The organism is Microcystis sp. 49638_E5, from assembly GCF_021300285.1.
Lineage (GTDB): Bacteria > Cyanobacteriota > Cyanobacteriia > Cyanobacteriales > Microcystaceae > Microcystis > Microcystis aeruginosa_C.
Window position 1 is genome coordinate 1 of the sequence record NZ_JAJTDH010000002.1, and the last position, 115,343, is coordinate 115,343.

Sequence of the window (115,343 nt, forward strand, 5' to 3'; positions counted from 1 at the left end):
TTTACCCGGGTAGGAGACCGCCTCTACTTCCGCAACTCCAATTGGAATAATGAGTTTACAATTTACCGTCCCCTTTATACAATTGACCCCGCCACAGGCAATGTTGTCCAGGTTTCTGGTACTCAGTATGTAGAATATCTCACCAATGTCAATGGCACCCTCTATTTCCAAGCCTATAATTCTGCTACTGGAAGCGAACTTTACCGAATCAACAACACCACAGGCAATGCCGTATTAATTGATGTGGTGACAGGGAGTGGTAGTTCATCTCCTCAGAACTTTACTAATGTCAATGGTACAGTCTTTTTTACGGCAAACAACAGTGCCAACGGGACAGAATTATGGAAGCTAGACGCGAGTGGTAATCCAGTTTTAGTTAAAGATATTGGCACTGGAAGTAATAGTTCCAGTCCCACCACGCTCTACGCAGTTGGCAACGTCTTATACTTTACCGCTGATGATGGGGTGAATGGTCGAGAATTATGGCGTAGCGACGGGACAGCACAAGGTACAGTTCCTTTAGAAATCTATATCGGCTCCAGTACCCCAAATGTAAGTAATTTGATTGATCTTGGCGGAGTTCTCTACTTTACCGCTAATAATCCCACTTACGGAACCGAACTCTGGCGCATCAACTCTACCACTGGCAATCCTGAAGTTGTGGATGTTCATTCAGGTGCATCAAGCTCCAGTCCTGCTAACCTAACTAATGTCAATGGCACACTGTATTTTACCGCTACGACTAGCGCAACTGGGACAGAACTTTATCGCATCAATAACACCACAGGAAATCCAGTTCTGATTGATATTAATTCAGCCGGAAGTGGCAGTTCATCGCCGAGTAATTTAACCAATGTCAACGGGATACTTTACTTTACCGCTACGACTAGCGCAACTGGGACAGAACTTTATCGCATTGATAACGCCACCAGCAATCCGGCTTTAATTGATATTGTGTCGGGTAGCAGTAGTTCTTCTCCCTATAACTTGCTCAATGCTAATGGCGTTCTCTATTTCACTGCCTATTATAATAATACAACTGGGTGGGAACTTTGGAAACTTGATCCAACGACCGGCAATCCAGTCTTTTTGAAGGATATTTATGTCGGCAGTAATGGTTCTAACCCCGGCAATTTAACCTACAGCAACGGTAAACTATACTTCACTGCTGATAATTACAGCCAAGGGATAGAGTTGTGGCAAACCGATGGCACCCCAGAAGGTACAGCTTTAGTTAAAGACATTAATGCCACAACCTTGGGTTCTAGTCCTAGCAACTTTATTAAAATTGGAGACATTCTCTATTTCACCGCTAACGATGATGTCAATGGGACCGAACTGTGGCGAGCCAATCCGGCTACTGGCGTTGTTTCTCTACTGGATATTTATCCCGGAAGTAATACTTCCAGCGTCAGCAACCTAACAGATGTCAATGGCACACTGTATTTCACGGCATTTAATGGCACTAATGGGATAGAACTTTATCGCATTGATAACACCACCGGAAATCCAGTTCTGATTGACATTAATTCAGGAAGCGGCAGTTCATCGCCGAGTAATTTAACCAATGTCAACGGCACACTCTACTTCCAAGCTTCTACCCCGACGAGTGGTTCTGAACTGTGGAGAATTGACCCAGCGACGGGAACCCCTAGTGTGGTTGATGTTGTATCCGGCAGTGGCAGTTCAAACCCCTATAACTTGCTCAATGCTAATGGCGTTCTCTATTTCACTGCCTATAACAATACAACTGGGTGGGAACTTTGGAAGGTTGATCCAACGACCGGCAATCCAGTCTTTTTGAAGGATATTTATGTCGGCAGTAATAGTTCTAACCCTGGCAATTTAACCTATAGCAACGGTAAACTATACTTCACTGCTGATAACGGGGTAAATGGCGTAGAGCTTTGGACAGTAAATGTTGACCAGATCACTACCATTGGCGTTGTTCAGAAAACCGGAGATGAGGATCAGGTCATTCCCTTTGCAGCTAATGACTTTGCCAGTGTCTTTAACAGTGGTAGTGGTGTCCCCCTAGCCAAAATCAAGATTATTAACTTACCGAGTAACGGACTTCTCAAGTTAAATAATAGTCCAGTTGCTGTTGACCAAGAAATTGCTGTAGTAAATTTAGGCAATTTAACCTTTACCCCAAACACCAACTACAACGGAATCGCTGGTTTTACTTGGAACGGTTCGGATGGAACCAATTACGCACTTAACCCATCAACCGTAGCTTTAACTATTAACTCAATTAACGATGTTCCCACCGTTGCTAATCCCATTACCGATACCAGTATTTTTAGCAATCGGTCTTCCAATTTCACTATTTCTGCTAATACTTTCCAAGACTCCGATGTTGGCGATTCTTTAACCTACTCAGCCACCTTAGCCGATGGCAGTACCCTTCCCAGTTGGTTAACCTTTAATGATCGCACTTTTAGTGGTAATCCTAGTGCGGCCCAAGCGGGACAATATGATCTAAAAGTTATAGCAACCGATCAGAGTGGTGCTTCCACAAGCGATAGCTTTGTCTTGAGTGTGGTGAATAGCGCTCCGACGAATATCACATTAAATAACAGTACTGTTCCTGAAAACAGCGCTAATAATACTGTTATTGGCCTGCTAAGTGCCTCGGATAACAATACTAACGACACTCATACGTTTACTCTGATTAATAATGCCGGTGGACGATTTGCGATCGTTAATAATCAATTGGTGGTCGCTGATGGTAGCTTATTGGATTACGAAACCAACACCCAACATACAATCCGAGTCAAAGCGACTGACAATACAGGATTATCCTACGAAAACAACCTCACAATCTCTATCTCTAATGTCACAGACGATACTGCTCCCGATTTAATTGTTTCTAATGCTTCCGTACCTGCAACCGGAACAGTCGGTAAGAGTATTGAAGTTTCTTGGACAGTACAAAACCAAGGGACAAGCGCCGCTCCTACGGATTGGTATGATCGCATTTACCTCTCCAACGATGCTATTTTTGATGCTAATGCTGACACTTACATCACCCAAGAATTAATCTCCACCCAAACACCATTAGCCGCCGGTGCAAGTTACAGCATTACTCGCAATATCAACCTCCCCAACTTTGCCACAGGAAACCGTTATTTAATCTTTGTCGCTGATGGTTCGGGAGGTCAAGGAGAAACTAACGAAACTAACAATACTCGTGCTGTCGCCATTAATCTCAATGCTCCCGACTTAATTGTCAGTGAGATTACCGCACCGGTTGAATCGTTGTCTGGACAACCAATTGAGATCAATTGGACTGTCAAAAACCAAGGAGCAGCAACCGCAGAAGGAACTTGGTATGATTATGTGTATTTAGTTAATACGGCGACCAGTGCCACCCAGTATGTCGGAATTTTTGAATATTCAGGTAGCTTGGCTGCTGGAGCCTCCTTAAATCGTACTCAATCCTACGGCGTTCCCCTCAGTTTAACCGGTAACTATCGAGTGGTTGTAACGACCGATTTTTACGGACAACTTGCTGAAGGAACGCAGAACGAATCGAACAATACTACTACAGATGATCGTCCGATTTCCCTACAACTTGCTCCGGTTCCTAATCTACAAGTTACTGGGGTAACTGCACCATCGACGGCTTTTTCCAGTCAAGAAACCGTCGTACAATGGACAGTGAAAAATGTCGGTACTGGTGCCACTAATGCGCCTGTTTGGTATGATCGAGTTTATTTGTCCCTCGATACTACTTATGACAATACTGATACCTATCTAGGAGAAGCAGTTAATCCTAGTTATCTCAACCCGAATGATAGTTATAGCAACAGCTTAACCGTAACCCTACCTCGCGGTATTGATGGCAATTACTATTTCCTCGTACAAGCTGATGTTTATAACTACGTTACCGAAGTTGGTAATGAAGGGGATAATTGGGGTTCTGGTGGGCCGACGGATGTTAATTTAACCCCACCTCCCGATTTACAAGTAACGGCGGTTAATGCGCCTAATGGAGCCTTCTCAGGACAGCCGATGAACCTGAGTTGGACTGTCACTAATGCTGGTACAGGACGCACTTTAGAAACAGCTTGGTATGATCGGGTATTTATGTCGGCGGATGCAACTTTAGATGCAGGCGATCGCAATTTAGGTACTTTTTACCATAGTGGTGCGTTAAATGCCGGTGCAAATTATACCGGTTCAGCAACAGTTAATTTACCCACTGGTGTGGCGGGAAGTTTCTTCTTCTTTGTCCAAAGCGACATCTATAACAACGTTTATGAGCACGTTTTTGAGAATAACAATAGTGGCTACGACACCACAGCAACGAACATTACCCTAACGCCGCCACCAGATTTAGAGTTTGAATCCTTAACAATTCCGAACAATGCTCGTTCTGGTAGCAGTTTAAGCATCAATTATCGAGTCACTAACTTTGGAGCGACAGAAACCCCGAATTATTATTGGACTGATACCTTCTATCTTTCCAGCGATAATCAACTAAATACGGCAACGGACATTAATTTGGGTAGTGTCGGCCAGTATGGCATTCTTTATCCAGGTGATGGTTATGATCGTACCGCTAACTTTGCCTTACCCAATACCTTAACTGGCACCTACTACGTCTTTGGTGTGACAGATAGCGGCGATCAAGTATTTGAATTAAATAATGTTAATAACGTCACTCAAAGCATCAATCAAGTACAAATTGTCTCCCAACCGGCGGATTTAGTCGTTACTAACGCAACTATTCCGACTACGGGAGAAGCTGGTAAGGCGATTTCCGTGCAATGGACAGTGAAAAACCAGGGAACTGGGGATACCATTGTTAACAGTTGGAGCGATCGCCTTGTAGTTTCTAACGATGAGGTTTTAGGAGATGCAGATGATCTGACCCTCGCCAGCTTCACCCGCACCGGACTTTTAGCTCCCAATGGTACCTACAGTCGGACTGAAAGTGTTATTTTACCCTTTACCTTAGAAGGCAATTATCAACTATTTGTCGTCACTGATTCGGCTAATAGCGTTTATGAAGGTAGCAATGAGGGAAATAATGCCTCTAGTGCTTTTCCCCTCACCATCTCTCGTGATACTCCCGATCTACAAGTTACTAGCATTACTCTGCCAAATACCGTGACTCCCGGACAGCCGCTGACCCTCAATTGGACGGTGGCGAATTTGGGGGTAGGACGTACTAATAGCAATTATTGGTACGATCAGGTTTATTTGTCTTTAGATAAAAATGTCAGCGGTGATGACATTAATTTAGGGTCGGTTTATCGTTCAGGAGCCTTAGAGCCATCAGCAAGTTATAGTGCCACGGGTACTTTCTCGCTTCCGGTTAATTTGAACGGCAGTTACTATGTTCTAGTGCAAACTGACCGAGATAATAACGTTATTGAAGGTGCATTTGAGAATAATAACGTTTTAGCCAGCGATAGTACCAGTGGAGGCGGTTCGGGAACTGGAACTCTACCGATTACCCCCGCTCCTTCTGCTGATCTGGCTGTCACTGCCGTGGATGCGCCAGAACAGGGAATTGCCGGACAATCTCTGAGTTTGACTTGGACCGTTGTTAATAATGATGCCAATACGGGTCAAAGTTGGTATGATGCCGTTTATCTATCCCGTGATCAAGTATTCGATCGCAACAGCGATGTTTATTTAGGCTATCGCAACCATACGGGGGGATTAAATGCAGGAGATAGTTATACTGCAACTCAATCTTTTAACATACCGCGAGGCTTAGGGGGACGTTTTTACGCCTTCGTGGTGACGGATGGCGGTAATGCCGTTTATGAACGGTTAGGAGAGATCAATAATGTTAATTATGACGGATTCTCGACGGAAATTATTATTCCTCCACCGTCGGATTTAGTAGTTACTAATATTGCTACTCCTAGCAGTGGCATTCCTGGACAAAATATCAGTATTAACTATACTGTACAGAACCAAGGGACAGATACTGCTTACGGAAGTTGGAAAGATTCCGTTTATCTGTCACAAGATACCCAGTGGGATGTCAGTGATGCTTTAGTAGGACAAGTAAATCATTCAGGAGATATTGCAAGTGGTGCGAGTTATACTGGGGTATTAAATGGGGTTGTCCCGGGGGTTAATTTAGGGAATTTTTACGTTATCGTGCGGAGTGACATCCTCAATCAAGTTTCTGAAGTAAATGAGGGTAATAATGTCGGAGTTTCTAGTAGTAAAATTACCTTAGATGTCGAAGAATTAGGCTTAGAAACGCCAGATACAGGTAATTTAGGACAAGGACAGTCAGTTTATTATCGTTTTGATGCTCAAGTAGGACAAGCGATCCGACTGAGTTTTGATAGCAGCAATAATCAATCCTTTAATGAATTGTATGTCAGTTATGGGAAAATGCCGAGCCGGGGGCAATTTGATCTGACTACTACCCAACCCTTTAACGCCGATCCGGAAATTGTAATTCCCATTGAAAAAACAGGAACTTATTATGTCTTAGCGTATGGGGATCAAGTTAGTGGTTCTCCTAGTTACCAAATTCTCGCTCAAGATATTCCTTTCTCAATTACAAAGGTAAATACTGACACTATTGGTAACTTTGGCGAAGCTACCTTAGAAATTTACGGGGCAAAATTCATTGAAGGTACTACCTTCCAACTGCTCGCTTCCGATGGCAGTGTCATCGAAGCAGAACAAGTGTATCTAGAAAATTCTACCCTTGCTTATGTCACATTTGATCTATTTGATGATCCAATCGGTTTGTATGACCTTAAAGCTAAACATAGCGACGGTAGTAGCGTTATTTTGGCAGATAGTATCACGGTTCAGACAGCTACAGGTTATGACTTAAATTCCAACATCACAGGACCGGAAGAAGTTCGCCCTGGCCGCAATTATATTTTCAATGTTAACTACGGTAACGAAGGTGATACTGATGCGATCGCTCCTCTGTTGATTATTGAAAGTGTTACCAATACCCAAGTAGGAACGACTTTAAAGGGACTAAGTTCCAGTGGTCCACTACATCTATTGGGTGTTAGTAATGAAGGTCCACAGGGAATTTTACGACCTGGAGATCTTAATACACTGCCAATATATTTCAATAGCAGTACCGATCCAGTTAACTTCAGTGTCCGTACTTATTCTGCGGATAATAATACGCCTGTTGATTGGAATAGTTTTGAAGCTTCGATTCGTCCTAGTGGATTGACTGATACTCAGTGGGATAGCTTTATTAGAAATATTGCCTCACAGGTACGAACTTATGGGGAATATGTCCTCTTGCTCAATAAAATGTCTGCTATTGTTTCTCCTGAAAATGAACCGATTTACGATGTTAATGAACTGTTCGGTAAAATTTACCAGCAGAATGCTAATTATTCTCCTTCTGTCTCATTTAAAGGCACACTGACAGACATAAATACAGGAAATTCGATCTCTCAAGGTTTAATTATTCTTGAAAGAATCAATACTAGTAACCCTGTTCGGCGAAGTTTTTTCACTGACGACTTGGGAGATTTTGAATTAACAGGACTCGATGCAGGAAGTTATCAACTCAGAGTGGCTGGTTCCTTGGATGAACCGATTAATATTACGGTAAATTTAAGCGCAACACCCCAAATTCTCAATTTAGAAGTCGATTATGTTCCACCACGAGATTTATTAAGAGATTTACCCCCTTCTCAAGAAAAGCCGGTGTTGACCGTCGCGTCCGATGATAGTCGCCATGTATTAGTAGTACAAAATGGATCAATTGCTTATGCAACCTATGACGAGATTACTGCTCAATGGACAACTCCCATTACAATCCCTCAAGCCCAAGGAAATCGCATACAACTACTAGCAGTAGTTGATCCAGTAGATAGTTCTTCCCCTATTTTAATGGCAGTCTGGGTAGATAATAATGATAACTTTAACTATGCGATCGCTAGAAAAATTGGTGATAGTTATCAATGGGGCAATGGAAACTTAATTCCTAGCTCTGCTCAACCAGCAACCAACCAGTTACCCTTTATGCGTTTACAGGGTCAAGACAATGGAACACCAGCAATTTCTTGGGTAGTTTTTGGAGATAGCGATACAGGCAATCAAGAATATTTAACTACTTGGGATGGAATAACCTGGACAAATATAAGCAAAGCTGATTCAAGTGTTTCATCATTAGAAGTTGAAACGATCACTTTCCAAGAAATTAATATCTTAAATGATTCGAGTCAACCAACTCCCTATCCTCCCGATCAATTAGGAAGTTTAGATTATTATGATTTTCGCTACAAAGATTTTCAACGGCGTAATCCAGGACAAGAACCTCCTGATTACTATAAAGAGTATGGAGAAAAATATGTTTCTCGATTTACAAATGAAACGGCTAAAAAACTAAGTCCTGAAGGTCAAGCGTGGTTAGAAAAAACCCGTGAAAATTTACAACGAGCCATTGAAGATCGTCTAAATGCCGCCCCTGGTGCCTTTGCTGAACTTGAACGAAATACTGATGCTTTTCGAGACTTTGCCTATGAAACTCATCCTGACGCTTATTGGGATGCAGGGCTAAAAGATTTACCAATCAAAGATTTACTCGAAATTGGAAGTACTCCTGACTTCAAGGATCTTTTGACTCCCGAAGGATTGGAGCAAGTAGCTGAAATAGCAGAACGTTATGTCAAAGATAAAGCCCAACAGTTAGAAGATAAGTTGAATGATTTAGTTAACAAAATTGGAGATGGTACTGGCGATATAGTAGAGGGTATAGGTGATATATTGGATGGACTAAACAATATAGCTGATGGGATAGGCGACTTACTAGATGGTAAATTAGAGCCGCCTAACGATTTCAATGATATCGATCAAATACTAGATGGAATTGATGATCTTGTTGATGGTATAGGGGATATAGTCGATGGCATTAGTGATCTCGCAGATGCAGCAGGCGATATAGTGGAGGGGCTAAAGGATCTAGTAGACTCTATAGACGATGCCATAGGCGATATAGGTGATTTTATCGGAGATAAACTCAAAGATGGGATTAGTGATATTGCAGACTGGATTGACAACACAGCAGATGATATCGGGGACACAGTAAATGATCTAATTGACGATTTCAAATGTTATTTATTTGGTGATTGTGACGACGATGATGATAATGATGACGATGATTATGATCCCGATGTAATTCGTCCTCGTGACCCTAACGATATCTTAGGACCCAAAGGTTTCGGCGATGAGCAATGGATTAATACTAATGAACGTTTCGGTTATACCATCCGCTTTGAAAATGCTGCTACTGCTTCTGCACCCGCTCAAGAAGTAGTCATTACTCAACAGTTAGATTCTGATCTTGATTGGCGCACTTTCCGCGTTGATGATTATGGTTGGAGTGGTAACACTTATGAGTTAGCTGGTGATCGCGCTTTCCATCAAGGACGAATTGACTTAACTGAAACTAAGGGTTTCTATGTTGATGTTTTTGTTTCCATTGAGACTACTACAGGAATCGCTACTTGGCGGATTAGTACCGTTGATCCAGAGACGGGAGAAGCACCTTTAGACGCACAAAAAGGATTTTTACCCACTAATGATGAAAATGGAGTCGGGGAAGGTTTTGTTACTTATAGTATTAAAACAAAAAACACTGTACAAACCGCAGATGTAATTGACGCAACTGCGCGGATCGTCTTTGATACGGAAGAACCCATCGATACCCCACCCATTTTCAATACTCTTGATGTCACTAAACCCACCAGTCAAGTTGATACTTTACCAACCACGACGGATAACCCTGAATTTACCGTTAAGTGGACAGGAACAGATATAGGATCAGCTTTGGCGACTTATACTATTTATGTCTCTGATAATGGCGGTAATTATACAGTCTGGCTCAATAATACTGAGTTAACCGAAGCCACTTACACGGGGACAGCCGGACATACCTACTCTTTCTATTCGGTTGCGGTTGATAACACAGGTAATACAGAAGCAGCACCGACGACGGCAGATGCAACCATACAAATCGGTGGCGCAGTTAATCAACCCCCACAAATCTCGGTCAATACAGGCTTAACTCTTAATGAAGGCGCTAATTCTGCTATTTCTAATAGTTTGCTTGCTGTTACAGATCCAGATAATACCTCGGATCAGTTGACTTTTACCATCAGTACGATTCCGACAAATGGAAATTTACAACGCAATGGAGTCACGTTAGCGGTTAATAACACCTTTACCCAAGCTGATATTAATAGTGGCTTACTATCCTACATTCATAATGGCGGAGAAACGACCAGTGATAGCTTTAGCTTTACGGTAGCCGATGGAGCAGGTGGTAATATTAATGTCACAAGTTTTGTCATTACAGTTAACCCAGTAGATGACGCACCAACCGTCCTCAATCCGATTACGGATGTCAATGTGGCTGAAGATGCAGAAAATAGCGTCATTAACTTAAGTAATGTCTTCACTGACATCGACAATGACCCGACTTCAATTGTCAAATCAGTCTTCGCCAATGACAATCCAGGATTAGTCACCGCTACCATCGTTAACAATCAGTTAACCCTCGACTACCAAGACAATCAATCTGGGACAGCTAATCTTACGATTCGTGGGACATCTAACGGTAAAACTGTTGATGATACTTTCATAGTCACAGTTAACCCAGTAGATGACGCACCAACCGTCCTCAATCCGATTACGGATGTCAATGTGGCTGAAGATGCAGAAAATAGCGTCATTAACTTAAGCAATGTCTTCACTGACATCGACAATGACCCGACTTCAATTGTCAAATCAGTCTTCGCCAATGACAATCCAGGATTAGTTACCGCTACCATCGTTAACAATCAGTTAACCCTTGACTATCAAAACAATCAATCTGGGATAGCTAATATTACGATTCGGGGAACATCTAACGGTAAAACTGTTGATGACACTTTCCTAGTCACAGTTAACCCAGTAGATGACGCACCAACTGTCATCAATCCCATTACTGATGTCAATGTTAACGAAGATGCAGCTAATACCGTCATTGATTTAACTAATATCTTCACCGACATCGATAATGACCCGACTTCAATTGTTAAATCAGTATTCGTCAATAACAATCCGGGATTAGTCACCGCTACTATTGTTGACAATCAGTTAACCCTTGACTATCAAAACAATCAATCTGGGACAGCTAATCTTACGATTCGGGGAACATCCAACGGTAAAACTGTTGACAATACTTTCCTAGTCACAGTTAACCCAGTAGATGATGCACCAACTGTCATCAATCCCATTACTGATGTCAATGTTAACGAAGATGCAGCTAATACCGTCATTGATTTAACTAATATCTTCACCGATATTGATAATGAACCGACTTCAATTGTTAAATCAGTATTCGTCAATAACAATCCGGGATTAGTCACTGCTACCATCGTTGACAATCAGTTAACCCTTGACTATCAAAACAATCAATCTGGGATAGCTAATATTACGATTCGGGGAACATCTAACGGTAAAACTGTTGACAATAGCTTCACCATAACAGTTGCATCTGTCAATGATGCACCCACATTGCAACAGGAAATAGCCAATCAAACCGCCACAGAAAATCAACCCTTCAGCTTCACCATTCCCGCCAACACCTTCACAGACATTGACGGCGATAATCTCACCTACACCCTAGCCACAGGAACAGTCCTCCCCAGTGGCATCACCTTTGATAGCGCTACCCGTACCTTCAGTGGCACCCCCTCCGATACTGCTTCAGGTACTTATAACCTGACAGTAATCGCCAGCGACTCAGCCGGAGAAAAAGCCAACGATAGCTTTAGCCTCAACGTCCTCAACGCCGTCAACGGTAGCACCAGCAGTGAAACCGTCAACGGTACTAGCGGCGACGACCACATCAATGCTGGTGCTGGTAACGATAGCGTCAACGGCGGTGAAGGCAACGATATTCTCGATGGTGGTATAGGAAATGACCGACTCGCAGGCGGTCCCGGTGACGACACCTACATTGTCGATAGCAGCCGCGACGTAGCCATTGAAAATGCCGGCCAAGGACAAGACACCATCAAATCCTCTGTAAATTACACTCTCACCGTCAACATCGAAAATATCACCCTAACAGGGAACGCCAACATCGACGGCACAGGTAACAATCTAGATAATGTCATCACCGGTAACAGTGGCAATAACCTACTCAAGGGATTAGATGGCAATGACACTCTCCTCGGTGGCGCAGGTAACGACACCCTGATTGGTGGAAAAGGAAATGACATTCTCACCGGCGGCGATGGCAGCGACTCATTCCTCTTTGGCAGTGGTGCTATCTTTAATAGCAGTGATTTTGGAGTTGATAACATCAGCGACTTTACTAAAGGAAGTGACAAAATTATCCTGAGTAAAACCTCCTTCAATGCTCTTGTTAGTACCGTCGGCAATAGCTTACAAGCCGCCGAATTTGCCACCATCAATGAGGCGGCTAACGAACTAAATCTAGTTGGTTCCAGTAATGCTAAAATCGTTTACAATTTAGCAACAGGTAATCTGTTCTACAATCAAAATGGAGCCACGACAGGATTAGGTAATGGCGCACTTTTTGTCACATTGAATAGTATCCCACAGCTAAATGAGAATGACATTTTAATTCAAGCTTAAGTAAACAGCCAGCGAAACATCCCATCTCACAATTAACCATATATCAGGAAAATTACTCATGTTTAAACTCCCAACTTTAACCTTAATTACTGTTGCTGGTTTGTTAGTGGCGACGGCTGAAACTTCCCCCGCCGCCGTTGTCAATGGAAGTTTTGAAACTGGTAATTTTTCTGACTGGAATACCAGTGGACAAGCGAGCGTTGAAACTTCAAGTTTTCAGGTTACACCAGTTAACGGAAGTTATCAAGCCGTGTTACAAACTTGTTTTTTTACTGGTGCTTGTGATGACAGTCAATCCTTGACTAATGCTAATGATTTAGAATCATTTCTCGGCTTATCGGGTAATCAGTTAAGCAATCTATCGGTTGTTGAAGGCTCGGCTATTAAACAGACTATTACTGCTAATGCTGGCGATGTTTTCAGCTTTTCTTGGAATTTTCTGACTGATGAAGATGCCGCTAATGTAGATTACAACGATTTCGCTTTTTTTACCCTTAATAACAATTTATATCGTTTGGCGGATATTCAATCTAGTTTTCCAGTCAGTCCCTCTTTTTCCCATTTAAAGAAAGAAACAGGTTATCAAACCTACACGATACCAATATCGGTGACTGGAAATTATATTTTAGGGTTTGGGGTAGTTGATGTGGATAAGACAGGGGGAGGAGATAACACTATCAATTCAGCTTTATTAGTTGATAATATTAAACTAACTAATAATTCTGATATCGCCAAAGTTCCCGAACCTGATACTATTTTCGGACTATTATTAACTCTAGGATTAGCCAGCAAGTGCAAGCGCAAGAATTGTTAACATCACCCGCTATCAAGAAAAAGGGTTTCTTAAAGAAACCCTTTTTCTGCGTCAGTATATCACAAAAATTGCTTCGGTGCTTCAAGATAACTGATAACTGAAGTGTCCTATTCTTACGGTTAGGTAAAAGTCAACTATGAGTGCTAAATTTTGCATATTAATTCCCTCAAAAATCTTGCGAATTGAAAAGCATTTTAGGCAAAAGCTAGATTCGTGGCTGGCTGAAGCTGAGGCGGCAAATCTTTCTAATTGCGGTTTGTCTAATTATGCTCTATATAGCTTGTCAGAATTTGAGAAACGTCCAGATGTTAATTTGAATTTGCCAGATAATATCGGCGATCGCTATCATGTAATAGATTGGGGATTTTATTTTATGTCTGATGCTATCCTGAGAGATTTTTTATCTTGGCTGGCACAAATATATGTTTATGGAGAAGTGGGAGTATTGAAATATTGGTCTGATGAACTTAGACGGTTTCCCCCAATTAAAATTAGTAAGATTCAGCAGTATATTTCTCATTTTTCTATGAAGAATTTACCGCTAGATGAACTCTGTTTTTTTTTATTAGGAGAAATCAATGAAACTAGCTAACTTATTTCCTTTAAGCAAGGAACAAAGACAGACACTCATTCGTAATTATCAAATTCTCCGACAAGAAGTCGATAAGATTGGTAAAGAGTATGAACAAAAATCTTATGAAGAACTGTTCAGCAAAAATGAACCAACAATTTTAACGGTAACAACGGATGCGGGTTTCAAACTAACCTTCGTTGCGGAAGCTTACCATTTACAAAAAAATGGGACAATCTGCTTTTGTATTGATGCTGATGGTTTACCAACCCTATTTTGCATCAAGCCATCCTACAATTTCTACAAACGTTCTGATGACTCGGTGTATTACTAAATTAATCCTTTTCTTTCCCAGATGAACAGCTTATATTATATCTGGTTAAATAACCGTGATATTGTCAAGGCGCAATCCTAGCACCCTTTACATCTGCCATGCTTCCCACAGCAGCCAATTGATTTATTCAGCAAACCCTAATTAGGGCTTGCGGCCAAAAGTAGGCGCGAAGCATTCGGATAGAAAATCTCTGGTTTCACCGATAGGTTATTGCCCGAATTCATCGCCCCTACAGGACGCGGGCCGATGAAGACGCAAGGTTTTGAAGCACGATTCTCTCAAAATCTTGCACCTGTGGGAGCGAGAAAAGCCACAAAACCTCTACCTTGCCTACATTTCACATTTATTCAGCAAACCCTAATTATGGATGCTTTTGCCGATAACCTGTACTGCACTGAAACTGATTAGGGGAAATTTTATTACAAATGCTCAAGCTTGTTCTTTTGCAACTCTAGCGCTTGCCACCCTCCCATACTTTTTAAACAGGATTTCGTCTGACTGCTGATTCCTGATTCCTGATGGCTGTTCCCTGAATCATCCCGCAGTTTTATATTTTCTTTAGACATGGACTGTCCTAAAACCTGCTCAGAGCGGCCAAAAGTCAGAAAATAGAAATAAAGGTGCGATTGGAGAATTCGAGTAGCGATCGCACCCGTCAGCCGCCATTGGAGAAAGATAAAGTTATGGCAGATAACTACAGAAGTCGCATTGTTACTCAAGGTACCCAACGCAGTCCTAATCGGGCTATGTTAAGAGCGGTAGGTTTTGGGGATGAGGACTTTAGCAAACCCATCATCGGCATCGCTAACGGATTTAGCACCATTACCCCCTGTAACATGGGAATTAATGATTTAGCAATGCGTGCCGAAGCAGGAACCAGATTAGCGGGGGGAATGCCGCAACTTTTCGGGACTATCACCATTAGTGACGGGATTTCCATGGGAACAGAAGGAATGAAATATTCTCTCGTTTCTAGGGAAGTAATCGCCGATTCCATTGAAACCGTCTGTAATGGTCAAAGTCTCGATGGAGTCCTCGCTATCGGGGGTTGTGACAAAAATATGCCGGGGGCAATGATTGCCATGGCCCGGATGAATATTCCCGCTATTTTCGTCTATGGTGGCACGATTAAACCGGGGCGCTACAAAGATTGCGATTTAACCGTGGTCAGTTCCTTTGAAGCCGTGGGACAGTACAGCGCCGGTAAAATCAGTGAAGAAGACCTCATCGGAATTGAACGCAACGCTTGCCCCGGTGCTGGTTCCTGTGGTGGAATGTTTACTGCTAATACCATGTCTTCCATTTTTGAAACCATGGGGATGAGTTTACCCTATACCTCAACCATGGCCGCCGAAGATGCGGAAAAAGCCGATAGTACCGAAGAATCGGCCAAGGTTTTGGTCGAGGCGGTTAGAAAACAGATTCTCCCTAGCCAAATTTTGACCCGTAAAGCCTTTGAAAACGCCATTTCGGTAATTATGGCGGTGGGGGGTTCCACTAACGCTGTGCTGCACCTTTTAGCCATTTCCCGCACCATCGGGGTAGAATTATCGATCGATGATTTTGAAACCATCCGCCAGCGTGTACCGGTTATCTGCGATCTTAAACCCTCCGGGCGTTACGTTACCGTAGATCTGCATAAAGCCGGCGGTATTCCCCAAGTGATGAAAATTCTCCTGGTTAATGGTTTACTCCACGGGGATGCCCTCACCATTAGCGGTCAGACTATCGCCGAGATTTTAGCCGATATTCCCGACCAACCGCCCTCAGGCCAAGACGTTATCCGTCCTTTTAGCAATCCTGTCTATAAAGAGGGTCATTTAGCCATTTTAAAAGGAAATCTGGCCACAGAGGGGGCCGTGGCCAAAATTAGCGGCGTGAAAACTCCGGTCATCACTGGGCCTGCGCGGGTGTTTGAGTCGGAAGAAACCTGTTTAGAGGCAATTTTAGCCGGAAAAATTAAAGCCGGGGATGTGGTGGTTGTCCGTTACGAGGGACCAGTAGGCGGACCGGGTATGCGGGAAATGTTAGCCCCCACTTCGGCAATTATCGGCGCCGGTTTAGGGGATTCCGTGGGATTAATTACCGATGGTCGTTTTTCTGGGGGAACCTATGGCATGGTGGTCGGTCACGTCGCTCCAGAAGCAGCGGTGGGTGGTACAATTGCCCTAGTAGAGGAAGGAGATCAAATCACTATTGATGCTCGTCAACGTCTCTTGAGTTTAAATGTATCGGAAGAAGAATTAGTCCGTCGTCGTAACCATTGGCAACCGCGCCCCCCACGCTATAAAACGGGAATTCTCGGCAAATACGCCAAGTTAGTCTCCTCTAGCAGTCTCGGCGCTTTAACGGATCTGAATCTGTTCTAAAAGTATAACGGGGAATGGCGATCAATTGCGATCGCCATTTCCCCCACTGCCCACCGAACACCCCCACTGATAACTGATAACTGATAAGACTGACGGCTCTAATTAGGGTTTGCGGCAAAAAGTAGGGGCGAAGCATTCGGATAGAAAATCTACGGTTTCACCGATAGGTTATTGCCCGAATGCTTCGCCCCTACAGGACGCGGGCCGATGAAGACACAAGGTTTTGAAGCATGATTCTCTCAAAATCTGGCACCTGTTTCGCTCGTAAAGCCACAAAACCCTTACCTTGCCTACATTTCACATTTATTCAGCCAGCCCTAATTAATGCTCATTCTTAATTCTCCTGCCTCCTGACGACCGACTCCTGACTCCGTTAAAGATTAATAACTATGACCTATCTACTCACTGTCTATCGAGCGCTCGAATGCCGTCCAGATACCTATCGGGACTGGTATGACCAAGGCAATATTTTAAAAGAAAGAATGGACTATTTTGGAGCCTTAATCAGCTACGAAAAAGCCTTAGAATATTATCCAGATGATTATTGGGCATGGTACAAAAGGGGTATGATACTAGAAGACTTGGGAATGTATGAAGAAGCGGCTCAAAGTTATGCTAACGCCGCACAGGTAAAGGATGATAACTATTGGGCTTGGTACGATCAAGGTTGTGTTTATCTACAGGAATTAAAGGACTACGAAAAAGCGATCGCTTGTTTTCAACGGGCCCTAAGTCATAGTCCGGGGGACTATTGGGCAGCCTACCGGCAAGGGGAGGCCTATCGATTGCTGAAAAATTACGAACGCGCTATCACTTCCTACGATCTGGCCTTGGGGGTGCGACCCCGGGATTATTGGGCCTGGTATCGTCGCGGCGACGCTTTCCGGGATTGGGGCAATCCCCAAGAGGCTTTATTTAATTATCGTACCGCCCTCGATATCCGACCGCAAGATTACTGGTCCTGGTATCAACAGGGTGTGATCTTACAAGCATTACAGCGCCTGCCAGAAGCGATCGCCTGTTATGAAGAATCGTTAAAAATCGATCAAGATGATCGCTATGCGTGGTATAATTCCGCCTGCTGTTATGCCGCCCTCGGTCAACAAGAAAAAGCGATCGACTGTTTACGCGAAGCCATGGACATAGAACCGGATATATGTGGCGAATTAGTGCGTAATAACTTTGTTTTCGATGGTTTAAGGCAAAATGAAACCTTTAATGACCTCTTGAGTTGCTATTCCCCCAGCTAAAGTCTTTTTGCATCACCTAGGGTTTGCTGAAAGGGTTTTTCGTGGGGTGTGGGGTTTTAGGCATTTTCAGGGAAAAAGTGCCTAAATTTTCCCCTCTATTGCTCAAACGGCTGGCACTTTTTTGATGGCAAAAAAGCCTAAAGATATTAGCCAACAAGGTTTTTAGATTTATTTAGCCAGTCTGGATTAGCTACAATTGCAATTAGAGAAAAATTATTGAGAATCTTATGCGAGAACTAGACAGAGACAAAACCATCGAACAACTAAACGAAATCATGGAATTTGAACTAGCGGGAGTTGTCCGTTACACCCACTATTCCCTGATGGTGACAGGTCCCCATCGCATCCCCATCGTCCAATTTTTCCAGACTCAGGCCACGGAATCCCTCACCCACGCGCAACAAGTTGGGGAAATTCTCACCGGTTTAGAAGGTCATCCTAGCTTAAAAATTGCCCCCATCGAAGAAAGCTATGAACATAATATCAAAGCAATCTTGAGTGAGAGCCTCAATCATGAGAAAAAATCCCTTGATTTGTACAAAGCACTCCTAGAAACCGTTGAAGATGCCAGTATTTACCTAGAAGAATTCGCTCGCGGTATGATTGGACAAGAAGAATTACACAATCTGGAAATTCGCAAGATGCTGCGGGATTTTGCTTGAGCTAGGATCAAACCTAGAGTTTATCGACTAGCTTATGAATCTTAGTTCCGCTTTACCCACTTTTATTATCACTCTCCGGGAAGGTTTCGAGGCCGCTTTAGTGGTGGGAATTGTCCTCGCTTGTTTACAAAAATCGGGTCGATCGCAACTTAACTCATGGGTGTATCGTGGTATTGGTGCGGGAGTGGTGGCTAGTGTTTTGGTCGGTATTTTGCTAGGGGGAATCCTTTTTCAAGTGGATGCCTCTCCTAGTCCATTTGTACCAATGATTAAGGAATTGCTGGCCGCCACTTTTGGACTGATTGCCGTCTTGATGTTGAGTTGGATGTTAATTTGGATGACTCAACAGGCCAAATCTTTGAAATCTGAGGTAGAAAGTGCGGTAAAAGCGGGTTTAAAATCGGAAAATGGGGCAGGAAAAGCGATTTTTCTGCTCGTTTTTATCGCTGTCTTGCGAGAGGGATTTGAAACTGTTCTCTTTATCCTGGCCCAATTCCAAAAAGATTGGCAGATACAAACCTTCGGTGCGATAGCGGGGTTAAGTGTCGCAACCTTGTTGGGAACTCTCCTCTTTGCGGGGGGAGTAAAAATTAATATCCGTCTCTTTTTCCAAATTATGGGGACTTTCCTCCTCTTAATCGTTGCCGGATTACTCATCGGTATTTTGAAACATATCGACGCAGGAATCAGTCTTTTAAGTGAAATTGACCCTTTTTATCGCAATTTCTGTCCTTCTCTCCCCTCCTCCTGTCTTCTCGGTTTTCAAGTTTGGGACGGTTCCCAAATTTTGAGCGATCGCACTTTCCCCGGACTCCTCCTTAAATCCCTGTTTGGTTATCGTCAAAACCTCTATATCAGTCAAATTGTTGCTTATATCCTCTTTTTACTGCTTATCGGTGGCCTCTATTTCCAAAGCTTACGACAACGTCCTCAAACAGTGACCAGTAAACAGTAAACAGTAATCAGTAAACAGTAAACAGTGACCAGTAAACAGCGAAAAGATGGCAAGAAACTGCTATTTAATAATGCTCACTTAAAAACTCACATCTGATAACTGTTAACTTACCCACTGATAACTTACCCACTGATAACTGATAACTTACCCACTGATAACTGATAACTGATAACTGATAACTGATTATGACTACTTGGCAATGTGACGGTATCCCTAAAGATGGTAAAACTTATCCGCAAGCGATTGCGGGAGGTCATGAACCCTGCGACAATACTACTCCTGATTGTCCTATCTGTGGCCTGCCTAGGGAAGCGATGGATCCCGTAACAACCACGGTTAAAACCACGGTGGTGGTGTCCCCGGGGGGTACCACTAGAGTCGGCCAAAAATCTAACTGGTTACTTCCCTTCGCTTTGATAATTACCGCTTTAACCGCAGGTTTAGGGGGTTGGAGTCTATTGCAAATGCTGATTCCCAAACCCGATACTTCCCAAGTTACACCAGAAGAAACCCCAGACAAGCAACCCAAGGCAACTTTTGTGAGTAATACGGCTAAAAATCCCGATTTATTTAGCCAAGGTGAGAAAATACTGCTTAATTCCACTCCTAACAAAGAAAAAGGCGCAGCGGCCTTTAAAAAGGAAGATTGGTCAAATGCGATCGCATCTTACCAACTGGCGGCCACTCCCCAAGCAAACGATCCGGAGGGCAAAATCTATTACAATAACGCCAAAGCTAGACAAAAAGGTAATCAAAAGACTATAGCCGTTGTTGTCCCCATCGCTAACGACCCCAACAGCGCCAAGGAAATTCTCCGAGGTGTGGCAAGGTATCAAGAGGAGTTTAATAATTCTAATTCTGGTAATCCTTTGGAAATAGTCATCGCTAATGATGGCGGTGGGTTACAATCAAAGGCGATAGCCGATGATCTGATTCAATCCGGTCAAGTTTTGGCAGTTATCGGCCACGGAATCGATCCTTTTAGTCAAAAAGCGATTGAAAGTTACCAAAAAGAAGGATTAGCGATTCTTTCTCCCCTGACTACCAGTGTTAGTCAAACGGGAAATGCAACCCTGAAAACCATTCCCCTTAAGGATAAGTCTCAGGAAGTTTTCGGTAGTTATCTGGAAGCAGTGGCCAAAACTTTGGCTAATTATGCTAGTAAGCAAGAGAATTCTCCCTCAGTGGTTCTTTTTTATAATTCCGATAGTCCCTATAGTCAAAAATTAAAGGATTCCTTTGCTAAAGCGATAAAAGAACCGGGAGGCAAGATAGTTAAGGAAATAGACACCACCAAAGCCAATTTTAACGCTAAAACCGCCATAGATCAGGCAAGACAAGCTGGCGCTAGGGTGGTATTTTTGGCCTTGAGTAAAGACGGCGATCGCATAGATCAAGCCGTGGCTATTGCCCAAGAATCGTCTGGAATGCTCTTATTAGGCGGAAATGAACTTTATACACCCGATATCCTTATTCAAGGAGCGGATAGCATCGACGGATTAGTTCTAGCAGTACCTTGGAGTTTCCAAGCAACGGATCCTTTTGCCAAAGATGCGCTGAAAAGTTGGCGCGGTCGCGTCAGTTGGCGTACTGCTACCGCCTACGATACCATGAAAGTATTAGGGGAAGCGATCGCTAAAAGTTCTGACCGTGCTACTGTAGTCGAAACTTTAAATCGAGGAATCACCTTGCAGGGAAGCACCACGGATTTTAACATTTTTAACCAAGTTCCCTTGGTGCGTGCTAATCGCGGCAATGAGGGGCCAAAGGGTTCTCAATATCAATTCGATCCTATCTAAAATAGATAATGTGATGTCGAGGAGTAGAATCAAGTCTAATTTTATGAACAATATCTTACCCATCCTAGCTTTGTTAATGTCGGTGTCGGGAATTGCCGTATCTTTGGGACGGGAGGAAGTCCGATGTCGTCTCGGTTTAGAATCGGCAGCCTGTCCCCGGGAAGAAGAAAAAACCAGCGAAGACACCCCCGCAACTACCCCCGCAACTACCCCAGAATCTCCCCGGATAGAAACAACTCCCACGGAAACTACCCGTAATATCGAAGCTTCCCCCGAAGTTTCCCCGTCTCCTGAAAGCGAAACTCCAGTGGAATTCACTCCCATCCCGGAAAATAATCCCAGTCCAGAAGTACCCCCCGAAAATCCCCCCACCTCAGAAACCAAAGCGGTGGAAAAAACTCCAGATGCAGAAAAAAGTCCGGATGTCAATCCATCTAAAGATGGAGAAACTGAAAGTATTCCGTTAGAAGTTATTCCCCCCGCACAGTAAAATCCGACAAAATCAATTGCTGCCGGGGTAGGGTTGATTCATGAATCAACCCTACAGACTCCAGACAGTAAAATCCGACAAAATCAATTTCTGGCTGAGGATAGGCACTCATGCAAGAAGTAGTTAGATATGTGTGATTAATTGTATAGTCATTTCAATTAAGATTGAGAATATCAATGCTAGAGTTAATAAGGGTTTAACTGGTCTAGAGTGTATCAGACTTATCTGAAATGACTATATCTAGCTACTTAATTTTTCTCCAGCTATTGCTGATTAGGTAAAAACTATTTACTTTTAGTCAAAATTAATTAACTTCTAACCCCGGAATGCTTAACTGTTCGGTTTTTGGCTGTGTTTCCCCCAGATAATCCCCCTGCAACATATTAATTAAACAGCCACCAAGATGATAGGCCATATTCACGGGAACCGCGTTACCAATCTGTCGATATTGAGAGGTTAAATTACCGGTAAATTGCCAATCATCGGGAAAGGACTGCACTCGTGCATATTCTCTCACAGTCAAAGGACGAGTTTCTTGGGGATGACATCTTTCTGTTTGGGTTTGTGCTGGACTACAGGTAATAGTTAAAGCCGGTTCATCCCAGGATAATCTTTTAGCATATCCTGTCCGTCCGCCGTGATTTTTGAGACTATTTTTCATATATTCTTTTTGAATATCCATCGGTAAATTCCGCCAATTTCCTCCTGGGGGAACTAAGGACATAATCTCTTTTTTTCTTTCTTTATATTCTACTCCTGGAGAACTGGGACAATTCTCTAGAGCTTTTTTCAGAGAAATAGTATAGTTTTTATATTGGGGAAAAATCGGTTTAATATTTAGGTCTTGACGGGTAGCAATAATAATTAATCTTTCTCTTTTTTGGGGAACATCGAGAAATTGAGCCGATAAAACTTGATAAGCAGCATAATAACCGATTTCCTGTAAAGCTTGCAGCATTAATTGCAGGGTTTCTCCTTTTTTATTGCTTAATAATCCTCGAACATTTTCGGCCATAGCGATTTTAGGTTGCACTTCCTGTAAACAACGAGCAAACTCAAAAAATAAGCTCCCTCTCAAGTCTTCTAATCCTTTTCCTAACCCAGCATAACTAAAAGGTTGGCAGGGAAAACCTCCAGCTACAACATCTATTTTGTCTCTAAAATCAGAAAATTTAATCTTTTTTATGTCTTGATTTATAACATTCCATTGCGGTCGATTGAGTCTTAAAGTATTAACACAATCTTGGTTAATTTCCACCAGTAATTGCGTTTTTAGTCCCGCATTTTCTAAACCTAAAGCCATACCACCACAGCCAGCAAATAATTCGATAACCGTGTAATTAGTTGGCTCAACAGTTTGTAAAATTCTCAATTCTCTGGGGGATTGGTTATTTTTAAGATTGGTTAATTGCTCGAGATCAAATAACCAATCAACTTGATTGATTTTCTGACCTTTGATTAATTTTTTCTTTTGCCATGTTAGTATTTCTGCGGTAGTTACACCGAGAATATTAGCGGCTTTTTGTAGATTTACCTGAGTCATAACCAATAATTAGCAACTTATCTACCTCTCTATTATACATCAAAGTAGCTAAACTTGATGTCGAGAAAATTTCTAGAAATATCCTTGATATAAAACATTTTCCAGTGATGGATTTGTATTATCAATATGAGTTTGTATTTTATCGATCATCCTTTGAAACACATCGGGATAATATTGAGAAGCATCCAAAAAATCTACATATTCCTGTCTGTGCAGCTGTCTTGCTTTTGAGGAGCGATACTCTTGTCGAAGATTAGCGGTCATACGCTTAGTTTTTCGTATAATTAACACATCATCAATTTGAGTAGAAATTATTGAAACTGGTGTCATATCAAGAAATTCGCAAATCAAAAAATATAAAGAGTTAGGAACGGCAATTTTTAAATCTCTACTTGTGGCTACAGCTTCCTGAAACATAGTTTTATCTAAATTGGTTTTGCACTCTGCACAAACATAGCCAAGATGAGACTCAATCAATTCATAATTTTGAAATTCTGGGTCAAAAGATGACTTTATATATAACTTTTTACCCAGCATAAAATCCTGATTTTTGCTTCTAATATTTGCTTGACCACCTTGACCAATATTGCCGAGAGAGGATAGGAAACTTAGTCCAGAGAAGGTATTTCGTGGACCCAATTCAAAAGAGTTATCTATTCCTTGTAAACTACGGAAAATCAGCTGCGGTAAAAATTCTTCTAATATAGTATTATCTAATTTTAACTGTCCCTTCTGTCTATACAAAAAGTTATCTGAACTATCAAAAATCAAGTCAAGTTCAATAAAACGCTTATATCGGTTAGTAGCTGACACTAGCTTTTCTACTGCATCTGCTTGACTAGAATTAATCGATTCTAACTCGATAATCCACTGGCGATATTTTATAATAGCTTCTTCTAAACGTTCCCGATCAGCTTCTGGCAACCGAGGATTGTTAAGACAGGCAGTTAGTTTCGTGTAGTGAGGACGGGAAAATTCGTTCATGTATTTTTGTTGATGTTCAAAGGTCAATATATAATCTCTTATCTAAAATTGGTGTTTTTTGAATATTATTGACTTTGGCAATTGCTGATTCTAAACATAGCTGGTTTTCTGAAGATACAAACAGCCTACTGCTTTCCAATACCTCGAATGCTACCTCTCTAGAAATTTGTTCTATTACCTCTTGGCTAACTTGATTATTTAAGTTAATAAAATTAATTATATCCTCTATAATAACTTTACCAAATTTATTCTTAAATTTTCTTTTTTGTCTTAATACTTTCTGGAATAGCTTGGTTTTGACACCTATTTTTTCAATAATATCAGCATTATAAAAAGGTACGCCAAGAACGTTAGATTCTTGTCCTACAATTAAAACAATTCTTGCTTGCTGCTTGGTGACTCTTGCCAGTTCCTTTAAAATGTCACCCATATCTAAACAGTATTGTACTACAGTGTAGAAACGATTACTCCTATTTGCTCTATTAGAGCCAATTTCTGACTTGGCTATCTTGAGTAAATCCCATCCTAAGATTTCAGCAGATTGACGATAATTTTGATGGTAATTAAAAACATTTATATAGGGTGGAGAAGTCACAACAAAATCTATCTGATTATTTTTTAGTGGTAGAGAACGAGCATCAGATAATCCAACCCTGATCGGCTTTTGAGAGTAAGGTAGCTTAGTAATTATATTACTAAGATGTAAAAATTTTTTCTGAATAAATTCCTGAGTAATTTTATTGTTACACACATCAAGAAGGATTACTAAAGCATCAAATAAAACCTTTGACCGATCCGGTAGCATATTCCTAGTATTTTGCAATTTATCTACTAAATTTTCTACTTGATCACTGACTTCAAAAATTCTCAAAGGAAATTCTTGATCGACGATATTTCTCAGGTTTTTAAGAACTTCTTTTTTTTGAGAATCATTGATAAATTCATAGGTATGACTCATGATATAAGCAGCGGGATTAATCTCAAATCCATAAGCTTCTAGGGATAAATAACTTGCCTCTAGTAAAACAGTTCCGCTACCCACAAAAGGATCGAGAATGACCGAATTAGATGGGCAATAGAAACTTAAAATAGTCTCTATCAGTTGGGGTGAAAACTGACCTCGCCAAACAAATAAATTGGCTCTAGTTTTCTCAATAATGTCAAGTTTTTCTTGGGGTATAGGTTGATCAAAATCTGGCAACTTTCAATCTCCCTCTATTGCTAAAATCAAAATTCAGGTTCTACTTTATCTAGAGAAAAAACACCATAAAATGTTGGGGCTGAACAAAGTTCAACCCCTCAATATTTTCCTACTTGCGTCCCGGAACTGTATATTTAAAATTCATCGGGCCGGTATAACCGGAAATCTCCGCTAATTTCTCTAATATTTGGGTTCCCGAATATTCTTGACCCTTAATAATCCAAGTGGGGAAACCTTTAATTCCGGCATCGCGACAAGCTTGGGGATTACCATTAACCCCTTGGGGATCGCATTCGATATAAACCCCTTCTTTTTTGAGGATTTCTCCCGCTTCCTTACCAAATAACTGTTTTTGATCGTAACAGTGGGGACACCAAAAAGCCCCGTATTCCTTCGCGCCAATTGCTTTTAAATGTTTAGCTAGGGCAATTTCTGCCTCTCCCGAAACCGTGGTTACTTCCCAACCGTAGGGGGGGGTAGCCGCTGTCATTGGCTGGGTAATTTCTTCTTTTCCTCCTGTCACGGTGGGGGAATTTACTCCCGTATAAACCGCTAAAGTTCCCACCAAAGTAATCATCGCCACCACAACCATCGGCAGTATAATTTGTCCTAAACCTTCCCATTCGCGACCGATAATTGTGAGAATTAATAAGGTTAAAGCGAACAAAGCCGAAGTGATGCAGTAGGGACACAATTCCTTTAATTCCGTGGCTAGAATATACATTAAATAACCACTAAATACCGCCATCGCCGTCGCCCCCGCTAACAGCAATAACCAAGTATTATTTTCTAAACTTTTGCGGAGATTTTTCTGAGTTTCCCCATTAATAAATAGAGGACTGAGGGCAAAAACCGCCATGGCAATATAGGCCAAAAAACCGAACAAACTCAAGGGCAGCCCGAAAACCGTAGCGTAGGGACTATTAAGAACACCACTACAACCAGCCCCATCAGTAGCTCCGGCGGTGCAGGCAGCAGCCCCTCCCGTCAGTTTGGTAATGGTTAAATAGCCGGTCAGAATCGCCCCCACGATCGAAACGCCCCCAATTAGGGGCCGGGAGTAGCGATGAATCCAAGGTACAGAACGACGACGCATAATATTATTTAGATTAAATTACAGCAGAATTCAGGAGTCAGGAGGTAAATCGAAATGTACTTTGTCGAAAGGAAAAATTCCCTAACCATATTGTGTTAATTAGGACGTTTTCAATTCCTAAAAACTTAGGATAGCTATCCCCTGAAACTATCCGCCATTCTAGCAAGGGGTTATGTGGACAGGGGCAAAGAAGGGAGAGAATTATTAATTTTTGCCTTTTGATCGTTGATCAGGCGTGCCGTTTCCACAAATTGCGACACCCGGATCGGATCCACCGGTTCAGTAATTTTGCCATGACGCTTGAGGGAACTAGCCACGATCACCCCATCAGCAGCCAGCAGCAACTGCCCGATATTGTCTAAATCAGCCCCGCTGCCGATAAAAACCGGTGTTCCCTTGGCCGCCGCCACTGCCAGTTCCAAATCCTCAAAACTGGGGGGGCTACCGGTGGCCCAACCAGAGAGGATCACCCCGTCTGCCAGTCCCCGTTCGATCGTATCTTGCACCGCCGTGGTCAGATTAGGGGTTCCCAAGGGGCGGGCGTGTTTAACCAAAACATCCGCTAAAATTTTGACCTCAGACCCCAATTCGCGGCGATAACGCAGGAGTTCGTGGGCCTGACCCTCAATAATGCCCTGATCGGTAGCCATAACCCCCGTTAGCACATTAACCCGAATAAATTGGGCATTAACACAGGTAGCGATCGCTAAGGCACTATGGGCATCATTGCGGAGAACATTAAGACCAATCGGTAAGACCACCAGATTTTTAATGCGATCAACAATTAAAGTCATGGCACTAACCACGGCGGGATCCACCTGTTGCTTAGTAAAGGGGGCATCAAAAAAATTCTCGATAATCAAACCATCAACACCACCGGCAGCCAAAGCCGTCGCCTCCTGTTCAGCCCGCTCGATCACCGTCTTGAGACTGCCACCCCAACGGGGGGAAGTGGGCAGGGGGGCGAGATGAACCACGCCAATAATCGGGTTTTTTGTCTTGAAAGTTGCAATTAAGTTCACAGCGTATACTACTCTTAGCGTCCCCAACCATGCGCCGCTCACCCATTTTAACAGGGTGAAGGCCTAGCCACGGTTCCACGGGGGGGAAATTATTTTAACTGCTAATGATTTTATCAATTCCGGAATCCGTTAAAATGTCTTAACATTAGAGAAGTTTAAGATTTGGTTGATACTCGATCGCATGGGCAATAAGCCAACCATCGCTATCTCACACCTAGGCTGTGAGAAAAACCGGATCGACTCCGAGCATATGTTAGGACTGCTGGCCAAGGCCGGCTATCCCGTAGATAATGACGAGGAGTTGGCCGATTACGTTATCGTTAATACCTGTAGTTTCATTCAAGCAGCTAGAGAAGAATCCGTTCGCACCCTCGTGGAACTGGCGGAAGCTAATAAAAAAATTATTATCTCCGGCTGTATGGCCCAACATTTCCAAGATGAACTGCTGACGGAATTGCCGGAAGCCGTGGCCATTGTCGGCACGGGGGATTATCAGAAAATTGTCGAGATCGTCGAACGGGTAGAGACGGGAGAACGAGTCAAAGAAGTCAGCACCGATCCCACTTTTATCGCCGACGAAAATCTGCCCCGTTATCGCACCACTACCGAAGGAGTCGCCTATCTGCGGGTGGCCGAAGGCTGCGATTATCGCTGTGCTTTCTGTATTATTCCCCACCTGCGCGGCGATCAGCGATCGAGATCGATCGAGTCCATTGTCAAGGAAGCGCGACAATTAGCCAGCCAAGGAGTCCAAGAATTAATTCTCATTTCGCAAATAACAACCAATTATGGGTTAGACTTATATGGCGAACCCAAATTAGCGGAACTCTTGCGAGCGCTGGGAGAAGTCGATATACCTTGGATTCGCGTTCACTACGCTTACCCGACCGGGTTAACGCCAAAGGTTATCGAGGCGATCCGAGAGACCCCGAATGTTTTACCCTATCTAGATTTGCCGCTACAGCATTCCCATCCCCACATCCTGCGGGCGATGAACCGTCCCTGGCAAGGACGAGTCAACGATGGCATTATCGAGCGGATCAAGCAAGCTATCCCGAACGCGGTTTTACGAACGACTTTTATCGTCGGTTTCCCCGGAGAAACCGAGGAACATTTCAGCCATCTGCTGGAATTTGTCAAGCGTCATGAGTTCGATCACGTCGGGGTGTTTACCTTCTCCGCCGAAGAAGGTACAGCCGCTTTTGACCTGCCCAATCCAGTGCCACAGGCAATTATGGACGAACGCCGCGAAAGGTTGATGTTAACTCAGCAACCAATCTCGGAACGCAAAAATCAAGCTTATATCGGTCAAACTGTCGATGTTCTCATCGAACAGGAAAACCCGGAAACGGGAGAATTAATCGGGCGTTCCGCTCGTTTTTCCCCGGAAGTAGATGGCTTGGTTTATGTGACAGGTGAGGCGATTCTAGGTGCGATCGTGCAGGTCCGAATCACTTCGGCCGATACCTACGATCTCTACGGCGAAATAGTCTAATTTTTCCATTTTTCTAATTTAATTCCCACAAAACAATCCCTATGACCACTGGTTTCAACAATTTAGGTTTATCCGATAGCCGTCTTCAACACCTAGAAACGCTTGGATTCACCACCCCCACGGAAATTCAAACCAAAGCCATCCCTCTCCTTCTAGAAGGGCATGACATGGTAGGAATGTCGCAAACGGGAACCGGCAAAACCGCCGCCTATTCCCTGCCTTTACTGGAACGCATGGACACCAAAAATCCTAACGTTCAAGCTTTAATCCTCACCCCCACCCGGGAATTAGCCCAACAGGTAGCCAGCGCCATCAAAGATTTCTCTGATGATCGTCGTCTCTTTATCCTGACAGTCTGTGGTGGTCAATCCATGGAACGTCAGATCCGCAGTCTGGAAAAAGGTGTCCAGATTGTGGTCGGGACTCCCGGCCGGGTAATCGATCTGCTCGATCGCAAAAAACTCCATCTAGAATCCCTAAACTGGGTAGTCCTCGATGAAGCGGACGAAATGCTCAGTATGGGTTTTATCGATGATGTTAAGAAAATTCTGCAAGCATCCCCCTCCACCCGTCAAACCGCCTGTTTCTCGGCAACTATGCCCCGGGAAATCCGCGATTTAATCGCTAATTTCTTGAAATCTCCCATTTCTGTGACGGTTTCTCAACCCCAGGCCGCTCCTGCTAAGATCGAGCAGAAAATTTATCTGATCCCTCGCGGTTGGACGAAATTAAAAGTCCTGCAACCCCTGTTAGAGATCGAACCCCTAGAATCGGCGATTATTTTCGTCCGCACCAAGCAAACCGCAGCCGAATTAACCAGCAAACTGCAAGAAGCGGGGCAAACGGTGGATGAATACCACGGTAACTTAAGCCAAGTGCAACGGGAACGACTGGTGCAACGTTTCCGCGAGGGCAAAATTAAATTAGTGGTAGCCACGGATATCGCGGCCCGCGGTCTAGATGTGGAAAATCTCAGCCACGTTATTAACTATGATCTGCCAGATAATGCCGAAACCTATATTCACCGCATTGGCCGCACCGGCCGCGCCGGTAAAACGGGAACTGCTATATCTTTAGTAGAACCGATCGATCGGCGTTTATTACGTCAGATTGAACAGCGTCTGCGTCAACGTCTGGAATCTAGTCCCATTCCTAGTCGTGCGGAAGTAGAAGCAAAACGTCTGGCCAAGCTGCAAAATCAGCTAAAAGAGGCTTTATCGGGGGAACGTATGGCTTCTTTCTTGCCTTTAGTGCGGGATTTAAGTGAAGAATACGATCCACAAGCGATCGCAGCGGCTGCCCTGCAAATGATCTACGATCAAAATTGTCCCCAGTGGATGAAAACCGATTGGGAAGTTCCCGCAGCGACGAGCAGTAAACCGGTGATTAATAAAACTCCCCGCAGTGGTGGTAGTAAGTACCCCTCTAAGTCGAATAACCGTCCTTCCCTGGACAAAAAAATTGTCTTTCAAGAACGTTAATTTTTAGTTCTTGAATAGATAATTTTAAGAGTTGATAGAACCAAAACGGTCTATCAACTTTTTTTATGTTTATAATAGCTTATTAACCCTATATACTTTTGACTTTTTTATACTGTTCTGTCACGGCGGCATTTAATAGATCATCTTTAAAATCTCTGATTAATTTAATTACTAAATTATAAGTATTGATGTATTCTTCATAATCGATAGTTAAATACTTGCCATGAGCAATTTTATTTCTTTGGGTGAGAAGTTGTTCATCAATAGCTTTCTGCTTCAGTTGATAATCACTATCATCAATTCCTAGAATAGTACAGATATCAGTGAAAACTTCAAAATTGAGATTAGATTTGGTGTTAATAATATTTTCGTAGGGTATATAAGCTGTATTTTCTAGGTTATCAAGTAAATTTTTGATCATCTCTTTTTGTAACTTAAATTTATTGGTTTTTATTAACTCATTTATAGATTTTCTAGAACTAAGGGCAACGAAACAGTAATCCAGTTCATGATAATTTAATTTTTTTAAGGAAACAAACTGCAAATAACATTCTGCTGCATATTTAATAAAACCTTCCCAATGGGCATAGAGAGTGGTTATTCCGGCTCTAATTAATACATCTTGCTCAGTTCCTTTTTGTGGAGGAATTTTATTTTTTAAAATACTAAGTTCTTTAATTCGCCATGCCATATCTTCATCTAAGTTTTTCTGGAGAATTTCGATAGTTCTATTATCTTTACTCATTACTTTTTAAAATATTTTTTGCCAAATTCAATCATTTTGAGCATTCTAGTTCTAGCTCTCGATCCCGTACCGATGTTATAAATAAAGTCAGATTCTGACCACATTTCCTGAATTTTTGTTCTTAGCAGTTCAATATCTTGAGTAGAGTAATCATCAATATTTTCTCGTAATCCTGTGGTGATCGCTTCATAAGCAGAATCGAGAAATTTACCCTTAAATCTTGTTCCATCATATTTGGTAAAAGTATCTTCATTCGTCGCTTGATCAAGCAATAAAAACATTTTAGCGAATTTTTCTTGCTCTAACACACGATCAAAAGTCCTGGAATTGCATAATTCTATCAGATAGTCAGTCAAATATTCATTAACCTCTTTTTTGTTCAATGATTTTGGATCAAATGTGGGAGAAGACAGGGCAAAATATTTAAGAATTAGTTCCAAGTCGTAGCGTTCTTGTCTTAATCGCTCGGATAGGGAAATACAATTTTTAAAGTTCTCATTTTCTGCCAAGTCTTCTAACCACTTATATAGGCTTTTATCTAGCATAATCAAAAGACAATTACGCACCTCTTGATAAGATAAAAAAGAGCCACCGGTATTTAAACGATCAAAAACTTCAAACTTAGCATTTTTATCCGATTCTTTTTGGATAATCTGAACCTGTATTTTCGCTCTTTTGAAGTCTATTTTTAGAGATGGGGGCAAATTATACTCTCCTTCCTCTGCACCTTCCCACATAACTCCGTTTAAGCTAGGTAATAACTTAGTACCTTGAAGCACCAGTTTCGGTTTTTTCTTAGTTTCATCGTCCTCATCTCTTAAATCGCCAACAAATTCCAAAATTGTTGAAATCCTTTGTAATCCATCCACCAATTCCCAAACACTATCTTCTTCTCTCTGATAGACAAAAATAGAGGGAATAGGAATTCCTAATAGTATCGATTCTATGAATCGGCTTTTTTGGGCTATTGTCCAACGAAAATATCTTTGAAAATCTGGATTAATTGTCATTTCTTTGTTATTATAAAGACTAATAATCTCTCCGATTGACATAGGATAGTTATCGGTACGAAATTCTTTAGTTTTTGCCTTAACTTCTTCTAATAAATTCATCTTATAGCAGTTATCTTAATGGTGAAGTACAAAGTTTTCGTTTTGGGGAGCCGGTCGTCAGGATTCGATACCAAATTAGGTTACACTTCATCTTTAGAAACAAAGCTGTAATTTTTCTATACTTAGTATAATCCCTATATTCTACTTTAATACCATCCGCCAATTCAAAAATGAAACGCGTCAACCTCAAGAGTTGACAGAAAAAGGCTCATCCCCGCAATTGGCACAAACATCAATTTTCAGGTGGCTAATCTGCAAAGACGCGATTTATGTCCCGATATTGCGGTGATGTTAGCTTGGATTGAACAGGCAAAAATCTTAACCAGAGAGTTAAAATAAGCCCTATCTCCGATAATTTTGGCATAAATTAACCAAAAGTAGTGCCATTCCATCCCCAAAGATCACCTTTCGCCTCGGCAAATTCTAGATAAATGCGATTTTTCGGTATTCCTAAATAAGCCTCAATTTCTTGACAAAAATCACTACTCATGCTTTTAGTTTGAGCGGCGGAAATAGAACCAACACTTTTAATCTCCACATAACACACCGGCTCAAAAGTGCCAGCAAAAGTCATTTTTATCCCCGATTCTAAAGCTGTCATCACATAGGATTCGGGTTTTCCCAGATGTTTAGCTAATTTAGCCGAAAGACTCTGCAAAAGTTGATTAATCGTCTCATCATCGAGGGAGGTGACAGAAGTTTGAATTTTAATTAGAGGCATAGGAAAAATCTCAGAAATATTTTTCTATAATATAACAGTGTTGATGGCAATCACAGATATTCTTTTGCTTCAGAAGGCTTCAATTATCCAATCCTTCAGAAATTATGAATTATGAATTATGAATTATGAATTGGGGATAGGCAATCTGGAAAAGTAAATAGGACTAGCTGAATAAGTACCTAAGCAAAATTAATTACACATATCTAACCCCCCTTGCCTTTTGCCTTTTGCTTTTTGCCTTTCTTCACTAGGAAATTTATTTTGCACGACTACTTATCGGTAGCAGCTTTGCTAAAAAATGGTTTTGGGACTTTATGAGCAAAACAACAAACTTTTTGCCGCAAACCCCACATACAGTACAATTATTACAGTTAAGGGTTTGAAAGGCCTAGGATGATGGCAAAGCAATCAAGGGCAATTGCGGTGACAGAACATGATAATAAATGTCCCGAATGTCTGCACTTAGAGATTTCGGGAGAACCTGTTGCGCCTGAGTCTAAGGGTGTTTTTTCGCTTTTGAAAAAGTCTGATCCAGAGGCGTTTTCCCTATCGGTGCGGATTATTTTTAATCAGCAGTGGCTTGATTTTTCTTTTGGACGGGTTAAGTTTGGTTTGCGGGGGGGAGAGTTACGCTTAAAACTGGAGAATGGCCAAATGCCTTCTGAGTTGAGAAATGAGGCGTTGAAAAAGATTTTAGCAAGGGAATTAGAGATTGAACGTCAGTTAGGAGGAGAACAGGAAAGCAAGTCTCAACTAGAAGGCTCTATAACTCCTGATTTATCGAAAGCAAACTTAAAGGGAGTTAGAGAAAAGCGTCAAAAAGAGTCCCAGGGGGATAAGTTTCAGCTTAAAATAGCGCAAATTAGTCACAAGGGAGCAAATAATCAGCCTGTGTGGGTGTTCGAGAATAGGACAGGTGAGCCTGTTTTGATTGGGGAATTAGCAGATTCCCTGGGTAAAATGTTAATTGCGGGTGTTCCCTGGAGCGTTGAAGCGACATTTACTCATGAAATGCGTCAGGTTGTGATTACGGGTTTAGAAAATTTATTTAAAGATGATATTTCTGGACACAAATTAAACGTATTTGAGTTAGCAGTAGCTAAGTTATTTTTAAAGCATAAAACCCAACCCTATCTAAGTCGTCAGGTATTACGTTATGAGTGATGCAGATTTTATTCGAGAAGTTGAAGAACTGTACCTGCGTCTTGCTAATGCAGATACAGATGATCTTGTTGAGTTAGCTAAACTTGCGGGTTTAGACCCTAAAACAGATTTAGCCGACTCTGTTTGGGTTCCCTATCCCAGCTTTGGGGAATTTCGCCAGAACACCTTAGCGGCGGCGGTGCTGACAGATTATCTAAAAGAGCATGGGATAGAGGTAGATGCTGCGGCGGCTGATAATGCTCAAGTGGTACTACCCAAGCTAGGTAAACTAGAAGCTGTGTTGATTCCTCAAGACTCTGGTGAAGAACCGTTGGATTTAAGCCAAATTAGTGTCGAAATTGACCTAAATCCGGCAACTCTAGCCTATATTTTAATCGAGTTAGGGGAAGGGGGAGCTTGGTTAACTGGGGTTCTGTTGAGTTCGGACCTGCGTCAGGATTTCCCAGAAGGCGGTGCGGTGTCCTTGGCGATGAGGAAACCTATATCGGCGCTGTGGGAGGCTTACCGTCGGTGGGAAAACTGTCAGCAAATCATGGCGCAGTATATCGATAAACAAGGCTGGTCGGCGGAACAGCGAGCGGAGGTAATCACAGTGTTAAACTGGGTCTGGGACTATCGGCAGGACTATGAGCGTCCGACGCTATTAAAGGAGTTTTTAGAAGAGAAGGCCAGCGAGAATAATGAGAATTTTAAACCCTTAGTCTCGCGTCCGGAAGGGGTAAGGGAAGCAACGCCTGAGCCGTCTTCAGTGGGTGCGGTGGACTGGCTAGAGGTGGCGATGGATTTGCTTGATGAATTGGGAAAATGTATTTAAAAAATAATCATGAAAAGCATTAAAATAATTGTCGAAAAGCTATAAAAGCTTTTAAAATTCTTCAATGGTCAATCCAGCATCGTTAACAATTCCAGCCATAGTATAAGCATTAACCGGATTGGCTCTAGGAATGACAATAATACGCTTCCCATTCGCCATCGTAATATGTTTACCTTGTCTAATGACTTGAAAACCTGCTTTTTCTAAGGCCTGAATTGCTCTTAAATGATTTATTCCTGGAAGTTTTGGCATAATTATCCAACTTCTACATAAAGAGATTCGTCATCTTTATTTAGTTCTTCGACTGTCTCTAAGTAGAGTTGAATGGCATCCTTGATATTTTCTAAAGCTTCCTCTTTAGTTTCCCCTTGTGACCAGCACCCCGGTAAACTTGGACACCATATCGCATATCCTTCCTCGCTCTCTTGTAACCTTACTTTATAGCGCATACTTACCTTTTAATTTTGACTATTATCATTTGTAATTATATCCCACTTTTCGCCATCTGGGAAACCTGCGCCCAAATGTAACATATAGTCATTTCAAATAAGGTTGTAGGGGCGAAGCATTCGGGCAATAACCTATCGCTGAAACCGTAGATTTCTTATCCGAATGCTTCGCCCCTGCGGGAGTGCTTACTGACAATAATAGTGAGATAGGTGAGTCTTGTCTCATTCTTAGTTGAAATAACTATATCTTGGGAACTGTAATAGGCGAATAAAATACTGCTATCTGTAATAATTTTGGGGGGATAATTTGTCATGAATGATCTTGCTGATGGTGGTTTTGGATATATTCTGCCACTACTTTTTTGCGGTTTTCTCGCAATGACAAATCAGGTGGAGCATTTTCTAAAAGATGCTGAGGATGACCTCCCCGGCGTTGTAATAAAGTTTTACGCGGTTTTAAGCTTTGCCAATGTTCGTAAATGAGTTTTTTCAGAAGTTCTTCTGAGCTAATATTCTCTTCGGAAATGATGTCTGCTAGATAGTTCTCGGTTTCTCGATCTAGATTAATGGATAACATTGTTACTTCATGGGATAAATCAACATCTTTGATTATAGCTTAAAATCCATGATCGCACTCACCCCCCATCCCCAATTGAGTTTGCTAGAGAAAAATTCAGGGTACGGGCGAAGCATTCGGATAGGAAATCTAGGGTTTCAGTAATAGGTTATTGTCCGAATGCTTCGCCCCTACTCAATCATCTAACAATCCGTCGTAACGCACCACACCTATCATTAATTTAACTTCGTTATAACATATAATTAATTGTCAAGAGTTCTTATCTGATTAGGTAGGCGTTAAAAATTATCAGATGCCCCCCTTATCAAGGGGGGACTAAGGGGGGATCAACACCCCCCTTATCAAGGGGGGACTAAGGGGGGATCAACACCCCCCTTATCAAGGGGGGACTAAGGGGGGATCAAACCCAAAATCTATCTTCAATTTAATTAGAACCACTACTACTAAAAACAATCATGAACGAAGCAAGAATAGAAGCTTACTTAGCCCTAATCCAAGCGCTCCTCCAGTGCGAAAATGGTCTGGAACCAGCGCTATTAGAGGCTAACGCGGAATTACTTGATGCAGGCTTAGTCGCTGTGATGAAGCAGTATGCAGACTTATTAGAACAGCAAGGACAAAGCAATGAAGGGAGATGGTTGCTGAATATGGCGCAACAGTTAGAGCAAATTTTAGACCCGCCAAGAGATAACCAAAACCTCTACATCAGTTTTTTACAAACCCTACTGGAAACTGTCGTAGAAAGTCACGGAAACCCCCAAGCAATTTATCCCCTGCTCGACAATAACCTCCATCTCTTAGATGAAAACTTACTTAACCTCCTCCGTGCTTGGGGAAATCAAACCAAGGAACAAGCCAGTCGAGAGGAAACTCACAGACTAGCGGCAATACTCTATTGTCTTACTTATGCTTTTCATGAATTTCCTAAAGGTAATCCACTCATTAACCTAGCCATTGCCGTCTATGGATACGAGTTTTGTGCTGCAACTAAACGCCAACCGGGATTAGAAAGGGATTTAGCCACAACCCTCAATAATCTGGGCGTAGCCTACGTCACCCAAGCCGAACTAGGGAAAGAGCCAGTGGCCAACCTAGAACGGGCGATCGCCGCCCTCACCGAAGCCACCACCATCCGCCGCCAACCCGGATTAGAAAGGGATTTAGCCCAAACCCTCAATAATCTGGGCAATGCCTACCGCACCCAAGCCCAACTAGGGAAAGAGCCGGTAGCCAACCTAGAACGGGCGATCGCCGCCTATACCGAAGCCACCACCATCCGCCGCCAACCGGGATTAGAAAGGGATTTAGCCCTAACCCTCACTAATCTGGGCAATGCCTACCTCACCCAAGCCCAACTAGGGAAAGAGCCGGTAGCCAACCTAGAACGGGCGATCGCCACCTACACCGAAGCCACCACCATCCGCCGCCAACCGGGATTAGAAAGGGATTTAGCCACAACCCTCAATAATCTGGGCATAGCCTACCACACCCAAGCCCAACTAGGGAAAGAGCCGGTAGCCAACCTAGAACGTGCGATCGCCGCCTATACCGAAGCCACCACCATCCACCGCCAACCCGGATTAGAAAGGGATTTAGCCCAAACCCTCAATAATCTGGGCGTAGCCTACAGCACCCAAGCCCGACTAGGGAAAGAGCCGGTGGTCAACCTAGAACGGGCGATCGCCGCCTATACCGAGGCCGCCACCATCCGCCGCCAACCCGGATTAGAAAGGGATTTAGCCACAACCCTCAATAATCTGGGCCTAGCCTACTGGACTCAATCCCAAGTGGGGAAAGAGCCGGTAGCTAACCGAGAACGGGCGATCAATGCCTACACCGAAGCCACCACCATCTTCCGCCAACTGGGATTAGAAAGGGATTTAGCCGAAACCCTCAATAATCTGGGCATAGCCTACCTCAACCAAGCCGAACTAGGGAAAGAGCCGGTAGCCAACCTAGAACGGGCGATCGCCGCCTACACCGAAGCCACCACCATCTTCCGCCAACCGGGATTAGAAAGGGATTTAGCCACAACCCTCACTAATCTGGGCATAGCCTACCTCACCCAGGCCCGACTAGGGAAAGAGCCGGTAGCCAACCTAGAACGGGCGATCGCCGCCTATACCGAAGCCACCACCATCCGCCGCCAACCCGGATTAGAAAGGGATTTAGCCGGAACCCTCAATAATCTGGGCAATGCCTACCGCACCCAGGCCGAACTAGGGAAAGAGCCGGTAGCCAACCTAGAACGGGCGATCGCTACCTATACCGAAGCCACCACCATCCGCCGCCAACCCGGATTAGAAAGGGATTTAGCCACAACCCTCAATAATCTGGGCAATGCCTACCGCACCCAGGCCCGACTAGGGAAAGAGCCAGTGGCCAACCTAGAACGGGCGATCGCCAATTATCGAGAAGCACTTTCCTTTCTCAACCCCGCTCTCTTACCGGCTGACACCCTGAGAACTGGGCGCAACTTAGGCGATATCGGTTTCCAGCAGGGTTGGTGGGACATTGCCATCGAAGGCTACACCGTCGCCGTGGAAGCCGTTGAACAAAGCCGCGCCTGGGCAACCAGTGAAGCCCTTCGCCAAGAGATTGTCCGCGAGTCCATCGGTGTTTATGAAAACCTAATCCAAGCCGCCGTTAACCAAGGCGACCTCTCCCTGGCGCTGCGAACCGTCGAACGTTCCCGCTCCAAACGCCTCGCCGACCTCATCGCTGTGGGCGACCTCTACGCCGATGGGCGCGTTCCCCCAGAGATCCAAGCCTGGTATCAGCAGGTTAAGGATAGCCGTCAGATCCAATCCCAACTCCGTCAAAAACCCCTCGACCAGCCCGGATTCACCCAGAAACCCCAACCCTACCCCATCGGTAACACCCGCGCCAGCTTTGCCACGGAACAACTCTACGCCGCCGAAGCCGCTGAACGTCAAGCCTGGGATGCTCTCTACCGCTTTGATGCCATCACCGCCCAACTTCAGCAACCCCAACCCCAACCCCGACTCGATCAGCTAACGGCGCTGCTTCCATCCCCCCAGACTGCCCTCCTCAGCTTCTACACCACCGCCACCCATACCCACATCTTTGTCCTGCGTCGCCCCTCCCGGGATGGCGGGGAAGGGGTCAACTGCCACACTATTCCCAATCCCCCGGAGTCCGCCAACGACTTGCAAAACTGGCTGGTCGTCAACTGGGTTAACCCCTACATTGCGATTAATCAAGCAGAGACCGCCCAATCCCGCCAGCAGCGTCGGGATGAGTGGCACCAAGCTATGGCCACTCGTCTGCAAGAACTGGCAACCCGACTGCAATTCGACACCCTCATCCAACAGCACCTCCAGGGCATCACTGAGTTAATCCTGATTCCCCACCTGTTCCTGCACCAAATTCCCTTCGACCTTCTACCCACCGCCCAAGGCCAACTACTGGGCGATCGCTTTCGCCTTCAGTTTGTCCCTAGTACGAAAATTCTCGGACTGTGCCAAGAGCGATCGCAACCGACTCCCGACACCCTGGGGATTGTGGAAAACACCACAGAGGATTTGCCCTATACTCCCCTAGAGTGTGAGTGGGTCGCCCAAACCTGGAATGTGCCTCGCCAACGGCGGCTACAGGGGCGCACAGTCACCCCCGACTCTTATCTGCAATTGCTGAAACAAGTGCAGGCTTTGCTCTCCAGCCACCACGCCACCAGCCGCCCCGATGATCCCCTCAACTCCCACCTCGTCCTAGCCGAAGAGCAAAAAGTCACCCTCCGGGATTTACTTAGTCCCCTGTGGCGTTTTCCCGAATTGTTGGAAGTGTTTCTCTCCTGTTGTGAAACCGGTCTCAGTTTTGCCACTTCCCGAGATGAAGAGGGAAACCTGCGACGGGAATTACTGGACGAACCCCTCAGCTTAGGTACAGGCTTTCTGCTGGGGGGCGCTCGTGCTGTGATTAGTAGTCATTGGGCGGTGACTGATCTAGCGACGGCGCTGTTTTCCCGGGAGTACCATCGCGCACGGCGGGCCGGAGAGGAACGTTTAACGGCTCTACATCAGGCTCGTCAAGCGCTGCGGGAGACTTGCCAAAAAGACTGGCGGGACCGTTTGACAGCCGATTATCAGCAGGCTTATCAGACTTGGCGACAAATGCGCCAAACTAAGGATCCGAACGCCGATACTGCTCAAGCCAATTATCAGAAAATCGGCGAATTGATCAAGTGGCTCGACGAATTTGCTCCCGACGCAGTGCCTTTTCAGGATTATCGTTACTGGGGGGCGTTCTATTGTCTGGGACTTCCTTAAATTATGAATTATTTCCTTGTTGCAAGTAAAATGTAGTAAAATGTAGGGTGCGTTAGACGGCGACAATCTTTGCTTAAACTTGAATCTAACAATCCGTCGTAACGCACCACACCTATCATTAATTTATTTGGTGCGTTGCTAGAGAAAAATTTGGGGTACGGGCGAAGCATTCGGATAGGAAATCTACGGTTTCAGTGATAGGTTATGCCCAAATGCTTCGCCCCTACAGGACTCTCAAAACCTTGCACCTGTTTCGCAAAAAAATATCCTAAAACTCTTATCTAGTCTATATTTCACATTTATTCAGTAAACCCTAATTAAATAAATGTCCCAGCCAGGGGAAAAACTATGACAACTCTCGACATTTTACCAGAAGTTACCTGTCCCCCCACCGATTTATGGAGTGATGAACCACCCTTGGAAAGTGATTTACATCTGCAACAGATCATAATTCTCCTCAATTGTCTAGAATTATTATGGCAAGAGAAAAACGATTACTACGCTTCCGGTAATCTGACTATCTACTATAACGAAGAACAACTGAAAAAGCGCGATTTCTGCGGTCCTGATTTTTTTGTGGTTTTAGATACAGAAAAACGTCCCCGCAAAAGTTGGGTGGTTTGGGGAGAACAGGGTAAATATCCCAATGTGATCGTGGAGATTATTTCCGATTCTACGGCCAATATTGACCGCACTAAAAAGAAAATTCTCTACCAAAATACTTTTCGCACTCCTAATTATTTTTGGTTCGATCCTAATACCTTAGAATTCCAAGGATTTACGATACTTGAGGGACAATATCAAGCTATTTCTCCCAATGACCGGGGTTATCTATGGAGTGAACAGTTAGGATTATATTTAGGCATATTTGACCGTAAACTGCGTTATTTTACCGCCGATGGTCAATTGGTTCCCACTCCCCAAGAAGCTGAATTACAGCAAAGACAAGCAAAGGAACAGATTCTTTTAGAAAAGGAACAGATTCTTTTAGAAAAGGAACAGGAACGACAGGCAAAAGAACAGGCTCTTTTAGAAAAAGAACAGGCTCTTTTAGAAAAAGAACAAGAACGACAAGCCAAGGAAAGATTAGCGGCAAAATTACGAGAATTAGGCATCAACCCCCAGACAATTTAGCCGGTCAAAATCTTCACATAGCGATCGATAACCCCTTGAGTTACAATTATCTTGATTTGACTGGACAGACCCGAATGCAACTCACTCCCGAACAATACAAAGAAAAAATGCAGCGCCGCAAGGTCATCCAAGAGGAACGTTTGGCCGAAAAAATCGCTGAAAAAGGTTTAATTATCGTTAATACCGGCGATGGTAAGGGAAAAACCACGGCAGCCCTCGGTATGGTTTTACGTTCCCTCGGTCATGGTTACAAAGTGGCGGTGGTACAATTCATCAAAGGTGCTTGGGAACCTGCCGAACAAAAGATTTTTAGTGTTTGGGGGGAACAAATCGAGTTTTATGCTATGGGGGAAGGTTTTACCTGGGAAACCCAAGATAGAGAAAGAGATATAGAGAAAGCCCAAGAAGCATGGCAAAAAGCCCTAACTTTTCTCGAAAATCCCCAATATCAATTAATTTTACTCGATGAGATCAATATCGCCCTTAAATTCGGCTATCTGGATATTCAGGAAGTTATCGCTGGTTTAGCCCAAAAACCCCCTAATTGTCACGTTATTCTCACTGGTAGAGGAGCTTTACCCGAATTAATCGAGATAGCGGATTTAGTCACGGAAATGAAGTTAATTAAACATCCCTTTCGTCAACAGGGAGTGAAAGCGCAACCCGGCATCGAATTTTAATTAACTACTGCTTAAGCGTTGTACCGTCTCTCCCGACAATAATCGATGAGTTTCGGCGAGAAGATAGGGAATTTTATCAGCGTGGGGACTAGCGGCTAAACAGGCAGTTAAATCGAGTTTTTCCACCTCTTTTGCCTGTTGACCGGGGAACCAATGACCCCCATTCCCCAAGAGATTGTATCTGGCCCTCGCAAAGTCAATCATATCGTAGGCGATAACAAGATTGCGTAACCAGAGGATAGAACGAATATTAATCTGATTGGGGGTATTTTCCCAGCTAGGTAAACCCACAGACCAAGTTTTTACCCAATTATCGCCTAAACAGTTGATCATCTCCCCTTGCAATCTCTCGATAATTGCCGGTAAAATCTCCTCGGAGCGATCGAGTAAGGGTAAAGTTTTCAGGTGTTCATCAAAATCTCTGGCTCGCGCAGCACCGATACTAAGGGTATGGACGGCCGGATGACTGAGACAAAATAGGTCATTAAAAACCATCGGACTGAGAGGAGAACAGAGAGCCACGAGCTTAGGGGGAGGATTGTAGAGATGGCCGCCCTTATCGGAGGGACTAATGATAAAAACCCCCATATCGTGCTGTTTTGCCGCTTCTATGGCCGGCCAGTTATTCTGAAAAATATAGTACCAGTGCAGATTGAGGTAATCGTAACAATTTGTTGCAATAGTCTTGACAATTACATCAGTTGGTGCATGGGTGGAGAAACCGATAAAACGAACTTTTCCCTGTTGCTGTAATTTTTTCGCCTCTTGCCAACAACCGCCCTCGGCCATAGTATCATCGAGAATTTCCTCGGTGTTGATGCCATGGATGCCCAACAAATCCACATAATCTAACCGTAAAAATTGCAGGGATTGCTCAAATTTACGGCGAAATTCCCGCACATCTTGACTAGGAGAAACTTTCGTCTGCACGATAATCTTTTCCCTCGGTAGTTGCGGCAAAATTTTGCCCAATTGCATCTCGGAAGTGCCGTAACCCCTAGCGGTTTCGATGTGATTAATCCCCACTTCCAGAGATTTATTGATAATTGCCTCTAAATTGCCTTGATTCTCGTCGGGAATTTGCGACATTGGCACATCCTGCCACTGAAATTGATAGCGCATCCCCCCACAGGAAAACACTGGCATTTGTAGATTAGTGCGACCGAAACGACGATACTGCATATATTCAGTTATCAGTGGGAATTATGAATTATGAATTATGAATTATGAATTATGAATTATGAAGTGGGGAGGTGGGGAGATGGGGTTTTAGGGTTTTGGGGTATTAGTTGAAACTTCCCTATTTCCCCATTCTCCCATTCCCTATCCCCTGTTCCCTGTTCCCTAAATTTAATCGGGTACAGTGAGAATTTCGACACCAGTTTCGGTGACGGCGATGGTGTGTTCAAATTGGGCCGAAAGTTTACCATCTTTAGTAATAGCAGTCCAACCGTCTTTTAAGACAATATGTTGCCAGGTTCCCTCATTAATCATTGGTTCAATGGTGAATACCATACCGGGGCGAATTTTTTTGCCCTTGCCGCGAGTGCCGTAGTGGGGAACCTGCGGACCGGTGTGAAAAACATTACTGATACCATGACCGACAAAATCTCTAACCACCGAGAATCCTTGGCCTTCCGCATATTCTTGGATAGCTGCGCCGATATCGCCGATTTTACCCCCCGGCTGCACTGCATCTATGCCTCTTTGCAGACATTCTCTGGTAACTTCCACTAACTTTTTAGCCAGGGGGGAGGGAGTACCGACAAAGAAAGTCTGGGAGGTATCGCCGTGATAACCCTCTAAAATCGGGGTGACATCGATGTTAATAATATCGCCATCTTTGAGGATTTGATCGGCGCTGGGGATGCCGTGACAGATAACCTCGTTAATGCTAGTACAGATGGACTTAGGAAAGCCGTGGTATCCTAGGGGCGCACTTTTGGCTCCATGGGCGCGAGTCCAACGTTCTGCTTCATCATTGATTTCTAGGGTACTTACCCCCGGTTTAACCATATCTGCCAGATGATCTAACAGTTTAGCCGCTAATCGTCCGGCTCGTCGCATTTTGTCAATTTCCCGCGGGGAGAGTAAGGTGATGGTATCGTTGCCCATGAATTATCCGACTGTTGAGAAAGATTCTTGTTACATTTCTTATCCTAGCAAAATCGGGCAGTCTTAGGGTTTAGGGTGTAGGGTGTAGGGTGTGGGGTGTGGGGGAATTATGAATTATGAATTATGAATTATGAATTGGGGAGCAGGGAGTGGGGTGTGGGGTGTGGGGGAATTATGAATTATGAATTATGAATTGGGGAGCAGGGTGTGGGGTGTAGGGTGTGGGGTGTAGGGTGTGGGGTGTGGGGGAATTATGAATTATGAATTATGAATTATGAATTGGGGAGCAGGGAGTGGGGTGTGGGGAGAATAAATAAAAATAATCTCCTGTCTCCTGACTACTGATAACTGATAACTGATAACTGATAACTGATAACTGATAACTGATAACTGACAAGACAAATTAACCGAATCTACCGGCTACATAATCGCGAGTTTGTTGATTAACTGCATCGGTGAAAATTTTCTGGGTGGTGTCAAATTCTACCAAACGACCGACGCGGGTTTCATCGGCATTAAAAAAGGCCGTGCGATCGGATACCCTAGAGGCCTGTTGCATATTATGGGTGACAATCACGATCGTGTATTGTTGCTTCAATTCATGGATTAATTCCTCGACTTTGAGGGTAGAAAGGGGGTCTAAGGCCGAACAAGGTTCATCCATTAATAATACTTTTGGTTTTACCGCCAAAGCGCGAGCAATACACAATCTTTGTTGTTGTCCTCCCGATAATCCTAAAGCAGATTTATTCAACAGATCTTTAACTTCATTCCAAAGAGCAGCCCCTTTTAAAGCTGATTCCACAATTGCATCTAATTCACTGCGACTAGCGGAACGATAAATTCTAATACCGTAGGCAATATTATCGTAAATACTAGCAGGAAAAGGGTTAGGGCGCTGAAACACCATACCCACCTGTCGCCGTAAGGTATGAAGGTTAACTTTGGGGGCGTAGATATCTTGGCCAAAAAACCTAACTTTGCCCTTAACTGTCACTTGTCCCTCTAATTCCCCGATGCGATTGAGGGCTTTTAAGAGAGTGGATTTACCACAACCGGAGGGGCCGATCATGGCGGTTACTTGCCTTTGCGGGATTTCTAAAGAAACACCTTCCAGGGCTTTTTTACTACCATAGAAAAAGCTAATATTTTCGACTTCGATCGCCGAATTAGCTAGAGAAGTAGGACTGTTCATGAGAGAGGAATCGATCATAAGAAAAATGCTTAATTTGAGCGTTTACGAGTGACAAAACGGGAGAGAAGGCTAGTAATTAAAACTAAGATAATTAGGACTAAAGAAGCTGTCCAAGCCAGGGAATTTTGTTCAGGAAAGGGGGAACTAGCATAGTTATAAATCAACACCGTTAAAGCCGGTGTGGGCGACCAAAGACTTTCTTGCCAAAATTGACTAAATAAAGCCGTAAACATTAAAGGGGCGGTTTCTCCAGCGGCCCGGGCCACCGCTAATAATATCCCGGTCATAATCGGTGCGATCGCTGCTGGTAGGACAATGCGAAATACCGTATCGAAACGGGAACCCCCCAAAGCGGAGGAACCGAGACGGTAGGACATAGGTATTAGTTTTAGTGCCTCTTCCGTGGTTAAAGCGATGATGGGCAACATAATCACCCCCAAAGCAAAGGCCCCCGCTACGGCGGAAAATTGTTTGGTAGTTAACACCAAAACCCCGAAGGAAAACACCCCGACAATAACGGAAGGGGTACTACTCAACACCACGATCGCAAAGCGCAGAATACCGCCAATTTTGGAACCCCGAGCGAATTCCGAGAGAAAAACCCCGGTGAGAATCCCCAGAGGTATGCTGCCGAGGGATGCTAAACCGACCATGGTTAAAGTACCCACGATCGCATTAGCGAAACCGTTGGGAACACTGGGATCGGAGCCAACTGGGGCGGGTAAAGAGGTGAAAACTTGCCAATTGAATCCGGGTAAACCTTCTTTGACAATTTGAAAGAGGATAGCGAATAAAGGTAGAATGGCGATGGCACTAAGAGCGATCGCTAAACCCGTGAGACCGTTGGTAAAAAAATGTCGCCAGGGTGACAGGGGTTGCTGTAAATCTTCTTCGGGAAAAGCTCCTTGGCTCATAAAATTAACGATTGCGGTTGATAAATTGTACTAATAAAGCCGCTACACTATTGACAGCTAAGGTAATAACAAATAGAATTAAAGCTAGATACATCAAGGCTCCGATGTGGATTTTTTCAAAAGCTTCTGGGAAGGTATTGGCTAGTACAGCAGGAATAGTATAACCGGGGGCCAAGAGGGAGGGACTAATAATCGAGGAGTTACCGATTACCATGGCTACCGCCATAGTTTCCCCTAAAGCGCGACCTAAACCGAGGATAATCGCCCCGATAATGCCAGAACTGGCCGCCGGCAACAACACGCGCCAGATGGTTTCCCAACGAGTGGCACCTAGGGCCATGGAGGCGCTGCGTAATTCGGGGGGGACGGTAAGCAACACATCGCGACTGATAGCGGAAATAGTCGGCACGATCATGATGGCCAGGATCACACCGGCGATCAGCATACTTGGTCCCAAAGGTTGGGTATTAAACAAAGGGAACCAAGCAAAATTTTGAAATAACCATTCTTGTAGGGGTTTAAGCACGGGAATTAGCACGAAAATCCCCCATAACCCGATAATTACGCTAGGAATCGAGGCAATTAATTCCACCAGAAAACCGATGGGATAACGGACACTTGCCGGCAAATAATTCTCGCTAGTGGTTAAAGCAACGGCAACACTGAGGGGAATAGCTAATACAAGAGCCAGAATCGAGGAAACGATCGAACCGAAAATAAAGGGTAAACCACCAAATTTGAGGACGTTCACATCCCAAGTGGTTCCCCAGAGAAATCCCCAACCGAATTCATTGATCGCCGGCCGCGCATCCTGAAAAACAATCCAGGCCATCCAGAGCAGAAAAATTAAACCAGAGGCGGCACAAATCCAGACTAAGACTGTAAAAATGCGATTGAATAAACCCGCAGTGCCGGGGTTTTCGTTAAGATTGGCCGCCGAGACAGCCAAGGACTCGACGGATTCAGAAAAATTGGCCATAAGATAGAGAGCGATTACCACTTATCAGTTGTTTAAAACGCAACTGTAGGGGCTGAACAATGTTCAGCCCACAGAAAAGAAATACTTGCAGTTATTAGTTATGGACTTAACCGGTAACTTTTTTCCATCTTACTGGAAAGCGGTGACAATCAAGCCTAAACTAATACAAAAGTATTTATTTAATTTTGTTAACTTCGGCTAAAACTTTTTGAGTCACCGATTGGGGAATCCGGGTAAATTCCAATTGATTGTTAATACCTTGACCAGTGGTCAGAATCCAAGTCAACAGTCTTTTAATTTCTGCCGCTTTTTTGTTATCAGCGTAGTCTTTCGGTACTAATAACCAAGTAATCCCGACGATCGGATAACCACTGCTCGGATCGTCCATATTAGCGGTAAAATCGGCGTTAAATTTGATCCCTTCCATCGCCTTGTTAGCTTGAGCGAGACTGGGTTCGACAAATTGACCAGCTTTATTCTGAACTTTAGCAGTTCTCATGGTTGCCCCTTCATTTTTGCGGGCAAAGGTATCTTGAACGTAACCGATCGAGCCTTCTGTTTGTTTAACCAGGGCCGCCACACCATCATTTTTCGGTCCTTTGAGAACGGTAAAACCCCAGTTAGGTTCTTTGCTGGTTCCCACCTTACTTTTGAAGGAAGGACTAATCGCACTCAGGTGAGAGGTAAAAATCTCGGTAGTACCGCTACCATCGGCTCTAACCACCACTTTAATGGGTTGGTTGGGAAGTTTCGGATCCACTTGTCTCCAGTTAGTGATCTCGCCACTGAAGATTTTACCGAGGTTAGCCCTGGAAATTTGCAGGTTATTTACCCCAGGCAAATTATAAACCACGGCGACGGCTCCCCCGGCGGTGGGAACTAGCAGTAAACCGTTTTTCATCTGGCCTTTTTCCGAGGAGGAAGGAGCGGCATCGGAAGCCCCAAAATCGACGGTTCCAGCGATAAATTGCCGGACACCAGCACCGCTACCGACGGAATTATAGTTAACGGTGACACCGGTGGCGTTTTTATAGTCGGCAAAATAACGCTGGTATAGGGGCGCGGGAAAGGAGGCTCCTGCACCGTTCAGGGTTTGGGCGAAAGCTTCTCCCATCGTCCCTGCTAAGGCCGCTGCCGTGGCGAAGGAGACAGCACACACACGAGTTAGGGTAGCAGTTGAGAATATCATAAATTTTCCGGTTGAAGAATCCTGCACAATTGGAGAAAGTTGAACTTTCTTCAAGATATAGTTTAAGGCACAAATATTACTTTTAAATCTAGAAATATTGGAGATTTTTTTGGGTTAAGATTCGGTAAAATTTTGGTTAAGTTTAATTTAAAAAATTCACAGCTTTTGGCAACAATTTAGATCGATTAAGACCAAAATCCATTGTATCTATTCGAGGATGAAATCTTAATTTAAACCATCTGTTGGGGAGAAATTGCCCGGACAAAGCTTTTTATCTAGGGTTTGCTGAATAAATCTAAAAATCTTGTTGGATAAGGCTTTTAGACTTTACACCCCACACCCCACACCCCACACCCTGCCCCCACGAAAAACTTTTTCAGCAGACCCTATCTAGGTGTGTCAAGGCAAACAGGGCCACCGCTGCTTTTCGCTACTGTTAAGTTTGTTATCTTTTTGGGGTGAGTTTCGTATTAAATCAATTTTTTTTGAAATGATGGAGATAAATTTTTCTGACTCCCAGAAAAGCAAGGGGATGGATAAATGCTGATAAATCTCGATAAATTGCTCAAAAAGGCTCTTATTTTTGTTAGTGCTGGTGTTTTAGTTGCTTGCGCTCCCGTTGACTCCCAATCAAACAAATCAATTATTATTGATGGGTCTAGCACCGTTTACCCGATCACCAAAGCTGTCGCCGATGAATACAAAAAACAAAAACAGCCGTCTGCGGATATAAGCGTCAAATTTTCGGGTACTACTGGCGGATTTCGGCAGTTTTGCGCTGGAAAAACTGATATTAGCAATGCTTCGCGACCGATTCGCAGCGATGAGATCGAAGCCTGTAATCGGAATAACATTAGATTTATCGAATTGCCGATCGCCTTTGACGCACTCACCATCGCAGTCAATAAAGAAAACAATTGGATTGACAGCATCACTTTAGAGGAATTAAAAAAAATCTGGGAACCTGCGGCCCAGGGTAAAATTACCAAGTGGAGTCAGGTGCGATCGGGATTGCCGGATAAACCTCTCAATCTCTTTGGTGCGGGCAAAGATTCGGGAACTTTCGATTATTTTACGGAAGCGGTGGTAGGAGAAGAAGATGTTAGCCGCAGCGATTACGTTGCCAGTGAAGATGATGACACTTTAATCCAAGGAGTTAGTCAAGATGCCAACGCCCTAGGATATTTTGGTCTAGCTTACTACGAAAAACAAGCGGCGAACTTAAAAGCCTTAGCAATAGACAGTGGTAAAGGGGCTGTTTTGCCCTCCCGGGAAACGGTGCTACAATCCACCTATCAACCCTTAGCCCGTCCTTTATTTATCTACGTTAACGCCCAAAAAGCCCAGTCTAATAAGGATTTACAGCGTTTTGTCGAGTATTATCTCAGTCAAGCTCAAAATATCGTTCAAGAGGTCGGTTATATTCCCCTGAGCGGTGAGCATTATCATTTAGCCAAGGTCACTTTCTTTAACGGGGAAGCGGGAACAGTTTTCGGGGGACACTCAAAATTCGATGTGACTTTAGCCGAATTACTGCGCCAGAAAGCCAAGTTTTAGAAACTTAAAATAGGGTGAGATTAACTCACCCTATCGACTTTTATTTTAGCTATTATTGCTGTGATCTTAACCAAAACGACCGCTAACATAATCTCTAGTGGACTCTTGAGCGGGATTTTGAAAGATAACCTCGGTGCGATCATATTCCACTAAATAACCCACTTTACCACCTTTTGGGGTCGGTTCAGCATTATAAAAAGCCGTTAAATCAGAAACCCGCGACGCTTGTTGCATATTATGAGTAACAATAACTATAGTATATTGGGTTTTCAATTCGTGAATTAATTCCTCAATTTTTAGGGTAGAAATTGGATCGAGTGCCGCACAGGGTTCATCCATTAAAACAACTTCCGGTTTAACCGCAATAGCGCGAGCAATACATAACCTTTGTTGTTGTCCCCCCGATAAAGCTAAACCACTTTCTTTGAGTTTATCTTTAACATCATCCCAGAGAACGGCTTTTTTTAAAGATTCTTCCACTAATTGATCCATATCACCGATGTAACCATTTAATCGCGCCCCAAAAGCGATATTTTCATAGATAGATTTAGGGAAAGGATTCGGTTTTTGAAACACCATACCGATGCGACTGCGTAACCCGATAGGATTAACGGAATTACCATAAATATCTTGGCCGCGAAAGGTAACTTTTCCCTCAATTTTGGCACTTTTAACCAGATCATTCATGCGATTAAAACAGCGTAAAACTGTACTTTTCCCGCAGCCAGAGGGACCGATAAAAGCGATCACTTTTTTCTCAGGAATATCAAGGTTAACATCACGAACAGCGAGATTAGAACCGTAGTAAACGTTTAAGTTTTTGGTTCTCAAAACCGCATCGGTAACAACATCGGTACTATACATAATCTTTAAAAAAAAAGGAGATGAGTGTTTTTTTAGTGACTGGTAAACAGTAATCGGTAATCAGTGAAAAGAAAACTCCCAACTTGCCACTTCATACTGTTCACTGAAAACTCACATCTGATAACTGATAACTGATAACTGATAACTGATTTAGCCAAAACGTCCACTAACATAATCTTTAGTTGCTTTTTCTTGAGGATCACTAAAGATTTTATCCGTATGATCAAACTCGACTAGATAACCGATTTTGCCACCTTTATCGGTTGGTTCAGCGTTATAAAAAGCCGTTAAATCCGCTACTCTGGTGGCTTGTTGCATATTGTGAGTAACAATAATAATTGTATAACGTTCTTTTAATTCGTGCATTAATTCCTCAACTTTTAAAGTTGAAATTGGATCGAGTGCCGAACAGGGTTCATCCATTAATAATACTTCTGGTTGAGCGGCAATAGTGCGAGCAATACATAATCTTTGTTGTTGTCCCCCCGATAGGGAAAAACCGCTTTCTTTCAGTTTATCTTTTACTTCTTCCCAGAGAGCAGCCCGACGCAAGGAAGTTTCTACTAATTCATCTAAATCGCCTTTATAACCATTTAATCGCGCTCCGTAAACCACATTATCATAGATGGATTTGGGAAAAGGATTAGGGCGCTGGAACACCATACCGATGTATTTTCTGACTTCGACAGGATCCACCTCTTGAGAGTAAATATCTTGGTTATGATAAAAAACTTTGCCGTCAATACGAAAACCGTGAATTAAATCATTGAGACGATTAAAACACCTGAGAATGGTACTTTTTCCACAGCCAGAGGGTCCGATAAAAGCGGTGACTTTATTTTTGGGAATATCGATCGAAACGTCCCGCACTGCTCGATAATTACCATAGTAAATATTAGCCTTATCCACCTTTAAAACGGTTGCAGTTGATTGGGTAGTGCGATTAGTTAGCATAAATTATTTCACTTGAATTTGGATAATTGAGGAATTGCAAAGATAGGTAGATTTTTACTTAAATATCCCTTTTCACTTTTTCCTTGACTTAATAGGTTTTCTGGCGCGTGGCTAAACGGGATAAAATGTTAGTTACCAACACCAAAAACACCAGAATTAAAGCCCCGGCCCAAGCTAATTGCTGTTGGGGGGCAAAAGGGGCAGTAGCAAAGTTGAAAACTAGGACCGAAAGGGTGGCAATCGGTTCAAAGACACCCCGGGGCCAAAAGTTAGAGAATAATGCCGTAAAAATTAAAGAGGCGGTTTCTCCAGCCGCCCTAGCAATTGCTAAAGTAACACCGGTCAAAATAGCGGGAACTGCCGCAGGAAGGACGATTTTTAGGACGGTTTGGTAGTTATAAGCCCCTAAACCCATGGCCGCCCAGCGGATGTCTTGGGGAACGATTTTTAAAGCCTCATCGGTGGTTCTAATAATAGTGGGTAACATTAACACCGCTAAACCGATCGAACCGGCCAGGGCAGAAAAGCCTAAAAGGGCTGTTCCTTCGCCAAATAAGGGGGCAACTAGCAAACCGTAGGCGAAAACCCCGACAATAATCGAAGGGACACCGGCTAAAACGTTGGTAGCAAAGCGCACACCCTGGGCAAGTTTGTTATCACCGCTAAATTCCGAGAGATAAACCGCCGCTAAAACCCCGATGGGAACTGCGATCGCCGTAGCCAGGGCAACGACAATAATTGTCCCTAAAATGGCGTTAGCGATGCCTCCTCCTCCTAACCCCGGCGGTGGCGGTAATTTGGTAAAGAGATTGGCGTTTAAACGACCCACCCCTTGCACAAAAACGAAGCCTAGGACGGCAAAAAGAGGAATAATCGTCACTGCTAAACATAAACCCGAAATTACGGTCATAATTGTCCCCAATAGCGATCGAGGACTACCCGGTTTCTTTTTGAGATTATTGCCTAAATTCGCACTATCCATATCAGTTATCAGTGGGAATTATGAATTATGAATTATGAAGTGGGGGAGTGGGGAGAAAAAAGATGCCTTCTGCCTTCTGACGGCTTAATACTTAGCTTTGACGCGATTAACGATTAATTCTGCGAAGATATTGACTACTAGGGTCAAAACCAAGAGAACAAAACCAGCATACATTAAAGCTGATACTTGCATTCCCGATGCTTCGGCGAATTGATTAGCCAATAAGGAAGCGATCGTGTTAGCGGGGGCGAGAATAGAGGCACTAATGCGGTTAGAATTGCCGATAATCATCGTTACTGCCATGGTTTCCCCTAAAGCACGCCCTAAAGCTAACATAATCCCCCCGACAATCCCGGAAAAAGCGGCGGGAATTAATACCCGAAAAATCGTTTCCCAACGGGTGGCCCCCAAGCCTAGGGAAGCTTGCCTTAGATCCGGCGGTAAAGCGGCCAAAGAGTCGCGAGAGATAGCGATAATAATCGGCAGGATCATAATTGCTAAAATAACCCCCGCCGGTAACATCCCAGGACCCCCTAAAGGAGTACTAAACAGAGGAATCCAACTAAAATTAGCATTTAACCAGTTACCAAGGGGTCTGAGGATAGGAATCAATACAAAGATACCCCATAATCCGTAAACAACACTGGGAATAGCGGCCAAAAGTTGTACGAGAAAAACCAAAATTGTCCGCGCATTTAAGGGAATAAAATCTTCGCTTAAAAAAATGGCTGAACCGATACCGAGGGGAACAGCAATCAGGAGGGCAATCAGAGAACTAACGAGAGTTCCGTAGATAACGGGCAGAACTCCGAATTCTTCCCGACCGCGCACGGGATTCCAAGCACTACTGGTCAAAAATCCCAGACCAAAGGTTTGAATCGCCGGTAAGGCCCGAATAAAAATAACTAGGGCAATTAGGAGCAAAATCAGCCCAATAGCGATGGCAAAGGCAGTGGTTAATCCGACAAAGCCTTTATCGAGGATTTTTTCCGATTCTGGACGTTCTTTAAAATTTGAGTCGGGTGGAACTGTGGGCGCACTCATGATTAGGGTTTAAATCCAGCTAGTTTGCGGTAGCTAAGGGAGAAATTGGCCTTTCTCCACTATTATTGTAACTTTGAATACATTTTTTCGGCTACTAATCCACATTGATTGTGTAATCGGGATAGATGACATCGGCAGCGGCGGCTACTCGTTCCCGGACGTTTTTCGGTAGGGGAATATAACCAAGGGCGGCGGACTGTTCCTGTCCCTGATTGAGTCCAAATTCAATCATCGCCTCCATAGCTAAAGCTTTTTGGGGATTGTCGTATTTTTTATAAACTAACATCCAACTATAGGTGACAATGGGGTAGGAATTTTCCCCCGGCGGATCAACGATAAAAGCCCGCAGATTTTCGGGTAATTCCACCGTAGCTAAGGTGGCAGCGGCGTTAGTTTCATTGGGGGCGACAAATTTACCCGCCTGATTTTGTAAAACGGCCATGGGCAGGTTATTATTTTTAGCGAAACCGTACTCAATATAACCGATCGAGCCTTGATTTTGTTGAATTAGGGCAGTTACTCCCTCATTACCCCTACCACCGAGAAATTTACCTTTTTTGGTCGGCCATTGTACGGCTTTTCCTTCCCCGATGCTTTTTTTCCATTCGGGACTAACGGCGCTTAAAAACTTAGTAAAAACCCCCGTTGTTCCGCTACCGTCTGCCCGGTGAACTACGGTAATTTCTTGATTGGGTAGTTTTAAATCGGGGTTATCGGCGGCGATTTTGGCATCGTTCCAACGGGTAATCGTGCCTAAAAAGATGCCTACATAGGCTTCTCTGCTTAGTTTCAGCCCTTCTACTCCGGGCAAATTATAAGCCATAACGATGCTTCCCGCCGTCATCGGTAGCAGTAAAACCCCGCGGCTAACTCTGGCCATATCCTCGTCACTCATGGCCACATCGGAAGCGCCAAAATCGATCGTACCTTGAATAAATTGTTCGACTCCCGCCCCGCTACCGGTAGATTGATAGTTAATTAGCAGTTTAGAAAATATTTGATTAATGGTGACAAACCAGTTTTGATATAGGGGTGCAGGAAAAGAAGCGCCCGCACCATTGAGGGCGACCTCTCCTTGTAGAGGAACCTGGGCGATTCTATTGCTTCCCTCTCCGCTAGTTCCTGCCGTATCGCCGCCCCCACAAGCGGTTAAAGTCGCTGTTAAAGTGGCTATGGATAAGGCTGTTAGTAAATGGGTTCTGTTTTTGTTGAGCATAGGATTAATTTTGATCCGTAAACTGCCTTAAATCTTACGCTAAAGTTTACCACGGATTGGTAAAGAATAGGTTAAGAAGTGAATAAAAGAACATAATGTATTGTCAAGAAAAATTTTCTCGATAACTAGACAAAAATCTCAACTTCTTTTACTATTTATTTTGACTAAACATTAGTTTTAAGTAGGGAGGCACAATTATTTGTAGGATGGGTTAGCGGTAGCGTAACATAATCGGGCGTTGGGTTTCATGCTTCAACCCAACCTACGTTCTTCTTTTACTATTTATTTTGACTAAACATTAGTTTTAAGTCGCGGGTAAAGCCGCTGACTTTTCCAGTTTAGATTAGTTTTTTCTCTTTCCCTATCATTATAGGGACGTAAAAAAAACAAAGAAAAGATTAAGGTTTTTAGTCATCATCCCTCAGCTTTTTTCTCCCCACTACCCCACTACCCCACTGATAACTGAAAAGTCTCCCCAATACCCGTTTTTACTTTCTCCTTTTTACACCTATGCTAGAAATCTTTACTCAGCTATCTCGTCCCACCAAAGTAGTGGCAATTGTCCTGGGTACTGCCCTAATTTTACCCGCCTGTGTCAATATTTCCACTCAAGACCTAAAACCGATTAAAATCGATGGTTCGAGTACCGTAGCACCAATTACCGATAAAGTTCTCGAAGATTTTAAAGCTAATACCCCTAACAAAGCTTTGGCTGATGTTAAAATTGACGCTAATATTTCAGGAACCGGCGGCGGTTTTAGAAAATTTTGTGCGGGAGAAACGGATATTAATAATGCTTCTCGGCCGATTTCTGTGGAAGAATTAAAAGAATGTGATGCTAATAAGGTAAGATTTATTGAACTACCGATCGCTTTTGATGCTTTAACCGTGGTAGTCAATCCCCAAAATAACTGGGTTGATGATATTTCCACCACAGAATTAAGAACTATTTGGGAACCAGCAGCCGAGAATAAAATCAAACGTTGGAATCAAATTAATCCCGCTTGGCCCGACCGAACGATTACCCTTCATGGGCCAGGTAAAGATTCTGGAACCTACGATTTTTTTAGTGAGGTAATTAACGGCAAAGATGCCAGTCGTGGGGACGTTAATTTTAGTGAAGATGACCAAGCTTTAGTTAATGCCGTCAGTCAAGATGCCAACGCTTTGGGATATTTTGGCCACGCTTATTATGAACAAAATCGGGATAAATTAAAAGCTTTAAAAGTTAACGGTATTGAACCAACTCGCGGCAATGTCGAGGATAGTAAATATCAGCCTTTATCTCGTCCTTTGTTTATTTATGTTAATGCCCAAAAAGCCCAAGAGAATCCCGCTTTAGAGAAATTTGTCGAACATTATCTCGATCGAGTTCCCAATTTATTAGATACTATTGGTTATATTCCCCTACCGGATGAGGCCTATCATTTGGCACGGGTACAGTTGCAAAAATTTGAGGTAGGAACGGTTTTTGATGGCCGACCCCAACCCAATTTAACCATCGGGGAATTACTTCGCAAACAAGCCCAATTTAAAGCTAAGTAACGATTCCCATCTCATACTAAATCCCTTGAGTATAGGCTACATATCAGGAGAGGCACTTCTGCAAGGGGAGTGACTCTTAAATTATTACAGATGTGTCAGCGGCTGCGTGTAAGCATCCCACCGAAAAACTAATGCGCTCCGGGGTTTGGGGGCGGCGCCACGCCCCCAACGGGGGGTTTGGGTAGGGTTGATTCATGAATCAACCCTACTATGAATCAACCCTACCCATTCAGCGTATCGAGAAACTTGCTAATTAACCTTTCGGTGTCGCCCCAAATTGTTCGATGAGGATAGAGGTTAACACCGATTTTAAGTCTTCACAGGGAATCCCTTTTTGTACACAACTTCCCAGGTGGGCATCTTTACCCACTTTACCCCCCATGTAGAGGTCAACTCCCTCCACGGTTTTGCCGTCTTTGCGAGCTTTTGTCCCCATCAAACCGATATCGGCCACTTGGGGTTGTCCGCAGGAGTTAGGGCAACCGGTCCAGTGCATACGCACACCCCGGGGAATATTTAATTCGGCATCTAACTGACGAATCAAGTCCACAGCCTTATTTTTGGTTTCAATCAGGGCAAAATTGCAGAATTGCGCCCCCGTGCAAGAAACGAGCGCTCGTTGTAAAGGAGTGGGATTGGGGGTAAACTTAGCCAGTAAAGGCTCGGTTAAAAGAGTTGGCATATTTTCAGCCGCTATATTGGGAATAATCACGTTTTGTTCCACGGTTAAACGCAATTCTCCGCTGCCATACACTTCGGCAATCCGGGCTAAATCTAACATATCATCGGCAAATAGACGGCCAACGGGAACACAAAGACCGATATAGCTCAATCCCTCCTGTTTTTGGGGAAAAACTCCTAAATGATCTCGTTTTTCCCAGTCAATAGCGTCTTTTTCCGCTGCCGTTGCCAAGGGATAACCTAGGTGATTAGCCACCCGCGTGCGGAATTCCTCAATTCCCCACTCATCAATTAACCACATTAAACGGGATTTTTGACGGTTGGAGCGCAATCCGTTATCGCGGTAAACTTCCAAAATTCCTCGGCATAAATCCACCACTTCCTGATTCGGTCTCACCCAAACATTCATGGGAATTGCCGCTTCACAGCGTTTAGCCGAGAAAAAGCCGCCCACCACGACATTAAAGCCTAATTCTTCCTCTTTATAGGCAGGAACAAAGGCAATATCGTTAATTTCCGCATGAACGGAATTATCCCGTCCCCCCTCGATGGCAATATTAAATTTGCGGGGCAGATTGCTAAATTGATAATTACCTTGACCGTAGTTGGTAATCATATCTTGGACTTTTTGGACTAATTCCCTGGTGTCAATTAATTCATCCGCATCTAGTCCCGCCATGGGTGAACCGGTAATATTTCTGACATTATCCATGCCCGATTGTACCGAAGTCATACCCACGGATTTTAGTCGTTGGAAAATATCAGGAATATCTTCGATACGAATACCGCGTAATTGTAGGTTCTGACGAGTAGTAATATCGGCATTGCCATCATCGCCGTAACGCTGCACGATTTCCCCTAAAACGCGCATTTGCTCACTGCTAATAATGCCGTTAGGAACCCGTAAACGCATCATGAATTTACCCGGGGTGACGGGACGATAAAAAACCCCCACCCATTTTAAGCGATGTTCTAAATCGGTTTTATCCATCGCTTCCCAACCGATTTGGGCAAAATGATCCAGTTCATCTTTAATGGCTAATCCGTCTTTTTCGGCTTTAAATTTCTCGAATTTATTGAGAGTCGTTCCATCTTTTTCAGGTGCTTGTACCACGAATCTATCTCCTTCTGGTTTGTGAGTGTAATTGTTCTAGTTGGTGGGGGTTAGAAATGAAGAAATCGCGATTTAACAATAAGTATTCTGTAAAATACTGTCGTCATTAGCAAAAATTTAGTAATTTACCTAGTCTCTATTTGTTATTTAATTCGTTTTAACTTGGGTGATTTTGTATTGTTTGTAACAGAAATTCGCTCACCATCGTGTTTAAGCATTTATATCATGCAGTAAGTGCATTGAGATGGGGTGTGGGGGGAAGGGAGCAGGGAATTTTCCTAAGCGAGAAACTTAACCAACTCCTCTAATTTTTGCCAAGCTAACCCACTGGCTAAAATGTCGCGAGCGAGGGCGAAACCGGCAGCATGGTCGCCAAAAGTGACCTTTTCTGCCACCTGTAGGGCAAGAGAGGCATTAATCGCCACAGCATCCCGTTGAGGCGGCGTTCCCCCCCCTTGCAGGACATTTTTGAGGATTTCGGCATTTTCTGGCACTTCCCCGCCTTTAAGGGCATTTAAACTGGCTCTGGGGATAGCAATTGACAAGGGATCGATCGCCGCAGAAATCACCTCGCCATTATTTAATAAAGCCATATCGGTCAGATCTCCTAACCCCACCTCGTCGAGTTTTTCCCGGCCGTGAACAATAATCGCCTTGGGGGTTCCCATTTGTGCTAAAGCTGTGGCCATGGGGGTGAGAAATTGCTGGTCATAAACCCCGATAACTTGACCTGTGGGACGGAGAGGATTAACTAGAGGGCCCAGAAGATTAAAAACCGTGCGAACTTTCAGGGTTTTGCGGAGATTAGCCACACTTTTCAGGGCTGGATGCCAACCGGGGGCAAAAAGAAAGGTCACTCCCACCCCATCTAAAGCCGCCGCCACCTTCTCGCTAGGGGCGCTCAAATTAACCCCAAGATATTCTAAAACATCGGCCGAACCGACTTTACTGGAGGCGGAGCGATTGCCGTGTTTAGCCACTTTTACGCCCCCGGCGGCCGCCACAAAGGCCACGGCAGTGGAAATATTAAAGGTTGAAGCCCCGTCACCGCCGGTGCCACAGGTATCGATAACGGGAGTGGTATGGGGTTTAGGGTCTTCTAAGCGAGATTGTTGCCGTAAAACTCCGGCCATTCCCGCTAATTCGTCCGCCGAGACTCCTTTTGCTTGCAAAGCCGCTAAAATTGCCCCCGATAAAACTTCTGGAATCTGGCCGTTTAACCATCCGGTCATTAATTCTTCAGCTTGGTTAAGGGAAAGGGATTTTTGATCGAGTAGTTGCTGCAGTAGGTTTGGCCAGTCTTGATTGGTCATCGCTGTTCCATTGGTGTGGGGATGGGGCGATATACTATCATAGCGGTTTGTCTGGAGAATCGATCGCTCCTAGGAATTTTTACTTTAAATCGAGCAAACCCTGTTCTTTTAACTTAGGATTAAAACGAATTTCCATCTGTACTCCCCGTTTTTCTAGGGTTGATAAAATATCATTTTCCACTCGTCTGGATACCTGTTTTAATAACTTAATTTTCCCTAATTCGTCAGCACTTTGATAAATTTCTTTTTCTGTGTCAGTCATGGCTAATTTAGCATCAATTGGTTCTGTCCAGAGTTTTTCATTGTCGATTACTGCCTGACTTTCTCTTAGCCAAGCTTGTTTAATCGCTTCGAGAATAGTCCTATTAGGACGCTCGATCACCTGTATTTTTAGCCAATAACAAGCTTGAGGCTGTCGGGCAAGATGTTGTTTTAAACTGAGATAAATATCACGAGAATAGCCGACAAAATCTAGGACTTGCTCTCGATTAAAAATGGCATAAACCCCGATTTTTCCCTGGAAATCAGCAGAGATATTACCCGTGGTATCTAGGTAGGGAATATATTCTAATTGTTGGAGATTAGCAAAAGTATCAGGCTCATTCATAATTAATCGTCGCTCATTGGTTGGAGATAGCTAAATTATACCTAAGTAAGTAGTTATAATTAAATTGAAGATAGATTTTGCCTCTGATCCCCCCTTAGTCCCCCCTTGATAAGGGTAGGGTCGTTTCATTCTCTCTTATGTCATTCTCTAAAATCCTTATCTGGCAACGTTTTTAGTCGATTTCTCGGAAATACATAGCTGAAAATTTGTCAAAACGTCGTGCTTTGTAGGTTGATTCATGAATCAACCTACTATGAGAGCAAAAACCTGTACTTCCCTGCTCCCTAGCTTACCTCATAAGCGATTAAGGGTAGCAAAAAAAGAATTAGATTCGGAGAATGAATCAGTCCTACCTTGATAAGGGGGGTATCTGACAACTTTTAACACCTACCTACCTAAGTTTGAATTTTATATTGCGGGCTGTGGCTAACCTAGTATGGTAAACTAACAGTTGCCCTGCCGTTAGTCGCAGGGAACAATAAGCAAGTGAGCATAGCTGAGGTTCCTCCGTATGGATATCTTTCAGGAGTACGGTATTGAGTACCTGTACCACATGACTTATATAAATAACCTTACCTCTATCATTACGAATGGATTGTTGTCACATACATAATGAAGCCTATAGGAGAGGATTAATAGAAGTAGATATTTCTGATCCAGATGTTCAAGATAGAAGAGCTAATCGAAAAATTGACGAAATACCACTACATGAATATGTCCCGCTGTATTTTTCACCCAGAAATCCAATGCTGTATAGTAGGAAACAGCATCAAGATGACATTGTTATTTTGGGAATTGAGCCACAACTTTTATTAGAAACAAATGTTATCTTTTCTGATGGAAATGCAGCGGCAGGGGAGACTCGGTTCTATCGGGGTGCGCAAATGCTTAACCAGTTGCCGTGGAATGTAATCTGGGCGCAATACTGGAATGATTTCGAAGATGGCAAGCGCATGAAGTGTGCAGAGATACTTGTTTACCCGACGGTAGCGCCCAATAGGATCAAAGCAGTATTTTGCCGTTCCCAGAAGCACAGCAACGTTATCCTTGCAGCTATACAGAGAACTGATATTATAGGAATGGTAGGTCCAGGTTTATATTTCTAGTCATGCTACATTACACAGATACCACAGTTTTCAATGTCAACACGCAAACGATTGTTAACACAGTTAACTGCGTTGGTGTAATGGGTGCTGGCTTGGCTCTAGAGTTTCAGCTAAGATTTCCAGAAATGGAAAAAGACTATGTAGAGCGATGCAGGAAAAAAGAGGTTAAAACTGGAAAGCCTTATCTTTACAGAAATTATGGGAATGTTTGGATTCTTAACTTCCCGACAAAGGATCACTGGAAGTATCCCTCTAAAATTGAATGGATAGATGAGGGACTTAAGTATTTTTCCATTAACTATCAGAAAGGCGGCATTACTTCGATCGCTTTTCCTAAGTTGGGATGTAGTCATGGTGGACTTGATTGGGGTGATGTATCCCCTTTGATGGAAAAATATCTGGGAAACCTCGATATTGATGTATTTATTTGTTTAGATCAAGAAAAGGAAGCAACGGGTGTAGAGGGTTCAATGGTTAGTTTGGTCAATAATATTGAGAGCTTTGGATGGGATAAAGAACTTAATCTCAGAGCTGATATCAGAAAAAAAATAATTCATGCCTTACCAATTAGAAGATTTCGAGAGTTAGGAAAAATTGAAGGTGTTGGTAAGCAGACATATAATGATATGTTTAGCTTCTTATATCAATCCGTAAAGAAATTTGAGTTTGAGAAAGATAAGCCTAAATCTGCTAATACATTGCAACTTCAGATTCTGGACACAATTACTGAAGAAGAGAACTGGCAAGAATCTACCAATCAGTTAAGTTCTCAATTAGAAGCAGTAGGTTTTTATGAAGAACGCACTGAGATAAACACTACTCTTACTACAGAGGAGAATCTAGGGGCTTCTGCAAGTCAGTCAAGTTCTCCGTTACAAGCGGCATCTACTACTGAAGAACAGAGAATTATGGGTGCTTCTTGCAATGAAAATTATGATGCTTTCCTGATAATTCTGCCCTATATAGAACAAGCACTTAGTACAGAGCGCACAAAAGATGAAATTTCTGAAATGTTTAAGCTTCCTAAAAAGTTGGTAGGTGAGTGGTTGGAAGCGGCAGAAAAACTTGGTAAAGTTAAAAAGCTTACACGTCCTGTTAGGTATGTTGCCACATCGAATCAGTTGCAACGGCAATTAGAGTATGAGTTTGCGGTATAAGCTGTAAACAGGCTAATAACCGTGTTGCATAAGCTGTTAACTATCTATCTAAATTAATCGTTTACCGCAATATCAAATTGAGACAGATTCTGTTAAAACGACAGGTTGCGTCAACTGTGATGAATCGATCAAATTCCGATTCTGGAAGGGTAAGAAGTTGACCATTTTTGACAAGAGGCACTAGGAGCAAGTGTTAGTAAAATTAATCTTGATCAACTGCTTGCCCTTTAAAATTGTACCAAAAAGTTTTAGGCTAAATTAGTCCCCAAAAATGATCAATTCTCAATGCCTACTGCTTCTCTTAACGAAATTGTTCACGCGGCCCTCAGTGGTCAAGTGGTTTCTTTTCCCACGGATACAGTCCCCGCTTTAGCGGTTTCTCCCCCCTATGCTGCCTTAGTTTTTGCCGCTAAAAAACGGACTTTTGATAAACCTTTAATTCTCATGGCGGCCTCAGCAGCAGATTTATGGGATTATGTCAAGGGAAATCAGGAAGAAAGGGAGATTTGGCGGCAAATGACCGAAAAATACTGGCCCGGCTCCCTAACTTTGGTTTTACCCGCTTCTGAAAAAGTACCAAAAGTTCTTAACCCTAAAAATCCTAGCACGATCGGGATCCGAGTTCCCGCTCATGCGATCGCCAGAGAAATTCTCGGTCGAACTGGTGTTTTAGCGACCACAAGTGCTAATCTGTCAGGACAAGAGCCTTTATTAACTCCAGAAGCGATTATGACTACTTTTCCCTCGGTGACGGTGTTAGCGCCCACAGAAAGGCAAGCATGGGGAATAATCAATAGTGGACAACCCTCCACCGTCGCGCGTTGGCAATGTCAAGGATGGGATATCTTACGACAAGGGGCAGTTTTTCTGTAAATATGGACGATATTGACGCTTTAAAACGGGAATTACAGCAAACTCGCCTCGCTTATCAGATGGCCGTGGCAATTAATCACCTCAAAAGCAGTTTTTTGGGACGGGTTGCCCACGAATTGCGATCGCCATTGAGCAGTATGATCAGTATCCATCAAATGATTCTCGCCGATCTTTGCGAAAGTCCGGCGGAAGAAAGGGAATTTATCGCCCAGGGACAACTGGCGGGCTGTAAACTGATGGCAATGCTCGATGAGATGATTAATCTCTCCAAACTAGAGTCTGGTACTATACCTCTCGATCAAGAAATTTTTTCTTTAACTAAACTCTGGGAAGATTGGGCAAGTTTAACCTATTTACAGGCAGCTAACCGCAATATTAAGCTTAAATTTAGCCCTTTAACCGATGATATTGCTATTATTGCCGATTATCAGCGTTTATTTTCTGCTCTTGTCCTTCTCGTCGATGCAGCGATCGCTAACTTAACGAGTGGCTCTATTTGTATATCGGTAAGCGCCCTTGGCGAGAAAAAAGTCACTATTACCCTAGAATTTCCCGGGAAAATGGCTCTCTGGCAAATGTCAGAAATTTACCCCTTGAGTTTAGAATCAAAGCCAGAAGAAGTAAAACAATTTACTCAAGCTCTCGGTCTTTCTCCCAGTCTTAAATTTCAGTTAGCGAAGGGAATTATCGAAGTCTCGGGGGGGGAAATGAGCTTAGATCAAATCGATAACAATAGTCAGGACAAGCTCACACGGATCGTTTTTTCTTTACCTCGATCGCCGGACAGGAAAAATCCTCGGGATAACGATTAAATAATACCATCGTCGTGGTGGCGTTGCTTTGGAAACCAATGCGCCGGTAAAATTTCTCTTGATTAGTAGTCATCAAATAGACTCTTTCCACCCGATTTATTCGGGGATGGGCCAAAACTGTTTCTACTAATTTACGCCCTAAACCCGCTCCCTGATAATCGGGATGAACAATCACATCCCAAATAGTTGCCCGATAAATGCCGTCAGAAATGGCGCGAGCAAAACCAATTAATTGCCGCTCATTCCACACCGTCACCACTGGATCACTATAGTCAATTGCGGTTTCTAAATCTTCTAAACGGCGATCTATTGCCCAAAATGCGGTTAAATTAAATAATTCTCGTAGTTGCAATAGATCTATCTTGCTTTTATCCTCGTCAAACTGAATCCGACTACAATCAACCATGATATTTCCTTAGTCTAAGACTAAAAAATAAAAGAGGATTCACGCTCGATCGGGCTGATTTATGAGCAATTTCCCCTAATCTATGTGTTTGATTATACTAAATGTCTAAGATAATCTCTAGTTGATTTATCGTGATTTCTTGACAAGTTATTAATCAGTAATCAGGAGTCGGTCGTCAGGAGATAGGAGTCAGCAGTCAGGAGGAGATAGGGTGATAGGGTTTTGGGGTGATAGGGTGATGATACAGCTTCCCCACTACCCCACTTCATAATTCATAATTCATAATTCATAATTCATAATTCCCACACCAATGCTTAACAATCAAAGATCTTCGCCGGTGTCTGTCATTTGTTTAGGGGAAATCCTCTATGATCTAATTGCCGATCAAAGCGATCGCGCTATAGAGCAAGTGACTTCTTGGACAACCTACGCGGGGGGTGCGCCGGCAAACGTGGCCTGTGGATTGCGAAAATTGGGCATAAATTCGGCTTTTATCGGTTGTGTGGGCAAAGATCAACCAGGAGAACAGTTAATCGCCTTGCTAGACGCTCTCGGAGTCGATACCACTGGTGTACAGTATCATGCCACCCTACCCACCCGACAAGTTTATGTCACCCGCGATGCTGGGGGAGACAGACATTTTGCGGGTTTTGGCGGCAGAAAAACAACTGATTTTGCCGACACTGCCCTTAATGCTGACTTATTACCCGAAAATCTGTTGAAAAATGCCGATTATCTAGTGATGGGAACCCTAGGGTTAGCCTATCCCCCAGCAAGAGCGGCGATGATGCGGGCCATCGAATTAGCTAAAATTTACGCGGTGAAAGTATTGGTCGATATCAACTGGCGACCGGTTTTTTGGCCTAATCTTGAGGCCGCTCCTGATCAGATTCGAGATTTTATTGCCCAGGCCGATTTGCTCAAATGTAGCGAGGAAGAAGCAAGCTGGTTATTTGGCACTGATAGCCCGGGAGAAATATCATCACAATACCCCAATTTAGGGGCAATTCTGGTTACGCGCGGCGCAAAAGGTTGTAAATATCATTTAGGCGAAAATAGCGGCACTGTAGAGGCTTTTTCTGGGGAGGTAGTGGATACCACTGGGGCGGGGGATGGCTTTGTGGCTGGTTTTTTAGCTCGTGCCGGTCTTGTAGGCGATAAAATCGAGGAAAATGCCGATTTAGCGCGTAAGGCGGTGATTTATGCCTGTGCGGTGGGGGCAATGGTGACAAGGGGGGCAGGAGCGATCGCATCCCAACCGACTCGGGAACAGGTGGAGGAGTTTCTAGCGGCCCTTGACTCCTAGAAATTAGCCCTTATTTGCCAGTTTTTTGGTCAAACCAGTCTAAAACCCGATTCCATGCCCACCAGCGATCGCTATCGCCCCACTGACGCTGACAGGATAAACTGCTGATATAACCCACATGACCGCCATGGTTGGTTAAGAGTAGATCGACGTGGGGATTATCGGCGATCGCTGCTTGCAGATCGGGAATAACTGCGGGGGAAAAGAGGGGATCATCGGCCGCGTAGAGGATAAAAGTGGGTTTAGTTAAATAGGGTTGAAAGGGCAAGGGACTACTAGCGGCATAATAGTCATAGACTGTCTCAAATCCTAGCTTTTTAATCACTAATTCTCGATCGAATCCGGCAATCGTGGTGGCGCGAGTAATTGCTTCGGGATCGATATGATCGGGATGAGCTTGATGGATGCGTTTGGCTAACTTGCGTAATTCCCTGGCGATCGCTTTTTCCAGATGTTTCCCCCAGGTATCCCGGACGAGATAGGATAAGGAACGATTAGAGTCTAAATTAGGACAAATTACCGCCCCACCACCGATATGGGCGGGATCGATCCCCAGATCTTCCTGATTCTCTGCCGATTTAATTCCCCAGAGGGCTAATTGTCCCCCCAGAGAGTAACCTGTGAACCAAAAAGGAGCGGGACAGCCCATTTTTTGAGCTTGGGCGGCAATATGAATGAAATCTAGCCCTTCATAGATGCCATCGGAGGTGAGAGTCGGGGATAATTCGGCTGTCTTACCGTGGGCCCGCCAATCGAAGAGGACGACTGCGTAGTTTCTCGCTACGGCTTTTCTGCCTAAAATCCTTAAAAACCATTGATTATCTAAGTCTCCCGTGATGCCGTAGGTCCCGATAATTGTTCCTTTCGCTTGCGGGGGAATGGAAACAATCCCGTAGATAGGGACGGCATTGGCCCCGGTGAAAATGGTTTCTTGATAGACTGGTTCGGGAATAGCGATCGTATTTTGCCAGGTTTCTCGCGCTTTTAGGGACACATAGAGAGTCATGGCAAAACCGTTTTTCAGCAATGGGGGCGGAGTGTAGGTGAGATTATCGGTCTTCGTCCTCGGATGGGCAATCATGGCAGCACAGGGGAATCTAAAAGTCAAGAGGGGAAAACAAAAATTAACTTATGTCCACCGCTTTCTTAAAAATTGTAAAGCAAATTGTCCCAAGCGGCGAGCAACTCTGGCAGGGCAGTGGCCGACCAATTGCCCTCACAACCGCGACCTTGATAGAGAATCAATCGCAGGGAATAATGATCGGGAAATCCTGCCGCTTCTAACCATAAAAGCTCGCTTTCCGCTTCACAAGCAATACTTTCTTCATCCATTAATTCTGTGGCCATGGCCGCCATAGTTGCGGTCAATTGTGATAGTAACCGACGCAAATCTTGCCACTCGGCCTCGGTCAACTCCATCGCCCAATCATCGCCACCAATTAATCCTTTATAAACGGCTGCTTGAGGATTCCAACCCAGGCGCCAACCCGAACCATATTTGAGAATTTTTTCCATAATTTTCTAGAATTTTAATAGGTCAGCATCTCCCGGTTTTGATAAAGATGGACGACGGGGAGAGGGACTAGGAGAAGGACTAGGATTGGGGGTTTCTTGGGGGAGAATAGCGGGGTTATAAATTTCGACTAAAAGAGTTACTAACTGCTGCCGTTGACGACGATTAAGACTGTTCATCGCTTTGATATCGGCTGCCATCGGGTTAACCGTAAGAGTGACCTGTCCGGGATAGTTTTCTTCGCTGATTTTCTCGTTCACTCCTAGATAATCTCCTAGGGTTAATTGCCAATCAAAACGGATGAGAGTAAACCTTTTTTTTGTATCTTGATGATAACGAAGAAAGCGACTGATTAAAGTATTATTCGGATCGATCTTTCCTGTGTCTCGACGGATATAGTTGTTTTCTTTCGGTAAATCTGGCATTACTTGGTAAATTTGTTGGGCAACTGTTTCGGGTCGTTGAATTTGGCTCATCCCGGTGGATTGCCACGATAACCACCAGACAAATATCCCTATCACTAGGCAGAATACTAATAATACTATTCGCTTAATTTTCAGGTTTTGAGGAAATTTTAAGAGCATATTGATAAGAAGAAATTGAGCGGAACGTTTTTATGAATAGTGTCACACAAAAATTGCCATTCATCGCGGCTAGATTTTCCGAAGCTTACGGAACACTTGTACTAAATTGTCCAGCCAAGTTTTCCACGATACTGTAATTCTTGGGCTGCCCATTTCTCCATTTTTTTGCTGACCTCCACCTTGATTCCTTCTTTCAAAACTATACCTATCAATCGTTTCCCCTTTTTTTAAGTTTCTTCTCTTTTTGTTAAGAAATATCTGACTAATGGATAGAGAGGGGGGACCGGAGGCAAAATCTATCTTCATATTTAATTAGAACCACTTACTTAAAACCCAGAGGGTTTTTGCTAGGGTGGATAGCCCCAAAACTGGCAATCGCCCCCAGCCGGCTGCTGTAAAATAGGAAGGATAGATAAAACTCAGGAGAAAAAACCCCAGTGCAGTACAACCCCGCAGAAATCGAACAGAAATGGCAGAAGATTTGGCAGCAAATGGGATTGGACAAAACCCCAGAAAACACCGATAAACCGAAATTTTACGCCCTCTCCATGTTCCCCTATCCATCGGGCAACCTGCACATGGGTCACGTTCGCAACTATACTATTACCGATGTGATTGCCCGTCTGAAAAGAATGCAGGGTTATCGCGTGCTGCATCCCATGGGGTGGGATGCTTTCGGATTACCCGCAGAAAATGCCGCTATTGAAAGGGGAGTTCCTCCGGCAAAATGGACTGATCAAAATATTGCCCAGATGAAACGGCAATTACAACAGTTAGGATTATCTATCGATTGGGAAAGAGAAGTTGCCACCTGTTCCCCGGAATATTATCGTTGGACCCAATGGCTATTTTTACAGTTTTTTGAATCGGGATTAGCCTACCAAAAAGAAGCGGCAGTGAATTGGGATCCTATCGATCAAACTGTCTTAGCAAATGAACAGGTAGATAGTGAAGGAAAATCTTGGCGATCGGGTGCTAAAGTAGAAAGAAAATTACTCCGGCAATGGTTCCTAAAAATTACCGATTATGCCGAACAATTACTCACTGATTTAGATAAGCTTACCGGTTGGCCAGAACGGGTTAAAACCATGCAGGCCAACTGGATTGGTAAATCGGTAGGTGCTTATTTAGAATTTCCTCTTGTTAACTCCACAGAAAAAATTGCCGTTTTTACCACTCGTCCCGATACGGTTTATGGAGTCACTTATGTGGTACTTGCTCCTGAACACCCCTTAACTTTACAAGTTACCACTCCCGAACAAAAATCGGCCGTAGAAACTTTTATTCAAGAGATAGCCAGCGAAAGCGAATTAGAAAGAACCGCCGAAGATAAACCCAAACGCGGTATTAAAACCGGAGGAATGGCAATTAATCCTTTTACCGGTGAAGAAATTCCGATTTTAATTGCTGATTATGTCCTCTACGAATACGGGACAGGGGCAGTGATGGGAGTCCCGGCTCACGACAGTCGCGATTTTAAATTTGCTCGGGAAAATAACCTGCCAATTAAGATAGTTATTACTCCAGAAAGTGGCGAAATTGAGTTAAAAGAGGCCTATACAGAAGCAGGAATTATGATTAATTCCGCTCAATTTAATGGGCTGCATTCTACAGCAGGAAAAACCGCTATTATTGATTATGCCACTGCCCAAGATTACGGCAAAGCTAGAATACAATATCGTCTCCGGGATTGGTTAATTTCCCGTCAAAGATATTGGGGTTGTCCGATTCCAGTTATCCACTGTCCCCACTGTGGAACCGTGCCAGTACCTATCGATAATTTACCCGTTAATTTACCAGAAAATGTCGAATTTAGCGGTCGAGGTGCTTCCCCTTTAGCCAAATTAGAAGACTGGGTAAATGTGGATTGTCCTCGCTGTGGAACTCCCGCAAAACGGGAAACCGACACCATGGATACTTTCATCGATTCTAGTTGGTATTTTCTCCGTTATACCGATGCTAAAAATGAAGATATACCCTTTCAATTTGAGAAGGTTAATGATTGGATGCCCGTGGATCAATACGTCGGAGGAATCGAACACGCTATCCTACATTTACTCTATTCTCGTTTCTTTACCAAAGTTTTAAGAGACCGAGGTTTAGTTAATGTTGATGAACCTTTTAACCGTCTGTTAACCCAGGGAATGGTACAGGGATTAACCTACAAAAATCCCGAAACTGGCAAATATGTCCCCGCAGAAAATGTTATCTATAAAGAGGATAAATATTGCGATAAAGACACGGGAGAAGTTCTATCTTTCTTCTTTGAAAAAATGTCTAAGTCGAAATATAATGGCGTTGATCCTCTGAAAGTTCTCGAAAAATATGGGGCCGATACTGCCCGAATGTTTATACTTTTTACTGCACCCCCAGAAAAAGATTTACAGTGGGAAGATGCGGGGGTAGAAGGACAATTTCGCTTTCTTAATCGGGTGTGGCGTTTAGTCAGCGAATATATTGAAAATAAACCCAAGCAAGTCAAAAAAATAGAAACTTTCTCGAAAACTGACAAGGATTTAAGACGGGCAATTCACACCGCTATTAAAGAAATCTCCGAGGATTTAGAAGGAGATTATCAATTTAATACCGCCATTTCCGAATTGATGAAACTCAGTAACGCTTTAGGGGATAATAAGTGTTTTGCATCCCCCATTTATCGGGAAGGAATCGAAACCCTATTAATCTTACTTTCCCTCTTTGCTCCCCATCTTAGCGAAGAATTATGGCAAGCTTTAGGCCATAGCCAATCAATTCACCTGCAACCCTGGCCAAAAGTTGATCCTACTGCCCTGATTGTGGACGAGATTACCCTTGTCATCCAAATTTTGGGAAAAACCAGAGGCACGATACAAGTTCCCGCTAGTGCCGATAAAAGCACCCTAGAAACCCTCGCCCTAGAATCAGAAATCGCCCAACGTTATTTAGAGGGTAAGGAAATCAAAAAAGTGATTGTTGTCCCGGGCAAATTAGTTAATTTTGTCGTGGTTTAAATGACAGCAATTATCACAATGGTAGGGAATTAAAGAACCTTTTCAGTTATCAGTAACCAGTTAGATTAACACTGTCTATTAAAAACTATCAATAGAGGGCAAAATAGAAACTATACAATTAGCATTGTCTGTAAATAAGAACAACCTATGGATATTGAATCAACTAAAGTTACTCCTGAAGAAATTGCCCAGTTTCGCGCTGAATTGGCAGATAATCTAAGTGCGATCGCTGCTTTGGATGCGATTGAAGAATGCGAAGGTTATCTTGAGGATGCTGTACCCGCAGGTTTTTGCATTTGACAAGATCAGTGATCGCATTATAATGGAGAAAATTAGTTTTAGTTTTAACAATAGCACTATGGACAATACAACTCAGTTAACACTGGAAGAAATTCAACACTATCGGCAGCAATTTAAGGATTATCCTGAAGCTTTGGATGCTTTAAATTTGATTGCAGAATGTGATGGAAATTTAGACGATGCGTTAATCTTAATTTATATGGAAGAAACTGGAGCAGAACCAGATAGGGGATTAGATTTAGATCAATTAGCAGAAAGATGTCGTCCAGTAGTTTGCGCTGATTTAGCTAGAACAATTTTAGATATTCTTAATATTTTAACAGGTTTATTTGGTACAATTGGGGTTGCTTTAGCTGTATTACTTTATATTTTAAACAAATATGGATTAGAGGATTATTGTCAAAATAATGCTTAAAATTTAATCTTAATTTTGTATATATCTAAACTCCTGATGCAAGAAATGCTGCCCAATAATAAGGGTTAGCGAAAGGATATTTACCCCGTTGACCAGTTAACTCAATTTGTTTCTCAATAATCTTTTTTTTGTTAGGAGTTAGTTCAATTAAAACCTGATCAATTTCTGGTTTATATTTGACTAATAGCCTATCAAATTCTTCAATGGTCAAATTCTGTAACCAATTTTGCGCTATTTTCAAAGCAACTGGTACAGAAACTTGCTGATTCTCATCAAATAAAATCTCATATAATTTAATCATCAAGAAGGAGGTTGACAGGTCATTAACTGTCCATAAACTACTGACAACGCTGGGACTTCCCGCAAACAGAAAACCACTGGGTAAACCGATATATTCATCACTGATAGAGTTTATATCAATCATGCCAGTTTCGCAGGCAGAAAGGGTGACAAGGCGACATTTATTCAAGCGCAGTTCAAAGATTTCGCCTAATGTTAGGGGTTCTTTATTGGCTAAAAATAAGGCGGATTCTAGGGGATTAGCTGGGTTAAAGCCTCCATGACAGGAGAAGTGATAACAGTGGTTATCTGAGGATTTGAGATGGGGAAGAACAGCGTTTTTAGTGGCGTTATCTTTAGCGATAACTTGAGGTTCAGTAAAGAAAGTTGAGAGGATATTAACTTCTAAGTCAGTGTAAAATAAGTCTTTGGTGGGGTTTTGAATAGCGAACAGTTTATTAAAGTCGGAATTGTGAGAAGTTTGGGAGATTTTTTGCAAGATTTGACAACTAGGCGCATATTGTACACCCTTCGGAAATAAATCTTGTAATTCTGATCCCCCCGTTGCCGACTCCCCCCTTTTTAAGGAGAGTTGGGGGGGATCAACAGGTAAGGCGTGTAAGGGTAAAATATGTAGAAACCAATGGGGGATAATAATTAACCGTTGACAAGTATCGGGAATCAGGGCAAGAATATCATTAATATGCAGAATATCAGCAAAAGTCTGTAGGAGGTTAGACAGTTGATTTCTCCATTCTTGCTTACCATTTCCTGAGTAGTAAAGCTGTAGATAATTGTTGATTTTATCAAATAATTGATTTTTATCATTTTCGGAAGATTGCCAATATTTAACCTCTCCCTCAGCAGACACGACAAAAGCGAGTATTTTCTCCCCTGTAATATACCATTGCAGCAGACAAGTTTCAGCATCAGTTAAAGCTTGAATCTCTGTAAATGGGATCGGCTCAACTTTTTGAGTGAGGCTAAAGAGAGGATCTTTAATTTCTCTTGCAATAAAATTATCTAAGTCTTGTTTATATTCTTTCAGATAACTGTGATCTGGAACGTAAGGAGTTAAGTTATCACGACTCATTAAATTCTGGTTAATGCTTTGATGTTGTAAGCGAATTTGCTCGTTAACAACTCTTTGCTTTAATTCATTTAATTGGGTGATAATTTCTTGACTAACGCCTTGGGGGTGTAGGTTTTTCTGGGTGATTAATTCCACCAGATTACGCCCTTTACTGCGTTCGATATATTCTAATGCCTTCTCAGGCTGATTGAGATTAAGATGCGCCTGTACAATGCGATGGAAAACACCAATGGCATTGGATAAAACCTCTTGACGACTTTGGGGGTTAAGGGCTTCTAAGCGGGCATTTTCGACGGCTTCAATGGCTGTATGATAGGCTTCTGTTGCTTGTTGCCATTGTTTTTGATCGTAATGTAAATTCGCTAAATTACGGGCAGTTTGTAAACAATTAAGGGGATAAGATTCTTTTGTACGGATTTTTAATGCGTTGTGATAAGATGCGATCGCTTTTTCTAAATTCTCTGCTTTATCCCCTCTGATTCTGTCACGGTAAGCAAGAGCGAGATTATTTTGTGCTGTTGCCCATTGTTGGGGAAAATCATCAAAAGTATAAACTTTCAAAGCTTCTTGGTAGTAGGAGATCGCTTTTTCTAAATTCTCTGCTTTATCCTCTCTCATTCTGTCTGAGTAAGCATTGGCGAGATTATTTTGCGTCTCTGCCCAATCTTGAGGAAATTCTTTAAAAGTCCTCACTTTCAATGCTTCGGAGTAATGAAAGATAGCTTGTTCTAAATTCTCTGCTTTATCCCCTCTCATTCTGTTAGAGTAAGCACTGGCACTGTTAGAGTAAGCAATGGCGAGACCATTTTGCGTCGCTGCCCATTCTTGGGGAAATGCATTAAAAGTCCTCACTTTCAATGCTTCTTGGCAACAAACGATCGCCTTTTTCTGATTCTCTGCTTTATCCCCTCTGATTCTGTTACAGTAAGCATTGGCGAGATGATCCTGTGTACCTGCCCATTGTTGAGGAAATGCTTCAAAAGTATAAACTTTCAATGCTTCAGAGTAATGAAAGATAGCTTGTTCTAAATTCTCTGCTTTATCCCCTCTGATTCTGTTACAGTAAGCAGCAGCAAGATTATTCTGTGTCATTGCCCAATCTTGGGGAAATGCGTCAAAAGTCCTCACCTTCAATGCTTCTGTGTAAAATATGATCGCTTGTTCTAAATTATTAGCTTTATCTCCTTTGATTCTTTCTAAATAAACGTTCCCTAGATTATGTTGTGTATTCGCCCATTGTCGAGGAAAAGCATCAAAAGTTCTTACCTTTAATGCTTCGTGATGAGCAATAATTGCTTTTTCAAGATTTTCCGATCTATTACCTTGAATTCTATCAAAATAAGTAACAGCTAGGTTGTTTTGAGTCATTGCCCAATTATAAGGAAATTTGTCTTGGGTGTAAACTTTTAAAGCAGATTTAAAACAGTCAATTGCTGTTTCGAGATTTTTTGCTTTATTCCCTTTGATTCTTTTACAGTAAGCATTCCCTAGATTATTCTGTGTGGTTGCCCATTCTTGGGGAAATGCGTCAAAAGTATAAACTTTCAAGGCTTCCGTGTAAGCTGCGATCGCCCTTTCTAAATTCTCAGCTTTCTCCCCTCTAATTCTGTCAAAGTAAGCAATACCGAGAATATTGTTTGTTTCTGCCCATTGCTGAGGAAAGTTTTTAAAAGTGAAGATATTTAAAGCAATTTCACAACCACAAATCGCAATTTCTTGATTAATATCAATGTTACCGAGGGGGAATTGTTGAATTAAATCACTGAAAAAGAAGATACCAGCAGCAATATAACAAGCTTCTTTTAGGCTAACTTGTATTAATGTTGCTCTTGCCCAACTATCGAAAATTTGTATCAGATTATCATCTAATTTATCAAGATTTTGCGCCCAGAAAGGATAAATCACTTGAGGGTTGCGATTTTCATGAATTTTTTGTAACGTCTCCCTTAAGAAATTAAGATAGTCTTGAGGGGTATTAGCTGTTGTTGTGGTTTGATCATCATATATTCCTTGGATTTCCGCACTTTCAACAGGAGGAGTTTCGTCTGTTCCCTCTGGCACAAATCTCCAATCATAACCCTCTTCCTGACAAAAAGAGATAATTGTTTCAGTTTCCATCGTTTCAACGCTTGGTACAGGAAAATTCTGTTTTCTTAATTGTTGTGCAAAATTAGTTGCATCTGCTGAAGCTTCAAACAGTAATATTGTTTCTTTCTCTTGATGACTGATTGTATGAATTCCCTCATTATCTGTTCTTGCATTGTAGAGAAGAACATAAACAGTTTGAGGTAACTGATTAGAGGATTGCTGCTGAAAATACCGACTCAAAGAGACAGCTAAATTTTGCGGATTAACCCGTAAATTTTGTAAAATTCTCGCTGTACTTTCCCCTTGTTGAAAAATCCCAATCAGTAAATGCTCTGTATCAATAGATTCACTCCCTAATTTATCAGCAAATGATAATGCACTGTTTAAAACGAGTTTTGCCGACTCTGTAAAAGGAATATCTACAGGATTCATTTCTGGACTAATTACTGAACCCTTTCCTAGAATTTTTTCAACTTCAATCCGAGCATTTTTTAGCGTTATTCCCTGCTGTCTTAAAACTTGCGACGCAATTCCTGTCGCTTCACCGATTAACCCTAAAAATATAAACTCCGCTCCTACAAAATTATGCCCCAAGCGATGCGCTTCCTCCTGCGCTAATATAATTACCTTAATCGCTTTCTCTGTAAACCGTTCAAACATAATTTAGACTCCTTATCACTTCTAAACCACGAAACTTATCAGAACTACAACACCTTGATTCGCCATTCCGTAAAAAATTGGACATAATTGAATGAGGACGATGATAATTGATTAATGAGGTTTAGGTATGTTTGGGTGCGTTGTTCATTCATAGCGTGGCAGATGGGGAATTGATGGGTAGGGGCGAAGCATTCGGATAGAAAATCTAGGGTTTCAGCGATAGATTATGCACGAATGCTTCGCCCGTACAGGGATTTAATGGGGAGATTATCATAATTGTATCACAGGGATAATAGGCGAAGGTTATTAGTTTATTGCCCGGGGTAGGGGCGAAGCATTCGGATAAGAAATTTATGGTTTCAGCGATATGTTATTGCCCGAATGCTTCGCCCCTACAGGTTATTCGTCCCCGCAGGTTATTTGTCCCCACAGGTTATTTGCCCCTACATTGGTTTGAATTTATTCAGATTGTTCTCGTCTTGTTCCCAATTTCGCGGATTATCAAGAATGTATTGCCGGATTTTTTGATAAGAATTTTCATTGCGAATGATATGTTCATAATAATTGCGCTGCCAAATTTTCAGGCGATCGCCACATAAACGATTAATTTTACGAGTAGAAATTGATTTAAAATTCTGCACAATAGCCCCCAAAGATTCCGGCATTGTACCGTGAGTATATTGAGAATCGTATTCGGTCTTTTCCAGATCATAATTTTGTATTACTATAATTCCATGAATATGATTGGGCATGACAATAAAAGCATCTAGTTCAATAAATTTAAAATTTAGAGGTAGTCTATACCATACCGCTTCAATAGTATCACCAAGTAAATTCTGCTCCATATTTCCTTCAACAATTTCACCAAATAAATACTGCTTTTGATAAGAACAAATTGTTATATAATAAGCTCCATTAAGTCTATAATCATAGCCTTTTAAGCGAATAGATTGTCGATGTTTTTTGGGTTCATTCATAGCGTGGCGGATGGTGGCGGTTAATTCAGTTATAAGCGATTCATCGGCAATCATCAAGAGTTGGGGATTGGTGGTAAGATTGTCAGAAAAGCGATCGCACTGTATAATCTTGATTGATAGATAAGCTAATTCTACTCACTTGAACTAAATCATCATGAATCAAAAACCGTACCAAGTAGAAGCATTTTGGGATCGAGAGGCGCAAGTTTGGGTAGCAGAGAGTGAAGATATTCCGGGATTAGTCACCGAAGCTGATACCATCGAAGCTTTAACAGCTAAATTACGACAGATGATTCCAGAATTATTACAACTCAATCATCTAATTACTCTTGAACCTCAAGCACCGATAACTTTTGAACTAATTAGTCATCGTCAAGAATCAATTGAGTGCGCTGTTTAGATGGCTACTTCTTTAACACCTGCATTAAAAAACTGCTCTCAGCAGCTGGATGTTATTTTGAACGTCAAGGTAAAGGAGATCATGAAATTTGGTATAGTCCTCTGACAGAAAGAAGATTTGTAGTTGATAATACTATTAAATCACGCCATACTGCTAATGTAGTTTTGAAACAAGCCGGATTATCTAAAGCCTTTTGAACGCTGTAGAATCTTCATCCATTAATTAAACTACATAGGATTCTATGCTTTTATCACCATTCTAGCATGGCCTAAACATTGGTCGGGGTAGGGGCGAAGCATTCGGATAAAAAATCTAGGATTTCAGCGATAAGTTATTGCCCAAATGCTTCACCCCTACAGTGATTTTCTGCAATTTGAGGAATCACTGTTGCACAAGGCAGTTCAAAATTCATTGTCTTAATTATGATTGAGGAAAAGGGAGAATAATATAGCGAATCACTGTTCCTAGTAAAGCTGTTCCCAAGATGCCGATTAACGTCCAAATCTGGGCTTTCTGAGAGCCTTTTAATTCTTTTGTATCTTCTTTTACCCCTTCAATATCTTTTTCTAAACTATCGACTTTTTCATCTAATCTTGCCTGTACTATTTTAATATCCATAACATCTTTTTGCAGATTATCCAACTTCTGATTAATTGAACCTAAAATTTCTTTGAGATCCTGTTCAATAGTAACTGACATCTAATGATTCTCCTAATAATGATAGTTATCAGCATTGTTATCTATCTTATCTTAAGTGTTTGCCCAACCGAAGCGCCTCATTTTCCCTTGCTGCCTTCCCTCATTGTTGCCCTCCCCCTCCCATTATCTCCACTAATTTATGAGCCGATAATTCCTGATTAAGCCAATCCTTTCTCAGCCAACCATTGAGGATTATATAAACGAGATTGATAACGGGACCCACCATCACAAAGAACAGTAACGATGGTGTGGCCTGGTCCCATTTGTTTAGCTAAAGCTACCGCAGCACCGACATTAATACCCACAGAACCCCCCATAAATAAACCATCTTTTTGTAATAGTTGATAAACAACTTTAATGGCAGTGGGATCATCAATTTGAATGGCATCATCTATGGGTGCGCCTTCCATATTAGCGGTAATACGACTATTACCAATTCCTTCAGTAATTGAACTACCTTCCAGGGTAATTGTCCCGGTTTTCACATAACTATATAAACCGCTACCCATCGGATCCGCCACCACACAATGCACCTGCGGATTTTGGTCTTTTAAAAACATCGCCACCCCCGCGTAGGTTCCCCCGGTTCCCGTGGCAGCCACCCAAGCATCAATTTTACCGTCGGTTTGTTCCCAGATTTCCCGGCCAGTGGTTTCGTAGTGAGCGCGACGATTAGCCAGATTATCGAATTGATTAGCCCAGATAGCATTTTCCATCTCACTGGCCAATCTCCCCGATAATTTAACGTAATTATTGGCATCTCGGTAGGGAACGGCGGGAACAGCACGCACTTCTGCACCCAATGTTCTCAATAGGTCGATTTTCTCTTGGGATTGGGTATCGGGAATGATAATCAGGCATTTATAACCTTTAGCATTGCAGATATGGGCCAAACCGATGCCAGTATTGCCGGCGGTTCCTTCGACAACGGTTCCCCCCGGTTGGAGAGTACCGGCTTTTTCCGCTTCTTGAATAATATATAAAGCGGCCCGATCCTTGACCGAACCACCGGGGTTAAGAAATTCGGCCTTACCGAGAATCTCGCAGCCGGTTTCCTCGCTAAAACTATTGAGACGAATTAGGGGAGTATTACCCACCGCATCGACGAAACCATGTTTAATATCCATAATCTGTTATTTTTCGTGCTGTTCGTAGGCTGAGACGATTTTTTGTACTAAGGGATGACGCACCACATCGGCCCGGGATAGGTAACAAAAAGCGATCCCTTCTACTGATTTTAGGATTTTTTGAGCGGCAATTAACCCCGATTCTTGTTGTTGCGGTAAATCGGTTTTGGTGACATCTCCGGTTACTACCATGCGCGAACCGAATCCCAAGGGAGTTAAGACCATTAATGCGATCGCACTTTTTCCACTGGGGAATTGAATCGTTGGTCAATTTCTACCACTTTAGCTGATACAGTCCTGCTGGCGAGCGAGTGGAAGGAACCACAGAGACACAGAGGACACAAAGATCGATCAGTCCTATGTAAGTTAAGCTGATCACACAAAGAATAGGAGAGCCATGAGCAGCTGTTGATGTAAGCTAAGACGCATTTAAACCGCTTATTCTTAGATTAGTTGAACTTCCCCCAATCCCTTTACTATTGCCTCTTGTCTCGTCTCAACAAGCAATTTATCCTAAATCCGTTGAGTAACCCACAGAAAAAGGGTTTCTCGGAGAAACCCTTTTTCTACTCATGATAATTCTCTCAATCCTTTTATAGTACACATATAGTACATTTGCTCAAAAAAATCGAAAAAGGGTAAAAAGGGAAAAAAGAGAAAAAGGGTTACAAAGTCCTCCCAGCACCGCACACCACCCGAAAACCGTCGTTGTGGCTGTTGTTGACGCGGCGGTAGTAGATGACGCGGTAAGCAGAACGGCAGTTATTCGGATTGCCGTACCAAGAACCGCCCCGCAGAGCTTTATCTGCCTGATTTTGCTGTTTTTTGCTCTTTTTTATCTCCTCATAGTTTTCGCGCCAATCATCTTGACACCACTCCCAGACATTTCCGTGCATATCATATAAACCAAAGTCGTTGGCGTAGAATTGCCCAACAGGGGTGGTTTTTCCGAGATTGTTATCATAGTTGGCTAAATCTGGGGTAAGAATTTCCCCAAAGTGATAGGGGGGGTAGGTTTCTCCTTTGTCGAGATTTAAGGGTTTGGTTTGCGCTCGACAAGCGTACTCCCACTCAGCTTCCGTTGGTAGCCTATATTTTCTTTTACTTAATTTAGATAGCCTTTGGCAAAATTCTACGGCATCTAACCAAGATACCCTTTCAACGGGGTTTGTGCTGCCTTTAAAATGCGATGGCTCTGGTTTTAAATCTTGCTCTACTTTTAAATCTTCTCTTTGGGCAATATATAACCATTGAGCTTGGGTAATAGGATAAATACCCATCAAGAAGTTTTTCAGGGTGACGTTGTGTTGCGGCTTTTCACTTGTATTACCACTTTCTTGTTCTGAAGAACCCATTGTAAAGGTTCCCGATGGTATTTTGACTAATTCTATTTCTAGGTCATCGGTGAGTTTTTCTCTATAGATTAAAAGACGTTTTTGGGTCTTTTGGATGATTATTGTAGGCATAAGTAGGGTTTGCTGAATAAATATGAAATATAGACGAGGTAAGGGTTTTAGTGTCCTGTATCGGCCCGCGTCCTGTAGGGGCGAAGCATTCGGGCATAACCTATCGGTGAAACCGTAGATTTTCTATCCGAATGCTTCGCCCGTACTTTTTCAGCAAGCTCTAAGTAAGTGATTATAATTAAATGAAAAATTGATTGTAGGGTTGATTCATGAATCAACCCTACCTTGATAAGGGGGGTTTGATCCCCCCTGCCCCCCTTGATAAGGGGGGTTTGATCCCCCCTGCCCCCCTTGATAAGGGGGGTTTGATCCCCCCTGCCCCCCTTGATAAGGGGCTTGATAATGGGGGTTTTGATCCCCCCTGCCCCCCTTGATAAGGGGGGTTTGATCCCCCCTGCCCCCCTTGATAAAGGGGGTTTGATCCCCCCTGCCCCTAGGTTTGATTGTAGGGTTGATTCATGAATCAACCCTACCTTGATAAGGGGAAAACCTAAAACCCGTCTTCAATTTAATTATAACCAGCTACTGATCAGCCAACCTCATATAGTACATTTGTTTAAAAAAATCGAAAAGGAGAAAAAGGGTAAAAAGGAAAAAAAGAGAAAAAGGGTTACAAAGTCCTCCCAGCACCGCACACCACCCGAAAACCGAAGGACTTGATGAAGTAGTCGCGGCGGACGTCGTCGTAGCGGTAAGCAGAACGGCAGTTATCTGGATGGTTGTACCAAGAACCGCCCCGCAGAGCTTTATTTGCCTGATTTTGCTGTTTTTTGCTCTTTTCTAGCCGAGGACTACCATCATTAGGTGCGCCTTGATAATTTTCCCGGAAGTCATCCTGACACCACTCCCAGACATTGCCGTGCATATCATACAAACCAAAACCATTGGGGGGAAATTGCCCAACGGGGGTGGTTCTCGCACGATATTCTCCTGCTGGTTCCCTAGCAAAGCGTTGCGTACCATTGTAGTTAGCTAAATTTGAGGTGAGGGTTGCTCCGAAGTGGAAGGGAGTGGTGGTTCCAGCACGACAAGCATACTCCCATTCCGCCTCACTGGGCAGCCGATACTGTTTCTTGGTCATTTTAGAGAGCCTTTGGCAAAATTCTACAGCATCTAACCAAGATACATATTCAACGGGGTTTGTGCGGCCTCCAAAATATGATGGCTCTGGGTTTAAATCTCGCTCTACTTTTAAATCTTCCCTTTGGGCAATATATAACCATTGAGCTTGGGTAATCGGAGTTTGACTTAGGTAAAAAGGGGCGATTTTTACTAAATGTCTGGGGGATTCTCGTTTGAACCAATCCCCATTGTATTTTTCCCCTAGCTGCGCTATTTCCTCCGCTTCGGTTCCCATCCAAAACTCCCCCGAAGGAATATAGAGCATTTTTAAGCTGGGGGGATTTTCTTCAAAGTAGAAGGCTCTCACGGGTTCTTTGGCGGTAATTTGTCCCGTCTCATCCACAAAAACGGTTTCAGACTTAAACAGGGTTAGGTTAAATTTCTCGGTGATGATTTCTTCTTCTGTGTTATCCAAGACTTCCCTAAACTGGACTGGCATTGTCTCGGCGGTTATTTCTTCGCTTGCCAAAAATTTAAGCTGCTCAGGGGTTAAACGAAGACGCTGATACAGTTCCCCATCTTCTACGCTGAAATCCTTAAGTCTATGCTTGAGCAGTTGAAACAATATTTCCTCTCCTCCCGTAAGCTCTTTTACCTTAGCTATGGTTACGGTTTTATATTTCCTCAGCCACTTTTCCTCAACCGGTAGGGGTGGAGGTGAGTCAACCATAGATTGCAGCTTTTGGCTAATTTCTTGGTACTTTGCTTCCCCTAGCTTTTGGAAAACCTTAGCAGACACCTTGGCAAAGGCGCGAACTAGATTAGCTGCTTCTTTGCCGAGGAGAACTTGGGGATTGGTAAGAATAAGACCAAAAAAGGTGGTGGTACTCAGGTTAAGTTTTTGGGCGATGTATTCCGAGAGGACAAAAATTACTTCTAAGGCGCGGCTATTCCCTAGTTCAGTGAGCAGAAGCTCTCTCACCTCATCATCAAATTCAAAATCTAGGCTGTTGGGGGGAGTATGAAAGTTAAATTTACCTCCTTTGTCCCACTTCACTGGTTCCCCTCCTAGATAGACTTTAAGAAAACCGCTAAGAATGACTTCTGCTATGTTTAGGGGGTTAGAGGCGCTTAAAAGTTTGCTTTGAATAAGACGGATGATGGGAAGATTTACCGGGGCTGCGGCTAATTTTTTCAGTAATTCCCAAGCTAGAGGTGAGGCGGTACTAGCGAATAGTTCTAGAGCTTGCTTCCCAGACATCTCCGGAGAAATAGTTGCGGGTATTTCTCTGTTTTGGGGGGATTTTTCTAGTAGTACCCCCGCACAGGTGGCGTTGCTGTCACCACTGACAACGAGCGCCCAAGCTTTTAAGGATGAAGGGGTTAGGGAGATGGTGGGTAGGGGAAAGTAGGTTTTTTGGATTGTTTCTCTGAGAATATGTTGATTTTCCTCTTCCTTCTCAATTTGTAGCAGCAGGGGGATAGAGGTAAATCTCCAGTTTTGTGAAGGTTTTCGGGGGGTTTGGTTGACTAGGGAGACGAACCAACCTCGACTAAGGGCGGTTCTTTCCCACATTGCTTCCGGGAAGGGAGAAAGCAGGGTGACGATTTGGTGTTTTCCCCAGTCCTGAAGAGCTTGGTTATAGCGTCCTTGATACCAGTCTGGGGAAGTACAATCACTGTAGAAGAGGATAAGTCTTTCGCCGCGAGGATGGATGAGATCTTTTGGGTGAATTGAGCAAGTATCGTTAGAGTAGGTACGGATGGCTAAATTTTGCCTGTCTTCGTCCCATCCTATGCGGTAAAGTTTGACATCCCGAAAGGCCCCGATTTGTTCTAGCCAATCGCGGATTTCCCCGGCCATTTCTTTCCAAAAGACCATGGAGGCCCATTCTTCAATCAGTAAAACTACCTCTAGGGAACGGACTTTTTTGGCTTGGTAAACGGGTATTAGAGCTAAACCGCCATCTTTCTTGCCGATGCTATACTCGGCCGATTTCTGTACGGTGCTGTTTAGGTTTATTTGTCTTTGGGTGGCTGAGTCTATCTTTTGGATGAGGGGACGCACTGCCCGCCCTAATTTTAGGGTTTCTCGCCAGAATTTGGCATCGGGGATGCTAATGGGTAGGGTATCTGCGCCTATCTTCTCAGGCTGTTTTTGTGCTTCTGTCTCGCGTATTAAGCGAACTTCATCCGATGGGGCTGCTGGCTCTTGGGTTTCGTTTTTACTCTCCTGGGGGGGGTTTTTAGCGGTCGGGGTTTCTTCCTTTTCTTCCCTAGGCTCTGTAGGGGTTTGGGGTTTTCCTTCCTCTTCTTGGGTGAGAACATACCACCATAAACTATCAGCTATCTGGTAACTGTCTAGGTCCCATCCCCTGCCCTTGACAAAGGTGATAAATTTATCAATCAGTTCTGGTGTGGGAAGGGTTTGGGTCATGTATTGCCTGTGTCGGTGAGATAGGTAAATAGTAGGTCGATAAGGGACTTTAATTCTGCACCCGTGGGTTTATCTTGGCCCATGCTCATAAAGACGGCGTTTAAAAGCTGGTCCGTTGCTAGTTGCCCTTTTTCTCGTTTTTTAACATATTCTGCGATCGCTGCTTCTATTTTTCTACTTTCTGGACTGGCCTCTTTATAATCAAAATGGCTTTTTACTATCTTTTTTAGTTCCTCTGGGGTGGGGTCGGGAATTTCTAAGAGCAGACATCTACGTTTAAAGGGTAGGGGAAAATCCCTCTCGCCGTTGCTCGTCATAATCACTATGGGGAACTGTTGGCAGCTTACCTTACCTTGGGGGATGGATTCCCATTCACCGTCATGGGTTTGTACTGGTATTGGTTGGTTTTCGGTATCTTTAGCGAGTCGGGAAAGTTCGGTGATTTCAAATTTTCCCTCTTCAAAAAGGTTTAAGAGGTCGTTGGGTAAGTCGATGTCACTTTTATCTATCTCATCGATAAGCAGTACCCGGGGATAATTTCTCGGACAGAGGGCTGTCCCCAAGGGACCCAAGCGGATATACTGCCCTATGTCTTTTTTTTCTTCTAATTGGTAATCTTGCAAACGTGCGATCGCGTCGTAGTAGTATAATCCCTCTTGTAGGGTGGTGCGGGTATTAATTGGCCAGACTAATACTTCTCCTAAGTCTAATTCGTAGGCGATTGCGTAGGCTAGGGAGGTTTTCCCTGTACCCGGTTTCCCTGTGACTAAAATAGGCCGGCGTAGGTGAATGGCTGCGTTTACGGTTTCGATGGTTTTATCGTTAACTATGAGTTGTTTTCCCCGCTCCTCGGATTTGTTGGTGGCGAAGCTTCGCCAAGGTGGGATTTCTGGCCAAGTAATCTTATCCCTTGAGCCTTTTTCATGATTGCCTTGAAAGATTTTCCATGAACTCATAGTTAGTTAACCTAGGTGCTGAGATGTTAAGTAGTGGAAGGGGGGCATCCGATTAGGGTCTTCTAAAAAGCATAATAGATGATGTCCTAGATGTTCGGGTTCATCTTCTAAATTATCTGGTGATTTTCGCCTCACCTCTTGAACTCTTGTGGACAATTGATTAATTTGAATACCCTGTAAGAGTGTATTAATTTCTGTTCTGTGAATTGCTTCCTGAGCATGACAGCGCGACCCAACGACTAAAGGTATGCCATATTTTAAGCTTCTTTTAAATAATTGCTCTAAATCCTCTTGAGTTGAAGCGCAAAGATTGCTCCATAGAGTTGTTTCTTGGCACAAATAGGACTCGCTGTTATTAACTGTTTGTGTATCTATAGAATTTGTTGTTAATCTCTCCCATCTACTTTTCCAATTTTGATAAGCTGGCATTTTACTATACATTTTTTCCAATCTCATAAGAGAACGAACATTAACAAAATATACTCTCTTAAGTTGAGTTAGGCTATCAAAGTAATTGTATTCCCAAGATTCAAAGTTAGTATATAGTAGCTTACCATCGGTGAAAAATTCAATATTTAAGTTTGCACCTCCTCTCTCATGACAATCTTCAATAATTTTTGTTAAAATGTTCGTTATATCTTTTTGAGTATAAACATCTTTGCTAACGCTACTATCTACAGGAAGAGGTATATAATTATTTCCTTGACTTTGAGATGTATTTAACTGTAGAAAACACGCAGCAAATTTATATTCAGGGGAAGTATTTGCTTGACTTTTACTCTCCTCTATTTTGATAATTAGATAGTTGTTAATATTTTCTCGATTGTCAGGTTCCGGATTAATTGCTGGTATCTCTGCTATCCAAGCATTGTAATCTGTGTCAGTAATATTTAATAGTTTCTTTAACTCCTGTATTGTTTGTTCAATGTATGAGCGATTGTAGCTATTAATTCTGCTATCTTGAGTAAGTCTAAAAAGTATTCTTAATAAATCTTTATCATCTTGAATATTTATGATTTTATCGATGATTTCTTCAAAATTAGCATTGTCATTATCTGGCAAGTACGACTTTATGATCAGATTCAGTTCTGCTTGTTGTTGTCCAGACAATTTATTTTTAAGCTCTGTAAATATATTAATTTTTGTCTTATTTTCTTTAAGTTTATCCTGTAAAAAAGTCCCATTGTCACTTATTTTTCTATTATACTCTTCAACCAATGAGATGACATTGTCCTTGTTAACTTTTTTTATATCTCTTTCTAATCCTTTCTTAAATGCCTGGGCGAGTAATGGAAAAAAAGTTTGAGATGCGTGCGTTTTCAGCGTCGCCTCGGAGTAGTCGTACTTTCTTGCTATGTGTTCATAAGTCCAACCCTGTGCGAACCCTTCGATTAAACATTTTTGAATAGATGTAATACCATTAGGCTCTATCAATTGAATCACTTTTTCCACACAGCTTAAAAACAGTTCTTTGCCTAAAGAACTTGGAATTTCTGGCTTAGGTTTTCTATCTCCCATTTGTACTTGTGGTTCTCCTTTTAAGAATACAATTCACAAAATGCTACTTTTAGCTACTTAATGATACTTTGGCAAATTGACTACTAAATGCTACAAAAACTACCTCGACAATTAAAAAGGCTAGAAATAAGCTAAAAGTGTAGTCTAATTCAGAGCTTATGTACATCTCAAACTACCAGATTAAATCACTAACCCAGAGGCTAAAAAATCTCTTGGGGTATGTACCCAAAGAAGCTTGGGTAATTAATCTCGCCATCGAGATAGAAATCTCTCCAAAGCCGTTTTTTAGTGATGGGCAATTAGTCCAGCACTACCGAGAAATCGAACAGCTGCTCAGCTAATAAAACCGCCTGAATTTGGTTATTTAACCATTTTCAGGACAGTACAACTTATTTTCTACTGTCATGATACTGAAAAAACCCACCCCAACACAAGCATCGGCTTTAAGGGATAATCCACGCCTAGGGATGCTCCAACTCAGCGATAATCGTCTCGTACAAGCTTTCTTTGACTGGCTAACAGGCTACTACCTTGCTCCCCCTCTCTGGAAAAGCACACCCTCCTTAGAATTACTCTATGGCATACTCCAGTATATAGGAGGATTAGCGATCGCTCTTAGCCACTGGCAATTAATACCCCTAGGATGGGTGCTATCCGTAGCTGGAGCGGCTCAATTGCAAGAAATAGCCCACTTTTGCGCCCATAATGCTTTTTTCCCTCAATATCCCACTTATAACCATCTTTTAGGTTGTTTACTTACCTTAATTACTGGGAAAAAGCCCTTTCCATTGTTCAAAAAAGATCACCTATTAATTCACCACCCGCCGAAAAACCTAGCTACCATGAATGACAAAGGGAATACCCCCTACCTAGTAGAAGATTTAGGTTTTGAATTTGCCCAAGAAGAGGCCTTCTATTGGCAAAATTTGGGCAAGTTATTACTCTCTCCCAAGTTTTACGGAGAAACCTTCCTTGCTCGCCTGACTAATCTCCTTAAAGCTCCCATTAACTACCAAATAGCTACCCTGATTGTGCTTTTCTTGGCCTCTGTTTGTGCGGGTTTAACCCATTCTTGTTTAATCTGCTTACTCTGGGCGGTATTTACCCAACTCGGAACCTATGCAGCCGCACTCTTGCAACAGCTACCGGAGCATAATTGGGCCTATGAAGCCGATGATAATGAGGGAGCTAAATCTCAGGTAATTGGTAAATCTTTTGCCCTATATCTGGGTGCTTATCCTCCGCGCTCAGACCACTGGTTAGAGTGGTTAAAATGGTACATAGAATTAGTAGGAGCAGTCTTTATTCGGCTGACCATCCTTCCAGTTAGCCTAGGGGCGCACTGTGTTCACCATGCTACAACAAACGATAACAACTGGGCTAATCAACTATACACCCTAAGAGCTTTTCAGACTGGCTCGGTGAAAGGATGGCAGCGTTATCGATTCCTTGAGGTTTGGGGATACCGAAACTCCTTAAACTACGTCTTTGTCGGTTTTAGTTTAAGGGGAAAAAGCTAAATTAAACTCGGTGTGCAACTATATTTTTAGTCTTGATTTACAACAAGGCTTTCAGAAATCAGCAGAGATAAAGTATCCTCTGGAACCCTGATTCTGTCGTTTTTAGTTGCACATCGCGTTAAATTAACCTAATTCTATACTCTCTCGCAAGAGTACAAGAGCGACTATCTCAACAATCTGTTATTGGCTCTCCCAGGTTTGGTGGGTAAAATGTATTCTAAGATACATTACTCCTAGCGAGGGAGTGGAGCGAACCACAAAGACACAAAGGACACAAAGATCGATCCTGTGTAAGTTAAACTTATCACACAGAACCTAGAAGAGCCTGTTATTTTTCGTGCTGTTCGTAAGCTGAGACAATTTTTTGTACTAGGGGATGACGCACCACATCGGCCCGGGATAGGTAACAAAAAGCGATCCCTTCTACTGATTTGAGGATTTTTTGAGCGGCAATTAACCCCGATTCTTGCTGTTGCGGTAAATCGGTTTGGGTGACATCTCCAGTTACTACCATGCGCGAACCGAATCCCAAGCGAGTTAAGACCATTTTTAACTGTGCTGGGGTGGTATTTTGGGCCTCATCAACGATAACAAAAGCATTAGCTAGGGTTCGTCCCCGCATATAAGCTAAGGGAGCGATTTCGATTTTACCCCGTTCCATCAGGTCGGGAATTTTGGATGCTTCGATAAATTCGTATAAAGCATCGTAGAGGGGACGCAAAAAAGGATCGACTTTTTGCTGTAAATCCCCCGGGAGAAAGCCTAATTTTTCCCCCGCTTCCACGGCCGGCCGGGTGAGGATAATCCGTTCTACTTTATCTTCTAATAAAGCTTGTACGGCTAAAACGGCGGCTAAAAAGGTTTTCCCCGTGCCAGCAGGTCCAATACAAAAGGTGATATCGTGACTTTGAATCGCTTGGATATATTGACGCTGACGGAAGGTTTTTGCCCGAATTAGCTCCCCGCGACGGGTACGGGCGAGAATATCCTGCTGTAGTTCTTTATACTCGCTAGAACGCCCCGTATCGAGGGCATGGATAGCGGTCATAATATCGGCTTCGGCGATTAACTTGGCCTCTTGCCATAAAATACTTAAGGAGCGCACAATCGCTGTGGCACGCTCCACCGGGGTTGGTTGTCCCCCAATCCGCAATTCCATGCCTCTGAGGACTAAATTCGCCCCAGTTTGCCTGGCTATCAATTTGAGGTTAGCTTCTTGATGACCCGCTAAAGCGATCGCACTTTCTGAACTGGGGAATTGAATCGTTTGCCAAGTTTCCGTCATGCTCGGGGCTAAATTATCCTTTGGCTGTTTCTACCACTTTAGCAAAAGCGACGGGATCGAGGACAGCTAATTGGGCCAACATTTTCCGATTCAGGAGGATATTAGCTTTCTTTAATTGTCCGGTTAGTTGGCTGTAACTGATGCCCTGTTGACGAGCAGCGGCGTTAATGCGGGTAATCCAAAGACGACGAAAATCGCGTTTACGTTTGCGACGGTCTCTATAGGCATTCCGCAAGGCCTTCATTACCTGTTGGTTAGCGGTACGGAATAAGCGCGAGTGGGAACCGCGAAAACCTTTGGCTAATTTGAGAACTTTTTTGCGTCGCTTGCGGGCGACATTCCCCCGTTTTACTCTAGACATGATAATCCTTTAGACGATTTTTCTGGAAAATTTACAAATAGGGCAACATTAAGCGCACTTCCTTCTCGTCGCGCTCGTGTACCAGGGTAATCTGGGACAAACGACGGCGCTTGCGTTCGGCACTCTTATGATCGAGTAGATGATTTTTGAAGGCTTTGCGACGTTTGATTTTTTTGCCGCTTCCCGTGGCCTCAAATCGTTTGGCCGCCGCCTTTCGCGTTTTTAGCTTGGGCATAAACTCCCTTTTATTAAATCGACACAATCACTAATACTATCACAAATAGAGGACTTTGGGCAAGAAGTGGACCCAAGATTCCTGCTCTTATCCCGACTTTGGCCAGGTCTGTGCTTGGGAATTAAATCAATCGGGAATTTTCCCCTTCCTTTCGATCGAATCGCTAAGATCCAGATAATGTCTCGCGTTAACACGCATCTGGAGAAGTTATGGCTAAAACCCTACTAGAACAATTACGCCAATTTACAGTGGTTGTTGCCGATACCGGCGATATCCAAGCGATCGAAGCTTTTACCCCCCAAGATACCACCACTAACCCCTCCCTGATTACGGCTGCGGCCCAAATGCCCCAATATCAGCCGATTGTCGATCAAACCCTGCAAGCGGCCAGAAAAGAATTAGGGGAGCAGGCCACCCCGGAAGATGTGGCCAAATTAGCTTTTGATCGTCTAGCGATCGGTTTTGGTCTGCAAATCCTGCAAATCGTCCCCGGCCGCGTCTCCACCGAAGTGGATGCTCGTCTTTCCTACGATACCCAAGCTACCATCGACAAGGCCCGTTATCTCATTTCCCAGTATGAACAAGCGGGTATCTCTAGAGAAAGAGTCTTAATTAAAATTGCTTCGACTTGGGAAGGGATTAAAGCGGCAGAAGTCCTCGAAAAAGAAGGAATTCACTGTAATTTAACCCTATTATTCGGTTTTCATCAGGCGATCGCCTGTGCGGAAGCGGGAGTCACCTTAATTTCTCCCTTTGTCGGTCGCATTCTCGATTGGTATAAAAAAGAAACTGGTAAAGACTACGTTGGTGCTGAAGATCCCGGAGTCCAATCCGTTACCCAGATCTATAACTACTATAAAAAGTTTGGCTATAAAACCGAAGTTATGGGGGCAAGTTTCCGCAATATCGGCGAAATTTGCGAGTTAGCTGGTTGTGATCTTTTAACCATTTCCCCGAAACTTCTCGAACAATTGCAAGAGACAGAAGCCGATTTACCCCGTAAGCTCGATCCAGACCAGGCCGCAACCCTTGATATTGTCAAAATTGCCATGGATCAAGCGACTTTTGAGAAAATGCACGCCGAAGATGCCATGGCTTCCGAAAAACTAACGGAAGGTATTCAAGGTTTTACCAAAGCTTTAGAATTATTAGAACAATTGCTGATTCAACGTTTAACCCAGTTGTAAGGTCAGTCAACCCTAGAACACGCCGCCGAAGATATTTTCCCAGTCTATGATCATGATGGGGATGGTTTCATCATCCGGGAAGAATGGGCGGGAACCGATGCGGTATTCGATGCGATCGATATTAACCATGATGGCAGAATTTCTCCCGATGAGATCGCTGTCGGTTTGGGTGCGGCCTTTCGTTTAGTGGAAGCATAGAATTAGTCGTGAGTTGAAGGAACCGGCATCATTCCCCACCCGCACTCACCCCCACCAGTGGGGAAAGTGCCGGAAGTGGGGAGCTTTTTACTGTTCACTGGTAACTGATCACTGATCACTGATTAAGCTGTCTCTTGGGCAGCGGCTAATTCTGCCAGTTTTCCCTGTTGATCCTTGGCGATACAGGATTGGATCACCTCTTCGATGGCGCCGTCTAAAATGCGATCGAGGGAAAAATTCTGATTTAAGCGATGATCGGTGAGACGATTATCCTTATAGTTATAGGTGCGAATTTTTTCCGAACGGGAACCGGTTCCCACCTGAGAGCGTCGCATGGAACTGACCGCTTCCTGTTGTTCCTGTAATTTCATATCGTACAGTTTCGCCCGGAGAATCTGCATAGCTCGTTCCCGGTTTTGCAATTGCGATCGCTCTTCGGTGCAGAAAACCCGGATTCCCGTGGGTTTATGGATTAAATCGACGGCAGTTTCCACTTTATTGACATTTTGACCGCCTGCTCCCCCAGATCTAGCCGTGGTTAACTCAATATCCTTGGGATCGATATGCACTTCCACATCGTCCACTTCTGGCATAATTGCCACGGTAGCGGTGGAAGTGTGGACGCGACCACTTGCTTCCGTCAGAGGAACCCGCTGCACCCGATGGACTCCCGCCTCAAATTTCAGCTTACTATAGACGTTATCGCCTTTAATCTCTAAAATTGCCTCTTTAAATCCCCCCATATCCGCCGGAGATTCACTCAAAAGGCTAACTTTCCATTTTTGAGTTTCGGCATATTTTGAGTACAAACGCACTAAATCCCCCGCCCAAATACTGGCCTCATCACCTCCGGTCCCGGCGCGAATTTCCAGCATGATATTCTTTTCATCGAGGGGATCCCGGGGCAGCAGCAGAATTGTTAATTGGTCTTCCAAAGTGGCGATTTTTGCCTCTAATTCTGCCACTTCTAGGGCGGCCATTTCGCGTAATTCGGGATCGCTGGCGGATTCTTTGAAGATTTGTTTCGCACCGATTAAATCCTCTTGACTTTTTTGCCAAATTTCGTAAGTGTTGACCGTTTCCTCTAGGGAAGCGCGGGATTTGGCCAGACGATGCAATTCACCCGGATTACTGGTGACATCGGGATCCGCTAGACGACGGGTTAATTCTTTGTACGTCTGTTCTACAGATTGCAGTTTGTTTAATAAATAACTTTCAGCCATGATCGATAATAAATAGGGTTAAACGGGGTTAATTTGAAGATAACCCGCAAATTCACTGGATTAGAAGCGTCTAACAGATAATAGAGACGCAATCCTTTTAATTGTCTTAATTTTCTTTGTCTGGGGTTCTTCGAGCTAGGAAAAATCCCGCTCAACTGCTGAGAGCTGAGAGTCAGTCAGTTTTGCTAATACTTAGAAATATTTTTAGGCCAGCAAGCGGCAAGGGAAGACATTTTTTTTCTTAACCAGATTATTCCTATATCTGAAGCTATCATTTTTTGGCCGTTTTGAGCAAGTAATCTTAAATTCTGTTTAAAAGTGGGGAATTGGGGTGTAGGAATTATAAATTATAAATTATGAATTATGAATTATGAAGTGAGAAGTGGGAAGAATAAATAAAAATAATCTCCTGACCCCTGACTACTGGCCCCTGACTACTGACTCCTGACGACCGGCTCCTGACTACTGACGACCGGCTCCTGACTACTGACTACTGACTACTGACGACCGGCTCCTGACTACTGACGACCGGCTCCGAACCTTCTTAAAACTGATCACTGAATACTAAACCTGCTGGAAAGGGGTACAAAAAATGCTAGGATGGCGACAGCACAGAGAAAAGTGAAAGAAAGGAATATAGCTTTACATGGAAGAGTTTGACAAGTCAATATCCTTTGATGGCAGGGATATTCGACTAAAAATAGGGCTTTTAGCCCCCCAAGCTGGCGGTAGTGTTCTGATCCAATCGGGAGAAACGGCAGTTTTAGTGACAGCAACCACAGCCAAAGCCAGAGAAGGAGTAGATTTCCTACCCTTAACCGTTGACTATGAAGAAAGATTATACGCCGCCGGGCGCATCCCGGGAGGATTTTTGCGTCGTGAAGGTCGTCCCCCGGAAAAAGCAATTCTGACCGGTCGTTTGATCGATCGCCCCCTGCGGCCCCTATTTCCCAGTTGGATGCGGGATGATATTCAGGTGGTCGCTACAACCCTCTCGATGGATGAGGAGGTCCCCCCGGATGTTTTGGCCGTTACTGGGGCTTCCGTGGCGGTTTTGTTGGCAGGTATTCCCTTCCAAGGACCGATGGCAGCGGTGCGCGTCGGTTTACTGGGGGATGAATTTATCATCAATCCCACCTACAAGGAAATCCATAACGGAGAATTGGATCTAGTGGTGGCCGGTAGTCCCGAAGGGGTGGTGATGATCGAAGCGGGAGCCAATCAGTTACCGGAACGGGATATTATTGAGGCGATCGATTTTGGTTATGAAGCAGTGCGCGACCTGATCACCGCTCAACGGGAATTGATCGATCAGTTGGGTATTCCCCTCGTCACCCGAGAAGCGCCGGTAGTAAACGAAACCGTGCAGAATTTCCTGAGAGAACAAGCTAAAGAGGAAATTAAACAGATTCTCTGTCAGTTTACCCTCAGCAAAACCGAACGGGATGAGAAATTAGAGGCGATCGAAAATCGGATCAAGGAAACTATAACCGCTCTCCCCGATGAAGATCCCTTAAAAGCTCCAACGCTGGAAGAACCCAAGTTAATCGGTAATCTCTTTAAGGATCTGACCAAAAAACTGATGCGCGCCCAAATTATCGAGGATGGGGTGCGGGTTGATGGTCGCAAACTGGACGAAGTACGGCCGATTTCTTGCCTGGTGGGAGTTTTACCCCGTCGGGTTCACGGTAGCGGTTTGTTTAATCGCGGTTTAACCCAAGTGCTTTCGATCGCCACCCTTGGCACCCCCGGTGATGCTCAGGATTTGGGCGACGATCTCCATCCCGAAGATGAAAAACGCTATCTTCATCACTACAATTTCCCACCCTTTTCCGTCGGTGAAACCCGTCCGATGCGTTCTCCCGGCCGTCGAGAAATCGGTCACGGTGCTTTAGCGGAAAGGGCGATCGTACCTGTCCTCCCCCCACAGGAGGAATTTCCCTATGTGCTGCGGGTGGTGTCGGAAGTCCTCTCTTCTAATGGTTCCACCTCCATGGGTTCCGTGTGTGGTTCTACCCTGGCGCTGATGGATGCCGGTGTTCCCCTGAAAAAACCCGTTAGCGGTGCGGCCATGGGTTTAATTAAAGAAGGGGAAGAAGTGCGGATTTTGACCGATATTCAGGGTATTGAGGATTTTCTGGGAGATATGGACTTTAAGGTGGCTGGCACTGATTCCGGCATCACCGCTCTCCAGATGGATATGAAAATCCCCGGTTTAAGCATGGAAGTGGTGGCCAAGGCGATCGAACAAGCTTTACCGGCCCGCAAACATATCCTCGAGAAGATGTTAGCGACCCTAGAAAAACCCCGCACGGAATTATCTCCCCACGCACCCCGGTTATTGACGATCAAGATCGATCCAGATCTGATCGGGTTAGTAATCGGGCCGGGTGGTAAGACGGTTAAAGGGATTACTGAACAGACCGGCACGAAAATCGATATCGATGACGATGGTACTGTCACCATTTCCTCCACCGATGGGGAACAGGCCGAAAAAGCTAAACGACTGATTTACAATATGACCCGCAAACTCAATGAGGGTGAGGTTTATCTCGGTCGCGTGACTCGCATTATCCAAATCGGCGCTTTTGTGGAAGTTTTGCCGGGGAAAGAGGGAATGATCCATATTTCCCAATTGGCCGAGGGACGCGTCGGTAAGGTCGAAGATGAAGTGGCCGTGGGGGATGAGGTGTTAGTCAAGGTACGCGAGATCGATAGTAAAGGTCGTCTCAATCTCACTCGTCTCGGTATTCATCCCGATGAGGCCGCTGCTGCCCGTAAGGCTGCTACTGTAGTCTAGGTGAATTTTTTGTTCATGTTTAACTCTCGATCACTCGATCGAGGGTTTTTGTTTTATCGCTAAAATTGCCTAAAAACGGCAATAGAGACGCAAAAACCACGCCTCTATCCCGGTATTTTCCCTAGATAGGGTTTGCTGAATAAATCTAAAAACCTTGTTGGGTAAGACTTTTAGACTTTTTGTCAATCAAAAAGTACCAGGTATGGGAGTGATCAGGGGGAAAATCCCTGGACTTTTTCCCTAAAAATTAGGTAATTGGCCACCTCAAAACCGGTAAAACCCCACACCCCACACCCCACACCCCACACCCTGTCCCCACGAAAAACTTTTTCAGCAGACCCTACGTTGCGGGATAAACCAAAATCGCGATAGTATCCTCTCGGTCTGCCGGTCGTTAAACAACGGTTGCGGTGACGACTAGGAGCGCTATTGCGGGGTAATTCCTGTAATTTTTGGTGAATTGCCAGTTTTTCTTCAAAATCCTCGGCGGTGCGGAATTGTTCTTTTAGTTCCGCTCTTTTAGCTTCGTATTTTTGTCTGAGACGAGCGCGTTTTTTCTCGCGTTCTACCATCGATTTTTTTGCCATGGGGTTTCTCGAAAAAGATTTAACCTGTAAAGACAGCATTTTCTATTATAACCTGAAACACCGGTGACAAAGGTGACATTTCTTGATATTAATTCTTAAAGTCCTAGTTGCAAATTTTCTATGTCTGAACCGCCTCAATTTCTCCAACAACGTCTTTTTTATCAGGGTCGCGTCTTTCAATTTGAAGTCTCGAAACTGCGTTTACCTAACGGTGTCGAGGGAGAATGGGAATGTGTGCGTCATCCGGGGGGTGCTTTAGCAGTTCCAATCACCAAGGAAGGTCAATTAGTTTTAGTACGTCAGTATCGGTTTAGTTTGCAAGCTCGCATTCTGGAATTTCCCGCCGGGACGATTGATGAAGGAGAAGACCCTGCTACGACGGTAAAACGAGAATTAGAGGAAGAAGCGGGTTATCGGGCGCATAATTGGCAATCTTTGGGTAAATTTGCTCTGGCACCGGGTTATTCCGATGAATACATCTATGCTTTTCTGGCCCGGGATCTGGAAAAATTAAGCTTGCCCCCCGCTCAAGATGCCGATGAAGATCTGGAAGTGGTTTTTATGAGTTTTGAGGAAATGGAATCGGCGATCGCCAAGGGAGAATCGATCGATGCTAAAACTATTACTAGCTTCTATCTGGCCCGTTTAGCTCTTAATTAATCTTTTCAATCACCGTTTGTCCTAGTTGAATCAACTCAAACCCGATAAAAAGGCTTAAAATCACAGTGACAGCCTGATTAAGTAGGGGTATATTGCCTTTACCTAGAACAGAAGCGACGAATTTGACCACAACTAAAACGAGAGCGCTAACAACGGCGATTTTGACGGCTATCATAGATTAAATTTTTCCTCACGGTTAACCAGAGTATACTATTTCCAGACTTTTTCTGGCTAGTTTCATCTTGGGTTTGATACAAAATTTAGCATTTTGGTGGAGAGCGCTCCTGTCATTGCCAAAAATGCACAGGGTTTTTGTTAAGAATTGTAAAATGTAGTTAGATTTATTTACTCAGAAGGGGATTTATGTCTAACCAAGAGTCAATTTTTACGTTCCCTCAAAAACCAGCATATTCCTCCGTATTCAAATCCATTTTAGCGATAATATCGGTTATTTTAATTATTTTGGCAGTGATCGGCGGGCTAATGATGGTTAGTTTATCATTATGTTGGCCAGAACACAATATTTATCGATTAATCCTTGGCTTAGTAGAAGAATTTTTTAACCCCTTTGCTTGGATTAAAGTTCCCACGGTTGCTCATAGCTATCAATTATTATTACCCACGGTTATCCTGCTAATTTTTACGCAGTTAATCGTTTTCTTGTCTCCGCGTCCGCAAGTTTGGTCAAGATTAGTCATTATTTCTATCACTCTAGCTATAACCCTGCGCTATCTACTCTGGAGAATTCTGGAAACCTTAAATCTTTCTACTCCTCTCAATGGCTTTTTTAGTTTACTCCTTTTAGGAATTGAGATGATAATTTTAAGTAGTAGCATAATTCAGTTAGTTTTAGTCTTAACCACGAAGGATAGACGCAAAGAAGCTGATTTTTATAGCCAAGGGGTGATCGATAAACAGTATTTACCGACGGTAGATATCCTCATTCCCACCTATAATGAGCCAGCCTTTATCTTAAAAAGAACTATTATCGGTTGTCAAGCCCTTAATTATCCCCATAAAAATATTTATATTCTCGATGATACCCAGAGGTCAGAAATTTATGAATTGGCAGAAAAATTAAATTGTCATTATCTGACTCGTGAGGATAGAAAAAACGCTAAAGCAGGTAATTTAAACCATGCTCTCAGACAAACTCAAGGGGAATTAGTGGTAGTTTTTGACGCGGATTTTATCCCTTGTCGGAACTTTCTAGAAAGAACTGTTGGCTGGTTTCAAAACCCAAAAATTGCCTTAGTGCAAACGCCCCAAAGCTTTTATAATGCCGATCCTATTGCCCATAACTTAGGTTTAGAAAATATCGTTACTCCCGACGAAGAATTATTTTATCGTCATATCCAACCAGCTAAAGATGGGGTGGGTAGTTCTGTTTGTGCTGGCACTTCTTTTATTGTCAGAAGAAAAGCCTTAGAGGAAGTGGGATATTTTAATATAGAATCTATTAGTGAAGACTATTTTACTGGGATTGCTATCTCTGCCAAAGGTTATGAAGTTATTTACTTAAATGAAAAACTCAGTGCTGGTTTATCTGCCGAAAGTTTATCAGCTTATTTACGGCAAAGATTGCGCTGGGCAAGGGGAACTTTACAGGCCTTTTTTATCAAAGCTAATCCCCTAAAAATTGCGGGACTAACTCTACCCCAAAGATTGGCACACTTAGAAGGACTTTTATCTTGGTTTTCTCCCTTAGCTCGTTTATTTTCTCTGCTTATTCCTCTCCTTTATACCTTTGGTTATATAGTACCTTTTAACATTACTATTGATGAGACAATCTATATATTTTTACCCTACATGATGCTGCAGTTAGCCACTTATCACTGGTTAAATTCTCGCTCGCGCTCCATTATTTTTTCTGAGGTACTATCGATGATTATTTGTGTACCTACAGCCCTAACAGTTCTCCATGTTCTTTGGAAACCCTTTGACAAGGGATTTCAGGTGACACCGAAGGGAATTGCTCGCCAAAATTATCAATATAATTGGCATTTATCCTACCCATTGCTCTTTTTTCTCACCATTACCTTAATTAGTATTTTCTTTAATTTGCACCATCACAATTATCAAGCAAGTCCCCTAAATTTTGGCTTGATTTTGGCTATATATAACGTGGTTATTATCATGACTGCTTTAGTGGCTTTATTGGAAGCTCCCCTCACCCTAGAAACTCAATATCAAATGCTGGAATCTCCTGTTAACTTGATCACAGAATCGGATATAATTATACAGGGCAATCTAAAAAAACTTTCGGAAATAGGAGCAGAAATTCACCTAGGGGAACCCATCTACTCAGAAAAATTACTCCTAGATATTTTAGGCGAAAACTTGCGCCTATCGGCTCATCTAGTCAATCTAGAAAAACGAGGAAAAATCTGGCAAGCGACTCTTAAATTCCAGCCACTTACCCTATCAGAGCAGAGAAAGCTAATTACTTTTTTATTCTGTCGTCCCCAGCGCTGGCAACCGAAAAATACGGCGGGAGAATTACAATCCCTTTGGTTGTTAATTATCAGCTTTTGTCGGGGTATAAGCTTGATTTGGCGGGCATTTTTGAATGAAAAAACAGCCCTTTAGTTAAGTCAAAAGTCGAAAATACTTAAGTAGCTGGTTATAATTAAATTAAAAATAGATTTTAGGTTCGATCCCCCCTGCCCCCCTTGATAAGGGGGGTGCCGATCCCCCCTTAATCCCCCCTTGATAAAGGGGGCATCTGATAATTTTTAACGCCTACCTACTTATCGAAAAATTGCTGGCTGACTATTCTATTAACTGGCTTTTGTCTGTGATTGTACTCACAGTGCTATTCTTGTATTCTCACATTTGTCACTTGACCAAAACTTGACAGTATTATAATAGAAGTAACCATTCTTAGATGGACTGGTCTATGAACAATCGTTTATACCTTCACCTGACGGCTAATAAGGAAAAGGGGTTTGCCTTGCCTCTTGCCATGTTAATTGGACTTATCCTGATGGGAACAGGGATAACTGTGATGATGCGCGTCCAAGGGGATCAATCGAAAGTAATTGCCCAAAAAGCCCAGGCTGATAGTTTAACAAGTTCCGAAGCTGCAGTGGCTCGCGTGCGGGATTTACTGAATAGCGTTCGAGTTATGGCAACGGTTGATAGTAATTGTACTACTGGCGATTGTTGGGAGAGAGCCGAAATACCCACTGGTAATCCTAGTACCAATTTCCAAAGAGATTTAAAAAAATTAGCCATTGCCACCGCCTGTGGTAATACCAATCGTAATAACGAAATTGCCTACAAAATCCTCGCACCCACAGAACAACGAGCAGTAAATCCAGGATTAAGAGATTTGGCTAGTGGTGAATGGTTTGATCTCGGTAATAATCGTTATTATCGCGTGGTTAACTACGTTTATCTCGATGATACCGAGAAGACTCCCCCCTCTAGGGGTTTAGGTTGGGGAGTTCTCACCCTCGAAGGACTTTCCCTCAAAAGTGCCGCAACAGACCTAACTAACATTAATATCAATAGAGATAGTGGCGATAATGCCGCCTCGCGTAACCGCGTGGTGGTAACTATCCCTATTTTTCCTTCCCGTCCCCTCGCATTCACTCGCACCACGGTCCCGACTTTGTGGATAAGGGAGGGAGCCACGGAAGATCTCAGTCAAACTGACCAGATTACGGCCAGCAATCCGAATTATTCTGGCGGTGCTAAATTTCAGGGGGATGTGGTTATGAGCGACACCACGGAGGCCACAGGATTTGTCGAGGGGACAGGAACTTTGCGACCGAACCTAGAATGTTATATTAACCAAAATAATATTCAACAGCCCACACCCGCACCCAATACCCCCTACAAAGCGCAATTTGTCGGTGTGCCGGAGGAGAGGCTTGATTTCCCCAATTTACCGGAGCCTCCCAACGGTATTACAAACCTAGGAGAACTTACCAGTCCTCTTTTGCCTGCTCAAGAAACTTTTCCCAGACAGGGAGACACACCCACTACTCGCACGATTAACGGTCAAAGCGTACAGGTGTACGAGTATATCGTTAATAATATCAACTTGAGTGGTAACGATAGGATCACCATTACTCCGGGGCAACGGGTGGTTTTTTATGTTGGAGGTGATATTAACGGTGTCATCGAACACGACTGCAGCCGTGTTAGCCGACCCACGGTTTGTAAACCGGGCAATCTACAAATTTATGCCAATAATGAATTAGCTTCCACCGCGCCGCAAATTTGTCTGAGAGTGGGACAAAACCAAAGACTAGAAGCGTTTATCTTTGCTCCTGACTATTCCCTCGGTAAAACCGGTAACGGTGATTTCGTCGGTGCCGCCTGGGGTAAGAAGTGGGGCAAAATTTCAACCTGTGCCCCAAATAGCGGCGCAGTTGCTGTGACCCAAGGGGTAGAATGGACTGACTTAATCCAAAACCTGAAACCCAATCCCTTAAACACCTTGCCCCAACTTGGTAAGATTGCCAATTGGTGTGAGGAACCCATACCGGAGGAGGGTGATACCCCCACGGAGCCATCTAAGTGTGTACCCACTTTCCCAACTCCTTCACCCTCTCCCTCTCCCAGTCCCTAAAAAAGTTTAACTTATCGGGTTGATAAGGGGGGTTGAGGATTTAGGTTCAGGACAGGTTTTATTGGTGAAATCACAGCGATAAATTGCCGGTTTTTGCCAACTGAGGGGAATTTCCAGCAAATCCCTCGAACCGGTCATCCCTTGTCCCAGAAAGAGAGCCAGAGCGATACAATTGAGAATTGTATGGGCGATGCGCCAACGATGGGAACGGTCTTTATAGATATCTTCGACAATGGCCAGAGAGAAAATCATCAGTAATGATGCCGCCATGCCGATATAGTAGTGGGACCAGTACCATTGGTCCGAGAGTCGCCAGACCCCATCCTGAGAACCGATAATAATTAAACCCATGCCAGTCAAAGTGGCAAAAATTCCGCGCCAGAGGCCTTGTCTAGCACGGTAGAGACAGACCAAAGAGGCAATGGTGACAAAAAACATCAAAATCACAAAAATGACCTGAAAGGAGTCTAATTTTCCGTCTTTTTGTTTATCGACAAAACCATTAAAACCGTAAACGACCGAGTAAGCTAGTGCTAACAGGTTAACCCCTACCACTGTAGCGGTTAACCAGCGGCCTAAGCGTAGATGTTCTGGCCCGACCACTGGGGGAATTTTACTTTTATTTCCCGCGTTGGTTTCTAGGCGACGTTGACGGGTTTGCCAAGCAAAGTTAACTACGAGGCCGATAATAGGAAAAACGACCACTATCGCTAGGACAGGATGAATGAGAGCCAGAAAATCGACGAATTGCATATAAATATCCCGAAAATAGTCAGCAGAAAATCGTCAACAGTTGACAAGCTATAGCCTTGTTTTTTTTAGCTTATCGCAGATATCAGGAGGCAAAAGGGAAAAGGCAGGAGATAGGGTGATAGGGTGATAGGGTTTTGGGGTGATAGGGTGATGAGACAGCTTCCCCACTTCCCCACTTCCCACTCCCTTCTCCCCAATTCATAATTCATAATTCATAATTCATAATTCCCATCTCCCCACACCCCACACCCCACACCCCCACTTCGGCCTAGGAACCTCTTTGATAATCGGCTAATCTAAAAGCAGCAATCCCTAGATTCAATCCTGACTATGAAACTACAAGAACTTTTAACAACTATCCCTCTGGTTTCCCCGATTTCTTCTCCTATCGCTTCTATTACCGAGATTACAGGAATTTCCACCAACTCCCATGCTTGTCAACCGGGAGATTTATTTATCGGTTTACCCGGTACTCGCGTCGATGGCGGTGAATTTTGGCGTTCCGCTTTGGAAAGCGGGGCCCTAGCGGCGATTATCTCCCCGGCAGCCGCTGCTAAATTTCCCCCCCCGGAGGATGCTTGCGTAATCGTTGTGGCAGATTTAGTTACTGCCACTGCTGCGATCGCTGCTAAATTTTATCATTATCCGGCCCTTACCCTAAAATTAATCGGTGTGACGGGAACCAACGGCAAAACCACCACCACCCATTTAATTGAATATTTTCTCAGCCAAGCAAAGATTCCCACCGCTTTATTCGGGACTCTTTACACCCGTTGGCAAGGATTCCAAGAAACCGCCAATCATACCACCCCTTTCGCTAACGAGTTACAAGCTAGTTTGGCCAAAGCGGTGAGCGCCGGCAATGAAATCGCCGTCATGGAAGTTAGTTCCCATGCACTGGCCCAGGGACGGGTACAGGGTTGTACTTTTCCCGTGACGGTGTTTACCAATCTCACCCAGGACCATCTCGATTATCACCTCGACATGGAGGATTATTTTGCCGCTAAAGCTAAATTATTTAGTCCCGATTATCTGCAAGGTAAGGCGATTATTAACCTTGATGATGAATATGGTCAACGTTTAGCGGCCTCCCTGTCTCCCCAACAGGTTTTAACCTATAGTGTGTCCGATGCTCGTGCCGATTTTTATACTAAAGATCTACACTATCAACCCACGGGAGTAGAAGGGGTGATGGTGACTCCCCAAGGGGAAATAGCCTTTGCTTCTCCTCTGGTGGGTCAATATAATCTGGCTAATCTCTTAGCGGCGGTGGCGGCAGTGTTAGAATGTGGTGTAGATTTAGGGACAGTAATCGGTCAAATTCCCCAGTTTTCAGGAGTACCGGGGCGGATGGAACGGGTTAGCATCGCTCCCGACCAAGATATCAGCGTCATTGTCGATTATGCCCATACTCCCGACAGTTTAGAGAATGTTTTAAAAGCAACACGTCCCTTTATTTCTGGTCGGATGATTTGTGTTTTTGGTTGTGGCGGCGATCGAGATCGGACAAAACGGCCGTTAATGGGGAAAATAGCGGCAGAATTAGCAGATTTAGCCATAGTTACCTCCGATAATCCCCGCACAGAAGCTCCCGAACGAATCCTTGAGGATATTATCGCTGGCATTCCCCCAGAAATTACCGTACAGGTAATTAGCGATCGCGCTTTAGCCATTGACACGGCTATTCAAACAGCACAACCGGGAGACGGAGTAATTATTGCGGGTAAAGGCCACGAAGACTATCAAATTTTGGGGACAGAAAAAATCCATTTCGATGACCGCGAACAGGCCCGGGCTGCTTTGATGAAAGGGAAAAAGTGATTAGAGGTGATGAATTATCAAGAAAAGCTAAGATTACTTGACAATTTATAGAGGTCGCCAATTGTCAAATCTGTGATAAGCTAGAAGAGTTTAGGTAAAAATCCCAGTTAGCAAGCAACCGCTATCTTGATAAGTTGCCTCTGCGTTAACTAAGCAATGACACTAAAAGACGTTGTTTTAGTCGATAACCAAGACTAGAGGCGCACTTTGACTGTCTAGAGTTTCAGTATAGTTTTAGACTCTGGGAGACCCTCCCTCTTGAGGAGAATCTCCCAGAATACATTGTTGAACTGTGTTAGCCAAAAAGTATTGGTCAACTGGTGACTCTATATGACCTACTGCCTTAATCCCGACTGTCCTCAACCGAAAAACGCCCCAAAAGCGTTAATCTGCGAGAGTTGCGGTTCAAAACTTCTTCTGCACGACCGCTATCAGATCCTAGGCATTTTGGGAAAAGGAGGGTTTGGGGCAACCTTTGTCTCATCGGATTTGTCTCTACCAGGTAACCCCCTATGTGTGGTTAAACAACTGCGACCTTCCACTGACGATCCTAATGTTTTTCAGATGGCCAGGGAACTTTTTGAGCGAGAAGCGGAAACCCTGGGAAAACTGGGCGTTCATCCGCAGGTTCCCCGATTATTGGACTATTTTGAAGATAATCAACAGTTTTATCTAGTTCAAGAATACGTTAAAGGTCATAACCTGCACCAAGAGGTAAAAAAACGCGGACCGTTTAGCGAAGCGGGAGTCAAACAGTTTTTAAGTGAACTGTTGCCGATTTTGAAATATATCCACAAACAAAAGGTAATTCATCGGGATATCAAACCCGCTAACCTAATTCTTCGGGAAACGGATCGAAAATTGGTTCTGATTGACTTTGGGGCTGTCAAAAATCAAGTTAACACTATTATTGTCAATGTCAATTCTCAAACTGCTTTCACTAATTTTGCCGTGGGTACCCAAGGTTTTGCCCCTCCCGAACAGATGGCCATGCGTCCGGTCTATGCTAGTGATATCTATGCCGTGGGAGCTACCTGTATCTATCTACTCACGGGCAAATCTCCTAAAGCGCTCGAAGTTGATATTAATACAGGTGAATTACTCTGGGAAAAATTAGTCAAGGTGAGTCCCCAGTTTGCTAAAGTCCTGAAAACAATGCTGGAAGTCTCCGTCCGTCATCGCTACAAATCCGCCCAAGAGGTAATGGATGCTTTAGACATGACCGCTTATGCCGATAGTCTAGCCCAAAGTTTAACCTCGGCTCCAATGGTTACTGCCCCGAAACCACCACAAGATTCAGGTCAAATACTCACTTCCTCAGTTTCTGGCACTATCAACTCTAAATTTCGCTCCAAAAATAAAAATTCAGGGGCCTCTCCAGATAATCTGTCGGGGGGACAGATCGCCTTTTCAACAACCAATACAAATACACCATCTAGAAACAAAGACCACAGCAGCGTAGATATAACCTTATCGAAGAGAAAACGCCGCTTAGATGAAAAAGCGATTTTCGATGCTTACGATAACGGCCGGCGCAATTTCGCCCAGGAGGACTTATCGAATCTCAATCTGTCTAAAGCAAAACTTTTGGGGGTAAATTTCTTTCAATGCAAATTAACAGGCACTAATTTACAAGGGGCGGATCTATCCAATGCGGATCTGGGCCGGGCTAATCTCACTCAAGCTATTCTCAAAAATACCAATTTAAATGATGCCTATCTCGGTTATGCAGACCTGGAAGAGTCCGATTTACGCGGGGCGAATCTCACCGGAGCCAATCTTCGCTACGCTCATCTCAAAAACGCTAATCTTTGCGGGGCTAATCTCTCTGATGCCCAAGTAACTCAAGAACAAATCGCCCTAGCAAAAACCAATTGGTTAACAGTTATGCCCAATGGTAAACGCGTTTACTGGTAATCTTTCCTTATGAATTATGAATTATGAATTATGAATTATGAATTATGAATTATGAATTATGAATTATGAATTATGAATTATGAATTGGGGAGCAGGGAGCTTTTTTCAGTGTTGCCAAAGGCACGGCGTAGCCGTCCAGTAAACAGTGGCCAGTAAACAATAATCAGTAATCAGTGAAAAGACAGTAGGAAAATTCGATTTAATACTGTCACTTAAAACTCAAATCTGATAACTGATAACTGATAACTGATAACTGATAACTGATAACTGATTTAACCGCGGCTTTCCTTAAAGGTTTTGTAGGCGGTTTCGGAGTCGAAAATATGGCAATAATCAACGATTCGCTTCATTAATGCCCAAGAAAACTTGGTTTCTTTCAGGTGACTACCCCAATTTTCTTTGAGACTAGCGTGAACTTTGCGGAGGTTATAGGAAGGAATCGCCGTCGAGATATGATGGGGGATATGGACATTAATATCGTGACAGAGAATTTCTACCCAACGGGGATAGCTACAGTGAACTGTCCCTTCTAGTTGCGCTACAGCTTGATTCCAGTCTTCGGGATAGGAAAATTGAATATCGGGGTCCGTGTGATGGACAAGGGTAAAGGTACTCATCCAAAAATGATAGACAAACCAAGGTACCACCCAAAATTTAACCAATCCCCAGACACCAGTGTAGAAAATGAGGGTTGGGAAAAAAATAGCGGCAAAAACTAGGACGACAATCATCGAAAAGCGGGCTTTTTCCCGTTCGTTCTCCTTGAATTGTTCGATGTTGAAGTGTAGAATAGCCCAGTGGGCGATAGAACCAAGCCACCAGAAACGACCGCGAATGCCGCGATAAAAGAGACGCACTAAGGGATTGGCCGAGTTAAAAGCTTCTAATTCCCACGGATCCCAAGCATTATCTATAGTTACCATGTTAGTTTTAGCATGATGGCGATCGTGGAGGAAACGCCAGCAGTGGAAGGGATAGATAAGCGGTAAGAGGAAAATATGACCGACAAGATCATTAACCCAGGATCGATTAGAAAAAGACCGATGACCGCAATCATGGGCGATGACAAAAAATCCCGTTAAAGCTGTACCAGTGAAAATCCAAGCTAAAGGCAGTAAATACCAGGGAGAATAAACTAGCATTGCATAACCCGCAATGACCGCCAAAATATTCGCAATCACTCCAAACCAAGCTTTAACTGGGTCTTTCTGGAAATATTCTTTGGGAATGGTTTTAATAATATCTTTCAGTTTAAAGTCTGGCTCGATCGAGGTGATCAACTCCCCATGCAATTTATCCGTCGTTGCCGTCATGAAATCTCCAATTACACTTAGGTGAACCCTTGACAAGAAATCAGCTAGGAGGTTTGGCTAAATTCTGCTCCTTACCACAAGCCAATTTTTTTGTCAATATATTTTTAACTTTAATTAATAAACTTCCGCGAAGCTTAATAATCCTTTACTTTATATAACATAAGAGGGGATTTTCTGTTTTGGCAAAATTTGACGGCGGGTACATCTCATTTTTGTAAATCTACCAATTGGGATTTTTACGGAGAAACCCCCCTGCTAAAATCGGGCGTTGTTTCTGATTTTACCACTCAATCCCAGCTTTTGGGGGGTTCTACCCCCCAAACCCCCCGTTGGGGGCGTGGCGCCGCCCCCAAACCCCCCGCGCATTAGTTTTTCGGTGGGATGCTTACACGCAGCTGCTGATACATTTGTGGCGTTTTTAACGATTAGCCGTGTTTTCTAGGGATTTAATCTCCTCTTGTACCTTACGGTGTTCGCGATTTAACTGTTTTTTGACCGATTCGGGGAGTTGTTCCTGTTTTTTCAGGGCATTATTAAAGTAATCCAATGCCAGTTTCAAAGAGCCAGTATTTTTATCCGTATTGCCTTGAATTCTCAGGATTTGACCCTTCAGATACATTAATTCTGGATTATCGGGGGTCGCTTTCAGAGCGTTATCGATAAACCGCAAAGCCTGATCGTACTGCTTCAAATCGCGGTAAGCTAGAGCTATACCTCGATCAACCAAGTAATCAGGACTTCCATAGGTTTCTAGCCGTTGAATTGCCTCTTGAGGGCTAGAAAAGGGTAGATTAACCGCTAAAATCAAATCCATATAACCCTTTAACAGGTTCAATTCCGGATCCGTAGGATTAGCCTTTTCTGCGGTTTCCAAATACTGAAACACCTGTTGTAATCTGGGGATAGCCGATACTGCTCCTTCGGTTTGAAAAACGTAGGTTCCCTCTAAAAAACTCCCCACCGCTAGATACAAATTTCCCCTTAAAGGGTCGCTACCCTGCATTTGCTTGGCCGCTGCCTTAGTTTTCTCGGAGTAGGTTTTTAGGGTGTTCCAATCCTGGTCGGTAAAAGCAAGAGAGGCCCGCATAGCATGGGACAAAGGTTCTTGGGGTTCCTTTTCTGTGGCCTCAACAATTAATTTTTTTGCCTCTAGATAGTTACCTTGTTTAAAAATAGCGTTAAAAGCGGCCTCGGTCTTATCGCCAATCGGTCGGGGATTGTTTTTGCGGAAAGGATCTCCGGCTAACCCGGGACCCATCCAGTTAACCATTACCATAACAGCCAGGGAAGCACCGATCGCCATTTTTTTCGTTAAACCTAACCTCAGCACCATGGTCAAAAGTCTCCTTGAGCGAATGAAAAAATCTGTCACAATAGAAACGAGTTTCTAGACTTAATTTCCAGTTATTTTCCTGTCAATGCTTTATCTCAAAGATGTGGTTTATCATCCTCCCGCTGCTCTCAATCCCATTTTACAGGGGATTAATCTCGAATTAGCCCCCCAAGAATTAGGTCTGATTGTCGGGCCCAGTGGTTCCGGAAAAACGACTCTTTTGGAAATTTTAGCAGGCTTTGCCGATAAAACAGCAGGGACGATTCACTGGCGCGACCAAGAATTAACGGTGCTGCATCTGCAACAATTAGGAGGAATCGTTTTTCAGTTTCCCGAACGTCATTTTTGCGGTAAAACCATCCTTGAGGAGTTGCGTCTCGGTCATCCGGAGATTAAAAGCGATCGCCTAACAGAGGCCCTAAAGGAGGTAGGATTAGAAAATATTCCTCTGGATACTTCTCCCCATAATCTTAGTGGTGGTCAACAGCGTCGTTTATCCCTCGCTGTCCAGTTAATCCGGCAGCCTAATCTGTTACTTCTCGATGAACCTACGGCCGGTTTAGATTGGTCGATGCGTCGTCAATTGGCCAAACTTCTCGCTAGTCTCAAACAACACTGGACTTTATTAGTAGTTAGTCACGATGCCGGAGAATTACTCCCCATTGCTGACCGTCACTGGAAAATTGAACAAGGACATTTGAGGGAAGTGAAAAATGAAAAAACAGATAGTTGAGGTTTTCGGGTTTTGCGGTATTAGTTGAAATTTCCCCACTCTCCTCATACCTCATACCTGATTACTGATAACTGATTACTGATAACTGATAACTGAATTAATGATCCTTCCTGAATTATTTGACCTTTGGCAAGAAACCCTAGAATGGCAACCCGATGGGGCCCAACAAGCGCGATTTCAACAACTTTATGAGTTGATTTTAGAGGGTAATCAACGTTTTAATCTCACCCGAATTACCCAACCAGAGGAGTTTTGGGAAAAACATCTTTGGGATTCTTTATCGGGTTTAGCCTGGTTACAAAAATCCCAGCCAGATCTATTGACAAAATCCCTATCAGTCATTGATTTGGGGACCGGGGCCGGGTTTCCGGGGGTGCCAATTGCGATCGCATATCCCCATTGGTCGGTGACTCTCTTGGATTCCACCCAAAAAAAGATTAATTTTCTTGAAGAAGTTATTGACAAATTAGAGTTAAATAACACGAAAACTCGTTTAGGTCGGGCGGAAATCGTCGGGAAAAACCTTAAACATAACTGTGCTTACGATATCGTCTGTTTGCGTGCGGTAGGTAATGTGGATATCTGTGTTAACTATGCTTTGCCTTTCCTGAAAAAGACCGGAATCGCTATTCTCTATCGTGGTCAGTGGTCCGAGCAGGATAGTTTAAGTTTAGAGGAGAATCTAGGGAAAGCTGGCGGTAAAATCCTCGAAATTGCCAGTTTTACCACTCCCTTAAGCCAAAGCATCCGTCATTGTCTATATATCTCCAAGGGATAACTTTAAGCAGTGAGAGGATGAAAAAAGAAAGCCAGGGCCAGAATAGCATAGGTAGCTAAGAGTAACATTCCCTCTAACCAATTCGATCGCCCATCACTACTAATCGAATTAGCCAACCACACCGCCACAGCCACTGCTACTAGCTCAAAGGGATTAAAATTTAGATCCATGGGCTGACCGATAATATAACCGATGATAACCAAAACCGGAGCCACAAACAGGGCGATCTGCATACTGGAACCGACGGCCACAGATACCGATAGATCCATTTTATTCTTAAGGGCGACGGTGACAGCCGTAGCGTGTTCGGCTGCATTACCGATAATAGGCAAAAGAATCACCCCAGTAAACAGCGCCGTTAAACCTAGCTGTTCCGTAGCCTCCTCTAGGGATGCCACCAATAACTCCGATTCTACGGCCACGGCGATAGTAACGATCAATAAAATCAAAGACCAAAACCAGATTTTCGGCCTTGCGGTGCTTTCTCCAGTGCTTTCCTCCTCGATACCGGCAACCCCGACATCGTAGAGATAGGTGTGGGTTTTCATGGAAAATAAGAGACTTAAACCATAGACGAAAATTAACACCACTGCCACGGCCACGGATAGACGTTGCAGGACTGCTTCCCCGACTCCCGTGGAGGTAAATTCCACGGCAGTGGGTAAAAGAATCGCCACCACCGCTAAATTCATAGCTGAAGCATTTAAACGAGCGGTTATCGGTTGAAATTCCTGTTCTTTGAAGCGTAAACCGCCTAAAAACATCGATAATCCCATAACTAAGAGTAAATTACCGATAATTGAGCCAGTAATCGTCGCTTTTACCACATCGATGAAACCCTCCCGCAAAGCGACATAGGCGAGAATTAATTCTGTGGCATTGCCAAAGGTGGCATTCATCAAACCGCCAATATTTGGCCCAACCACCACCGCAATCGCTTCCGTGGCTTCCCCCATGTAGGCTGCTAGGGGGATAATGGCTAGACAAGCGGTGATAAAAACTACCGTTCCGCCCCAGTGTAACAGGGAACCCGCGATCGATAGCGGTACAAAAATCAATAAGATGGCGAAAAAGGTATTTTTGCTTAACATAAAGTGGGGAATTTTGTCAAGATAATTTTATTTCGATTGGGTCGGGAACTGAGGGGGACTAGAATCGGATTTTAGCCAAAATTCCCCAGTAGAACCGGTTATTATCCATAATATTGCCCTAAAACCGTCTCTGAGTGACTTTTCTAGGGGTTCGGGGGGTGATTGGGAGGGAACAGTTACCGGTTTAATCACGATTCCGCGACTACCAAAAACAATTTCTCCCACTAATCGCGCCCTTCTCATGTGATTATCGGAAGTGACTAGATAGACACTATCAATACCTTGGGCTTTCAGTTGATCGGCTAGGCTAGTAAAGTTAGTGACAGTATCTCGCGCATTGTAATCGAGATGGAGACGTTCTGGAGAAATTCCCGCTTTTTTAAAAATCTTTTTCACATATCGTCGCGGACTACCGGAAGACACCCAAATCGGCAGCTCGGGATATTCCTTAGCTAATTTTGCCGCAAAACGTTCTCGATCGGCATGACCTCCCAAAACAAAAATCGCTTCTGGTTTTAGCCACTGCTGACGCAAATCGTGGTATAACCAGCCTAAACTCGCCAAAATTAGCGGAATAGCCAGCAATTTTAACCTAGATTTGCCTAACTTCCCTTGCGGAGAAACTCGCTTTTTTCTGCGAGAATTAGCCTTGAGAACCATATATCAGTGATCGGTGATCGGTTGTCAGCCTTCAGCTTTGTGGATTAAAGTGATCGAGGGTGAGGATCATCGAACTCACTTGACGTAGGAGATGGGGATTTTATTCCCCAACTGACCGATAATTTTCCCGGAACTCAGGTTGATTGATGGGGTCGCTTACATCCCCCACCAACGGGCCACCGCTTCGGGAAGGGGGAGCAAAATACTTAATAACAAAGCAAGGGAAAATAGACCTAATAAATCTCGTTTATTATCCAATTCCGTCACATCATTTAAAGCAGGTTGATCGCTCACTGGCATGAGTAGGAGAATAATCGCCCAGAGTAAAAAATCTGGTTGCACTAGGGCTAAAATAAACATGAATAATCGAGTTAATTGACCGATAATTATGGCGGTTTTCTGCCCATACATGGCGTGAACAATATGACCACCATCCAATTGACCCACAGGCATTAAATTTAGGGCTGTAACGATAATTCCCACATAACCGGCCACCGCTAAAGGATGTAAATGGATGGCTTTTCCTGCGATTAAATCACTGCCGAAGGCTAGTTTAGCTACGATAGACAAGAGAAAAGAAAACTGCGGATTTAAGGCCTGAAAATTTAATAAACTGCTTTGATTGGTTAGGGGAACTATTTCCGAGAGGGACAATCCCCAAAACAGTAGAGGAATAGCGATAATTATACCCCCCAAAGGACCGGCCACCGCCACATCAAATAAAGCTTTACGGGTGGGTACAGGGGAGCGCATTTGAATAAAAGCCCCGAAGGTGCCGAGGAAGAAAGGAATGGGGATAAAATAGGGCAAAGTAGTTTTAATTTTGTATTTAACTGCTGTAAAATAATGACTGAATTCGTGCAGTCCTAAAATAGCAATTAAGCCTAAACTGTAGGGTAAACCTTGTAATAATAAACTAGGATTATTTTCTAATTGTTGGGCGGTAATGCCACTTAATCCCGCACCGATGTCCGTGGTAGTTAAGAGAGTTAATAACAATAAACCCAGGGCAAGAAAGGGGCGAGTAATTTTTTCAGTTTCTATAGTTTCTGTTTTTTGCTGCCAGGGATTAGCCACAAGAGCGAAAAAAGGTTGTCCCTGAAAACTTTCTTGGAAAAGCAATAAAAAGCGATCCCCAAAAACCTTTTCCACATTGTTTTTAATCACTTGATAAGCTTCTTCGGGAACCGCTCGCAATTTCCCCCGACAGAGAATTGCTTGGGGACGATAATCGATATTTTGCAGATAATAAATACCCCAAGGAAAACAATCTCTTAGGGATTTTTCCTCTTCGGCAGTGATCGGTTTTAAATCATTTTTAGGTGCAGGATTATCAATATTTTCTAGGACTAAATTCGCTTTTTCCAGTGGTGATGGGGGGCTTTCTTGGGGAGTAACTCGACCCTTTTGTACTAGCCACCAATACAAAAAAGGGCAGATCACAAAAGGGCCGACCAGCAAAAATGCCGGCATGGGGGTATCCTGTCCATAGATTAACGTCCAGCCGGTCCAAATAAGAGCCGGAGTCATCAGGACTAACCAAATTAACCAAATTGGTGTTGTCGTGATTTTGGCCACGCTACGCTTGACGATAAAATAAGTGAAACCGCCAAGAATCCCTAATAACAACCACATTTCCATATCGGCTCTTTTCTCTTGAATAAAAAGCGGCTAATTTCAGCCCGCCCGGTCATCGATCGTGCTAGATTGTAAACCGCATTGATTGTGATTTGGATAGGCAAACCATGCGATCGGAAACCGAATCGTCTCCTTTAGAGGTTAGCAAAACCACAAAACCCCCTCGATTAATTCTAGAAGGTTTATACGCTTTCTCCCCCAATCGGGAAACCCTAGGGGGAACCTCTTATCTTATTGTAGAAAATACCGGCAATATTCTGGTGGATTGTCCTAGCTGTGAGGAGAGCGAGCGGGATTTTCTCCGAGAAAAGGGTGTCCGTTACCTATTTTTTACCCATCGCGCGGGTCAGGGGAAACAGAGCGATTCTCTGCAAAGTTTACTTGATTGTGAGATTATTCTACAGGAACAGGAAGCTTATCTGCTTCCTCACCTTCAAATTACCGTTTTTCAGCAGCAAATCCAGTTATCTCCCACTTGTAGCGGTTTTTGGACTCCTGGCCATTCTCCCGGCTCCTCCTGTCTCTACTGGAACCGTCACGGGGGGGTTTTATTTACCGGTCGTCATCTTCTCCCCGACACTAAGGGTCAACCGCGACCCCTACAGACCGCGAAAACTTTCCACTGGCTGCGGCAATTGCGATCGCAAAAGGCCATTTTAGACCGTTTTAGCCCAGAAACCCTCTCCTATCTTTGTCCGGGGGCTAATACCGGCTTTTTGCGCGGTCGGGGAATTATCGATCGCGCCTACGAAAAAATCAGCGCCAATCCTCTTAACTAAGGGACTTGCGTGGGAATAATATCCCAGCCAGAAAATCGCTCTGTAGAAGAATCAGACCAGCCAGACGGCATATTATCAAAGCGCAAGTCCCTTAGCTCCGGGGGCTCTCGAAGGCTCTCCCCCTACTTAGGGTGATCAGCAAACCTGATCGATCGGAGGGCGCAAGCCTTGCGCCCCTACAGTAACTGATTTTGTCCACAATGTAGGGGCGAACTGCGTTCGCCCAAAAGGTACATTATCAAAGCGCAAGTCCCTAAAGACTTTTTAGAAGCTGCATCGTTCAATTCCCAGAAATTATGAATTTAACCGTTAAAGACTTGGGTGAACAGGGATTGCTACCGATTCTGCAAAAATATTGTCCTGCGGAGATTATCGGTGATGATGGGGCGATTTTATCCCTGAAAGAGGGTTACTCTCTCGTTGTCACCACTGATGTTTTAGTTAATAACGTCCACTTTAGCGATATTACCACCTCTCCGGAAGATGTGGGCTGGCGAGCGGCGGCGGCTAATTTATCCGATTTAGCGGCTATGGGGGCAGAACCCCTGGGAATTACGGTAGGATTGGCTTTAACTCCCAATCTAGCCATCGATTGGCTAGAAGGACTCTATCGGGGTCTTAGCTCTTGTCTGCAAGTATATCAGACGGCGATCGTTGGGGGCGATGTCTGTCGGGCCACGGAGATTAACATCAGCATCACCGCCCTGGGACAAGTGGCAAAAAATGAAGAAATTAGACGTTTTAACGCAAAAGTTGGCGATAGTATCGTTATTACTGGTTATCACGGTTTATCGCGGGCTGGATTAGAGTTACTCTTTCACCCTGAAACCGGCAGGAATTTAAATTCCGGCCAAAAAAAGCGATTAATCCAAGCTCATCAACGGCCGCGACCGAGACTTGATTGCATACCACATTTACAAAAAATTGTCAAGCAATTTCCCATCGCTGGCATGGATAGCAGTGACGGGTTAGCAGATGCCATAATTCAAATTTGTCGCTGTAGTGGGGTTGGTGCTGAAATCGAGAGGATTCC

General features: G+C 43.4%; 91 protein-coding genes and 3 pseudogenes (1 of these 94 running past the window's edge). 43 read left to right on the plus strand and 51 right to left on the minus strand.

Going from position 1 to position 115,343, the window contains the following annotated elements:
• The first annotated feature begins 243 nt into the window (after window positions 1-243).
• From LW728_RS00485 to LW728_RS00505, 5 genes are all read left to right on the plus strand, one after another.
• Window positions 244-12,612, plus strand: a complete 12,369-nt coding sequence (locus LW728_RS00485; protein ID WP_288105921.1) for a CARDB domain-containing protein — start codon at window positions 244-246, stop codon at window positions 12,610-12,612.
• A gap of 58 nt (window positions 12,613-12,670) precedes the next feature.
• Entirely contained in the window at window positions 12,671-13,426 is a 756-nt protein-coding gene (locus LW728_RS00490; protein WP_287764637.1) for a PEP-CTERM sorting domain-containing protein, read from the plus strand.
• A 136-nt stretch (window positions 13,427-13,562) separates the two neighbouring features.
• The gene (locus LW728_RS00495; protein WP_002802289.1) at window positions 13,563-14,018 is read left to right on the plus strand and encodes a hypothetical protein; all 456 of its coding nucleotides are present in this window, start codon (window positions 13,563-13,565) and stop codon (window positions 14,016-14,018) included.
• Window positions 14,005-14,331 carry a hypothetical protein gene (locus tag LW728_RS00500; RefSeq protein WP_194018312.1) on the plus strand — a complete coding sequence of 109 codons (327 nt, stop codon included), beginning with the start codon at window positions 14,005-14,007 and terminating at the stop codon, window positions 14,329-14,331. Before LW728_RS00495 ends, LW728_RS00500 begins: the two co-directional genes overlap by 14 nt.
• Window positions 14,332-14,577: 246 nt before the next feature.
• Complete coding sequence (locus LW728_RS00505; protein ID WP_216628728.1) at window positions 14,578-14,739, plus strand: hypothetical protein; 162 nt, start codon at window positions 14,578-14,580, stop codon at window positions 14,737-14,739.
• 11 nt (window positions 14,740-14,750) lie between these two features.
• Here LW728_RS00505 and LW728_RS00510 read toward each other — a convergent pair whose 3' ends face one another.
• Entirely contained in the window at window positions 14,751-15,050 is a 300-nt protein-coding gene (locus LW728_RS00510) for a hypothetical protein (protein ID WP_287764639.1), read from the minus strand.
• On the opposite strand from LW728_RS00510, the gene ilvD reads away from it, so the two are divergent.
• The 6 genes from ilvD (at window position 15,015) to LW728_RS00540 (ending at window position 21,856) form a co-directional block, all read left to right on the plus strand.
• On the plus strand, window positions 15,015-16,700 hold the full coding sequence (gene ilvD, locus LW728_RS00515; RefSeq protein WP_287764641.1) for a dihydroxy-acid dehydratase: 1,686 nt from the start codon (window positions 15,015-15,017) through the stop codon (window positions 16,698-16,700). The genes LW728_RS00510 and ilvD overlap by 36 nt on opposite strands.
• 389 nt (window positions 16,701-17,089) lie before the next feature.
• The gene (locus LW728_RS00520) at window positions 17,090-17,950 is read left to right on the plus strand and encodes a tetratricopeptide repeat protein (protein ID WP_287666287.1); all 861 of its coding nucleotides are present in this window, start codon (window positions 17,090-17,092) and stop codon (window positions 17,948-17,950) included.
• A gap of 227 nt (window positions 17,951-18,177) precedes the next feature.
• On the plus strand, window positions 18,178-18,612 hold the full coding sequence (locus LW728_RS00525; protein ID WP_002731529.1) for a ferritin-like domain-containing protein: 435 nt from the start codon (window positions 18,178-18,180) through the stop codon (window positions 18,610-18,612).
• Window positions 18,613-18,646: 34 nt separating this feature from the next.
• Window positions 18,647-19,567, plus strand: coding sequence for an FTR1 family iron permease (locus LW728_RS00530; protein ID WP_287666284.1), 921 nt, complete (start codon window positions 18,647-18,649; stop codon window positions 19,565-19,567).
• A gap of 185 nt (window positions 19,568-19,752) precedes the next feature.
• The gene (locus LW728_RS00535; RefSeq protein WP_004268349.1) at window positions 19,753-21,366 is read left to right on the plus strand and encodes an ABC transporter substrate-binding protein; all 1,614 of its coding nucleotides are present in this window, start codon (window positions 19,753-19,755) and stop codon (window positions 21,364-21,366) included.
• 43 nt (window positions 21,367-21,409) lie between these two features.
• Window positions 21,410-21,856, plus strand: coding sequence for a hypothetical protein (locus tag LW728_RS00540; protein ID WP_004268347.1), 447 nt, complete (start codon window positions 21,410-21,412; stop codon window positions 21,854-21,856).
• A gap of 304 nt (window positions 21,857-22,160) precedes the next feature.
• On the opposite strand, the gene LW728_RS00545 is transcribed toward LW728_RS00540, so the two are convergent.
• The 5 genes from LW728_RS00545 to btpA form a co-directional block, all read right to left on the minus strand.
• Window positions 22,161-23,399 carry a DNA cytosine methyltransferase gene (locus LW728_RS00545; protein ID WP_287764643.1) on the minus strand — a complete coding sequence of 413 codons (1,239 nt, stop codon included), beginning with the start codon at window positions 23,397-23,399 and terminating at the stop codon, window positions 22,161-22,163.
• 72 nt (window positions 23,400-23,471) lie between these two features.
• Complete coding sequence (locus LW728_RS00550; RefSeq protein WP_004268345.1) at window positions 23,472-24,410, minus strand: Bpu10I family restriction endonuclease; 939 nt, start codon at window positions 24,408-24,410, stop codon at window positions 23,472-23,474.
• Window positions 24,400-25,584, minus strand: a complete 1,185-nt coding sequence (locus tag LW728_RS00555) for a DNA methyltransferase (RefSeq protein WP_046662817.1) — start codon at window positions 25,582-25,584, stop codon at window positions 24,400-24,402. Before LW728_RS00555 ends, LW728_RS00550 begins: the two co-directional genes overlap by 11 nt.
• Window positions 25,585-25,693: 109 nt before the next feature.
• Window positions 25,694-26,680: a vitamin K epoxide reductase family protein gene (locus LW728_RS00560; RefSeq protein ID WP_287764647.1), complete on the minus strand. Its 987-nt coding sequence runs from the start codon at window positions 26,678-26,680 to the stop codon at window positions 25,694-25,696.
• 170 nt (window positions 26,681-26,850) lie between these two features.
• On the minus strand, window positions 26,851-27,702 hold the full coding sequence (gene btpA, locus LW728_RS00565) for a photosystem I biogenesis protein BtpA (protein WP_287764649.1): 852 nt from the start codon (window positions 27,700-27,702) through the stop codon (window positions 26,851-26,853).
• A 181-nt stretch (window positions 27,703-27,883) separates the two neighbouring features.
• Here btpA and rimO point away from each other — a divergent pair, with 181 nt between their 5' ends.
• Together rimO and LW728_RS00575 are read left to right on the plus strand one after the other, a co-directional pair.
• Window positions 27,884-29,197, plus strand: coding sequence for a 30S ribosomal protein S12 methylthiotransferase RimO (gene rimO, locus LW728_RS00570; protein ID WP_287666272.1), 1,314 nt, complete (start codon window positions 27,884-27,886; stop codon window positions 29,195-29,197).
• A 41-nt stretch (window positions 29,198-29,238) separates the two neighbouring features.
• Entirely contained in the window at window positions 29,239-30,678 is a 1,440-nt protein-coding gene (locus LW728_RS00575) for a DEAD/DEAH box helicase (RefSeq protein WP_004268339.1), read from the plus strand.
• An 88-nt stretch (window positions 30,679-30,766) separates the two neighbouring features.
• On the opposite strand, the gene LW728_RS00580 is transcribed toward LW728_RS00575, so the two are convergent.
• The 3 genes from LW728_RS00580 to LW728_RS00590 form a co-directional block, all read right to left on the minus strand.
• Window positions 30,767-31,423, minus strand: coding sequence for an MAE_28990/MAE_18760 family HEPN-like nuclease (locus tag LW728_RS00580; protein WP_287666269.1), 657 nt, complete (start codon window positions 31,421-31,423; stop codon window positions 30,767-30,769).
• Window positions 31,423-32,535: a DUF262 domain-containing protein gene (locus LW728_RS00585; protein WP_002731650.1), complete on the minus strand. Its 1,113-nt coding sequence runs from the start codon at window positions 32,533-32,535 to the stop codon at window positions 31,423-31,425. Before LW728_RS00585 ends, LW728_RS00580 begins: the two co-directional genes overlap by 1 nt.
• Before the next feature lie 367 nt (window positions 32,536-32,902).
• On the minus strand, window positions 32,903-33,256 hold the full coding sequence (locus tag LW728_RS00590) for a phenylpyruvate tautomerase MIF-related protein (RefSeq protein WP_110545606.1): 354 nt from the start codon (window positions 33,254-33,256) through the stop codon (window positions 32,903-32,905).
• Window positions 33,257-33,652: 396 nt separating this feature from the next.
• On the opposite strand from LW728_RS00590, the gene LW728_RS00595 reads away from it, so the two are divergent.
• The gene (locus LW728_RS00595) at window positions 33,653-34,420 is read left to right on the plus strand and encodes a hypothetical protein (protein WP_287666265.1); all 768 of its coding nucleotides are present in this window, start codon (window positions 33,653-33,655) and stop codon (window positions 34,418-34,420) included.
• Window positions 34,413-35,234, plus strand: a complete 822-nt coding sequence (locus LW728_RS00600; RefSeq protein ID WP_287764652.1) for a hypothetical protein — start codon at window positions 34,413-34,415, stop codon at window positions 35,232-35,234. The genes LW728_RS00595 and LW728_RS00600 overlap by 8 nt, the downstream gene beginning before the upstream one ends.
• Before the next feature lie 51 nt (window positions 35,235-35,285).
• Here the strand turns inward: LW728_RS00600 and LW728_RS00605 are convergent, their stop codons facing one another.
• From LW728_RS00605 to LW728_RS00615, 3 genes are all read right to left on the minus strand, one after another.
• Window positions 35,286-35,486 carry a type II toxin-antitoxin system HicA family toxin gene (locus LW728_RS00605; protein WP_287764654.1) on the minus strand — a complete coding sequence of 67 codons (201 nt, stop codon included), beginning with the start codon at window positions 35,484-35,486 and terminating at the stop codon, window positions 35,286-35,288.
• Between the two features lie 2 nt (window positions 35,487-35,488).
• On the minus strand, window positions 35,489-35,683 hold the full coding sequence (locus LW728_RS00610; RefSeq protein WP_002784633.1) for a type II toxin-antitoxin system HicB family antitoxin: 195 nt from the start codon (window positions 35,681-35,683) through the stop codon (window positions 35,489-35,491).
• A gap of 310 nt (window positions 35,684-35,993) precedes the next feature.
• Window positions 35,994-36,260 (minus strand): hypothetical protein, encoded by a 267-nt coding sequence (locus LW728_RS00615; RefSeq protein WP_046661765.1) that lies wholly within the window; start codon window positions 36,258-36,260, stop codon window positions 35,994-35,996.
• A gap of 455 nt (window positions 36,261-36,715) precedes the next feature.
• On the opposite strand from LW728_RS00615, the gene LW728_RS00620 reads away from it, so the two are divergent.
• The 3 genes from LW728_RS00620 (at window position 36,716) to cobO (ending at window position 42,363) form a co-directional block, all read left to right on the plus strand.
• Window positions 36,716-40,549 carry a CHAT domain-containing tetratricopeptide repeat protein gene (locus LW728_RS00620; RefSeq protein ID WP_287764656.1) on the plus strand — a complete coding sequence of 1,278 codons (3,834 nt, stop codon included), beginning with the start codon at window positions 36,716-36,718 and terminating at the stop codon, window positions 40,547-40,549.
• A 348-nt stretch (window positions 40,550-40,897) separates the two neighbouring features.
• Window positions 40,898-41,683, plus strand: a complete 786-nt coding sequence (locus LW728_RS00625; protein ID WP_004268320.1) for a Uma2 family endonuclease — start codon at window positions 40,898-40,900, stop codon at window positions 41,681-41,683.
• 74 nt (window positions 41,684-41,757) lie between these two features.
• The gene (cobO, locus tag LW728_RS00630) at window positions 41,758-42,363 is read left to right on the plus strand and encodes a cob(I)yrinic acid a,c-diamide adenosyltransferase (protein WP_287764661.1); all 606 of its coding nucleotides are present in this window, start codon (window positions 41,758-41,760) and stop codon (window positions 42,361-42,363) included.
• On the opposite strand, the gene LW728_RS00635 is transcribed toward cobO, so the two are convergent.
• The 6 genes from LW728_RS00635 to pstS (LW728_RS00660) form a co-directional block, all read right to left on the minus strand.
• On the minus strand, window positions 42,364-43,545 hold the full coding sequence (locus LW728_RS00635) for an aldo/keto reductase (RefSeq protein ID WP_002802315.1): 1,182 nt from the start codon (window positions 43,543-43,545) through the stop codon (window positions 42,364-42,366).
• A gap of 168 nt (window positions 43,546-43,713) precedes the next feature.
• Complete coding sequence (map, locus tag LW728_RS00640) at window positions 43,714-44,478, minus strand: type I methionyl aminopeptidase (RefSeq protein WP_002802314.1); 765 nt, start codon at window positions 44,476-44,478, stop codon at window positions 43,714-43,716.
• Between the two features lie 403 nt (window positions 44,479-44,881).
• Window positions 44,882-45,691, minus strand: coding sequence for a phosphate ABC transporter ATP-binding protein PstB (gene pstB, locus LW728_RS00645; RefSeq protein WP_004268318.1), 810 nt, complete (start codon window positions 45,689-45,691; stop codon window positions 44,882-44,884).
• A gap of 11 nt (window positions 45,692-45,702) precedes the next feature.
• Complete coding sequence (gene pstA / locus LW728_RS00650; protein WP_045359638.1) at window positions 45,703-46,587, minus strand: phosphate ABC transporter permease PstA; 885 nt, start codon at window positions 46,585-46,587, stop codon at window positions 45,703-45,705.
• 4 nt (window positions 46,588-46,591) lie between these two features.
• On the minus strand, window positions 46,592-47,566 hold the full coding sequence (gene pstC / locus LW728_RS00655; RefSeq protein WP_004268314.1) for a phosphate ABC transporter permease subunit PstC: 975 nt from the start codon (window positions 47,564-47,566) through the stop codon (window positions 46,592-46,594).
• A gap of 175 nt (window positions 47,567-47,741) precedes the next feature.
• Entirely contained in the window at window positions 47,742-48,755 is a 1,014-nt protein-coding gene (gene pstS, locus LW728_RS00660; RefSeq protein WP_004268312.1) for a phosphate ABC transporter substrate-binding protein PstS, read from the minus strand.
• A 540-nt stretch (window positions 48,756-49,295) separates the two neighbouring features.
• On the opposite strand from pstS (LW728_RS00660), the gene LW728_RS00665 reads away from it, so the two are divergent.
• A complete protein-coding gene (locus LW728_RS00665; protein WP_287729107.1) occupies window positions 49,296-50,312 on the plus strand; it encodes a PstS family phosphate ABC transporter substrate-binding protein in 1,017 nt (338 codons plus the stop codon).
• A 66-nt stretch (window positions 50,313-50,378) separates the two neighbouring features.
• Here LW728_RS00665 and pstB (LW728_RS00670) read toward each other — a convergent pair whose 3' ends face one another.
• From pstB (LW728_RS00670) to pstS (LW728_RS00690), 5 genes are all read right to left on the minus strand, one after another.
• On the minus strand, window positions 50,379-51,176 hold the full coding sequence (gene pstB / locus LW728_RS00670) for a phosphate ABC transporter ATP-binding protein PstB (protein ID WP_004268307.1): 798 nt from the start codon (window positions 51,174-51,176) through the stop codon (window positions 50,379-50,381).
• 150 nt (window positions 51,177-51,326) lie between these two features.
• Window positions 51,327-52,130, minus strand: a complete 804-nt coding sequence (gene pstB / locus LW728_RS00675; protein WP_287764663.1) for a phosphate ABC transporter ATP-binding protein PstB — start codon at window positions 52,128-52,130, stop codon at window positions 51,327-51,329.
• Window positions 52,131-52,218: 88 nt separating this feature from the next.
• Window positions 52,219-53,112: a phosphate ABC transporter permease PstA gene (gene pstA, locus LW728_RS00680; RefSeq protein WP_287764664.1), complete on the minus strand. Its 894-nt coding sequence runs from the start codon at window positions 53,110-53,112 to the stop codon at window positions 52,219-52,221.
• Window positions 53,113-53,196: 84 nt separating this feature from the next.
• Window positions 53,197-54,156, minus strand: a complete 960-nt coding sequence (pstC, locus tag LW728_RS00685; RefSeq protein ID WP_002749316.1) for a phosphate ABC transporter permease subunit PstC — start codon at window positions 54,154-54,156, stop codon at window positions 53,197-53,199.
• A 94-nt stretch (window positions 54,157-54,250) separates the two neighbouring features.
• Window positions 54,251-55,372 (minus strand): phosphate ABC transporter substrate-binding protein PstS, encoded by a 1,122-nt coding sequence (pstS, locus tag LW728_RS00690; protein WP_287764667.1) that lies wholly within the window; start codon window positions 55,370-55,372, stop codon window positions 54,251-54,253.
• A gap of 510 nt (window positions 55,373-55,882) precedes the next feature.
• Between pstS (LW728_RS00690) and LW728_RS00695 the strand changes: the two genes are divergently transcribed.
• On the plus strand, window positions 55,883-56,917 hold the full coding sequence (locus LW728_RS00695; RefSeq protein WP_287764669.1) for a PstS family phosphate ABC transporter substrate-binding protein: 1,035 nt from the start codon (window positions 55,883-55,885) through the stop codon (window positions 56,915-56,917).
• A gap of 253 nt (window positions 56,918-57,170) precedes the next feature.
• Here the strand turns inward: LW728_RS00695 and LW728_RS00700 are convergent, their stop codons facing one another.
• From LW728_RS00700 to LW728_RS00710, 3 genes are all read right to left on the minus strand, one after another.
• Window positions 57,171-58,712, minus strand: coding sequence for a ferredoxin--nitrite reductase (locus tag LW728_RS00700; protein ID WP_287764672.1), 1,542 nt, complete (start codon window positions 58,710-58,712; stop codon window positions 57,171-57,173).
• A gap of 278 nt (window positions 58,713-58,990) precedes the next feature.
• Window positions 58,991-60,025 (minus strand): anthranilate phosphoribosyltransferase, encoded by a 1,035-nt coding sequence (gene trpD / locus LW728_RS00705; protein ID WP_287764675.1) that lies wholly within the window; start codon window positions 60,023-60,025, stop codon window positions 58,991-58,993.
• A gap of 79 nt (window positions 60,026-60,104) precedes the next feature.
• The gene (locus LW728_RS00710; protein ID WP_287764678.1) at window positions 60,105-60,632 is read right to left on the minus strand and encodes a GIY-YIG nuclease family protein; all 528 of its coding nucleotides are present in this window, start codon (window positions 60,630-60,632) and stop codon (window positions 60,105-60,107) included.
• 590 nt (window positions 60,633-61,222) lie between these two features.
• Between LW728_RS00710 and LW728_RS00715 the strand changes: the two genes are divergently transcribed.
• The 4 genes from LW728_RS00715 to LW728_RS00730 all read left to right on the plus strand — a co-directional run bounded on the left by LW728_RS00715 (window position 61,223) and on the right by LW728_RS00730 (window position 64,580).
• Window positions 61,223-61,738: a DUF4433 domain-containing protein gene (locus LW728_RS00715; protein WP_287764681.1), complete on the plus strand. Its 516-nt coding sequence runs from the start codon at window positions 61,223-61,225 to the stop codon at window positions 61,736-61,738.
• A gap of 2 nt (window positions 61,739-61,740) precedes the next feature.
• A complete protein-coding gene (locus LW728_RS00720; protein ID WP_287665465.1) occupies window positions 61,741-62,895 on the plus strand; it encodes a macro domain-containing protein in 1,155 nt (384 codons plus the stop codon).
• Between the two features lie 285 nt (window positions 62,896-63,180).
• Window positions 63,181-63,768 carry an L-threonylcarbamoyladenylate synthase gene (locus tag LW728_RS00725; RefSeq protein ID WP_287764683.1) on the plus strand — a complete coding sequence of 196 codons (588 nt, stop codon included), beginning with the start codon at window positions 63,181-63,183 and terminating at the stop codon, window positions 63,766-63,768.
• On the plus strand, window positions 63,723-64,580 hold the full coding sequence (locus tag LW728_RS00730) for a sensor histidine kinase (RefSeq protein WP_287764685.1): 858 nt from the start codon (window positions 63,723-63,725) through the stop codon (window positions 64,578-64,580). Before LW728_RS00725 ends, LW728_RS00730 begins: the two co-directional genes overlap by 46 nt.
• Here LW728_RS00730 and LW728_RS00735 read toward each other — a convergent pair.
• A complete protein-coding gene (locus LW728_RS00735) occupies window positions 64,516-64,986 on the minus strand; it encodes a GNAT family N-acetyltransferase (RefSeq protein WP_287665458.1) in 471 nt (156 codons plus the stop codon). The genes LW728_RS00730 and LW728_RS00735 overlap by 65 nt on opposite strands.
• A gap of 310 nt (window positions 64,987-65,296) precedes the next feature.
• Between LW728_RS00735 and LW728_RS00740 the strand changes: the two genes are divergently transcribed.
• Window positions 65,297-66,292, plus strand: coding sequence for a carbohydrate kinase family protein (locus LW728_RS00740; protein WP_287764686.1), 996 nt, complete (start codon window positions 65,297-65,299; stop codon window positions 66,290-66,292).
• A 10-nt stretch (window positions 66,293-66,302) separates the two neighbouring features.
• On the opposite strand, the gene LW728_RS00745 is transcribed toward LW728_RS00740, so the two are convergent.
• From LW728_RS00745 to LW728_RS00755, 3 genes are all read right to left on the minus strand, one after another.
• The gene (locus LW728_RS00745; protein WP_287665452.1) at window positions 66,303-67,373 is read right to left on the minus strand and encodes a YheT family hydrolase; all 1,071 of its coding nucleotides are present in this window, start codon (window positions 67,371-67,373) and stop codon (window positions 66,303-66,305) included.
• A gap of 65 nt (window positions 67,374-67,438) precedes the next feature.
• Window positions 67,439-67,807, minus strand: coding sequence for a DUF1818 family protein (locus tag LW728_RS00750; RefSeq protein WP_287764688.1), 369 nt, complete (start codon window positions 67,805-67,807; stop codon window positions 67,439-67,441).
• A gap of 6 nt (window positions 67,808-67,813) precedes the next feature.
• On the minus strand, window positions 67,814-68,389 hold the full coding sequence (locus LW728_RS00755) for a hypothetical protein (RefSeq protein ID WP_287656839.1): 576 nt from the start codon (window positions 68,387-68,389) through the stop codon (window positions 67,814-67,816).
• A gap of 437 nt (window positions 68,390-68,826) precedes the next feature.
• Here LW728_RS00755 and leuS point away from each other — a divergent pair, with 437 nt between their 5' ends.
• From leuS to LW728_RS00770, 3 genes are all read left to right on the plus strand, one after another.
• On the plus strand, window positions 68,827-71,379 hold the full coding sequence (gene leuS, locus LW728_RS00760) for a leucine--tRNA ligase (protein WP_287764690.1): 2,553 nt from the start codon (window positions 68,827-68,829) through the stop codon (window positions 71,377-71,379).
• A 147-nt stretch (window positions 71,380-71,526) separates the two neighbouring features.
• A complete protein-coding gene (locus LW728_RS00765; protein ID WP_187602852.1) occupies window positions 71,527-71,679 on the plus strand; it encodes a hypothetical protein in 153 nt (50 codons plus the stop codon).
• Window positions 71,680-71,737: 58 nt separating this feature from the next.
• Window positions 71,738-72,094, plus strand: coding sequence for a hypothetical protein (locus tag LW728_RS00770; protein WP_045358853.1), 357 nt, complete (start codon window positions 71,738-71,740; stop codon window positions 72,092-72,094).
• Window positions 72,095-72,119: 25 nt separating this feature from the next.
• On the opposite strand, the gene LW728_RS00775 is transcribed toward LW728_RS00770, so the two are convergent.
• Window positions 72,120-76,214 (minus strand): DUF3110 domain-containing protein, encoded by a 4,095-nt coding sequence (locus LW728_RS00775; RefSeq protein WP_287764693.1) that lies wholly within the window; start codon window positions 76,212-76,214, stop codon window positions 72,120-72,122.
• A 443-nt stretch (window positions 76,215-76,657) separates the two neighbouring features.
• Window positions 76,658-77,245, minus strand: a complete 588-nt coding sequence (locus LW728_RS00780; protein WP_287764695.1) for a transposase — start codon at window positions 77,243-77,245, stop codon at window positions 76,658-76,660.
• Between the two features lie 100 nt (window positions 77,246-77,345).
• Between LW728_RS00780 and LW728_RS00785 the strand changes: the two genes are divergently transcribed.
• Window positions 77,346-77,591, plus strand: a complete 246-nt coding sequence (locus LW728_RS00785) for a DUF1902 domain-containing protein (RefSeq protein ID WP_008203482.1) — start codon at window positions 77,346-77,348, stop codon at window positions 77,589-77,591.
• A complete protein-coding gene (locus tag LW728_RS00790; RefSeq protein WP_287764698.1) occupies window positions 77,579-77,788 on the plus strand; it encodes a type II toxin-antitoxin system HicA family toxin in 210 nt (69 codons plus the stop codon). Before LW728_RS00785 ends, LW728_RS00790 begins: the two co-directional genes overlap by 13 nt.
• A gap of 223 nt (window positions 77,789-78,011) precedes the next feature.
• Here LW728_RS00790 and LW728_RS00795 read toward each other — a convergent pair whose 3' ends face one another.
• From LW728_RS00795 to LW728_RS00825, 7 genes and pseudogenes are all read right to left on the minus strand, one after another.
• On the minus strand, window positions 78,012-78,290 hold the full coding sequence (locus tag LW728_RS00795; RefSeq protein ID WP_287764700.1) for a hemolysin XhlA family protein: 279 nt from the start codon (window positions 78,288-78,290) through the stop codon (window positions 78,012-78,014).
• Window positions 78,291-78,448: 158 nt separating this feature from the next.
• A complete protein-coding gene (locus tag LW728_RS00800; protein WP_287764701.1) occupies window positions 78,449-79,417 on the minus strand; it encodes a cysteine synthase A in 969 nt (322 codons plus the stop codon).
• Between the two features lie 6 nt (window positions 79,418-79,423).
• A pseudogene (locus LW728_RS00805) lies at window positions 79,424-79,642 on the minus strand (PhoH family protein); the annotation flags it as partial.
• A gap of 440 nt (window positions 79,643-80,082) precedes the next feature.
• Entirely contained in the window at window positions 80,083-80,883 is an 801-nt protein-coding gene (locus tag LW728_RS00810) for a formylglycine-generating enzyme family protein (protein ID WP_287764702.1), read from the minus strand.
• 610 nt (window positions 80,884-81,493) lie between these two features.
• Window positions 81,494-84,382, minus strand: a complete 2,889-nt coding sequence (locus tag LW728_RS00815; protein ID WP_287764705.1) for a formylglycine-generating enzyme family protein — start codon at window positions 84,380-84,382, stop codon at window positions 81,494-81,496.
• A complete protein-coding gene (locus LW728_RS00820) occupies window positions 84,379-85,338 on the minus strand; it encodes an AAA family ATPase (RefSeq protein WP_287764708.1) in 960 nt (319 codons plus the stop codon). The genes LW728_RS00815 and LW728_RS00820 overlap by 4 nt, the downstream gene beginning before the upstream one ends.
• Window positions 85,339-85,344: 6 nt before the next feature.
• Entirely contained in the window at window positions 85,345-86,856 is a 1,512-nt protein-coding gene (locus LW728_RS00825) for a VMAP-C domain-containing protein (protein ID WP_287764711.1), read from the minus strand.
• A 158-nt stretch (window positions 86,857-87,014) separates the two neighbouring features.
• Between LW728_RS00825 and LW728_RS00830 the strand changes: the two genes are divergently transcribed.
• Window positions 87,015-87,197, plus strand: coding sequence for a hypothetical protein (locus LW728_RS00830; RefSeq protein ID WP_287764713.1), 183 nt, complete (start codon window positions 87,015-87,017; stop codon window positions 87,195-87,197).
• Window positions 87,198-87,260: 63 nt separating this feature from the next.
• Window positions 87,261-88,376 carry a fatty acid desaturase gene (locus LW728_RS00835; RefSeq protein WP_287764715.1) on the plus strand — a complete coding sequence of 372 codons (1,116 nt, stop codon included), beginning with the start codon at window positions 87,261-87,263 and terminating at the stop codon, window positions 88,374-88,376.
• A 328-nt stretch (window positions 88,377-88,704) separates the two neighbouring features.
• Here LW728_RS00835 and LW728_RS00840 read toward each other — a convergent pair whose 3' ends face one another.
• The 3 genes from LW728_RS00840 to rpmI are packed head-to-tail and all read right to left on the minus strand — an operon-like array spanning window position 88,705 to window position 90,257.
• Window positions 88,705-89,661: a PhoH family protein gene (locus tag LW728_RS00840; protein ID WP_004268263.1), complete on the minus strand. Its 957-nt coding sequence runs from the start codon at window positions 89,659-89,661 to the stop codon at window positions 88,705-88,707.
• Between the two features lie 13 nt (window positions 89,662-89,674).
• Window positions 89,675-90,022 carry a 50S ribosomal protein L20 gene (rplT, locus tag LW728_RS00845; RefSeq protein WP_002739593.1) on the minus strand — a complete coding sequence of 116 codons (348 nt, stop codon included), beginning with the start codon at window positions 90,020-90,022 and terminating at the stop codon, window positions 89,675-89,677.
• Window positions 90,023-90,053: 31 nt separating this feature from the next.
• Window positions 90,054-90,257 carry a 50S ribosomal protein L35 gene (rpmI, locus tag LW728_RS00850; RefSeq protein WP_002781071.1) on the minus strand — a complete coding sequence of 68 codons (204 nt, stop codon included), beginning with the start codon at window positions 90,255-90,257 and terminating at the stop codon, window positions 90,054-90,056.
• Between the two features lie 209 nt (window positions 90,258-90,466).
• Between rpmI and LW728_RS00855 the strand changes: the two are divergent.
• Window positions 90,467-91,642, plus strand: a pseudogene (locus LW728_RS00855) (transaldolase).
• Between the two features lie 122 nt (window positions 91,643-91,764).
• On the opposite strand, the gene prfA reads toward LW728_RS00855, so the two are convergent.
• Window positions 91,765-92,865: a peptide chain release factor 1 gene (gene prfA / locus LW728_RS00860; protein ID WP_287764718.1), complete on the minus strand. Its 1,101-nt coding sequence runs from the start codon at window positions 92,863-92,865 to the stop codon at window positions 91,765-91,767.
• Window positions 92,866-93,511: 646 nt separating this feature from the next.
• Between prfA and LW728_RS00865 the strand changes: the two genes are divergently transcribed.
• Entirely contained in the window at window positions 93,512-95,665 is a 2,154-nt protein-coding gene (locus LW728_RS00865) for a polyribonucleotide nucleotidyltransferase (RefSeq protein WP_004268249.1), read from the plus strand.
• 341 nt (window positions 95,666-96,006) lie between these two features.
• Here the strand turns inward: LW728_RS00865 and rpsN are convergent.
• A pseudogene (gene rpsN, locus LW728_RS00870) lies at window positions 96,007-96,252 on the minus strand (30S ribosomal protein S14); the annotation flags it as partial.
• 120 nt (window positions 96,253-96,372) lie between these two features.
• Between rpsN and LW728_RS00875 the strand changes: the two are divergent.
• Window positions 96,373-96,912, plus strand: a complete 540-nt coding sequence (locus tag LW728_RS00875; protein ID WP_004268241.1) for an NUDIX hydrolase — start codon at window positions 96,373-96,375, stop codon at window positions 96,910-96,912.
• On the opposite strand, the gene LW728_RS00880 is transcribed toward LW728_RS00875, so the two are convergent.
• Complete coding sequence (locus LW728_RS00880) at window positions 96,905-97,087, minus strand: hypothetical protein (RefSeq protein WP_002739991.1); 183 nt, start codon at window positions 97,085-97,087, stop codon at window positions 96,905-96,907. The two genes, LW728_RS00875 and LW728_RS00880, sit on opposite strands and share 8 nt — an antisense overlap.
• A 188-nt stretch (window positions 97,088-97,275) precedes the next feature.
• Between LW728_RS00880 and LW728_RS00885 the strand changes: the two genes are divergently transcribed.
• Both LW728_RS00885 and LW728_RS00890 read left to right on the plus strand, forming a co-directional pair.
• Window positions 97,276-99,501: a glycosyltransferase gene (locus LW728_RS00885; RefSeq protein ID WP_287764721.1), complete on the plus strand. Its 2,226-nt coding sequence runs from the start codon at window positions 97,276-97,278 to the stop codon at window positions 99,499-99,501.
• A gap of 310 nt (window positions 99,502-99,811) precedes the next feature.
• A complete protein-coding gene (locus tag LW728_RS00890; RefSeq protein ID WP_287764724.1) occupies window positions 99,812-101,494 on the plus strand; it encodes a DUF7305 domain-containing protein in 1,683 nt (560 codons plus the stop codon).
• A gap of 6 nt (window positions 101,495-101,500) precedes the next feature.
• Here LW728_RS00890 and LW728_RS00895 read toward each other — a convergent pair whose 3' ends face one another.
• Window positions 101,501-102,247: a DUF4079 domain-containing protein gene (locus tag LW728_RS00895; RefSeq protein ID WP_287764726.1), complete on the minus strand. Its 747-nt coding sequence runs from the start codon at window positions 102,245-102,247 to the stop codon at window positions 101,501-101,503.
• Between the two features lie 330 nt (window positions 102,248-102,577).
• Here LW728_RS00895 and LW728_RS00900 point away from each other — a divergent pair, with 330 nt between their 5' ends.
• On the plus strand, window positions 102,578-104,068 hold the full coding sequence (locus LW728_RS00900; RefSeq protein ID WP_287764728.1) for a UDP-N-acetylmuramoyl-L-alanyl-D-glutamate--2,6-diaminopimelate ligase: 1,491 nt from the start codon (window positions 102,578-102,580) through the stop codon (window positions 104,066-104,068).
• A 330-nt stretch (window positions 104,069-104,398) separates the two neighbouring features.
• A complete protein-coding gene (locus LW728_RS00905) occupies window positions 104,399-105,985 on the plus strand; it encodes a serine/threonine-protein kinase (protein ID WP_287764730.1) in 1,587 nt (528 codons plus the stop codon).
• 272 nt (window positions 105,986-106,257) lie between these two features.
• On the opposite strand, the gene LW728_RS00910 is transcribed toward LW728_RS00905, so the two are convergent.
• Window positions 106,258-107,298: a fatty acid desaturase gene (locus tag LW728_RS00910; protein ID WP_004268232.1), complete on the minus strand. Its 1,041-nt coding sequence runs from the start codon at window positions 107,296-107,298 to the stop codon at window positions 106,258-106,260.
• A 418-nt stretch (window positions 107,299-107,716) separates the two neighbouring features.
• Window positions 107,717-108,631, minus strand: coding sequence for a Sll0314/Alr1548 family TPR repeat-containing protein (locus tag LW728_RS00915; protein WP_287764732.1), 915 nt, complete (start codon window positions 108,629-108,631; stop codon window positions 107,717-107,719).
• 85 nt (window positions 108,632-108,716) lie between these two features.
• On the opposite strand from LW728_RS00915, the gene LW728_RS00920 reads away from it, so the two are divergent.
• Window positions 108,717-109,364, plus strand: a complete 648-nt coding sequence (locus LW728_RS00920; RefSeq protein WP_004268229.1) for an ABC transporter ATP-binding protein — start codon at window positions 108,717-108,719, stop codon at window positions 109,362-109,364.
• A 100-nt stretch (window positions 109,365-109,464) separates the two neighbouring features.
• Window positions 109,465-110,142 (plus strand): 16S rRNA (guanine(527)-N(7))-methyltransferase RsmG, encoded by a 678-nt coding sequence (gene rsmG / locus LW728_RS00925; RefSeq protein ID WP_287764734.1) that lies wholly within the window; start codon window positions 109,465-109,467, stop codon window positions 110,140-110,142.
• Between the two features lie 2 nt (window positions 110,143-110,144).
• On the opposite strand, the gene cax is transcribed toward rsmG, so the two are convergent.
• From cax to LW728_RS00940, 3 genes are all read right to left on the minus strand, one after another.
• Window positions 110,145-111,233: a calcium/proton exchanger gene (cax, locus tag LW728_RS00930; RefSeq protein ID WP_287764736.1), complete on the minus strand. Its 1,089-nt coding sequence runs from the start codon at window positions 111,231-111,233 to the stop codon at window positions 110,145-110,147.
• A 27-nt stretch (window positions 111,234-111,260) separates the two neighbouring features.
• On the minus strand, window positions 111,261-111,893 hold the full coding sequence (locus LW728_RS00935) for a YdcF family protein (protein WP_004268220.1): 633 nt from the start codon (window positions 111,891-111,893) through the stop codon (window positions 111,261-111,263).
• Between the two features lie 156 nt (window positions 111,894-112,049).
• The gene (locus tag LW728_RS00940) at window positions 112,050-113,534 is read right to left on the minus strand and encodes a site-2 protease family protein (RefSeq protein WP_287671522.1); all 1,485 of its coding nucleotides are present in this window, start codon (window positions 113,532-113,534) and stop codon (window positions 112,050-112,052) included.
• Between the two features lie 104 nt (window positions 113,535-113,638).
• Between LW728_RS00940 and LW728_RS00945 the strand changes: the two genes are divergently transcribed.
• Both LW728_RS00945 and thiL read left to right on the plus strand, forming a co-directional pair.
• Window positions 113,639-114,310 carry an MBL fold metallo-hydrolase gene (locus LW728_RS00945; protein WP_287764740.1) on the plus strand — a complete coding sequence of 224 codons (672 nt, stop codon included), beginning with the start codon at window positions 113,639-113,641 and terminating at the stop codon, window positions 114,308-114,310.
• Between the two features lie 296 nt (window positions 114,311-114,606).
• Window positions 114,607-115,343: the 5' portion of a thiamine-phosphate kinase gene (thiL, locus tag LW728_RS00950; RefSeq protein WP_004268214.1), read on the plus strand. It continues 232 nt past the right edge of the window; only the first 737 of its 969 coding nucleotides appear in the window; it begins with the start codon at window positions 114,607-114,609; its stop codon lies beyond the right edge, outside the window.

Excerpts from the sequence above, each read along its gene's own strand:
- LW728_RS00610 (WP_002784633.1), bottom strand. The coding sequence starts at position 35,683 with ATGCGCTATAAAGTAAGGTTACAAGAGAGCGAGGAAGGATATGCGATA.
- LW728_RS00865 (WP_004268249.1), top strand. The coding sequence starts at position 93,512 with ATGGAAGAGTTTGACAAGTCAATATCCTTTGATGGCAGGGATATTCGA.
- LW728_RS00575 (WP_004268339.1), top strand. The coding sequence starts at position 29,239 with ATGACCACTGGTTTCAACAATTTAGGTTTATCCGATAGCCGTCTTCAA.
- LW728_RS00615 (WP_046661765.1), bottom strand. The coding sequence starts at position 36,260 with ATGTTATCCATTAATCTAGATCGAGAAACCGAGAACTATCTAGCAGAC.
- LW728_RS00900 (WP_287764728.1), top strand. The coding sequence starts at position 102,578 with ATGAAACTACAAGAACTTTTAACAACTATCCCTCTGGTTTCCCCGATT.
- prfA (WP_287764718.1), bottom strand. The coding sequence starts at position 92,865 with ATGGCTGAAAGTTATTTATTAAACAAACTGCAATCTGTAGAACAGACG.
- pstB (WP_004268318.1), bottom strand. The coding sequence starts at position 45,691 with ATGATCGATTCCTCTCTCATGAACAGTCCTACTTCTCTAGCTAATTCG.
- pstC (WP_004268314.1), bottom strand. The coding sequence starts at position 47,566 with ATGGCCAATTTTTCTGAATCCGTCGAGTCCTTGGCTGTCTCGGCGGCC.
- LW728_RS00945 (WP_287764740.1), top strand. The coding sequence starts at position 113,639 with ATGCGATCGGAAACCGAATCGTCTCCTTTAGAGGTTAGCAAAACCACA.
- LW728_RS00490 (WP_287764637.1), top strand. The coding sequence starts at position 12,671 with ATGTTTAAACTCCCAACTTTAACCTTAATTACTGTTGCTGGTTTGTTA.
- LW728_RS00605 (WP_287764654.1), bottom strand. The coding sequence starts at position 35,486 with ATGCCAAAACTTCCAGGAATAAATCATTTAAGAGCAATTCAGGCCTTA.
- LW728_RS00530 (WP_287666284.1), top strand. The coding sequence starts at position 18,647 with ATGAATCTTAGTTCCGCTTTACCCACTTTTATTATCACTCTCCGGGAA.
- LW728_RS00730 (WP_287764685.1), top strand. The coding sequence starts at position 63,723 with ATGTCAAGGATGGGATATCTTACGACAAGGGGCAGTTTTTCTGTAAAT.
- cax (WP_287764736.1), bottom strand. The coding sequence starts at position 111,233 with ATGTTAAGCAAAAATACCTTTTTCGCCATCTTATTGATTTTTGTACCG.
- LW728_RS00915 (WP_287764732.1), bottom strand. The coding sequence starts at position 108,631 with ATGGTGCTGAGGTTAGGTTTAACGAAAAAAATGGCGATCGGTGCTTCC.
- pstC (WP_002749316.1), bottom strand. The coding sequence starts at position 54,156 with ATGAGTGCGCCCACAGTTCCACCCGACTCAAATTTTAAAGAACGTCCA.
- LW728_RS00840 (WP_004268263.1), bottom strand. The coding sequence starts at position 89,661 with ATGACGGAAACTTGGCAAACGATTCAATTCCCCAGTTCAGAAAGTGCG.
- LW728_RS00595 (WP_287666265.1), top strand. The coding sequence starts at position 33,653 with ATGGCAAAGCAATCAAGGGCAATTGCGGTGACAGAACATGATAATAAA.
- LW728_RS00710 (WP_287764678.1), bottom strand. The coding sequence starts at position 60,632 with ATGAATGAGCCTGATACTTTTGCTAATCTCCAACAATTAGAATATATT.
- LW728_RS00745 (WP_287665452.1), bottom strand. The coding sequence starts at position 67,373 with ATGATTGCCCATCCGAGGACGAAGACCGATAATCTCACCTACACTCCG.
- LW728_RS00560 (WP_287764647.1), bottom strand. The coding sequence starts at position 26,680 with ATGCGTCGTCGTTCTGTACCTTGGATTCATCGCTACTCCCGGCCCCTA.
- LW728_RS00695 (WP_287764669.1), top strand. The coding sequence starts at position 55,883 with ATGCTAGAAATCTTTACTCAGCTATCTCGTCCCACCAAAGTAGTGGCA.
- LW728_RS00910 (WP_004268232.1), bottom strand. The coding sequence starts at position 107,298 with ATGACGGCAACGACGGATAAATTGCATGGGGAGTTGATCACCTCGATC.
- LW728_RS00500 (WP_194018312.1), top strand. The coding sequence starts at position 14,005 with ATGAAACTAGCTAACTTATTTCCTTTAAGCAAGGAACAAAGACAGACA.
- LW728_RS00920 (WP_004268229.1), top strand. The coding sequence starts at position 108,717 with ATGCTTTATCTCAAAGATGTGGTTTATCATCCTCCCGCTGCTCTCAAT.
- rplT (WP_002739593.1), bottom strand. The coding sequence starts at position 90,022 with ATGTCTAGAGTAAAACGGGGGAATGTCGCCCGCAAGCGACGCAAAAAA.
- LW728_RS00585 (WP_002731650.1), bottom strand. The coding sequence starts at position 32,535 with ATGAATTTATTAGAAGAAGTTAAGGCAAAAACTAAAGAATTTCGTACC.
- LW728_RS00590 (WP_110545606.1), bottom strand. The coding sequence starts at position 33,256 with ATGCCTCTAATTAAAATTCAAACTTCTGTCACCTCCCTCGATGATGAG.
- pstS (WP_004268312.1), bottom strand. The coding sequence starts at position 48,755 with ATGATATTCTCAACTGCTACCCTAACTCGTGTGTGTGCTGTCTCCTTC.
- LW728_RS00890 (WP_287764724.1), top strand. The coding sequence starts at position 99,812 with ATGAACAATCGTTTATACCTTCACCTGACGGCTAATAAGGAAAAGGGG.
- LW728_RS00880 (WP_002739991.1), bottom strand. The coding sequence starts at position 97,087 with ATGATAGCCGTCAAAATCGCCGTTGTTAGCGCTCTCGTTTTAGTTGTG.
- LW728_RS00820 (WP_287764708.1), bottom strand. The coding sequence starts at position 85,338 with ATGAGTTCATGGAAAATCTTTCAAGGCAATCATGAAAAAGGCTCAAGG.
- ilvD (WP_287764641.1), top strand. The coding sequence starts at position 15,015 with ATGGCAGATAACTACAGAAGTCGCATTGTTACTCAAGGTACCCAACGC.
- LW728_RS00875 (WP_004268241.1), top strand. The coding sequence starts at position 96,373 with ATGTCTGAACCGCCTCAATTTCTCCAACAACGTCTTTTTTATCAGGGT.
- pstB (WP_004268307.1), bottom strand. The coding sequence starts at position 51,176 with ATGTATAGTACCGATGTTGTTACCGATGCGGTTTTGAGAACCAAAAAC.
- LW728_RS00725 (WP_287764683.1), top strand. The coding sequence starts at position 63,181 with ATGCCTACTGCTTCTCTTAACGAAATTGTTCACGCGGCCCTCAGTGGT.
- LW728_RS00580 (WP_287666269.1), bottom strand. The coding sequence starts at position 31,423 with ATGAGTAAAGATAATAGAACTATCGAAATTCTCCAGAAAAACTTAGAT.
- LW728_RS00755 (WP_287656839.1), bottom strand. The coding sequence starts at position 68,389 with ATGCTCTTAAAATTTCCTCAAAACCTGAAAATTAAGCGAATAGTATTA.
- LW728_RS00520 (WP_287666287.1), top strand. The coding sequence starts at position 17,090 with ATGACCTATCTACTCACTGTCTATCGAGCGCTCGAATGCCGTCCAGAT.
- LW728_RS00715 (WP_287764681.1), top strand. The coding sequence starts at position 61,223 with ATGGATTGTTGTCACATACATAATGAAGCCTATAGGAGAGGATTAATA.
- LW728_RS00540 (WP_004268347.1), top strand. The coding sequence starts at position 21,410 with ATGAACAATATCTTACCCATCCTAGCTTTGTTAATGTCGGTGTCGGGA.
- LW728_RS00665 (WP_287729107.1), top strand. The coding sequence starts at position 49,296 with ATGCTGATAAATCTCGATAAATTGCTCAAAAAGGCTCTTATTTTTGTT.
- LW728_RS00940 (WP_287671522.1), bottom strand. The coding sequence starts at position 113,534 with ATGGAAATGTGGTTGTTATTAGGGATTCTTGGCGGTTTCACTTATTTT.
- LW728_RS00625 (WP_004268320.1), top strand. The coding sequence starts at position 40,898 with ATGACAACTCTCGACATTTTACCAGAAGTTACCTGTCCCCCCACCGAT.
- LW728_RS00780 (WP_287764695.1), bottom strand. The coding sequence starts at position 77,245 with ATGATTGCCGATGAATCGCTTATAACTGAATTAACCGCCACCATCCGC.
- LW728_RS00830 (WP_287764713.1), top strand. The coding sequence starts at position 87,015 with ATGTACATCTCAAACTACCAGATTAAATCACTAACCCAGAGGCTAAAA.
- LW728_RS00525 (WP_002731529.1), top strand. The coding sequence starts at position 18,178 with ATGCGAGAACTAGACAGAGACAAAACCATCGAACAACTAAACGAAATC.
- LW728_RS00740 (WP_287764686.1), top strand. The coding sequence starts at position 65,297 with ATGCTTAACAATCAAAGATCTTCGCCGGTGTCTGTCATTTGTTTAGGG.
- LW728_RS00810 (WP_287764702.1), bottom strand. The coding sequence starts at position 80,883 with ATGCCTACAATAATCATCCAAAAGACCCAAAAACGTCTTTTAATCTAT.
- LW728_RS00800 (WP_287764701.1), bottom strand. The coding sequence starts at position 79,417 with ATGGATATTAAACATGGTTTCGTCGATGCGGTGGGTAATACTCCCCTA.
- LW728_RS00905 (WP_287764730.1), top strand. The coding sequence starts at position 104,399 with ATGACCTACTGCCTTAATCCCGACTGTCCTCAACCGAAAAACGCCCCA.
- pstA (WP_045359638.1), bottom strand. The coding sequence starts at position 46,587 with ATGAGCCAAGGAGCTTTTCCCGAAGAAGATTTACAGCAACCCCTGTCA.
- LW728_RS00795 (WP_287764700.1), bottom strand. The coding sequence starts at position 78,290 with ATGTCAGTTACTATTGAACAGGATCTCAAAGAAATTTTAGGTTCAATT.
- LW728_RS00815 (WP_287764705.1), bottom strand. The coding sequence starts at position 84,382 with ATGACCCAAACCCTTCCCACACCAGAACTGATTGATAAATTTATCACC.
- LW728_RS00750 (WP_287764688.1), bottom strand. The coding sequence starts at position 67,807 with ATGGAAAAAATTCTCAAATATGGTTCGGGTTGGCGCCTGGGTTGGAAT.
- LW728_RS00735 (WP_287665458.1), bottom strand. The coding sequence starts at position 64,986 with ATGGTTGATTGTAGTCGGATTCAGTTTGACGAGGATAAAAGCAAGATA.
- pstB (WP_287764663.1), bottom strand. The coding sequence starts at position 52,130 with ATGCTAACTAATCGCACTACCCAATCAACTGCAACCGTTTTAAAGGTG.
- map (WP_002802314.1), bottom strand. The coding sequence starts at position 44,478 with ATGGGCAACGATACCATCACCTTACTCTCCCCGCGGGAAATTGACAAA.
- LW728_RS00635 (WP_002802315.1), bottom strand. The coding sequence starts at position 43,545 with ATGCAGTATCGTCGTTTCGGTCGCACTAATCTACAAATGCCAGTGTTT.
- LW728_RS00720 (WP_287665465.1), top strand. The coding sequence starts at position 61,741 with ATGCTACATTACACAGATACCACAGTTTTCAATGTCAACACGCAAACG.
- LW728_RS00545 (WP_287764643.1), bottom strand. The coding sequence starts at position 23,399 with ATGACTCAGGTAAATCTACAAAAAGCCGCTAATATTCTCGGTGTAACT.
- pstS (WP_287764667.1), bottom strand. The coding sequence starts at position 55,372 with ATGCTCAACAAAAACAGAACCCATTTACTAACAGCCTTATCCATAGCC.
- LW728_RS00835 (WP_287764715.1), top strand. The coding sequence starts at position 87,261 with ATGATACTGAAAAAACCCACCCCAACACAAGCATCGGCTTTAAGGGAT.
- LW728_RS00765 (WP_187602852.1), top strand. The coding sequence starts at position 71,527 with ATGGATATTGAATCAACTAAAGTTACTCCTGAAGAAATTGCCCAGTTT.
- LW728_RS00770 (WP_045358853.1), top strand. The coding sequence starts at position 71,738 with ATGGACAATACAACTCAGTTAACACTGGAAGAAATTCAACACTATCGG.
- rpmI (WP_002781071.1), bottom strand. The coding sequence starts at position 90,257 with ATGCCCAAGCTAAAAACGCGAAAGGCGGCGGCCAAACGATTTGAGGCC.
- LW728_RS00775 (WP_287764693.1), bottom strand. The coding sequence starts at position 76,214 with ATGTTTGAACGGTTTACAGAGAAAGCGATTAAGGTAATTATATTAGCG.
- LW728_RS00825 (WP_287764711.1), bottom strand. The coding sequence starts at position 86,856 with ATGGGAGATAGAAAACCTAAGCCAGAAATTCCAAGTTCTTTAGGCAAA.
- LW728_RS00885 (WP_287764721.1), top strand. The coding sequence starts at position 97,276 with ATGTCTAACCAAGAGTCAATTTTTACGTTCCCTCAAAAACCAGCATAT.
- LW728_RS00495 (WP_002802289.1), top strand. The coding sequence starts at position 13,563 with ATGAGTGCTAAATTTTGCATATTAATTCCCTCAAAAATCTTGCGAATT.
- rimO (WP_287666272.1), top strand. The coding sequence starts at position 27,884 with ATGGGCAATAAGCCAACCATCGCTATCTCACACCTAGGCTGTGAGAAA.
- LW728_RS00935 (WP_004268220.1), bottom strand. The coding sequence starts at position 111,893 with ATGGTTCTCAAGGCTAATTCTCGCAGAAAAAAGCGAGTTTCTCCGCAA.
- cobO (WP_287764661.1), top strand. The coding sequence starts at position 41,758 with ATGCAACTCACTCCCGAACAATACAAAGAAAAAATGCAGCGCCGCAAG.
- LW728_RS00600 (WP_287764652.1), top strand. The coding sequence starts at position 34,413 with ATGAGTGATGCAGATTTTATTCGAGAAGTTGAAGAACTGTACCTGCGT.
- rsmG (WP_287764734.1), top strand. The coding sequence starts at position 109,465 with ATGATCCTTCCTGAATTATTTGACCTTTGGCAAGAAACCCTAGAATGG.
- LW728_RS00505 (WP_216628728.1), top strand. The coding sequence starts at position 14,578 with ATGAAGACGCAAGGTTTTGAAGCACGATTCTCTCAAAATCTTGCACCT.
- LW728_RS00895 (WP_287764726.1), bottom strand. The coding sequence starts at position 102,247 with ATGCAATTCGTCGATTTTCTGGCTCTCATTCATCCTGTCCTAGCGATA.
- LW728_RS00535 (WP_004268349.1), top strand. The coding sequence starts at position 19,753 with ATGACTACTTGGCAATGTGACGGTATCCCTAAAGATGGTAAAACTTAT.
- trpD (WP_287764675.1), bottom strand. The coding sequence starts at position 60,025 with ATGACCAATCAAGACTGGCCAAACCTACTGCAGCAACTACTCGATCAA.
- LW728_RS00620 (WP_287764656.1), top strand. The coding sequence starts at position 36,716 with ATGAACGAAGCAAGAATAGAAGCTTACTTAGCCCTAATCCAAGCGCTC.
- LW728_RS00785 (WP_008203482.1), top strand. The coding sequence starts at position 77,346 with ATGAATCAAAAACCGTACCAAGTAGAAGCATTTTGGGATCGAGAGGCG.
- pstA (WP_287764664.1), bottom strand. The coding sequence starts at position 53,112 with ATGGATAGTGCGAATTTAGGCAATAATCTCAAAAAGAAACCGGGTAGT.